Source organism: Arthrobacter glacialis (assembly GCF_002909445.1).
GTDB lineage: Bacteria > Actinomycetota > Actinomycetes > Actinomycetales > Micrococcaceae > Specibacter > Specibacter glacialis.
This window is the reverse complement of sequence record NZ_PPXC01000010.1, coordinates 1-115343: the sequence shown is the minus strand read 5'-3', so window position 1 is coordinate 115343 and position 115343 is coordinate 1. Positions and strand designations below refer to the sequence as shown.

Below are 115343 nucleotides of genomic sequence, written 5' to 3'. Positions count from 1 at the left end.
TGAATACCAGCGCAGTATGAGCAATCCTGACGGGTTCTGGCTCCAGGCGGCGCAGGCCGTTGATTGGGTGGTGGCGCCTACTCAAGGACACAACAAGGAACAAGCGCCGCGCGGTCGTTGGTTTGCCGACGGTGAACTCAATACTTGCTACAACGCCCTGGACAGGCATGTTGAGGCGGGGCGCGGGGAGCAGCCGGCCCTGATTCACGATTCAGCCATGCAGGATACGCAGCGTGTCTACACCTTCGCCGAGCTTACCGACCTGGTGGCTCGCTTTGCCGGTGTGCTCCGGGAACAAGGGGTAGGCAAGGGCGACAGGGTACTGATCTACCTGCCCATGATTCCCGAGGCCGCCATTGCCATGCTGGCCACCGCACGCCTCGGAGCGATCCACTCGGTGGTGTTTGGCGGGTTCGCCGCCAGTGAGCTGGCCGTGCGCATCCAAGATGCCGGGCCCACAGTTGTTGTCACCACCTCAGGAGGGTTGGAGCCCAACCGACTCGTCGAGTACCTGCCCACCGTCCACGAAGCACTGGCCAAAGCCGGGGTCCCCCAGCTGCCGGTGATCATCAAGCACCGTGATGGCTTTGCAACCGATCCTTCCGCCCTCGGTCTGAATGCCATGGATTGGGACACTGCGCTCGCAGCCACCGAACCCGCCGCGCCCGTGCCGGTGAAGGCGACCGACCCGCTCTACGTGCTCTACACCTCCGGAACCACCGGGGCTCCCAAGGGTGTGGTTCGCGATAATGGGGGTCACGCCGTCGCACTTCTATGGACCATGGCCAACCACTACGATATTGGACCGGGCGATGTCTGGTGGACGGCCTCCGATGTTGGCTGGGTGGTGGGGCATTCCTACATTGTGTACGGGCCGCTGCTGGCCGGGGCCACGACCGTGATGTATGAGGGCAAGCCCGTGGGCACCCCCGACGCCGGTGCGTTTTGGCGTGTCATTGAGCAGCACAAGGTCAAGGCGCTGTTCACGGCGCCCACCGCGCTGCGGGCCATCCGCAAGATGGATCCGGAGGCTGCACTGTTGGAGAAGTACGACGTCGGCAGCCTCCAAACGCTGTTCACCGCGGGCGAGCGCTTGGACACCGGTACCTATCATTGGGCCGGCAAGGTACTCGGAGTGCCGGTCGTTGACCACTGGTGGCAGACCGAAACCGGCTGGGTCATTGTGGGCAATCCACGCGGGCTGGAGCCCCTGCCACTGAAGGCGGGCTCGCCCACGGTGCCGATGCCCGGCTTTGACCTGCGGATTGTGGACGGCATGGGCGTCGACGTAGCCACGGGGGAGGAGGGCAACATTGTGCTTGGCCTGCCGCTGCCTCCGGGCACGCTGCCCACGCTGTGGAATGACGATCAGCGCTTTATCGATTCCTATCTGAGCGCCTTTGAGGGCTTTTACGTCACGGGCGATTCCGGCTACCAGGACGAGGACGGTTACGTGTTTGTCATGGGTCGCACCGACGATGTCATCAATGTGGCCGGCCACAGGCTCTCCACCGGCGCCATCGAGCAGGTCATCGGCACGCACCCGGCCGTGGCCGAATGTGCCGTCATTGGTATTGCCGACCCGCTCAAGGGTCAAAAGGCCGTGGGTTTCGTGGTCGTTAAGTCCGGCGTTACGCTGGCACCGGAGGAGCTGCAAAAGGAGCTGGTAGCACTGGTGCGGCGCGAGATTGGGCCCGTGGCCGACTTCAAAATGGCGGTAGTGGTGGATGCCCTGCCGAAGACCCGTTCCGGAAAGATCCTGCGCAAGACCATGCGCCAAATTGCCGACGGCGACGACTATGCGGTCCCGTCCACCATCGAGGACCCCGCCGTCATTGATGCGCTCGTCCCGGTCCTGCGCCCGAGCTAGAGCCCTGAGCCAGGGCAGGGCGGTCATGAGCGGCCGGGTTCAGGCGGTGTTGTTAACCACGAAGCTCCAGACGTTGCCGATCCGTAGCGGCAACGTCTGGAGCTTCGGTGCGTTCTTAGCGCAGCCGTTGGTGAGCTGCGCGGGCACGGTTGAAGAGTTACTGGGCCAAAGTATGCGACGCTGTCTCGCTACCCTCTCCGGCTTCCACTGTTTCGTCTGCCGGATCCTGCGCCTGTGTGCCGAGCTTGCCGCGGGTGAGCTTGTTCATGATCAAGGCGATGGCACCATCGCCGGTCACGTTCGTTGCCGTACCGAAGCTGTCGAGCGCGATGTAGGCCGCGAACATGAGCCCCACCTCGACCTCGCCGAAGCCGAGCATCTGGGCGAGCAGGCCGGCGGCTGCGGCGATCGCGCCGCCGGGAACGCCCGGGGCGGCGATCATCATGACGCCAAGCATCAAGATGAACGGGAAGTACGCGCCGAACGTGACGTCACCGCCGGTGAGCAGCAGCACCGCGATCGAGAAGCAGGTGATCTTTACCATTGAACCTGACAAGTGAATCGTGGCGCACAGTGGGATGACAAAGCCCGCAACAGAATCGGAGACACCGTTCTTCTTGGTTGACGCGAGGGTTACTGGAATCGTTGCGGCCGAGGATGACGTGCCAAGCGCCGTGAAGTAGGCATCACGCATGTTCCACAGCGCCTTGAGCGGGTTGATTCCAGCCATCATGCCCGCGATCGAGTACTGCAGGAGCAAGACGACAAAGGTCAATGCAAAGGAGACGAGGGCCACGAGCAGGAACTTCGTCACGACAGTCATGGCGGAGCCGCTCGCTGAGAGGTCCATGAAGATGCCGAAGATGAACAGTGGCAGCGCGGGCACGATGATGCGCCGGATCACGGACTCGATGATCGTGCGGAACTCGATGGCTCCGCGAAAGAGCACCTTGCTGTGGAATGAGGTAACGCCGATGCCGATCACGAACGCGAGCACGAGTGCGCTCATGACGCCAATCACTGGCTCAAGGACAATCTCGGTCGCCGAGTCGCCGGCGGCACCCACGACCGTCAGGTACGGTGTGAAACCTGATCCGGATTCATCGCCAAGGGCGTCGAGGCCGCCGCCGGCCAAGGTTGAGGTGAAGACCCAGCGGCTCACGAAGTAAGCGAGCAGCCCCGCCAGGATCGTGGATCCGTAAGCGATCATGGCAGTGATCCCGAGCCACTTCCCGGCGCCTTTGCCGAGCTCAGCGATTGCGGGCGTAACGAGCCCCACGATGATCAGTGGCACGATAAAGCCCAGGAACCCCGAGAAGATTGAGTTGTACGTCAGGAATGCCCCGCCGAGCCACGCGGGGATGAACGGGCCGGTCAGAATGCCCAGGACGATAGATATGATGATCCACCCGAGCAGGGGGATCGATTTCAGCAGCTTCATTGGGGCCTCAAGATCACGGGATGGGGGGCGCACGGTAGTGCGCGAATGGATTGTGGCGCGAAACACGCCTCAGCAATACTAAGCGGTGCGGGCCATTCCCCGAAATCAGGTGCCCGTCGCCTAACTCCTTTACCGCGCGGGAGGGCGCGGCGAGCGACTCCTCTCTCAACGGAGGCGGGACCAGCTGTACTCCAACTCCGGCCGGCCGGGGGAGCCGTGCCTTGGGGCCTTGCTTGCGGATCCGGTCTCGACCAGGTGATCCAGGTAGCGCCGCGCCGTGACACGTGACATGGCCAGGCCCGCTGCGGCTTCGGTGGCTGATGCTGGCTGTTCCCGGGTTCGCAGCCAGTCCGCCACGGCGCTGAGCGTCTCGGGCAACATGCCCTTGGGCAGCGTCAACTTCCCGGTGGGGCGCAGCTGGGACAACGCCCTGTCAACGGCATCCTGCGACGTCTGCGTCCTGTCCGCCAAGACAGCGTGATAATTGCGGTAGTTCTCCAACTTTTCCCTGAACGCGGCAAAGGTAAAGGGTTTGATCAGGTATGCCGTAATGCCCAAGGCGATGGCAGAACGCACCACATGGACATCCCGCACCGCCGTGATGGCCACAACGTCTGGGACCAGTCCCAGCCCGTGGATGCGCCGCAGCAGGTCGAGCCCGTGGCCGTCGGTCAGGTTCATGTCCAACAAAATTAGCTGGATGGTGGGGGTGGCGGGGTCATTCAAGACCGCCAATGCCGCCCCCATGCCGTGCGCTGCGGCCACCACCTCAAAGCCGTCCAGCCGCCGGACATAATCTGCGTGCGCAGCCAGCGCGATGGGCTCATCGTCCACCACGAGCACTCGGATGGGGGATGGGCCGGTCATTGATTTCCTCGATTTTCAGACGTGGTTTCGAAAGGAGGGCCAAGGGGCACGACGGCGGTCATGACGGCGCCGCCGTCGTTCTCGGCCGTGATGGTGCCTCCCAGTGCGGCGGTGGCCCGGCGGATGAGGGCAATGCCATAGCCGCGCCCGCCAGGGGCCACAGACGCTTTGTCAGTGGTGCCGATGCGCCCGAGCACGTCAAGATCGGTGGTGGGCAGACCGGGGCCATTGTCCGCCACGGTGAGGGTCAGGGTGCCCTCGGCCACCAGAAGGTCAACCCAAACGGTGGGGGGTTGAGAAGCTGACTGTGCGGCGGTGCCGGATGCATCCGGGCTTTGCGCCGCCGCGTCGATGGCGTTGTCCACCAAGTTGCCCAGCAGTGTCACCAGTTCGCGGGTGTCCAAGGTGTCCGGTGGCAAGGTCCCGGAAGCTGTGAGCGCAAGCGTCACCCCGCGTTCATCGGCCTGGGCGCGCTTGCCCAGCAACAGTGCGGCGAGGAACGGCTCGTCGAAGGTGTCCACAAACTTTCCGCCAAGGTGCACATTCTCTAAATGTTCGGACGTGGCAAAGGCCAAGGCTTCACGGGGGCGGTCCAGCTCGATCAAGGAAATGATGGCGTGCAAGCGGTTTGCGTGTTCGTGCGTTTGAGAGCGCAGCGCCTCCACCAGTGTCTGGGTGCTGCTGAGGCTGCCCGCCAGGGCCGTCAATTCGGTGTGATCACGCAATGTTGCCACGGTGCCGGCCGGACTGTTGCTGCCCGGTGCCCGGGCCGGACGCTGGCTGACCACCAGCAGACGGTCGCCGGCCAGGTGGACTTCGTCGGTGGCCGTGCGCCCGCTGGCCAACAGTTCCCTCAGCGACTCGGGCAGCCCCAGTGAATCCAACGTGGGCCGCGCGGCAGCTGACCCGGTGCTGGGGGAGGCAGCGGTGCCCCTGGATGCGCCACTGCCCTTGGTTCCGGCGGTGCGCCTGGATGGGCCATTGCCCGCAGTGCCGGAACCGGGTGAGTCAATGCCCAGCAAGAGGGCGGCATGGTCGTTGTAGAGGACCATGGTCTCGCGCGTGTCCACCAGAATCAGGCCCTCGCGCACGGAATGCAGCACCGATTCGTAGTAGGCAAAAAGCTGCCCCAGTTCCTCGGGACCCCAGCCAAAGGTCACGCGTTTAAGGTACCGGCCCAGGGCCCAGGCGGCCAGCGATCCCGCCAATAATAGCGCCGCGGCCAGACCCAGCACCGCCGGGATCCGGGCTGCTACGAGCACCTGGACGTTGTTGACGGTCACGCCCGCGGCCACCATGCCGGTGACGGTCCCGGCCGCGTCCTTGATGGGCACAATGACGCGTACCGACGGGCCCAATGTGCCAGCGGTGGTCTCAAAATACGTGTTCCCCGCCTGTGCCTGGGCAATGGAACCGACGTATGGTTTGCCGATTTCCTCCGGGTTTGGGTGGGTCCAGCGGATGCCTTGCGGGTCCATGATGGTGATGAAATCCACGTGGGCATCGCGCATGACTGCCTTCGCGTAGGGCTGCAGGGTGGCCTGCGGGTTCGGTTCCGACGCGGCCGCGACCACAACCGGCGAATCCGCCATGGCGGTGGCGACCGAGAGCATGCGCTGGCGGGTCTGCTCATATGTCCGGGAGCCGGCGTCGGACACCATGACAATGGCCAGACCAGCGGTCAGGAGCACCACAAAGAGCAGGTTGGCAACGAAGAGCCTGCGGGCAATACTCCAGCCTCGCCAAAACATGTTTCACCTTTCGTGCGACCAATATGAACACAACGGTGAGATAAGTCACGTTCCCGGGCAATCTTGTGTGAGGCGGATCGCACGCCCACCCACCAATGCTAATCACCAGTATCACAAGGAGTCACCATGAGCTCTCAAGGACGAGGGACCGCCACAGCCACCAAGGCTACGCGCCGCAGGATGGACAAAACCCATTGGCTGTATATCGCAGTCATCGCGGCGGTGGTTTTCGGTGCGGCGATCGGCTTGCTGGCCCCCGAACTCGGCAAGGCCCTCAAGCCGTTGGGGACCATGTTCATCTCGCTGATCAAGATGGTCATTGCGCCCATCATTTTTTGCACCCTGGTGATTGGTGTTGGCTCCATTGCCAAGGCCGCAACAGTGGGCAAGGTGGGCGGCTTGGCGCTGCTGTACTTCATGACCATGTCCACCGTTGCGCTGGGCATCGGCCTGGTGGTGGGCAACATCATCCACCCCGGCGCCGGCCTGCACCTGAAGCCTTACGAAGCTTCCGGCGGTGCCGAGGAGAACTCCACGGTGAAGTTCCTGATGGAGATGATCCCGGGTGACATCCCCGTGCTGCCCACCCTGGTGCTGGCGCTCATGGTCGGTTTCGCCGTGCAGTCCCTCGGAAAGTCCGGGGAACCGGTGCTCAACGCCGTCAAGCACATCCAAAAAGTGGTGTTCAAGCTGATGACCATGATCATGTGGCTTGCCCCGATAGGCGCCTTTGGTGCCATTGCCGCCGTGGTTGGCGCCACCGGCTGGGCCGCCATTGGCTCCATGGCCATCCTCATGGGCGCGTTCTACCTGACCTGTGCCCTGTTCATCGTGGTCATCCTTGGCAGCCTGTTGCGTCTCGTCACCGGTCTGAACATCTTCGCCTTGATGCGCTACCTGGCCCGCGAGTACCTGCTGATCTTCGCCACATCCTCCTCCGAATCAGCCCTGCCGCGCCTGATGGCCAAGATGGAGCATGCAGGAGTGTCCAAGCCGGTGGTTGGCATCACCGTTCCCACCGGCTACTCCTTCAACCTTGACGGCACGGCCATCTACCTGACCATGAGCGCCCTGTTCATCTCCACCGCCATGGGCCTGCCCATGAACCTCGGCGAGCAGATCGGCCTGCTGGTCTTCATGGTCATCGCCTCCAAGGGTGCTGCCGGTGTGACCGGTGCAGGGTTGGCCACACTTGCCGCCGGCCTAGCCGCCCACAAGCCGGTCCTGCTCGACGGCATGGGAGTGATTGTCGGCATCGACAAGTTCATGTCCGAGTGCCGCGCCCTCACCAACTTCACTGGAAACGCCGTCGCCACCTTGCTGATCGGCAAGTGGACCAAGGAGATTGACATGGACAAGGCCCGTGAAGTGCTCTCCGGCCGGGACCCCTTTGATGAGATGTCCCTGGATGAAGACGGCCACGGCACCGGGCACGACGGCGGCCCGTCCGTTACGTTGCCAGCTCCCAGTGAAGAGCGGGTCCCGGCCCGCGTGTAGCTGCCGTAGCCGCACAGCGAACGTACAGCAGGTGACAATGTTTGGCGCAAACATTGTCACCTGCTGTACGTTCGCTGTGGTTTCGCGGGGGAGATTTACTTCGCAGCTGCTGTCGCTGCTGGTGTGCCAAATAATCCGCCATCCTTGGCTGATTTGGGTTTGCGCACGTGCGTTCCCCACAAGAAGGCCAGGTAGGAGAGTGTCAGCTGGGCCGGGAACGCTACGGCGGGCACGCCGCCGGAGATCAGGCAGATCAGGACCGGCAGCAACACAATGAGGGTCAGGTCCGGGCCGGACAAAAAGGACCGGATGGCACCGGTGGGGATGGGGCCCGTGGGGGAGGCGACGGCGGGCATGTTCCAGTCAGGTGCAGGCCTGAAGGCGGCCCGCAAGGTGGCGGCCCCCAGCCCCGGACCCGCAAAGATGGCCAAAATGAGCAGGGCCGGTGAACCCACTCCCAGGGCCAGCAACAAGCCAAGGCACACTGCAGCCCAGATCGTCATGGCCACGGCAGGAAGCACATAGTGCACCCGGCGCACCACCTTCGCCGGCAGGGGCATGAGCGCGTCGACAGCCGGATTGCCCGCGGCAAAACGAGCGGTTGCGCCAAGGGCTGTGGCAGCAAAGTAGGCGCACAGGAAAAGCACCACGGCTATCAAGATGGCATTGCCCAGAAACTCAACGGCAGCCAGTGACGCGGGGACGGCGGCGAGCACCAGTACGCGCAGCAGGGTGCTGGGGGAGCGCAGGGCCATGGTTGCATGGGTGCTTAGCAACGTCTTGACGCTGCGTGAGGTGGCGGAGCCTTTCTTGAAAACCATGGGGAGTCGCAGCTTGCTGCGGCCCACGGCAGGGCCCGTGCTCAGGGAGCGTGAGAGCTCAGTGGCATCCATGGACAGCAGGGAACTGGCAGCGTAGGCGCCGGCGGCCGCACTGGCCTTGAGCTGCGCTGTGGTGATGCGCTCAAGGTTCACATACACCAGGGTCAGCAGCCCCAGCGCAAGAGCCACCAATAGCAGCGGCCAGCGTGCGCCGTCGGCCACCAAGAGCGGCCAGCTGGTGGGCAGGTACTCCATCCAGGCAGTCTGGGTGGCTGTCACCGCACCGGAACCGGCCACATTGTTGTACAGTGCCGTGGCCACCAAGGTCAGTGGCGCCACCAGGGTGACTGCCCCCATGACGGTCTTGAGCCAGGCGCCGGAATTGGTGATTTGACACCACCCCGCCACACCATGGAGAAGCCAGGCCAGGCCCACGCCGCACAGTGCCGCCAGGGCGATGTTGCCGGCAGCCGGATGGTCCGCCATGCCCAGAGCCAACGGCACCACCACCAAGATGGCGGCAATGGTTGGCCACAGCAGCGATTTTAGAAAGCCTGGCTGGATGAAACCCCTGCGCCGGACAGGCAGCCCCAGCCACCACGCGGTCTGCGGCAAGGTCATGGCCACCGGACCCATGGTCATCTCAACGCTCAGCAACGCAGCAGCCAGGGCCAGCAGCACAGTGGCGCTCGCCTGCAGCAGCGCCACCGAGTGGAAGCCCGGCGCAACGGCTGTTACCGCCAATGCCGATTCGGTGCCCACACCCAGGCTGTGGCGCAGGGCAACAATGAGCGCCCCGGCCATGGCCAGCAGTGTCAAGCCGCCCAGAATGGAGGTGTACACCTCGGAGATGAGCTCCATCAGCCCGCCCTGGGTGCGGCTCAGCCCGGCCCTGAAGGTGTACTGCCGGATTTCCCTGGCACTGAAGCGCTCACGTGTTTGTATGCTCATGGGTGGCTACTCCGCGTACGGGTTCTCGGAGGCGATGGCCGCAGCCGCACGCTGGGGCGTCATGACATGAATGGTGTCGGCAACAAACAGGGCTTTGGTGGCCACCGTGGTGAGGAAGTCCGGATCGTGGGTGACCACCAGCAAAGCCAGGCCGGCATCCACCTCGGCCCGCAGCCTGGTGGCCAGCTTGTGCCGCATGGCCGTGTCCAGGCGCTGCTCGGGCTCGTCCAGAACCAGCAGGGAGCGGGGCCGCACAAAGGCCGATGCCAGCAGCATGCGCCGGCGCTGCCCAGAGGAGAGGTTGTACGGCCGCGACTTAGCCTGCTCCGAGAGGCCAAAGAACTCCAACTCGGCGGCGATGACGTCCTCGACATCCTCCACCCCGTGCCCGGCGGAAACAATGGCAAGATGCTCCTCCACCGTGAGGGCGGGGAAGAAGGCATCGTCATCAAACACCACGGCCACTTCACGGCGGAAGTCCAAGGTTCTGTCATCCACCTCGGCGCCGTTGATAAGGGTTGTGCCGGAGAGGGGCTCCAGCTGGCCCACCACGGTCTTGACAACAGTCGATTTGCCCGCGCCATTGGGGCCAACCAAGGCAAGGGACTGGTGCGAGTGGACACTGAAGCTGACCACACCACAGACAGGATTGCCGCTGTAGCCGGCCTGCAGCTTCTCTGCCCGCACCACATCCTTGCGCTGGGCGGGGGTGGAAGGGCTGGCGGCAGAGGAGGGGAGGCGGGGACCGCCGGGGGAGGAATCGGATACTTTGCTCATCACTTCGAAGTATAGGCTGGCACCCCCACCACCAACATTCAGCTTCAACTTGAGGGTCAAGGCTCAAAACCCAACCGGGCTAAATGTTCCAAACATGCCCGCCCAACCCGGTAACCTAGTCACTGGAAGTGATGTAAGGGCAAAGCAGCGAAAGTGTGGACTGACAGGTGAGCAACGAGCAGGGTGCAACGGCACTCGTGGGCGAGGACGTTCTGGGCCCAACCGGACGACCCTTGACGGAATTCCCCGAGCCCCCGGTTCTTACCTCCCATGGCCCGGCACGCATTATTGCCATGGTCAACCAAAAAGGCGGCGTGGGAAAAACGACGTCGACCATCAACCTTGGTGCCGCCCTCGCAGAAGCAGGCCGCAAGGTCCTCCTGGTGGACTTTGACCCGCAGGGCGCGCTGTCTGCCGGCTTGGGCACCAACCCCCACGAGCTCGACATCACCGTGTACAACGTCTTGATGGACCGGAAGGTGGACATTCGTGACGCCATCATCCACACGGACGTTGAGAACATTGACATTCTCCCCGCCAACATTGACCTCTCCGCCGCCGAGGTTCAGCTGGTCAACGAGGTTGCCCGCGAACAGGTCCTGGCCAGTGCCCTGCGCAAGGTTGAGGACGACTACGACGTTGTCCTGATCGACTGCCAGCCCTCCCTTGGCCTGCTGACGGTCAATGCGCTGACTGCCGCGCACGGCGTGATCATTCCGCTGATCTGTGAATTCTTCGCCCTGCGCGCCGTGGCTTTGCTGGTGGAAACCATTGACAAGGTGCAGGACCGCTTGAACCCCGGCCTGCAGGTTGATGGCGTCCTGGCCACCATGTACGACGCGCGGACCCTGCATGGGCGTGAAGTGCTGGCCCGCCTGGTGGAAGCGTTTGGCGACAAGGTGTTTGAAACGGTCATCAAGCGCACCATCAAGTTTGCCGACGCCTCCGTTGCTGCAGAGCCCATCACCTCCTACGCCGCCAACCATCAGGGCGCCGACTCCTACCGCCGGCTGGCCAAGGAACTGATCGCCCGGGGCGGCTCGCCCTAACTTGCTTTCACCATCACAGGCCGCGGGGATCGCGGCACGTACGCAGGGGAGCAGCCCCAAGCGTTTTGAAGTCCGGCTGGATAACTTCACCGGTCCCTTTGACTTGCTCCTTGGCCTGATTTCCAAACACGAACTGGACATCACCGACGTGGCCATCGCCACCGTCACGGATGAGTTCATCAGCTACCTGAAGGCACTCCAGTCATTGGGGCAGGAGTGGGCGTTGGATGAGGCCAGCGAATTCCTTGTCCTGGCTGCGACCCTTTTGGATTTGAAGGCTGCCCGGCTGCTGCCCGCCGGTGAGGTGGAGAACGACGAGGACCTGGCCCTTTTGGAGGCCCGTGACCTCTTGTTCGCACGGCTTTTGCAGTACAAGGCGTTCAAGGAAGTTGCCGCCCTGCTGGGCGCCGAACTTGACCGTGAGGCTCAGCGCTTCCCCCGCCAAGCCGGGTTGGAACCGCACTTTGCCGCCCTGCTGCCGGAACTGGTGTGGCGGCACACCCCCGAACAGTTCGCGCAACTGGCCGCCAAGGCCATGGAACCCAAACAAGCACCCATCACCGAAGTGGGCCTGGCACACCTGCACGTGCAGCACGTCAGTGTGCGCGACCAAGCGGCCATCGTGACGCTCATGCTCACCGCTGGCATGCCCCAAGAAGGCGATCCCGGCGCAGCCACCTGGCTCGGAGCCCAGCTTTCCTTTGCCGCCTTGAGCGCCGACGCATCCTCCTCCATGGTGGTCATTGCCCGGTTCCTGGCCCTGCTGGAACTGTTCAGGGACCAGGTGGTCACCTTTGAACAGGCCAATCCGCTGGGTGAGCTGCTGGTGCGGTGGAGCGCGGGAGCCCAGCACAGTCTTGCCACCGACAGCGACTTTGATGAGGAGTCGCCCCACGGTGACCCCGCTGAAGCAACTGAACACGAACGCAAGGAGGTGGCATCATGAGCGAGAATTCAAGCACCGTTGACGCATCCATGGCGCAGCCCGAAGAGGCTGCGGATCTGCTCGAAACAGCGCACGGCGTCAGGGCTGCACTGGAGGCTGTGCTCATGGTGGTGGATGAGCCGGTTACCGAGGAGGCATTGGCTGCCGTGGTCGGTTTGCCCGCTGCGGCAATACGTGAGCAATTACACGAACTGGCACGGGAGTACGACGGCTATACTAGGAAGGGTGACACCGTACCGGTTCGCGGCTTTGAACTTCGGCAACTTGCCGGAGGTTGGCGTGTTTATTCACGAGCTGCTTACGCCGATATCGTGTCACAGTTTGTTGTGGACGGCCAGACAGCCCGGCTCACGCAGGCGGCCTTGGAGACTTTGGCGGTGATTGCTTACCGCCAACCAGTTTCGCGGGCCCGTGTTTCCGCCATTCGAGGCGTAAACGTGGACTCCGTGGTGAGGACGCTGGCGCAGCGCGGACTGATTGAGGAAGTGGGCACCGATGAGGTGTCCGGGGCATTCCTGTACCGCACCACGGCGTACTTTTTAGAACGGCTGGGGATGGGTAGCGTGGATCAGTTGCCGCAAATTGCACAGCACCTGCCCGGTCTGGAAAACCTTCATGAAATCGATGATTCACACTTTTAGCTTGACCACAACATTTAGTACTTTAAGGATATTCCCATGACACCGACACCGTCGCACCGCTCCGGAAACTCTTCCGGGCAGAACCAGCCGCGTGGAGGTAATCCGCGCTCAGGCGCCCCCAAATCAGGTGGCTTCAAATCTGGCGCCCCCAAGTCGGGCGGTTTTAAGTCCGGCGCACCCAAATCCGGTGGCTTCAAGTCCGGCGGCTACAAGGGCGGCTCCAGTGAGGGCGGTTACAAGGGTGGCTCCAGCGATGGCGGCTACCGCTCCGGCGGCTCCAGCGATGGCGGCTACCGTTCCGGCGGCAACAACAGGTCCGGCGGCTCCAGCGATGGCGGCTTCAAGCCCGGCGCCCTGCGCGCCGCCGGCTACAACACCGACCGGGCGGCCAATGCGGCCAAGGCGGCCAGCGAGGGCGGCTTCCGCTCCGGCGGCTCAAAGCTGGGCGGGCCCAAGTCGGCCACCGGCAAGCCCGGTGCACGCAAGCCCAGCCAGACCGGCGCACGCCCGTTCAAGAATGAGCAGTACGGCCGCACCGTCACCTCGAGCAAGAATCGGCCCACCGAGCAGAACCGCCGCCCGCTGACCACCACGGACGACATTGACATTCACAATGCCGAGGGTGTGCGCCTGCAAAAGGTCATGGCCATGGCAGGTGTGGCCTCGCGCCGCCTGTGCGAGGACATGATCCTTGAGGGCCGTGTCCAGGTTGACGGCGTCACTGTAAACCAGCTGGGCCTGCGCGTGGATCCGGCAACCGTTGACATCACCGTTGACGGCATGACCATCCAGACCAATGACCAGATGGTGTACATGGTGTTCAACAAGCCCAAGGGCGTTGTCTCCACCATGGATGACCCCGAAGGCCGCCCGTGCATCAGCGACTTCCTCAAGAAGCGCCAGACCGCCGAGCGCCTCTTCCACGTGGGCCGTTTGGATACGGCCACTGAGGGCCTGTTGCTCCTGACGAACGACGGCGAACTCGCCAACCGTTTGAGCCACCCCAAGTACGGCATCCCCAAGACCTACCTGGTCCAGGTGAAGGGACCGATGGCACAGGGTGTTGGCGCCCAGCTCAAGGACGGCGTGGAGCTCGAAGACGGCTGGCAGCGTGTGGATTCCTTCCGGCTGGTGGACTCCACCCCCGGCCACGTGTTGGCCGAGGTTGTTTTGCACTCCGGCAAAAACCGCATTGTGCGACGCATGTTTGACGCCGTGGGTTACCCCGTGGAGCGCCTGGTGCGCGTCAAGTTCGGCCCCATCGCCCTGGGCGACCAGCGCCAGGGCAGCGTCCGCGTTTTGGGTCGCCACGAGGTGGGTTACCTGCTCGCAGACGTGGGAATGTAACCAAACCCATGAATCCTTCGCACTTATTGGGGCCCGTGCTGGTTCTTGGCAGTGGACTGCTGGGAGCCAGCATTGGCCTGGGGCTGCGTGCCCGCGGCGTCGATGTGGTGCTCAGCGACCCCTCGCCGTCAGCGCAAGCAGTGGCAGTGGACATTGGTGCCGGGCGCGCCCTTGAGCTCGCGGAGCCACTGAACCCTGAGCTGGTGGTTGTGGCTGCTCCGCCGGACGTGAGTGCCACAGTGGTGGCCGCAGCCCTGCGAAGGTACCCGTCCGCCGTCGTGGTGGACATTGCAAGCGTCAAATTTGCCGTGCTGGCTGAACTCCGCACCCTGGTGGGCGAGGACTTGGGCCTCTTGTCGCGCTATGTGGGCACCCACCCCATGGCCGGGCGGGAGCGCTCAGGGCCCGTGGCTGCGCGCGGGGAACTGTTCAACTCGATGCCGTGGGTGCTGTGCCCCTCGGAAGTGAGCAGTGCCCACGCGGTCAAGGTGGCCCATTCATTGGCTATCGACCTTGACGCGGTGGTGTTCCGTTTCTCTCCCGAGGAACATGATGAAGCTGTGGCGCTGGTTTCGCATTTGCCGCAGATCATGTCCTCCCTGGTGGCCAGCAGGCTGGCGGAAACGCCGGCCCATGCGCTGTCGCTGGCAGGCAATGGTTTGCGCGATGTCACCCGCATCGCCGCCAGCGACCCCTCCCTGTGGGTGCAGATCTTGGGGGCCAACGCCCCTAAATTGCTGGAGATCATGCAGGGTGTCCGGCTCGATTTGGACCGGCTGATTAGCACGCTCAGCGCCCCCACAGCCCCTGGAGCGCGCCTGGATTTGGCGCAGCTCATGGCTGAAGGCAACGCGGGCCAGAGCAGGATTCCCGGCAAGCACGGCGGCCCGCCCCAGCAGTACTCGTGGCTGACGGTCCTGGTGGATGACAAGCCCGGTCAGATTGCAAAATTGTTGACCGAGATCGGTGAGATTGGTGTCAACGTGGAAGATCTTCGCCTGGACCACTCTGCCGGGCTGCAGGTGGGGATGGTGGAGCTTTCAGTGCTGCCGTCCAAACGTGTGAATTTGGTACAGGATTTGACGGAACGCGGTTGGAAGGTCATTCAGTGACAGCTAGTGTGCAGTTGCGCCAGGGCAAGCCCCTGGTGATAGCCATTGACGGCCCCTCGGGATCCGGCAAATCAAGTGTCAGTAAAGCTGTCGCGAAGCGGCTTGGTTTGGCGTTTTTGGACACCGGTGCCATGTACCGGGCACTGACGTGGCATTGCCTCAACGGCCGCATCGACTTGCACGATGCCGCCGCCGTAGAGGCTGCCGCCCGCACCATCAGCCTGGAACAAAACCTCACACCCGAGGGCGAGTTCGTCAAGGTCAATGGCATCACCGTCACCGAGCCCATCCGTGATCCGGAAATTTCCAAAAACGTCAGCGCCGTGGCCACCAACTTGGGTGCCCGCAAGGAATTGGTGCGCCGCCAGCAGGCCGTCATTGCCCAGTGCGGCCATCGCATTGTGGTGGAAGGCCGGGACATTACCACCGTTGTGGCCCCGCAAGCCCAAGCCCGTTTGATCCTGACAGCCAGTGAGGAAGCCAGGATGCGACGCCGGGGACTTCAGTTGGGTGGCACCCAGAGTGCCGAGCAGCTGGTCCAGCAGGTTTTGGCGCGCGACGCCAAGGATTCCACCGTGGTTGATTTCCAGCGTGCGGCGGATGGTGTGTACACGGTTGATTCCTCGGATCTTGACTTCGAGGAAACTGTCACGGCGGTTATCAATGTGGTGCGATCGGCTGTGAACGAAGGCCCCGCTGCATGAGCTCTGCGGCTAAACCACTGCGGACCTTGAGTGCGGCGCCGCCGCGTTGGAAGACCCGGTGGAGCCGGCCGCTGGGCCGGGTGTTGGATCATGTGGTGTACAAAACCACTGTGCACGGCCGGGAGAACATTCCCGCTGCCGGCCCAATAGTTTTTGCAGCCAACCACCTGAGCTACCTTGACGGCCCCGTCATGGTGGGTGCGGCAAATCGATACATGCATGTCATGGTCCGCCACGACATGTTCAAGGGATTTTTGGGCGGGGTATTGCATGCCTCCGGCCAGATTCCCGTCAACAGGGCAGGGGACAGGGCGGCATTGCAACATGCCAAGGCTGTCCTTGACCGCAATGACTGCGTGGGCATTCTGCCCGAAGGCACCAGGGGGACCGGGGATGCCGCAAGCATGAACAGCGGGGTGGCGTGGCTGGCACTGAACTCAAGTGCCGTCGTCGTCCCTGTTGCCATCCTGGGAACCCGGGTTGGCGACGAACATCGAGACAAAATTCCGGCACCTCGCCGGCATCTGCATGTGGTCTTCGGAGAAGCGATGACCATTGAACGTGAGCCTGGAGTTTCCGGGCGTGTTTCAATGGACAGAGCAACCGATGTGATCCGTCTGCGGCTGGCAGCCCATATTGCTGCCGCCATAGCGGTCACAGGCCAGGATTTACCTGCGGATGAAGACACACCTCTTAAGCAAGAAGGACAGTAACCATGAGCGACTCACAGTCTGCCACGCGCCCCGATGAGGGTGAGTTTAGTCACCGGGACTACGAGCCCACGGGAGCTGACCACATTGCTGAGCGGCTTGCGGAAATCACCGACGAGGACGCCGAAGCACGCGCTGCCGGCCTGCTCGCAGGCCTAGCCAACTACGAACTCGACGAGGAAGACGCCAAGCTGCTCTCCGGCGAGTTCGACGACGGCACCTCCGAAGATGCCCTCCGCCAGGACCCCGTACTGGCCATTGTTGGCCGGCCCAACGTGGGCAAGTCCACCCTGGTGAACCGTATCCTGGGCCGCCGCGAAGCTGTCGTGGAGGACACTCCCGGCGTCACCCGTGACCGTGTCCAGTACCCGGCCACGTGGAACGGGCGCAACTTCACCCTGGTTGACACTGGTGGTTGGGAGAGCAAGGCTCGCGGCATTGACCAGCGCGTGGCTGAGCAGGCTGAAATTGCTGTGGAGATGGCCGACGCCGTCCTGCTGGTGGTTGACTCCGTGGTGGGCATCACCGCCTCAGACGAGGCCATTGTGCAGATGCTGCGCAAGTCCAAGAAGCCCGTCATCCTGGTAGGCAACAAGGTGGACGACCTGGTGCAGGAAGCCGACGCCGCCTCACTGTGGGGCCTCGGTTTGGGCGAGCCGCACCCCGTCTCAGCTGTTCACGGCCGCGGTGTTGCCGACATGCTGGACCGTGTCATGGACGTCTTGCCCGAGTTCTCCGCCGTCGACGGTATTGAGCGCACAGGCGGACCGCGCCGCGTGGCGTTGATTGGCCGTCCGAACGTAGGCAAGTCCTCGCTGCTGAACAAGCTGGCTGGCACCGAACGCGTTGTTGTTGACAATGTTGCCGGCACCACTCGCGACCCGGTGGATGAGCTCATTGAATTGGGCGACCGCACCTGGCGCTTCGTGGACACCGCGGGCATCCGCCGTCGCCAGCACATGGCACAGGGCGCCGACTTCTACGCCTCCTTGCGCACCCAGGGTGCCTTGGAGAAGGCTGAAGTTGCCGTTGTTCTGTTGGCCGTGGATGAGGTGCTCAGCGAGCAGGATGTGCGCATTCTGCAGCTCGCCATCGAATCCGGCCGTGCCTTGGTGCTCGCCTTCAACAAGTGGGACTTGCTGGATGACGAACGCCGCAAGTACCTGGAACGCGAAATTGAGCAGGACCTGGCACACGTCGAGTGGGCACCGCGGGTGAACATTTCGGCCAAGACCGGCTGGCACAAGGACAAGCTGGTACCAGCCTTGGACTTGGCCCTGGAAAACTGGGACCGCCGCATCCCCACGGGCCGCTTGAATGCGTTCCTGGGCGAATTGGTGTCCGAGCACCCCCACCCGGTCCGTGGTGGCAAGCAGCCGCGCATCCTGTTCGGCACACAGGCTTCCAGCCGCCCGCCGAAGTTCGTTTTGTTCACCACCGGCTTCCTGGATCCCGGGTACCGCCGCTTCATCACCCGCCGTCTCCGCGAGACCTTTGGCTTCGAGGGAACCCCCATCGAGGTCAACATGCGCGTGCGTGAAAAGCGCAGCCGCAAGAAGTAATGCGGCTCACATCTGAAATGGTCATGGCCACCATATATATGGAGTAAACTATTTCAGGTGGTTCAGCCACGGGAGATACTTTCCAAGCGTTGAACCTTTCGGGCTGTAGCGCAGCTTGGTAGCGCACCTGACTGGGGGTCAGGGGGTCGCAGGTTCAAATCCTGTCAGCCCGACCGAAACAAACCCGCTGTTCCTTAGTTTATAACTGAGAGACAGCGGGTTTTTTGGCGTTCCGCTGTCGATATGGTCATTCGCTGCTGATATAACCACAGCGAATGACCATATCGATGTCGCTCAGCGTTTCTGCCGGTGCTTTAGGTCCGCACCAAGTCGATCAGCTCGTGTCGATTCGAGGTTCCCGTCTTGGCGTAAATGTTGGACAGGTGAAAACCGACAGTACTGCGGCTGATGTAGAGGTCGCGTGCGATCTGCACGTAACTGTGGCCCGTGGCTAGCAGGGCGACGACGTCACGCTCGCGGTCAGAGAGCATCGTCAGAGATGCTTGGGCAGTGGATGCCTCTTCAGATTCGCCCAGTCGTGCGAGATAACCCAGGGCTCCCGCCTTCTCGTAGATGTCCCTGGCGATGGCTCGGGACGTTGTGGCTGCGTGCTGTTCGCCCAGACGCTCCGCGACCCGCACCCGGTCAAAGTGCATATGTGCGAGATAAAGGTGCCCGGGGTCTGGCCAGTTCGTGTCGGCTTCGTCAAACAGGGCCAGAGCGTGCGAGTCATTGCCCCTGGCCTCGGCGATGAGTCCGTTCACCCACCGCTCACCGGCGTGGATCCACTCCGGTGTGAGCGCATCGTGCTGGATTTGTGCCAGCAGCCCGGCGGCACTCTCCAATTCGTTGGACCACACACACGCCATGGCTGCGTGGAGAATCCAGAACGGATTCATCGACCCCTCCGGATCGAGAGTGCGGCGGCCGAACATGCGGCGATGATCCCCGAGTAGACGAGCCCGTGCACCGTGATCCTCACTCAGGTGGAGCTGCATCACTTGCGCCACGAGGAGAGTCTCGAACGCCTCAGGCCATGGCATCCGGCGCAGCCACTCTGTGGCGTTGAGTAAGTGTTCGTTGGCGCGTTCCATATCGCCCAGTGCAATAGGAACCCATGCGGCGAGGGTTTGAAGGAGCGGATTGTTGGTGTTGCGGGCCGAGTCAAGGGCAACGCGCATTTTCGCGTCGGCAAGAGGGACCTGACCAGAGCTGAGAAGCGCCGCCGCTAAACTGGCCATAAACCGACCGTCGCTGATGTCAGGGAAGCCATCTTGAATGCGTCGGTCGACCTCGGTCAGGTCGGCGATCGCCTCTTCGTGGAAGCCGCGACGAAGGAATATCATCCCACGCCAGGCAAGAAGATAGGTGAGTTCGATCGGCGTCGCTGAGGCGATCTTCGGAAGGGACGCAAACGTTTCTGCCAACGCCGTGGTGCTGCCGGTACGGCCCCCGATCATGCCGAGGGTGAAGGAGACAAATCCGTCGAGTGAGCCGTCTTGCTGGCCCTGGCTGGTGGCGATGCTCAGGGCGCGCACCACGTCCTGGGTCTCACCCCCGGATCCGAGTTGAGACCACCCCGTGAGAACCTCAAGGCGGTAACGGGTGAGTGAATCTGTTTCCTCGTTCGCTACCGGTGCAAAGTTCTGCAGGGCACTGCGCCAATTGCTGGCGAACACTTCGATTGCGCCGGTCACCAGAGCGCGCCGCACATGGTCTCGAGAGTGTGGATTCTCGGCCAGTTCATCCTGCGCCAGAGCGATGTCACCGGCGAGCACGCTCTCAAACAAACCATCGAGCCAGCGGCGGTTGCGCAAAAGACTGTTCGAGGTGACCCGGCTTGACCATCGGTAGTGCTGGGCGGCAACGCGATGCTCGCGATGGGCATGCCGTGCACGTGCGAAGCGCTCAAGCTCGTCCGCCAATACGTCGTCGAACTGTTCTGCTGCCGCGAGGCGGTGTTCGAGAGCGGCTGACTCGTCATCAACCACCTCGGCAGCCCACAGATGCAGTTGCCGTCGTTCGGGTAGCGGAATGTATTGGTACACCGCCGCACGTATCAGCGCGTGGGGAAGCCTGACCGACAGGCCCGGGTTGGTAGCGCGTTGCAGGAGCAGTTCGTGTGCCGCCAGTTCGGCCGCTGCATCCGTCGGCGTAGCAACGTGAGCAACAAGCGCCACCTCAGGCAGTGCCATCCAGCTCTGACCCAGGACGGCAGCGGCCCGCAGCAGTCGGACAGCGGCATCGCTCAAGCGCTCGACCCTGGCACTGAGGGTTCTGGCGAACTCAGCGGGCGCAGGCAGCACGCGCATGCGGCTTAACTCGGGGAGATCATGCCCTCGGAGCAGGGATGTCAGGTAGAGCGGGTTACCTCCAGTGTGCTCCCAGAGGTAATGCGCGACGTCGTTGGAAACTCCGGGATGAACGCCCTGAATGAGCTCTGTGGCAAGGTCGTTGCTGAGCCCGTTCAACGCCAACGTGTGCACAGTGTTTGACGAGGCGATGAACCGCTGCCAAGCGTCATGGTCGCGCGGGGCCAGAGGCCGGGTGCCCACGACGACGAGCAGCCGGTCACCGGCGACGCGTTCAAGGAGCCACGTCAAGGCTTGCACCGACTCGGGGTCGGCCCACTGCAGGTCGTCCAGCTGAAGCAGTACCGGCCCGCTGGTGCCCAGATCGTCGACCAGCTCGCGAAGCTGCTGCGCTACGACGAACGACGTCGGACTCGCGCCATTGCTCCCTCGTGCGACAGTGACGCCCCAGCTCTCGAGAGTTTGAAACGGCGAGCCATGCTCTCCATCATCACCCTCAGCCGTACGTGACAGGTACCCCCGTGCACGGCCGCAGATTTGAGTCATGAGGGTAGATTTGCCTGTCCCCGCTACGCCCTCGATCACGAGAACTGTTGGATGCCCGGTGCGCGCGCTCTCGATCGCGTTGTCGATGACATGGGCGTGTGCCCGTTCGACGAGCATCATGTGAACCCCACCCGTTGCTCGGATCTAACCTCAGTAAGGTGACTCTAACATGGCTCGCGCCAGGGATTCGGAATACTTCTCGAAGGTCGCCTTCACGGCGGCTGGGTTCTCAAACCAGGGGAAATGGGCGCCTCGTTCGATTCGGGCATGGTGGATGTTATTGCCCGTGAACCGTTTGTCATTCCAGAGCTCTTGGGTGACGATTCGGTCCTCGCTGCCGCTCACGATGAGGGTGGGGATGAGTGTTGGCCACCATGCGTATTCGTAGTCGTGATCAAAGTTTTCCTCGGACCAGGCGACGGCGGCGCCGTTGTAGGGCATGGTTGCGAGAAACTTGGCGCCAGTCTCGAGCGTGGTGGTGCCAAAGTTCCAGGGTGTTGAGGCAACCGCGACGGCGGCTAGGTTCTCGTTGGTGGGCTCGGATTCGTAGCGGGCCGTTGTGAGCTCGACTTGGGGTAGTGGATTCTGCTCGGTCATGGTGGTGAAGGCTGGTAGCCATGATGCGTCCGGTGCGGTGCTGATGAGCACTAGTCCCACGAGTAGTTGTTCGAGCTCGGCTGTTGCGAGCAGGTACATCCCGCCCGTTGAATGACCGACGAACACCGGGTTGGCGACCGTTCCTGCGGCTTCGGTGAGTACGTTGGGCCAGTGGCGGAAGGGATCATCCAAGATTCCGGGCCCTTCGACGTTTGAACCATCACCGGGGAGATCGACAAGCCAGCTGGTGCCGGGCACCTCGAGCAGGTCGACGAGGCCAGTTAGGCTTTCCGAGCCGATGCCGGGGCCGCCGGGGAGGAATAGCCAGTTGAGATTTCCTGGCCGGCGGATGTGCTCGGTGAGGCGGACCCCTGATGGGGTGTAGTGGATCATGCCCAGTTGTAGTACGCGAAGATCAGGAATGCGGGCACGAGGAAGTTGGTGAACAGGATCAGGGTGTTGTTGATAGCGAAGTTGTGGTCCTTGATCATCGAGCGGATGTGGCCGATGCCGCAGCCAAAGCGGTAGAAGGAGCTGACCAGGATCACGGATAGGGCGAACTCGGTGGAGTAACTGGCAGCCATCAGGGCGACAATGCCCATCGAGAGGTCGGCGAATCCGACTTCGTGTTGGTAGGGGCTCTTTTCAAAGCCGATCGTCTTGGAGATCTTGTTGCTGAAGAAGAGGTGCGAGATGCCAGCGCCAACGCCGGCCCAGCCGATCATGTAGGTCACGGCGTTGGTGACCAGTTGTGGTCCCCAGTCTTCGCCGGCGCCCCCTGCGAACTGGAGGACCGTGACGATCACGAAGAGGATCGTGCCGATGAGAGGCAGGATGCCGCCGGCGAGCGAGCGCTTAGCACGGGAGGTGGGCTGGTCTGTGGGAGCTGATGTTGTTCTCATATATCCATTGTGGAGAGGGACGGTGCGACGCTGACTGGGCAAAATAACCAGTGTTTGGTCAGGGGGCTGAGTTACCGCACGATCGGACTAACAGTTGGCAGGAGATTGCCCTGCCTCGACCCTGATAAGCCAGTCGGCTAGGGCGGGCAGCGACGCGTAGGCCGCGAACGTGTGGTCCACACCGGGGTACTCGTGGAAGCTCACGTCCTCCTCCGCAGCGCACAGTCCAGCGACGAACTCCCTCGTTGAGGCCGGGGCAACGAGTTTGTCGGCTAAGCCCTGCCCGACGAAGATCGGTACGTTGATCGGCGATCCTCCGGCGCTGTTTTCCGCGAGCAGCTCCTGCCATGGCGCCGTCGTCGATGGATCGCTGGTGACGTAGCTGCCGATGAGGGGAGTGGCGATCGCATGGATCTGTTCCGTCTGGGTGATCAGGCAGAGCGCAGCCATGGCGGGCGTTGCGGCCGCGCCTTTGGAGGTGAGGATGTCATCGATCTGGGAGGACGACTCTGGCTGCGCATAGGCCGCCTCATAGGAGGTCACCGCGTAAGAGGTAATCGTGACGCCAGAGATGTTGTTCAGGTTTGCCGTCATCAGCGCACGTAGGTCGGCTGCCGGCGCAGCCACAGCGACGCCTTTGAGGTGAAGTTCTGGTGAGTATTCCGCGGCTCGCTGAGCGGCGAAGAGAGCAGCCTGGCCGCCTTGCGAGTGACCCCAGAGCAGCACATTCGTGCTCGCGTGGACCTCGTCTATCTGACGTGCCGCCCGCACGGAGTCAAGCACGCTGTTCGATTCAGGGACGCCAAGTAGGTAGGAAGATTCGCCCGCGACACCCAAACCGGGGTAGTCAGTCGCGGCGATGGCGAATCCCGCGTCAAGTAACAGGTGCATCCCTTCGATGAGCTGGAACGGATCCATCGCCAAGGAAGGCGCACAGTTCTGCGCGGCACCGGTGGTCGGGTGCGCCCATGCCACGACGGTTCGCCCGCCCGCTGGAGCCGGGCTGCTGGGCACTATCACCATTCCGGAGACCGGGATGTCACGGCCAGCAAGGTCCCGCGAGTGATAGATGACCCGCCAGGCTGAAGTTTGCGACGGGGCCCCGGCGATCTGCTCGGATCGGATAATTTCCCCGGGTGCACCCACTGGAAGGGGACTTGGCATCGAATAGAAAGCCGGATTGCTGAGCTGATCTGTGCCCTCCCCGTTGTGGCGTCGCAGGACATCGAGTCCGATTATTGCACCGATGACGGCGAGGATCGCTGTGACGGTGATGACTTTGAGGAGCCAGGGGCGCATTTTCGGCATGGTGAACGAGCGTCGGCGAGGGGAAGATGGGGCGTTTTCGAGTGGCATCAGAGAAGTCCTTGGTGGCGGTTAGACGGCGAAGTGGAACAGGCCGTACCAGACAACGAAGCCGAATAGGACGGCGCCGCCGCCCACAGCAATCGCGAAAGTGCGTGGCCGGAGAATTCGGTTTTTGATGACGACGATCCCCACCAGGAGCGAGATCGGGACGTACAGCAGCACCGCCGTGACCAAGCCCGGGGAATAGCGGTCGAGAAGCGGGGTCATGAAGAGATGAAAAAGGGCGTCCCAAAAGAGGTTGGCGCTGGCGAACACCGTGAGTGCGATCGCCGTCCTTGTTGATGCCTTTCTAAAATTCAAGGTCACCAGTGTCAGAAGCACGATCATGAACATGATGTTGTTCGTATCGAAGCCGAAGTAGTTGAACTTGCCGTGCACGTCCTCGGATACCCACGCCGGGAAATTGCCGGCATACTCTTCAACAATGTGCAGGAGATAGGCTGCGGGCATCAGCCAGATGATCTTTCGGAACGCGGGAAGGGACACCGGAGTGCGCGCCGAGGCTGCAGCAGTCAAGTTGGTTTTTCGGATATTTAGGGTGGACGGTTTGAGCGGGGTGCGTGAGTTCATGCTTAAAGTATCGAGTCGGCGCCAATCTTGCCGACTGTACAGAATGTACAGTTCTGGATCTGTACCCAGCGTGAGCGTGACCGTGGAATGTGGAGGGCCGCCGTGCGCAGCTGCCGGGGTTTGGGCCTTCCGCTGTCGATATGGTCATTCGCTGCTGATATAAACACAGAGAATGACCATATCGGCGTCGCTCAGCGTTTCTACTGGCGAGGACCGGCTACTTCGGCGTGTTGACCAGAACGTTTTTGATGAGCTTGCGCGCGTGTGCCCCTTCGCGGATGGGTAGTAGTGGGTAAACATGGATCATGTCAGCATGCTGGTGCAAATCAAACGGGTGATGTTCGGCTTCGGCTTTGCGGGCCATGGTGAGAGCGTCGGCGTGGGTGATGTCCCGGGTGCCACTGAACAGTGTGATTCGGCCCAGTCCCGACAAGGGTGCATTGACGGGGCTGACTAGAGGATCCTGGATCGAGAGATCTCCTCGCCACCTCTGCGCAATCGCCGCAGGCCCAGGGACGTTCAGCCACGGATCGCTCGGTTCGATTTCGTAGATCAACGGGTCGGTGAATGTCAAATCGACCACCGGGGCAATGAGTACGATGTCGCGCGGGGCGGGTCGCTGACGGTCGCGCAGCAGCATCGCGGCAGAGAGGATGAGGGCGCCGCCAGCGGAGTCGCCGAGGAGTACCACCTGTGAGGCGCCCACGTCCTCAATGAGGGCTTCGGCCAGGTCGGCAATGATGGGCACTACTGTGCCTGCGGTGCCGCTAGGAACCAGGGGATAGATGGGCACGGTGAATTCGGTTCCTGTGCTCGAGGCGAGTTCTGCGATCAGCCGCCAATGAAACGGCGAGATCTCCTTGACCCATGCTCCACCGTGAACGTAGAGCGCTCGGCGGTGAATCGGTCCGTGCTTGGGGGCAACGGTATAGATCGGCCAGCCGCTGACTTGGCGCACTGTCAACTTCACCGATCGATCCAGCGCTTTTGGTGGCGCGTAGGACTGAGGTCGAAGGAGGTGTTCATCAGCTTTGCGCAGCGATGCCGTGGGCGATGAGTACTCTCTTTTGGAGCCTCTCCAGCGGATGAGGTGGGGGATGATAGCCGCGCCAACGCTGCGCCGGGGTTCGCTCATTGTCCTGCTCCTTAGCTTGTGCTGGTCATGGCCTGAATTGTTCTTGTCCGAGCTGCCGCCTTGGGATCCACAAATATGGCTGTGCCCATCCTAGCGAGGCAGCGCAACCGGGGCGGTCCGCCGTGCTGCGGGTCGCTGGACGGGAGTCCGGCAGGGGCGAATGAAAGGGGGCACGAGAAAAATTTAGCGCAGCAGGTGCTGCCAATGTTTCGCAGCCGGGCCAACCTATTCCGCTGGGATGCTGTCGATCGCTATTGCGCCCAAGCTTGGGAAGGTGTTGGGGTGCTGGAACAGGCCCGGGAGCATGAGGGTGCGGCGGCGGTGGTGCCGGTGGTACAAAAAGCCCTCACCGCGATGGGCAGTGTTCTCTTGCGTGCCGATGACTCCAACGGCAGCATCAGCGACGTCTTCTGCCACCTGCTGGAACTCCATGCCGAGCTGTGCAGGGAAGCACCGCCAACAACGGCAAAGTTGATCGGGTGGCTGATCACGTTCCAGTTCGGCGACGGGCAAGACTACGTCCAGCCTGACCCAGTCAACTACGCGCCCGCACTTGGAGGAAAGCCACCAGGCCGAGGCTGCAGGGGAGTACTGGTGTCAGCTGTTGCACGAACACCGGGGAGAGGAAGAGCTAGATGCTCGCCGCACGCTCTTTGAGCGGTGGCCACGCTTGGGCACTGCAAACCGACTCCACGCTGTCGCTTCAGGGGCATGGCCGCCACAGGAAGCGGATGTCTTGGTTGCCTTGGCCGCTCGCCCTGACGACTACATTGAGTTCCCGTTGGAGACACTTCACAATGTGCCGCTGGCGTGGACGGAGGCGCATCGGCTGGACCTGGCCAGAACAGAGCTGTGGGATCGGCTCATCGCCGCCTATCAGGTGCATGACCCTGTCGCCGTCCTGCCCGTGCTGGAAAGCATCGTCGAGGCCGGCCTCACCGTGGCTGAGGTGCGCAATTACAAAATGGCAGTGGCGCGGCTGCGCAAACATCGCGCCATCGCTGCGGTTGCCGGTCGCCCGGAAGCCACTGCCGGGCTCGTTGCCTCGCTGCGAGAGCGGAACCGCAACCGTCCCAGGCTGCTGCGGGAGCTTGATCGAGTTAAGTTCTGAGCCCTTGCGCGAGCGCGGCACGGCGGCGCACGGTGAGCAGCGCCCCGGCCGCTATGAGGCCTTGGCCCACCGTGTACGTGAGCATGACCATGCCGCTGGTCCAGTCCGGCATGAGTTCAAGGGCAAAGATGCGGAAGGACAAGATGGTGTCCGAGGCGAGGAAGAACAGGCCACCGCACATGACCAGGGGGTGGCAGCGAGTCGAGAGGGCAGCTGTTCCGCCCAGTACGACGCCGTACATCGCCACTGCGATGATCAACCCTCCCGCTCTGGGTCCGATAACTATCACCAGCACCAGCCACCATGCGGCGAAGGAGAATGCCCAACACGACAGTTTCTTGACGGCTAAGTGTTGCCAAAACGCCCGCATGTAGCACAGGTGCGCCACCCCAAAGAAGAGGAGCATCAGTGGCAGGGTGGGGGCGAGGGGAAAGAAGGTGCCAGCGCCGTCGCCCAGCCAGGAGAACAGTAAACCTGCCAACAACAAGCCACGAGCGTGCGGGGCGCCGAGCCGGTGCCAGCCCCAGAATACTGCAAGCATTAGAGCAGGCATGAGTAACAATTTGGTGGGATCTGCCAGCGCATCATGAGCGGCGAAGCGCGCGGCGACGTGGACTATCGACACTACGATGTAGGGGACAAACCCCCACCATAGCGGCCGGACGACGGACGTTGATGTGGTCGGCACAGCACTCCTTGGCTAGTTGCGGTTGGCATGATCCTAGACTGGACATCAACGACTGTGCCGCAGCAGGGGCCTGTGCCGGAGAAGAGGATGCCTGAGATGGACAAATTTGACGTCAAGAAAGCTTATAAGGAGCTCTTTGCGCCCAGCGCCAAGGACTTTTCCCTGGTTGAGGTGCCCCCGGTTCAGTACCTTGCGATTGACGGGCATGGCAAGCCCGGAACCTCCTCCGCATATACGGAGGCTCTCGAGGCCCTCTACTCAACGGCTTATGGAGTGAAGTTCGCCAGCAAGAACGTGCTCGGGCGTGACTTTGTTGTGGCCCCTTTGGAGGGACTCTGGTGGGCTGCGGACATGGGCGCGTTCACGGCCGGGGACAAGGACCAGTGGGACTGGACCATGATGATCAGCCAACCCGACTGGATCACTCCGGACATGGTGGCGGCCGCCGTCGAGCAGGCTTCTGCGAAGAAAACCTTGCCCGGCCTGGCCCAGTTGCGTGTCATGGACCTGAACGAGGGATTGTGCGTGCAGATCCTCCATATTGGCCCGTACGACGACGAGGCCCCCACCTTGGCCCGTTTGCACGATCACTTCATGCCGGAGAACGGATTGGTGTTCAACGGCAAGCACCACGAAATTTATCTCGGTGACCCCCGCCGTGCAGCGCCTGACAAACTCAAAACCATCTTGCGGCAACCCGTGGTTCGCCACTGAAAAGTGTCTTCCGGCATCCGGAAATGTGTTCGTTGGAGTGCGTCAGGAGCAACTGTCGAATCTTGACAGCGGAGCTGGCCATTATTGTGTTGCTCGTGGGGGCGGGCCCTCTCTGGGCCCCTGGCGGCCATCCTTGCAGGTGACCGGAACGTCGCCCACCACCATCAGGGCCAGAGTGTGGGAACAGGGACGTCCCAAGCCAGCCACATGGCAGCGCAGCATCACAGACACGACGGCAGCCCTGCAAGGCCCAGGCAGCGTGGGCTTTGCAAGCTACCTCTCCGGCACCGCCAACAACGCACCGCTGACGGTGCTGCTGGACAACCTGAAGGCGACAGCACCCTAGACGAGGGTGGTTGCTAGATCCGAATCCGAGGACTGGCAACGCCAGCGAGCTGGTGCGCGTCCAAGCCAAACAAGTCGTGAGAACCGGCTGTGGCGGCTCCCAGCAAACCGGCCGACGCCGGGAGCAGTTGCTCCGCGTAGAATCGTGCCAGCACCAGCTGGCTCTGCGCCAGTGCGGCGTCGTTCGTGGCGGCGGCAGCCAGGGCCGCCCGGGCCAGCATCCACGCGCCGGTGCACAGCCCCCACATGCGCAGGAACGGCGTCGAACCGGAGAGGGCTGCATTGGGGTCAGTGGCGCCCGTGCGCAGCATCCAGTGGGTGGCCTCCTCAAGGGCGTCAAACTGCCGGCCAAGTTCCGCCGCGATACTGCCGAACTCCGGACCGGCCTGGGACAGCTCGGTTTCAAGCTCACGCATGGTGGCGATGAACTCCAGGACGGATGCCCCGCCGCGGATGCCGAGCTTGCGCCCCACCAGGTCCGCGGCCTGGATTCCGTTGGTGCCCTCGTAGATGGCGGCTATCCGAATATCGCGCACGTGCTGGGCGGCCCCGGTTTCCTCGATGAAGCCCATGCCGCCTTGAATTTGGAGGGCAAGCGAGGTCAGCTCGTTGCCCAGGTCTGTGCCGAATGACTTGCAAATGGGGGTGAGCAGCCCTACGATCTCGGCTGCCCGTGCACGCACGGCCGGGTCTGGATCGTGGGTGCTCTTGTCCACATAGCTGGCGTCGAGCAGCATGAGGTAACGCATGGCGGCCAGATGGGCGCGCTGGGTCAGCAACATGCGCCGCACATCGGGGAATTCGATGATGGCCGAACTGGTCCCGGATGCGCCGATGGCACGTCCTTGCCTGCGCTCCTGCGCATAGGCGAGGGACTGCTGGTAGGCCCGTTCCGCAACGGCCAGGCCCTGCACCCCAACCCCGAGGCGGGCACTGTTCATCATGACAAACATGATGCGCATGCCCAGGTTCTCTTCTCCGATGAGATATCCGGTGGCGTCCTCGTATGAAAGTACGCAGGTGGGGGAGGCGTGGATGCCCATCTTGTGCTCAAGGGAAACCGTCTGGACGGTGTTGCGCTCGCCCAGCGAACCGTCGTCGTTGATCAGGAATTTGGGCACAATGAAGCAGGAGATGCCGCGGGTTCCTTCCGGGGCGCCAGGCGTGCGTGCCAGCACCAGATGGACAATCTGGTCAGCCATGTCGTGATCGCCGTAGGTGATGAAGATCTTTTGCCCGGTGATGGCGTAGCTGCCGTCGGCCCGGGGCACCGCACGGGTGGTGAGAGCCCCGACGTCGGACCCGGCCGCAGGTTCGGTCAGGTTCATGGTGCCGGTCCATTCCCCGCTGATCATCTTGGGCAGGTAGCGCTGCTTGAGTGCGTCGTCGCCGTAGTGCAGCAGGGCCTCAATGGCGCCCTGGGTCAGCAGCGGGCACAGCGAGAACGCCATGTTGGCGCTGGTCATGAGCTCCTGGATGACAAGGCCTACCGTGCGGGGGAATCCGCCGCCGCCATACTCCTCCGGCAGTGGCACCGAGCCCCACCCGGCGTCGACGTACTGCTGGTAGACCTCCTTGAACCCGCTGGGCGTGACGACCGCACCGCCGGGCAGCAGGCGTGATCCTTCCGTGTCGCCCCGGCGGTTGGTGGGCGCCACCACCTCGGCCATGAACTCCCCGCACTGCTCAAGAAGTTCCACCACAGTTTCAAGGTCAGCGTGCTCGAAGCCGGGCAGTTTGGCCAGGTCTGGGTACCCCACGACGTGTTCCAGGGCGAAGGCAATGTCGGCAATGGGGGGCTGGTATTGGCTCATAAACGCCAGCGTACCCCGGGGGAATCGCTTTGTGGAAGGTATTTGTTACCAATCAGTAACGTGTCGCACGTCACCAAGGGTGGTGAGGGTTGCGCGGAAGATTCGGCCTTCCCCGACCAGCGCCCATGCAATGACGGATTTGGCTTCACTGTGGGCACCCAGCCCGGAGGCCGGGTTGGCCGGGGACACTCAGGTGTGTTCGTCTTGGGCGCAGGAACTGCCATGACGCTCGACGCCGGAAAACTCACCCTTGCCCTGGGCCCAAAAGGCACGTGGGTGCGCCCGCTGGGTCATTGGCTTTGGCAGCTTTTGCCGTGGACGCCGCAGGGAGGACAACCATGCGCCCGGAATTCTTCGACTCCCTGGGCTTGGCGACTTGGCTGCGCCAGCAGCGCCTGCCCTGCCCGGATGGCTGACGTCCCGTCGTCGGGAACCTAGTGCGTGCAATTATTTCTTGACGGCCGGGGATCGCACCGAGGATGCTTGTCAGTACAGCGGCGGGTTCAAAATCGCTGGCACGCGGCACCGTTGGATGGGTTTTCTGGAGGACCTGATGGACCAGACTGAGCGCCTAGTTTGTTATTCAGTCTCATTGGCCGACGGCGACAGAACCGACCCGTTGTTGCGCCAACTCGAGCGCAGCCTGGCCAGCCTTCGCCGCCACAACGGGAGCATTGCCGTCGTCGTCTTCCTGTACGGCACCCCCACCCCGCACCTTGTCCGGATCTGCGCTGAACAACGCGCCTGGCTCCAGCTGCAGGGCGACTACTCCCGCCGGTTGGCGGAGCTGTGTCCCCGTGGCTGGCCCGTTTTGGCCCGGTACCCTGCGCTGCACAAGTTCCTGAACAACTCGTGGCTGGCACACACCCCGGCACAGCAGGTGCTGTACTGCGACTGTGACACAATTTTCCGGGCCGACGTCGATCACCTGATTCGGGCCTACCGGGAGCCCGACATTGTGGCCCGCGAGGAGGTTCACAGCTCGCGCAGCCACCACGGTCCGGACGCCGTGTTTCTTGACGAGCCAGCGCTGCTGCGCCTGTGCAGCGCCATGGGTGTGGCCGCGGTACCCCCGTTCAACACTGGCGTGGTGTTGCTGAACCACCGGATCTGGGAGCAGCTTTCCCTGGTGGAGGGCTGGTTCATCGAGTGCGCCTGGCAACTGTTGCTGTGGATGTCGCTGCACCCGGGACACCGTTCCGATGCCCGCTTTGGGATGCTCGACGGCGTCGAGCAGGCCTACCAGCTGGCCTCCGCCACACAGTTGGCCCGGGCCCTCCCTTTCCCCTCGGCCAACCAATGGATCCTAGAGGAGATTGCCACGTGGCTTGCTCTGGGGGCGCTGCCCGCGCTGCGCACCGGCGATTTCAGTCCGGCCGACGTGGCCCAGAATGGGGAATTCACCGCCACTGACCCGGACAGGGCCGGGTGGACGTTGTGCCACTACTACTCAGGCAATCAGGGGAGCATTACCCGCTGGCTGGACGGTAGCCTCGCCAGCCGTCATTGACGTCGATCATCAAGAAAATACGATTGTAAGGGGAGAGTCATGGTTAGCAAAGCAGCAGGCAAAAAGGCCGTGAGCGCTGGTGCGGCCCACGGCGCTGGAAAGGGCAAAGGGAAGGCGTCCTCACCGCCTGCGGCAAGCAAGTTCCCGGACCGCATCTTCGCCATGGCTTCGCCACAGTCCGTCGGCGGAGTCTCGATGTTCACTCCGGGCCTGGTACCGACCGTGGACACGCTCGGGCTGCATTTCTCAGACGATGAGGTTGTCGAGAGAGCCATTGCGGCTCTCAGCGAGGCAGGCTTCGAAGTACTCCAGGCCACCAATCTCATGGTCAACTTTTGCGGCTCACGCGCTTTGTTTGATTCAGCGTTCGGCGCCCACCTCTACACCCAGGAACGGCCCGTCCATAAGCCCGGCGGTGTCGAGGGGTTGGCTACTTTCATCGACAACGCCGACACGGACATCCCTGGTTTGATCGATCCGGCTGGGACAGTGTTTGAGGGCGTCCTCGATGGCATCGCCATCGAGGAACCTTACTACCTGCACACGGCGGACTCGCTGCCGCCAACGGTCAACTATTTTCATCTGAACGTCCCCGACGACGTTTCCGTGGGGCTCAACGCCGAACACCCCCATCGCTCCGGTATTACCGGCAAGGGCGTCAAGGTGGCCATGGTTGACACCGGATTTCAAACGCACCCGTTCTTCACCGAGCACGGCTACCTGGTGCAGCCCACAACTTGGGGCCCGGGCACGGCTGACCCCACAGTTGACGAGAACGGGCACGGTACCGGCGAATCTGCCAACATTTTCGCGACGGCACCGGACGTCACCTTGTTCCCGGTCAAGACGGCGACGGCGACCGGCGCACTCGTGAACGTCACCGCGGCCTTTAACGCCGCTGTGGCCCTGGGACCTGACATCATTACCAACAGTTGGGGATCGGACCAGCAGAACGGCCCGTTGAGCGCGGCCAACCAGGCGCTGGCGGCAGCAGTCGCTGCCGCTGTCTCCGGCGGAATTACTGTGGTGTTCTCTGCCGGCAACGGTGGCTGGGGCTTCCCGGGCCAGCATCCGGATGTTATTTCCGTCGGCGGCGTCAACCGCGAACGCAACGGGGCGCTGCGTGCCTCAAACTACACCAGCGGGTTCATGTCCAACATCTACGCCGGGCGGCGGGTGCCCGACGTGTCGGGCCTTGTCGGCATGCTGCCTCGGGCGATGTACATCATGCTGCCCATCCCGGAAGGTTGCGCCATCGACGTCGGCAACGGCGGCGGCACGCATCCCAACGGGGACCAGACGCTCACCAATGACGGCTGGGCTGCCTTTAGTGGCACCTCGGCTGCGGCGCCTCAGATTGCAGGAGTCTGCGCCTTGATCCGACAGACGTGCCCCCGGTTGAATCCGGCGGCCATCCGGGACATCCTCATGACCACGGCACAGGACGTCACCGCCGGAACCAACCATCCGAACTTCGGCAACGTGGCCGTGGTTGGCCCCGACACCGCCACCGGCCACGGTCTTGTTGACGCGCACAGGGCGGTGCTCATCGCCAAGCTGCGCTGCCGCATCGTCCGCCCCGTCCGTCCGCTTCCGCCGATTGTTCCGGTGATCCCGTTCCGGCCGCCCTTTGGGCCGATTGTTCCGGTGGGGCCGATCGTTCCCATCATCCCGTTCCGGCCGCCCTTTGGGCCCATCGTGCCGGTGATCCCCTTCCGGCCGCCGGTTGGACCCATTGTGCCGATCATCCCGTTCCGGCCGCCGTTTGGGCCGATTCCTCCGATCATCGGACAAGACGACGAGGGGCGGATGGAATCTGAGGGGATGTCGTTGACAGACCAAGACGTGACGGAAATTGAGCGGTTCATCATCGAGTCGCCCCAACCTCCGGAGCTGTAGAACCGTGGCTGAAACCGACGGGCTGGTCGCGCTGGTGGTCCTACAATCACCAGGTGGCCCGCCCTTGGATACCGAACTCACCGCTGCGACACTCGCGCGGCACCTGCCTGCGTCTGGAGCCTTTGCCGCAGTCCAATCCGAGCTGGCTGCGGCGGGGTTCACTGTTCATCAGCCGGTGGGCATTTCGTTTTCCATCGAGGGGCCTGCCAGCATCTTTCGGCGGTACTTCGGCGTCACACCAGTGAAGTCGGCGGATGGGGGCTGGTCGGCAGCAGGGCAAGCCGAACTTCCGCTGGACGGACTGCCGGACCACGAACGGGCCATGGTGCGCGCCGTGGTGTTTGAACCACCGACAGAATTGATGGGAGGCGACGGTTGATCACACAGCTGCGAAGCGGGGCCGCAGAACGCCTGGCCATGGGCCCATTGGCTCAGGGCGGGGGCGTGATTGTGGTGGACGGCCTGCCCGGGACGACGCAAGCCGCCGAACTGCTGGCCGAGGCAATGATGCTGTATCCCGGCGCCGACGAGCAACGAGTATTCGAAGGCGACGGGGCCACCGGACGTGGGGGAGCCCCTCCGCGCCAGCTCTTCACCTCAGGCGGGGGACTGGTACAGGATGCCTTATATGCCGCCCCTTGGCTGTCCGACTATCTGTCTGAGCTGTGCGGTGCACCGGTTTCGCCCACTGGTGGGCGCGGCAGCTACAGCTACTACGTGCGCCCGGGTGACTATTTGGGCCTTCACCTGGACATCGACGCCTGCGACGTCACCCTGATCACTGTGTTGCGCGATGATTCACCGCCGGATGATCCGGCAGGGGCACTTCTGGTCCATCCCGGCTACCGGGGTGCGGACCTTGACGCCGTGCGCAGGGACCCGAAGGGTGGTGCGGGCATGGTGAAGGCCGTACCGGGGCAGAGCATTGTGCTGTTGGGCGGGCTGGTGCCGCATGAAACAATTCCTGTGGAGGAGCGTGGCCCGCGCATCATTTCAGCCCTCTGTTTCCGGGCCAGTTGACGGCGGATTCACGGTGCAAGTCACGGCGAAGGTGAAGGAGCCTCCATGAATAACATGCGTGTGCTGGCCGAAGGGCTCGGCATGGGTGAGTCGGCCCGCTGGCATGGCGGCCGGTTTTGGTACGCCGACTGGCTCCAGGGCCACATCCATGCCATGGATCCGGCCGGCCTGGACCATCAAAGCATCCCCGTCCCGTCGTTCCCCATCACCTTCGACTGGCTCCCGGACGGCCAGTTGCTGATCGTCTCCGGCTCGGAGTGCAAACTTCTGCGCCTGAGTCCGGCGGGCACCCTTGAGGACGTTGCGGATCTTGGCCAGCACTCGGGTTCCCCGTGGAATGAGGTGGCCACTGCAGGTGCCAACGCCTACGTCAACTGCATTGGATTCACTTTCCCCGGTCCTGCCGCAGTTGCCGGGACTATTGCCCTGGTGACTCCCGACGGCGCGTCCCGGGTTGTTGCTGACGGCCTGGCCTTCCCCAATGGGATGGTTGTTACCGGCGACGGCGGAACTCTGGTGGTTGCCGAATCCCACGCGGGGCACCTCACGGCTTTTGATATCCACGACGATGGTTCGCTGACCAATCGGCGCGTGTGGGCAGCCGTGCCGGGTAGTGCCCCGGATGGGATTTGCTGGGGTGAGGGCGGGATTTGGTATGCCGATGTGGGGCAACGGCACTGCGTGCTGGTTGCCGAGGGCGGCCACGTGGTGCGCACTGTTGCCTTCGAACAGGCCTGCTTCTCCTGCGCCGTGGGCGGCGATGACGCCAACACTCTGTACGCGCTGGTTGCGGATTGGCCCGGTGTTATGGATCAGTCACTGCCGGCGTCGGGCCGGGTTGTGGCGGTCCAACTGACAGCCAAATGACCACCAAAGTGACCTTTCCCTCATTTGGCTGTTTCGATGCCGATAATCCGGCTGGGGGCAGGTATTATTCTACGTAGCCAAGGCGCCCTTCTCAGGGTTAGCGGCGGTTAGGCTCGTACAGTATCTCGCCGATGCTGTGCGAGTCGCCTTAACAAATTCTCCACTGGGGAGCATGTTGAGAGTGGTAAATGCCGTACATGCACCTCTAGCTCAATTGGCAGAGCAATTGACTCTTAATCAATGGGTTTCCGGTTCAAGTCCGGAGGGGTGCACCAAAAAGAACCGCTTCACCACCTGCAACATCGGGTGTTGAAGCGGTTTTTTGTTGCCCTGATGTGTCCGGGGGCCTTTGTGTTCTTTCGCCAGAGGCACCCTGTCGCCAGCGAATGTCTGCAACGGCCCCAGACGCGGAAAATATGTCATCGACAAGCAGCGGCAATAACATTTTGATCTCATCGGGCACATCCGGCATGGCCCGGCTGTAGGGTGAGAATTGCTCAGCGACGGACGCGCAGAAGCACTCACCACCAAGACCAGCCCAGGGGACGATGACGGGACCATGAAAAGTGCACCCGTTCTGACCCTGCGAGAATCTCGCGGACCTGAAGACTTGGAAGAACTCACCAATATTTGGCGCGATTCCGTGGAAGCAACCCATCACTTCCTGCCCCCGGAAGTGATTGATCGGCTGGAACCGGTGGTCCGGGATGAGTACCTGCCAAACCTGACGGTGCAGGTGGCGGAGGTCAACGGTTGCCTTGTGGGGTTCATTGGCATGCAGGCCCGGCAAATTGCCATGCTCTTCGTGGCCGACGAGGCGCGGTCAATGGGCGTTGGCAGCATGCTTCTTGACTGGGCCAAGCAGCGCTTTTCCACCTTGACCCTGGATGTCAACGAACAAAACCCGCGGGCTGCAGTTTTCTACATCAGGCGCGGTTTCAAGCCACGGGGCCGTTCGGAAACAGACGCCCAGGGATTGCCGTTCCCGCTCCTGCACATGAGCTGGAGCGTTGAGCCAACGGGCTAGCTGGGCGGCGTCAGAGCAGGCTTCCCAGCCCATATCCCAACGCCGCAGCCCCAACACTGGCCGCCAGTGTGCCCAGGGCATTGGTCAATGAGGCCAGAATGCGCCTGTCCATCAACAGCCGGATGGTTTCATAGCTGGTGCTGCTGAAGGTGGTGTAACCGCCTAGGAATCCGACACCCAAAATCAGGGACCACTCCGGCGGCAGGAAGACCCCAGCGGCCGCAGCCGACAACAAGCCCAAGGCCAATGAACCGGAGACGTTGATGATGAAGGTGGCCCACGGAAAAGAGGCTTGCAGCTTGTGGCCGATGAACCCGTCCAAGGCAAAACGGGCCGCAGCCCCCACACCGCCAGCAACGGCAATGGCCAGAAAAATCAGAGGTGTCATCGCTGGCCGTCTGTTTTCAACGGGCGATGGACGGCGCCTGGACCGGCCAGGATCCCCACAGCTATTCCGGCCCAGGTGGCAAGTGCCCCGAACAAAACTGTGCCCAAGGCATAGGCGGTGGCCCAGAACAGGCCCCCGGATCCGGCCATCACAACAACACCCAAGGCCAAGGTGCTGTAGGTGGTGAATCCGCCACAAAAACCAGTGCCCAGCAGCAACCGCAGCCGCCTGGTTCGCTGCGCGCGCGCCTGGGGGATCGTGGACAAGGCTGAATAGAGCAATCCCAAGAGGAACGCGCCCACAATGTTCGCAAGGACTATTGCCCAAGGAACGTGACCGACGTCGGGCATCCCCAGAATCAGCGCCTCGCGTGCCCCGGCGCCAAGAGTGCCCCCGAGCGCCACCCAACCCAAGGATTGCGGGCGCAGGAATGGCAGGCTCACTTGGGCTCCGGCGGCCGGTGGTGTGTGGGGATGACGAGAACGGGCCGGTGCTGTTGGCGGGCAAGCCTGGCGGCGACGGAATGGCTGAAAACCTGCCGCAGCGAGGTGTGGGCGTCGCCATGGGTGCCTACCACGATCATGCCGGCGGCCAGGGTGTTGGCGCAACGGGCCAGGGACTGCGCGGGGTCGCCGGCCAAAAGCAGCGTACGCCACGGCATGTGCAGCGTGGCGAGCTGCCCCGCCAAGGCAATCGCAAGGCCGGTGGGGAAATCTGCGTCGGCGTCGTCAGCGAAATCGGGGTCAACGGACGCCGAGGTGACGCTTCCGTCAGTGGCTTCGCTGACTAGATATCTGGCCGGGTTGGAATAGGCACACACCAGGGGATAGCCCAAAGCGTCAGCCAACTTTGCCCCCTCATGCACCACCGCCGCCGGCTGCCCGGGGTAGACGCCCACCAGCACGCACGGCATTGAAACAATCCGCATTGACGCAACCATCTAGGCCTGGGGTGGTTCCGGAGGGGAGCCAGCGCCGGAGCTGCTGGCATTGTCGGGCGCCCCGCCCGGGCCGCGGCGGTTGGCCCGTGCCGCAGCCTTCTCGGCCTTCTCGGCTGCCCGGGCATCCTCACGGGCCTTTTTTTCGGCCATCTTGGCGTTCTCCTTGGCGGTGCGGGCTTGGGCCTGCTCAGTCTCACGGACCAGTTTCTGTGCAGCCTTGAATTCGCGGATACTCTTGCCACGGCGCAACAACATCCGGCCCAGGACGATCACCGCTACTCCACTGACAACACCAATCACCATGAAAAGTTGGCTCCAGGTGCCGAACCAATTGGCGCCGGTGGCCCAGGTGGCCCGCGCGTCGGCCGCAGTTCCCGTGTCCCCGTACAGGACTGCCAAGGTGAGCAGATTTGGCAAGGTGAGCAACAGACCCACTGCCAGGAGGGAAATTCTGACCCACTTGTTCAGCTTGGGGCGGCGTGCCTGCCACACCAGGAGAACCGGGAAAAAAGTGAAGATGAAACCGTAAAACATGCCCAGCGGAATGCTGTTTTGCAGCTGGCTGCCCACCTGGTCCCGGATGGAATTCGCCCACACCAAGGGAACAGTGACTGAGGCGATGAGAAAGGCAATCACCAAAAGCGCCGCCCCGCCCACGCCAAAAATGGTGAAGAGCAACCACTGCGGCATGGCGGCCTTCGTTTTCTTGTCCCCATCGGCGCTCAGTGTGGCTTGGGGTTGGCTGGCCGGAGTAGGTGATGCGGAATCGGTCATAGCTAAATCATCGCAGAGATGAGGCCGCCTGCGGATAAAATACTGGCCAAAATTGCTAGAAGGTACCTTCGACTTGTGAATAATGCTGACACACTAAAGACTGGATATGGTTTATGGAAAGAAACGTCCTTCCTGCGCCGTGTTCTACTAGTTCAACTAGTTTTTGTTTAGTCATATTCTTCGCCCGGCCGCGATGAACCTTGAAAGGTGCCCACCATGAGCAACATTCCCGCAGACTTGTCCTACACAGCAGAGCACGAATGGGTGTCAGCACCCTCCGCGGACGGTGTGGTGCGCGTGGGCATCACCGATTTCGCCCAGGACGCCCTCGGTGACGTGGTTTACGTCCAGGTGCCCGAGAGTGGCACCGACGTCACTGCCGACACCGTGGTGGGAGAGGTTGAATCCACCAAGAGCGTCAGCGACATTTACGCCCCCTTGGGTGGTGTGGTCAGCGCCCGCAACGAGGCTTTGGATGCAGAGCCAGCCTTGATTAACTCCGATCCCTACGGTGCTGGCTGGTTGCTTGAAATTACCCTTTCCGACGCCGCCAGCTACGGCGCTTTGCTCAGCGCAGCGCAGTACCAAGAAAAGGTAGGCTAGGGAGTTAAAGGTCGTTTGCATGGATTCACCAGCTCCACCAACACGGGGCACGTGAGATCATGCAGGCCTTTCCCAGCCACGGCTCGTAGGTTTGTAGTACTTGGGAACTCAACAGAATTCCCATCATCTTTTTTGCTAGGAGGAGTACCAATGGTTGACAGGAGTAATGACGCCGGTGTTACGGGTCAGGCGAACTCCCAGGACCAGCCTGGTGCCACGGACACCACCTCAATTGCGCTCCCATTAGTGGCGACTGGGGGACCCACATCGGTTCCCGTGTTGGCCCCTGATGAGCAAAATGCCGTGAACTCGCTTCCTGCCGGTTCCGCACTGCTCATTGCGCATGTTGGACCCAACGCAGGGGCACGTTTCCTGCTGGACAGCGCCGTCACCACGGCTGGCCGCCACCCCGATGCAGACATCTTCCTGGATGATGTGACAGTTTCGCGCCGTCACGTGAATTTCATGAAGTGCGACGGCGGTTTTGAGGTTCTCGACGCCGGAAGCCTGAATGGCACCTACGTTAACGGGGACAGGGTTGACTCGGTGCGCCTGCGGACCGGCAATGAAGTGCAGATCGGCAAGTTCCGCTTGACGTACTACTTCAGCGCCAGCGAACCCGCTACCGGCTCCTAGGGGCGAGAGTGGCAAGTTTGAACGCCGCTGCCGGACGCCGATTGGTGGATGTGCAATCCACCAATCGGCGGAACGGTGCTGCCGCCGTATTGAACATTGGCGAGGTCCTGGCTCTTTTGACCACGGACTTCCCCTCGGTGACGGCATCGAAAATTCGTTTTTATGAGGAAAAGGGCTTGATCAGCCCCCAGCGCACCCCTGCAGGGTACCGGCAATTCCGGGAGTCCGACGTCGAACGCCTGCGGTTTGTGCTGGGCCTCCAACGCGACCACTACCTGCCGCTGAAGGTCATCCGCGACTACCTCGATGACCTTGATGCGGGACTTACGCCGCAAAATCTTCCGCCCGGTGTTTCCGTGGCACCGCGCATGGTTTCCGAAGATCTGGCCCGTGAACTCAACGGCAGGTCGCGCCGGTTTACCCCTGAGGAACTGCTGCGCGAATCCGGTGCCAGCGAGCAGCTGTTCGAGACCATGCTCAGCTACGGACTGGTGGAATCGCACAGGGGCACCTTCGATGACCACGCCCTCAAAGTGGCCCAGGCCTGCACGGCCCTGGCCGCCCACGGACTGGAACCGCGGCATCTGCGTCCGTTTCAGGCCGCAGCGGACAGGGAGTTTGGTCTGGTGGAGCGGGCGGTTGCGCCGTTGTCCTCACGCAAGGACAGCACTTCGGCCGTGCGGGCCGCTGAAGCCGCACGGGAGATTGCCGAGCTGTGCCTGAGCCTGCACAGCGCTCTGGTCCATGCCCGCATCGCAGACATGGAAGCACCATGATTGAGGTCACCATCGTTGGGGTGCGGATCGAGATGCCCTCAAATCAGCCCCTGGTGCTGCTGCGCGAGCTCTTGGGCGAACGCCATATCCCGATCTGGATTGGTGCCGCAGAGGCCACGGCCATAGCCATGGCTGAACAAGGCGTGGTGCCGCCGCGGCCCCTCACCCATGACTTGCTGTGCGGAGTTGTGCTGGCCCTGGGCCACAGCATTGTGCGGGTCAATCTGACAAAAGTTGAGGACGGTGTCTTCTACGCGGAGCTGGTCTTTGACGACGGCACCACAGTGAGTTCACGTGCCTCGGATGCCATCGCCATTGCGCAGCGGGCCCAGTGCGCTATCTGGGCCGTCGAGAGCCTGGTGGAGGAGGCCGGCGTCGTGATCGGTGATCATGATGAGGACGGCACCGAGTCCGAGGTGGTCGACGACGAGGCCAAGGAACGTGAGCTTCGTCAGTTCCGCGAATTCCTCAACGACGTTGAGCCCGAGGATTTCGGCCAATAGTTCGCGTATTCTAGGGAATTTTGGCGAATCTCTAACCTTAAAGCTGAGGCTGAAACTTTCGACACGGCAAAATTGTTGTGCAAACGTCTTTGACCTTGCTCCCGCGGCGTTCTAACGTCGAAGTATAGAGTTCCCCATTGCGAGCCGCGGCTGGTACGGGCACACTGGAAGATTAGAGCCGTTAAAGTCTCATTTAAAGTCTCATTCCGGGTGTTTTGTGCTGTGCTGCGAGTTGGCAGCCCATCCATTCGGGGACTGTCAACAGGAGGATAACGTGAGTCCCACGAGCGACGCTGGCGAGCTGGCGGCAACCGTTGTCCCCAGCCCCGCTACAAGGGCCGGTGCCCAGGGCTTGCTCTTCACCGAGGATCTGCCTGTTCTTGACGAACATGCCGGCTACCGCGGACCTACAGCGTGCAAAGCGGCCGGGATCACCTACCGCCAGCTGGACTACTGGGCCCGCACCGGCTTAGTCGAACCGGCCGTGCGAGGCGCCGCAGGTTCAGGATCACAGCGCCTCTATGGTTTCCGAGACATCTTGGTGCTCAAAGTCGTCAAGCGCCTTTTGGACACCGGCGTATCACTGCAGCAAATTCGCACAGCCGTTGAACACCTGCGTGAGCGCGGCGTTGAGGACCTCGCCCAAATCACCTTGATGAGCGATGGCGCATCGGTATACGAGTGCACCTCAGCCGATGAGGTCATCGATCTGGTGCAAGGCGGCCAAGGCGTGTTCGGCATTGCCGTGGGCCGTGTGTGGCGCGAGGTTGAAGGCAGCCTGGCAGCCCTGCCCAGCGAACACGCAGCGGTTCAGGGCTACGCCGACGACGAGCTCAGCAAACGCCGCGCCAACCGCAAAATCTCCTAGCTTTTCCAACTGACCCGCAGAAAACGGCGAAAATACACGGTTTTACCGTGATTTTCGCCGTTTTCTGCGGGTCAGTTCTTTTTGGGCCGCCAGCCACGGCTGTAGAGCGCGTCGCGGACTTTGCGGACGGCCGCCTTGGCATCGTCACGCATGTGAATCTTGCCGATGCGCACCTCAACCCACCCAGCTTCCTGAAAGTCCTCTTGGCGCAGGATGTCGCGGCCCACCTGCTCTGACTCATTGTGGGTGCCGCCGTCATATTCAACAGCAACACAATAGTCGGGGAACTGCGCGTCGGGTGTGCGTGACTTTCCATGGGCCAGAGCCACGGGTACGTTGATCAGTGGCTCCGGCAAACCTGCATCGGCAAGAGCCAGACGCAGCCGGGTTTCAGGTGCAGAATCCGAACCCACGCGGGCCAGTGTCAGGGCTTGTCTGGCCTTCTGGATTCCGGGTGTCCCTTTGTGGCGTTCCAGCATTTGTTCGAGTTCTGCAAGGGTTGCGTAGGGTTCGGTCCGGTCTTCGAACTCGGGGCGCGGGAGTCGGAGGAGATGGTCGGCCACAACAACCAGCTCCTCGATGGACATGCGCCGTGAGCAATCTAGCCACGTGCGGACCCGCGTGGTGAGCCACAGCCCGTCGAGGCAGAACACCTCGTCGTCACGGAATTTGGTCGTGTGGCCATGGATTCCGGCACGTCGGGGTTCATCGTGGGGCGCTTGGCGGGAAATGTGGATCACGTTGTCGTCACTGCCGGGCAGGAAACCCGGAAACTCCCAAATAGTGAACGCCGTGGCATGGGATGCTGCCGAATATCCGGTTACCTGCGTGAACGGTGCGGTGAGCAGCGCCAGAGATGCGTCCTGGATGTTGATGGCCTTGATGCCGCGGCTGAGCCTGAGCACATCGGCGTGCTTGAGCCTGCCCGGGCCTACGCCAAGGAAATTGGCCAGTTCAATGCTGAACGGCCCTGCGAGCAACTCGGGTGGAAAGTTTTCTGGATGGAACATGGTTCCAGCATGGCAACTATTCTGGTTCAGCGTTTGGGTTATCCACAGTTGGCGGCCCATTAAGCAACTGACCCGCAGAAAACGGCGAAAAGTAACGTTTTTCGCGTAATTTTCGGCAGTTTCTGCGGGTCAGTTGGAAAGCTAGCCGCGGTAGAGGCGACTTCTGGTGGCGCTCTGGTTGAGCACCGAATCCAACAACCGGTCGAACAACGCCGAGGCGTTTTTGGCAGAATCGCCGGGCCACTGGTGCACCGGGTGGGCGGCGCCCTGGATCTGCTGCCAGTTGGCCTGCTCGGGAATGGTGGGGGAGAGCAGCAACTCGCCGAACATGGTGTTCATCTCGGCCAACCGGTAAGCATGCTCGTTGGAGCCAGTGCGGACACGGTTGGCCACAATGCCGGCCGGAACCAGTGCCGGGGCAAATTCTGTGCGGAACAGTTCAATGGCGCGCAGGGTGCGCTGGGTGCCGGCCACGGAGAACAGGCCAGGCTCAGCCACCAGGAGCACACGGCTGCTGGCCGTCCAGGCCATGCGGGTCAGGCCGTTCAGTGACGGCGGGCAGTCGATGAGCACCAATTGGTACGGTGCTGTGCCGTCCCGGTCGGCATTCGCCAAAACTGTGGCGAGCCGGCGGAGATCGCGTTTGCCTAAATCGGGGCGGTCGTAGATGCCGCTGAACGCCGAGCCCATGGCGACGTCAAGGGTTGGTGTGGCCACGCCGTCGTGCTTATGGGCGGCAAGCCACCCGCTGGGAACCACATTGGCGCCCAGATCTGCCTTGCGGGAGGTCTTGATGAGCTGGCCGATGTCCAGCTGGCCACGCGCCGCAACGCCCAGGCCTGTGGTGGCGTCGGCGTGCGGGTCAAGGTCAATCACCAGGGTGGGGATGCCCGCCGCCAATGCTGCTGACGCCAAGCCAAGCGTGACTGAGGTCTTGCCGACCCCACCTTTGAGGCTGCTGATACTCACTACTTGCACGGATGAACCATTACCCTTTGCGTTGCTTACTCAAACATGTGCTGCTGCGAATAGCCGTGACACATACAATGGCTGTGGAACGTTCGCGACTTGGAGAACCCATTGACAAATACCGCTGAAAATTTGCCCGGACACCAGAACACAAACGACCTCGTGTCGGCCGTGTTTAGTGATCGACACATTGGGGTTACTGCGCAGCCCCACATTCATCATATGTTGAGCACTCTTGAATTTGGCTCTTTAGAGGAGCTTTCGGAGGCCGCGCTGCCGGAATCTATCTATACGGCTGAGCCGATGAAGCTCCAAGCCGCCGTCTCCGAGGAAGCAATGCTTGCTGAATTGCGGGCTCTGGCGGGCAAAAACACGGTAAACAAGTCCTTCATCGGCCAGGGCTACTACGGCACCCACACCCCGGGTGTGATTCAGCGCAACGTGCTGGAAAGTCCCGCCTGGTACACGGCCTACACCCCTTATCAGCCGGAAATTTCCCAGGGCCGCCTGGAAGCTCTGCTGAATTTCCAAACTGTCGTGTCGGATTTGAGTGGCATGCTCACGGCCAACGCCTCCATGCTGGATGAGGGAACCGCCGCCGCCGAGGCTGTGGCCCTCATGCGCCGCACCAACCGCACCGCCCCGGACAGTGCCGTTCTGTTGGTGGACGCCGATGTGTTCCCGCAGACCCTGGCCGTGGTGACCACCCGCGCCAAGGCCATGGGCCTGCCACTGCTGGTTCACGACTTCGACGGCGAACTCCCTGACGTTGAGTTCTTTGGCGTGCTTCTGCAGTACCCGGGCGATTCCGGCCGGGTCCGCGAGATTGCCCCGATCATTGCCGCCGCCAAGGAGCGTAAGGCCGTGGTGGCGGTTGCCGCCGACCTGCTGGCGCTGACCCTGCTGGAATCCCCGGGTGCACTGGGCGCCGACCTGGCCGTTGGCACCTCCCAGCGATTCGGCGTTCCCATGGGCTTTGGTGGCCCGCACGCAGGCTACATGGCAGTGCGCAAGGGCCTTGAACGGTCCCTGCCGGGGCGCCTGGTGGGTGTGTCCAAGGACGCCGCCGGGAACCAGGCCTACCGCCTGGCCCTGCAGACCCGCGAGCAGCACATCCGCCGCGAAAAGGCCACCTCCAACATCTGTACAGCACAGGTTCTGCTGGCAGTCATGGCCGGCATGTACGCCGTCTACCACGGCCCGGAAGGGCTGCGAAAGATCGCCACCCGTGTCCATGTCCGGGCACAGTCCGTGGCAGCGGCAGCAACCGCGGCAGGCCACACGATTATCCACGCCAACTTCTTTGACACCGTCAAGATCAAGGTCACTTTGCAGAGCGGACACGCGGCCGCAGAGCTGGTTGCCGCAGCCCACCGCGCCGGCTACCTGCTCCGCCAGGTTGACCATGACCACCTCCAGATCGCCGTGGACGAGACCACCACAGAGGCCGATGTTGCTGCGTTGGCGGCCTTGTTCGGCGCTGAGGCGCCGGAATCCGCCAACGGTGCGGCCGCCGTCGTGCTTCCAACACCCGTCCGGGCCACGGATTACATGACCAACCCCGTGTTCCATGCGCACAACTCCGAAACCCAGATGCTGCGCTACCTGCGCAAGCTCTCGGACGCGGACTACGCGCTGGATCGCGGCATGATTCCGCTGGGTTCATGCACCATGAAGCTCAACGCCACGGCCGAGATGGCTGCCGTGACCTGGCCCGAGTTCTCCAATCTGCACCCCTTTGCGCCTGCCTCGGACACCGTCGGCATGGTGGAAATGGCAACTCAGCTGGAGTCATGGCTGGCCGAGATCACCGGCTACGACGCCGTCTCCGTGCAGCCCAACGCCGGCTCACAGGGCGAGTTTGCCGGCCTCATGGCCATCCGCGCCTTCCACGTGGAAAACGGCAACCCGGACCGAGACATCGTGCTGATCCCGACCTCCGCCCACGGCACCAACGCGGCATCCGCCGTCATGGCCGGGCTGAAGGTTGTTGCTGTGGCCACCGACGGATTCGGCAACATCGACATCGACGACCTCAAGCGCCAGATCGCCACACACGAGAACCGCCTGGCCGCCATCATGGTCACCTACCCCTCAACCCATGGCGTGTTCGAGACCGAGATCAGCACCATCTGCGCCATGATTCACGACGCCGGAGGCCAGGTTTACGTTGACGGCGCCAACCTCAACGCCCTGGTGGGCCTGGCCCAGCCGGGCAAGTTTGGTGCCGACGTTTCCCACCTGAACCTGCATAAGACCTTCTGCATCCCGCACGGCGGCGGTGGTCCCGGTGTGGGACCCGTAGCCGTTGGCGCGCACCTGGCCAAGCACCTGCCCGCTCGCGAACTAGGCATTGACTCCTCCGTTGGTCTGGTGTCCAGCGCGCCGTACGGTTCGGCGTCGATCCTTCCCATCTCCTGGGCCTACATTCGCATGATGGGCCCGGACGGTCTGCGCCTGGCCACCCAGACTGCGATCCTGTCCGCCAACTACATTGCCCGCCGCCTGCGCGACCACTATCCGGTGCTGTACACGGGGGCCCACGATTTGGTGGCGCACGAGTGCATCCTGGACCTGCGCGGCATCACGGCAGACTCCGGGGTGACCGTTGACGATGTGGCCAAGCGCCTCATCGACTACGGCTTCCACGCACCCACCATGTCCTTCCCGGTGGCCGGCACCTTGATGGTGGAGCCCACCGAGTCCGAAGACTTGGGCGAGATTGACCGTTTCATCAACGCCATGATCTCCATCCGCAAGGAAATCGCCGCCGTCCAGGACGGCCTCTGGCCGGCCGAGGACAACCCGCTGGTCAACGCCCCGCACACCGCCCAAAGCATCACCCAGGAATGGGAGCACCCCTACAGCCGTGAAGACGCCGTCTTCCCGGCAGGCGTGGACCCGCGGGCCAAGTACTGGCCCATTGTGCGCCGCATCGACCAAGCCTACGGCGACAGGAACCTGGTCTGCTCCTGCCCGTCCATTGAGGAACTGGCAGAAGCCTTCTAGTCCCCAGCCCCTCCCAACTTTTGGGTCGCAAGCGACCCAAAAGTTGGGGCCCTCGGGGTGGGGGGCCCAGTCCTGTGGTTTCCAGGACTGGTCTGGCGCTGGCCGCCTCTAGGCGTTGGGACCGGCGGTACTGTTTATTACGGGACCTACGGTGAGATGCGCCACACAATTTGGTGCATGCCAGTTGGCGGGGTGAGACTGGCACCACTTTGTGTCGCAGTACAACATTAGTTTTTTACAAGGCGGCACGGTTTCGGGGCTTGCAAGGCGCCGAACACTGTGCTCTCGATTGTGATCCGCGCACTCCACTTACGGCTTGTGCGTGCCACCACACCATCGTTCACACAGGAGTGAGATGTTTTCGAAGATTCTGGTTGCCAATCGCGGCGAAATCGCTATCCGTGCTTTCCGGGCCAGCTACGAGCTCGGGGCCAAGACTGTTGCTGTTTTCCCTTATGAGGACAGAACGTCCATCCACCGGCAAAAGGCCGATGAGGCGTACCTGATAGGCGAAGAGGGGCACCCGGTGCGCGCCTACCTGGACGTGGCAGAGGTCATCCGCGTTGCCAAGGAAGCCGGCGCGGACGCCATCTACCCCGGCTACGGCTTCCTGTCTGAAAACCCGGATCTTGCGGCAGCTGCCAAGGAAGCCGGCATCACCTTCGTCGGCCCCCCAGCCGAGGTCCTCGAACTCACGGGCAACAAGGTCCATGCCATTGACGCGGCCAGAGCAGCAGGCATTCCGGTCCTCAAATCCAGTGCGCCCAGCGACAACTTGGAAGAACTGCTGGCATCGGCTGCGGACATTGGTTTCCCCATCTTTGCCAAGGCTGTGGCAGGCGGTGGCGGCCGCGGCATGCGCCGTGTGGACAAGCCAGAAGACCTTGAGGAAGCTTTGAAAGCCGCCATGCGTGAAGCGGACTCCGCATTCGGGGACGCCACCATGTTCCTGGAACAGGCCGTATTGCGCCCGCGCCACATTGAGGTCCAGATTCTGGCCGACGGCGAAGGCAATGTGGTCCACCTCTTTGAGCGTGACTGCTCCCTGCAGCGCCGCCACCAAAAAGTCATTGAAATCGCCCCGGCGCCGAACCTTGATGAGAACATCCGCAAGGCCCTCCACAGTGACGCCGTGAAGTTCGCCAAGGCCATGGGGTACGTCAACGCCGGCACAGTCGAGTTCCTCGTGGACACCGTGGGGGAGCGGGCCGGCCAGCACGTCTTTATTGAGATGAACCCGCGCATCCAGGTGGAGCACACGGTCACCGAGGAGATCACCGACGTCGACCTGGTCCAAGCCCAGCTGCGCATCGCCGCGGGGGAGACCCTGGCCGATCTGGGCCTGACCCAGGAAAACATCCACGTCAAGGGTGCCGCCCTGCAGTGCCGCATCACCACCGAAGACCCCTCAAACGGCTTCCGGCCCGACGTCGGAAAGATCACCACCTACCGCTCAGCTGGTGGCGCGGGCATCAGGCTCGACGGCGGCACCATTTACGCCGGTGCCGAGATCAGCCCGCACTTTGATTCCATGCTGGTCAAGCTCACCTGCCGCGGGCGCGACTACCCGGCAGCGGTGGCCCGTGCCCGACGCGCCCTGGCAGAGTTCCGAATCCGCGGCGTGTCCACCAACATTTCCTTCCTGCAGGCAGTTTTGGAAGACCCCGCCTTCAACGCAGGCGATGTGGCAACGTCCTTCATCGATGAGCGCCCCGAATTGCTGAACTCACATGTCTCCTCGGACCGTGGCACCAAGCTGCTGACCTGGTTGGCTGATGTGAGCGTCAACAAGCCGCACGGGGAGCTGACCGTGCTGGCAGACCCCGCCAGCAAACTGCCCGAGGTCGACGTGGCCCAGGCTCCGGCCGGAACACGGCAACTGCTCGCCGAGCTGGGTCCGGAAGGGTTCGCCGCAGCGTTGCGCGCTCAAACTGCTGTGGCCGTCACTGACACCACCTTCCGCGACGCGCACCAGTCCCTGCTGGCCACCCGCGTGCGCACCCGGGACCTGCTGGCAGCCGGCCCGGCAGTGTCGGTCCTGACGCCCCAGCTGCTCTCGGTTGAGGCCTGGGGTGGTGCCACCTATGACGTTGCCCTCCGCTTCCTCGGTGAGGACCCCTGGGAGCGCCTGGCCAAACTGCGCGAAGCCCTGCCCAACGTGTGTTTGCAAATGCTCCTGCGCGGGCGCAACACTGTTGGCTACACGCCCTACCCGGCAGAAGTTACGGATGCGTTCGTGGCTGAAGCTGCAGCCAGTGGCATCGACATCTTCCGCATCTTCGACGCCCTCAACGACGTTGACCAGATGGAACCTGCCATCAAGGCTGTGCGCGCCACGGGGACAGCCGTCGCCGAAGTAGCCCTCTGCTACACGGGTGACCTGCTGGACCCAGCCGAGACCATCTACACCCTTGACTACTACCTGGAACTGGCGAAGCGCATTGTCGATGCCGGCGCCCACATCCTGGCCATCAAGGATATGGCTGGGGTTTTGCGCCCGGCAGCCGCCGCCAAGCTGGTCACGGCACTGCGCGAACGCTTTGACCTGCCGGTGCACCTGCACACGCACGACACGGCGGGCGGCCAGCTGGCCACGCTGATGGCGGCCATCAATGCAGGGGTCGACGCCGTTGACGTCGCCTCGGCGTCGTTGGCCGGCACCACCAGCCAACCCTCTGCCTCGGCCCTGGTTGCAGCCCTGGCACACACCGAACGCGACACAGGCATTGACCTGGCGGCCATCAGCTCGCTGGAACCGTACTGGGAAGCCGTGCGGCGCCTGTACTCGCCCTTCGAATCAGGACTGGCAGCGCCCACGGGCCGTGTGTACCTGCACGAAATCCCGGGCGGCCAGCTGTCGAACCTGCGCCAACAGGCCATCGCCTTGGGCTTGGGGGAGCGCTTCGAGGAGATCGAGGATATGTACACGGCGGCGGACAGGATCCTGGGACACCTGGTCAAGGTCACTCCGTCGTCCAAGGTGGTGGGCGATTTGGCCCTGCACCTGGTGGGCATCAAGGCCGATCCTGCCGATTTCGAGGCAAACCCGCAAAACTACGACATCCCCGATTCCGTGGTGGGCTTCCTGGGCGGCGAGCTGGGCACCCCTCCCGGTGGCTGGCCGGAACCGTTCCGCACCAAGGCCTTGCAGGGGCGCACCATTGTTGAGCGCATGGGCACCTTGACTGGGGCCGACAGTGCTGAATTGGCCGGCGAGAGCACCACCCGCCGGGCAGCCTTGAACCGACTGCTGTTTGCCGGCCCGACCAAGGATTTCCAGGCCGTGCGCAAAACCTACGGTGACGTCTCCGTGCTGGACACCCGCGATTACCTGTACGGGCTGCGCCGCGGCGTGGAACATGTCATGGATCTGGGCAAGGGAGTGCACTTGATCGCGGAGCTGGAAACCATCTCCGAGGCCGATGAAAAGGGCATGCGCACTGTTACCTGCAAGCTCAACGGCCAGAGCCGTCCCGTCACGGTGCGGGACAGGAGCATTGAAAGCACCGTCAAGGTTGCCGAGAAGGCCGATGAGTCAGTTGCGGGCCAGGTTGCTGCGCCCTTCGCGGGCGCCGTGAGCCTGCAGGTTGCCGTGGGGGATGTGGTCGAAGCCGGTGCCACCATTGCCACCATTGAGGCCATGAAGATGGAAGCATCCATTACGACGCCGGTGGGCGGCACAGTGACCCGACTGGCTGTCGCTGAGGTCGCCCAGGTCCAAGGCGGGGACCTGCTGGCAGTCATCTCCTAAAACAAAACTGACCCGCAGTAGTGGTCGAAAAACAACGCGAAATCGCGTTTTTTCGACCACTACTGCGGGTCACTTTTTTGGTGGCTAGACGGGCTTCTTGCTTAGGTAGATTTCATCCACCACGGTGTCAAAGTCCTTCAGCACCTGTGCGCGCTTGACCTTCATGGACGGCGTCAGGTGGCCCGATGTTTCGGTGAAGTCGGTGTCAACGATCCGGAACTGCTTGATGGCCTCAGCAGCAGAAACTGTGCTGTTGGCTCGGGACACTGCGCCCTGCACAGCGGCAATGACAATGGGGTCCTTGGCTGCCGCGGCAACGCTGATGCCGGCCGTGAGGCCGTGCGCCTTGCCCCACTGCGGCAGTGCCTCCTCGTCAATGGTCACTATGGCGGCGATGAACGGGCGCTGGTCGCCAATGACCACGCACTGCGAGACGATGGCATCGGCACGGATCTGGTCCTCCAACAGGGCCGGAACCACGTTCTTTCCGCTGGAGGTGACGATGATTTCCTTCTTGCGACCTGTGATCTTCAAGAATCCTTCATCGTCCAGCTCGCCAATGTCGCCCGTTCGGAACCAGCCGTCAACAAAGGTTTCAGCCGTCAAGTCCTCGCGGCCAAAGTAGCCCTTCATGACGCAAACACCCTTGGCGAGGATCTCGCCGTCGTCGGCTATCTTTACCGCGTTGCCGGGCAGAGGGGCGCCGACTGTGCCGATGCGGATGTGTTCGGGGCGGTTGACAGTGATGGGGGCGGTGGTTTCCGTGAGCCCGTAGCCCTCAAGAATCTGCAGTCCGATGCCCTGGAAGAAGTGGCCAAGGCGCTCGCCCAACGGGCCGCCGCCGGAAACTGCGTGGCGGACGTTGCCGCCCATGGCGTTGCGCAACTTGACGTACACCAGCTTGTCAAAAACCAGGTGCTTGAGCTTCAGGCCCAAGCCAACCTTGCCATCCTGGGTTGCGCGGGAGAACTCAATGGCGGTCTTGGTGGCCGCCGCGAAGATTTTTCCTTTGCCCTCGCTCTCGGCTTTGAGGGTGGCCGAGTTGTACACTTTTTCAAAGACGCGCGGAACGGCCAGGATGAAGGTTGGCTTGAAGCTCTGGAGGTCTTCCAGGAGATGCTTGATGTCCGGAGTGTGGCCAACTTTGGCACCGCCTGCGACAGCCAGCACGGAGATGTAGCGGGCAAAAACGTGGGCCAGCGGAAGGAACATGATGGTTTGCGAACCCGGGACCACCACGGTCGCCCCCAAAACAGCCAAGGCATTCTCGCTGAGCTCCACAAAGTTTGAGTGCGTCAACATGCAGCCCTTGGGGCGCCCCGTGGTGCCGGAGGTGTAAATGATGGTGGCCACATCGGCCAAGCCATTGGCGGTGCGTGCTGCCTCGAGTGCCTCATCCGGGACGTCCTTGCCAGCGTCGCGCAGAGTGTCCAGGCCGTCGCCCTCCAGCTGCCACACATGGGCCAAGGCATCCAGGCCTTCGTTGTGAGCGGCCTGCCGAACGATGTTCTCGTGTTTGCCGGACTCGGCAAAGACGGCGACGGCGTTGGAGTCGCCCAGGTTCCATGCCACCTGGGACGGGGAGGAGGTTTCGTAGATCGGCACGGAAACGGCACCGGCAAACCAGATGGCGAAGTCCACCAGGGACCATTCGTAGCGGGTGCGGGCCATGATGCCCACCCTGTCGCCAACATTGACTCCGACGGCTATCAGGCCCTTGGCGATGGCGCAGACATCTGCATGGAATTCCTTGGCGGAAACATCGACCCACACATTGTCTTCATTGCGACGGGAGAAAAGTGACGGGTTGTTGGCCAGCTTCGCCTGACGCAGCACGAAATCGGTGACATTCATGGTGGGCGGGCTGACGACCTTGGCCGGAACAGAAATCTCTTGCACAATAGCTCCTTTGATATGTGGGCCTGCGTTGGTGTTGCTTTACTCTATCCGGCCAGCAGGCCATCTGCCGGGACAATTTTGTTACCGGTGAGTAACTTTATGTTGTCCAGCTCACACTTTCAATTTGGTGAATTGATTCGCCGTGCTGACTAGACTGAGCCAATGCAATTGCCGCCTCCCGATTCCGCTGTTCCAGCTCCGAACCCCGCACCCGCCCTGGCCGCGCCCGTAAGCGGCCCCAACCGTGGCGGCCTGGCTCTGGGCATTGACATTGGGGGCACCAAAGTTGCTGCCGGGGTGGTGGATGGAAACGGCGCCATCTTGGCTCAACTGCGCCGGGATACGCCCGGGCGTGATGCCCGTGCCGTGGAAGCCGTCATTGTGGAGCTGGTCAACGAACTCGATGCGAAGTACCACGTGGAGTCCATTGGCATTGGGGCTGCGGGGTGGATGGACTTGGACGGGTCCACGGTGGTTTTCAGCCCGCATTTGGCGTGGCGCGAGGAGCCCCTGCGCCAGACCCTGGAAGCCATGCTGGGGCGCCCAGTCCTGGTGACCAACGACGCCGACGCTGCGGGCTGGGCCGAATGGCGCTTTGGAGCCGGCCGCGGCCAGAACAGGCTCGTCATGCTGACGCTGGGAACCGGCATTGGCGGGGCACTGGTCATGGACGGGCGGGTGGAGCGCGGCAGTTTTGGCATGGCTGGCGAGTTTGGCCATCAAATCATCATGCCGGGCGGCCACCGCTGTGAGTGCGGCAATCGGGGTTGCTGGGAGCAGTACGCCTCGGGCAATGCACTAGGCCGTGAAGGCCGGGAACTAGCCAAGAAGCATTCACCCATGGCTGCCGGATTGTTGGGCGCCGTCAACGGTCGGGGCAAGGACATCACCGGCACTGTTGTCACGGAGCTCGCCTTGCAGGGTGAGGCGACGGCGAAGGAACTGGTCGCCGAGGTGGGCGAGTGGCTTGGGCTGGGCATCGCCAACTTGGCTGCCGCCTTGGATCCTGCGCTCTTCATCATCGGGGGCGGGTTAAGCACCGCCGGTGAGCTGTTGTTGGAGCCTGCCCGCCGAGCCTATGCCCGGAATCTCACCGGACGGGGCTACAGAAAAGAAGCCCACATCACGGTGGCCCAATTGGGTCCGGCTGCCGGGTTGATCGGCGCAGCCGACCTGGCCCGGGTCAGGGCGCACAAGGAACGAGACGCCAGCGCCTAGCCGCTTGCCAACTTCGCCGCGGCGCCTGAGCCGATCCTGTGGAGCCAACTAGACAACGGCGCCGTCGCCGCTGTCGTGGTCGCGGTGGTTCGGCAGCCGGTACAGCAAGTAGCCGGTTCCGGCCAGGAATGCCGCTATCACACCAATCACGAGCATCATGGGGATTTGGCGCCAAAAAATGGCAGCAATGACGAGAAAAATGGGGCCGCCGGCCGCGCCGATCCAAGACAGCACGATGGCTGGTTCGGAATTGGCCAGGCTGGGCAGTTCCTCCGGCACAAAGCCCTCGTCGTCGTCCTCGGCAACATAGTCGCGGGGACCCTGTGACGGGGCACCGTCTGCTGTGTAATCAGTTCCGGGGCGTTCCATGGGTGCCGGAGCCTCCTGACGCTGCCACACGCCCAGGGGGTCAAAGTCAACGACGCCCTTGGTGTCGGGCTCGACGGTGGCTGGTGGTAGTGCTGTCGCATCGGGGGCGTCCAGAAACGAATCTTCGGGTTCTTCCAGCCGGGCTACAAGGTCGCGCCACACCTCATCGTCAGTGCCGCCGGGGTGCGGGGTGCCCGCGCCGGGGTCAGAGTGCATGAATGTTCCTCCGAAAGAAGTCAGCTGACTGGGAAAAGATCAACGGTGCATCGTTGTCCATGGTGGCTACATGGTAACTGTTTTCCAGCGTCACCAGCTGCAGCTCGGCATTGCTGAGGTTTTCCTTCAGCAAGGAAATGCTGGTGTCGGGCACCACGTGGTCCACGCTGGAGCGGAATACCAGCGTGGCTGCCGTAACCTGCGGCAACCTGGCAATGGTGTCCGCGAAGAGTTGGGACAGTTCGTGCACGGCTGCGACGGGTGTGCGGGTGTAGGCCTCCTCGCTGATCCCAGTCATTTTGATGTCGTCCCCAATGGCGGGCACGCTCTTGAGCAGCCACTTGAGCAGCCCGGAGTATTTGGCCCGCGGATCACTGAACGTCAGCCCCGGGTTCACCACGGCCACCCCCGCCACAGGATGAAGTGCCGCCACCCGCAACGCCAAGGCCCCTCCCATGGACATGCCGGCAACAAAAACAGTGTCGCACCGGGCTGCCAGTTCCAAATAGGACGCCTCAAAGTCCCGGTACCAATGCTCCCACGGAGTTTTGGACAGCTCCTGCCAGGTGGTGCCGTGGCCAGCCAGCAAGGGCATGTTGACGGCGAATCCTTCCTGAGCCAGATAATCGCTCCATCCCTGCATGCTGACCGGCGAACCAGTGAACCCATGGCAAACAGCAACACCGACACGGGCCAAATCCCCGTGCCCCTCTGAACGGAACGCTAGCGCCATGGTGATGGCCCCTTTCCTGCCCGGTGTGATTCGCCGGATAGATTGCTTGATTTGGCACGGCTGGGCTGTGCACTAATTGCTGCCGCTGTCACTAGACTACTGTTGGTACGTCCATGGCGGGGGTACCGCGCTGAACTCGGTCTGCCTGCAGCCGGGAGCACCAGAGGAGGAACACCACAGTGATCTATTGGGTATTGAAGAAGATTTTTCTGGGCCCGGTCCTGAAGGTACTGTTCCGTCCCTGGACGAAGGGCCTGGACAACTTGCCGACCGAGGGTCCGGCGGTGCTGGCCAGCAACCATTTGTCCTTCTCCGATTCCATTTTTATGCCCCTCATGGTGCCGCGGCCAGTGGTTTTTCTGGCCAAGAGCGACTACTTCACCGGCAAGGGCATCAAGGGCCGGCTGACGGCGGCCTTCTTTAAGCTCACCAACCAGCTGCCCATGGACCGTTCGGGAGGCGCCGCATCCGCGAGTTCCCTGGACACGGGCGTCCAGGTGCTCAAGGATGGCGGGCTTTTGGGCATTTATCCCGAGGGCACACGCAGCCCCGATGGCAGGCTTTACCGTGGCAAAGTGGGGGTGGCCAAGCTTGTGCTCACGGCCAACGTGCCGGTGATCCCTGTCGCCATGATTGGCACCGACAAGGTCCAGCCCATTGGCCGGCGGATCCCCACCATCCGCCGCCTGGGTGTGATTTTTGGTGAACCCATGGACTTTAGCCGGTACCAGGGCATGGCCGATGACAGGTTCGTGCAGCGGTCCGTCACGGATGAGATCATGTATGAACTCATGCGACTTTCCGGCCAGGAATATGTTGACTCCTACGCCACCACCGTTAAGGAGAAACTGGCGGCCGAAAAGGCCGAGAAGAACACCAAGGCGGCCCCCGGCAAAGACGGCAAGGATGGCAAAGCAACCGTAGGCGATGCCAAGAATCCGGCCGGTGCTGTGCGGCTGGAACCGGAACCGACGTTGTTGCCCGGTACGGTAAGCATCATTGGTGCCAAGACGAATACTCAGGAGGCCATGCCTCCCGCTGTGGAAGACCCGCAGGAATCAGCCAAATAGGGGCCAAATACCAGCCGCACCGGCCGGTATCTAGTCCAGGCGCCATCTCAGGACATGGACTGGTTTCTGGCCAGTCGTTCGGGGGGATAGGCTTAAGGCGTGACTGATCTAACTTTTACCTCGACACAAGCACCCGCCGCCGGAATTTCCGTCCCCGGTGCTGCCGTATATCCGGGCCTGGATGCTTGGCGCGAGTTGCCTATTGCCCAGCAGCCCACCTGGTCCGAGTCCCCGGCCTTTGAGCCCACGGTGAAGGAGCTTTCGGTCCTGCCGCCGCTGGTGTTTGCCGGTGAAGTGGACGTGTTGCGTTCACGGTTGGCCCAGGCTGCCCAGGGCAAGGCGTTCCTGCTTCAGGGCGGCGACTGTGCCGAAACTTTCGAAGCCGCCACGGCGGATAAGATCAGCGCCCGCGTCAAGACCATCCTGCAGATGGCAGTGGTGCTCACTTACGGCGCCCAGCTGCCTGTCATCAAGATGGGCCGCATGGCCGGCCAGTTCGCCAAGCCGCGTTCCTCCAATGATGAAACGCGCGACGGCGTGACCCTCCCGGCATACCGTGGCGACATCGTGAACGGCTACGACTTCACCCCGGAATCCCGCCAGCACGATCCCGCGCGCATGCTCAAGGCCTACCACACCTCGGCATCCACCTTGAATCTGATCCGCGCCTTCACGCAGGGCGGCTTTGCCGATCTGCGCAGCGTGCACGAGTGGAACAAGGGCTTCACCTCCAACCCGGCCCACAGCCGCTACGAGCAGCTGGCCAAGGACATCGACAACGCGATTAAGTTCATGGCGTCCTGCGGTGCCGATTTTGAGGCATTGAAGACTGTTGAATTCTTTGCCAGCCACGAGGCACTGCTGCTGGACTACGAGCGCGCACTGACGCGGATCGACTCACGCACGGGCCTTCCTTACGACACCTCCGCCCACTTCTTGTGGATTGGTGAGCGCACCCGGGACCTGGATCAGGCCCACGTGGAGTTCCTCTCCCGTGTCCGCAACCCGATCGGTGTGAAGCTTGGCCCCACCACGTCCCCTGATGATGCACTGCGCCTCATTGAAAAGCTTGACCCGAACCGCGAACCCGGCCGCCTGACGTTCATCACGCGCATGGGTGCCACCAACATTCGGGAGAAGCTGCCGAACCTGGTGGAGAAAGTAACGGCCTCCGGTGCGCAGGTGCTGTGGGTCACAGACCCCATGCACGGCAACACAGTCACCTCGCCCAACGGCTACAAGACCCGCAACTTTGACGACGTCATTGATGAAGTCCGCGGCTTCTTCGAAGTTCACCAGGCCCAGGGTACCTTCCCGGGTGGCCTGCACGTGGAGATGACCGGCGACGACGTGGCCGAGTGCCTCGGTGGCGCCGACCCCGTGGACCAGGAAGCGTTCCTGACCGGCTACGAGTCTGTTTGCGACCCCCGACTGAACCACAAGCAGTCACTGGAAATGGCATTCCTGGTCGCTGAAGCACTGGGCAAGTCCAAGTAGTTCCCGCAGAAAAGTCCCGTTCAAAGGACCCCGCCCGCTTCGCGGACGCCCGAAGCCGTTCCCGGGTCCTTTGAACGGGACTTTTCTGCACCCGCTCATCCTTGAGACACCGAAACGGTCATCCGCTGCTGAAATAGCGTCAGCGGATGACCGTTTCGTCGTCCCAGCGACAGGGGCGGCGCTAGATGACCTGCAGCACGATGGTGGAGCCTTCCGGGGCTTGGCCGCCGTCGGGCGTCTGGAAGCGCACTGTTCCGAAGAATCCACCCAGCAGCTTCTCCACGCTGACCTTGAAGCCCAGGTCCTCCAGCGCCTTGGTGGCGGCGTCAACCTGCTTGCCCACCTGGTTGGGTACAGTGATCATCCGCGGTCCCTTGGAGAGCGTCAGGGTGACGGTGTCGCCGGCCTTGAGGTTGCCCGCGTCCGGACTTTGGGAGACTACCGAGCCGGTGCGAACCGTGAGACTGTTGACGCGCTCGGGAGCGATGGCTGCCACCAGACCCACGGCCTTCAGGGCTGCCACGGCGTCGGCTTCGGTTTTGCCTGCCAAGGCCGGGACAGGGATGGGCTCCGGCCCCTTGGAGACCACCAGGTTCACTTTGGTGTTGGCCCGGAACTCTTTCCCCGTGGCTGGATCCTGACTCAGTACGACGCCGGCCGGCACCTTCTCGTCGAAGGTCTCCGTGACGGTGCCCACGGCCAGTTGGCCGTCGGTGAGGAGTTTCTGGGCCGCGTCCAGTGCCTGCCCGGTCACGGCGGGGACCTTGTAGAGAACAGGCCCTGCCGAGACTTTCAAGGTGACCGATTGAAACTTCCGGATCGATTCCCCGGCGCCGGGATCGGTGGCCACCACAAAACCGGCAGCAACCTTCTCATCAAACACGTTGGAGGTTGGTAGCAGCTCAAACCCTTGGGCCTGCAGCAGTTCCTGGGCTTGTGCCACTGTCTTGTTGTGGACGTCAGGGACCGTTGACAGGGCGCCGGGACCCAAAGCGAGGAACCAGCCGGCAACCGCGACAACGACGAAGAGCAGCACCACCAGAAGGCTCCACAACAGGGCCCTGCGCCGGGGGTTTTTGGGGCCAAGAACTATTTGCGGTGTGGCGGCTGCCTTGGCGCGGGCCTTGGCATCGGCGCTGGCCTGGCGCTTGGAAAGGGCAGGCGCGGAGGTGCCGTCTCCCGCCTGGGCATAGGAGCTGGCGCCGATGTGCGCGGCGCTGGTGTTCCCGGCGTCGTACATGTCCGTGCGGGAATCCTCGGTGTACAGCCTCGACGACGGCGGCAGAACTGAGGTGGGGAAGTTGGGGGCGGCAATCACGCTGGTGGCATCGTTGGGAATCGCAGAGGTTGCCTGGGAAATAGCCTCGGTGTTGGCGTTGGATCCCACCACGGGACGCTGGCCCAACGGGGTGCCGCCAAAATCCAATTCGGCAGGCGTGAGTGTCTGGCGGATATGGCGGAGGTCCTCCAGGAGTGCGGCGCCATTGGCAGGCCTGTGGTCAGGATCCTTCTCGGTCATGTAGCGCACCAGCTCGTCCATGACCGGAGGGAGCCCGGCAATGGCAAGGGAAGGCGCCGGAACGTCATCTTGGATGTGCGCCATGACCACGGCAACCGGCACTGTGCCGCGGAAGGGCTGGACGCCTGTGAGTAGTTCATAGAGCATGATGCCGGCGGAATAAATGTCGCTGCGGGCATCGCCATTGTGGCCCTGGGCAAGCTCAGGGGCAATGTAGCCCACTGTGCCCAGCAAGGTTCCCGTGTTGGTGTTGGTGGTGACGGCACGGGACAAGCCGAAGTCACCGATCTTGACCCAGCCCTGACGTGAAATCAGCACGTTCTCGGGCTTTACGTCCCGGTGAACCAGGCTGGCGTTGTGCGCGGCCGCCAGGCCCTCAACGACGGGATCCAGCAGTTCCAGCGCCTGCCGTGGGCTCAGGGCCCCACGTTGATTGATGACATCACGCAGGGTGTAGCCGTCAATGAATTCAAAGACCAGGTAGGCGTGCTGCGGGCCCACACCGTGGTCATGGATTTGCACCACATGGGGGTGGGAGAGGCTCGCCGCACTTTGGGCCTCCCGCTGCAGCCGGGCAATGAAGGCGGCATCGGTGGCCAGGTGCGGATGCAGGATCTTTAGCGCAATGTTTCTGTGTAGGCGCAAGTCCTTGGCTAAATACACTGTGGACATGCCGCCGTGAGCCACCTTGGACAAAACCAGGTAGCGCTCATCAACGGTGGACCCGATCAGGGGGTCAGCTGCGGGATCTTGCACTCTTCCAGCTTATGAGTTGAAACGAAAAGGGACACCCTGCAACACAGTGCAGGGCGTCCCTTTTCGTTGAGAGCGTACTTTAGCGGGCTAAAAGTTTAGTGAAAACAATTCAGCTAAAAAGCGCACGGTTGGCTTTGATGCCGGCCACGTAAATGACGGTGTCCTTGAACATGCCGTTCACACTGACCGAGTATTGGCCCTGGTAGTAACCGGCAATGGCCAAATCCTCCGAGGGTGCACCCTTGAGCAGCGCCCGAATAATCGCCACGCCGGCCGTCACATTGTCCTGCGGGTCCAACAAATTCAGCTTCCGGCCCACCAAGCCCGAGGCCCAGTCGCCGGCATCCGGGATGACCTGCATGGTGCCAATGGCGTTGGCCGGTGAGACTGACTGGTGGTTGAAACCGGATTCCTGCTGCGCGAACGCCAGGGCCAGCGCGGGATCCACTCCCATGCTTGCTGCTGTGCTGGCAACAATCTCCTTCATCTGCGCCCGGTTGGGTGCCGGCGCTGCCAGAAGTTCAGCCTTGTTCTTGTTGGCGTCACTGACAACGGCATCGGGGTAGACGTAGTGCAGGAAGGTATTGGGCACCTTCTGGTCCTCGGTCAGGGCGCCCGGGGCCGCCGGTGACGGCGCCAGCGGCGTGATGTCGCTGGAGGCAGTTCCGATTCCGGGGATCACCAGGGTTTTGCCCGGATGGATGGTGCTGCGCAGCTCCATGCTGTTCGCGGATGCCAACGCCGAAACGCTCACATCGTGGTTCGCCGCAATGGCGGAGAGGGTGTCCCCGGCCTTGATGACATAGTTGTCTCCGCCGGCAGGCTGGGCAGTGGAGACCTGCGGGGACGACGGCGCAGCCGCCGCCTGGCCACCCACCTTGATCTCCTGGCCGGGATGGATGATGGAGCTGCCATTGAGATTGTTCAAGGACAATACCGTTGTCAGGCTCACCTTGTGCTGGGCCGCAATTCCGCTGAGCGTGTCACCGCTGCGCACTGTGTAGCTAGCTGCCGCGGTTGCCGTCGTGGGGCTGGCAGCAGCTGCCTGGTCTCCGGAAATGAGCAGGACCTTGCCGGGGTGGATGATCGAAGTGGCGGAGAGGTTGTTCAGTGTGAGCACTGACTGCGTGGAGACACCGTAGCGTGCGCCAATCGCTGAGACGGTGTCGCCTGCGGCAACGGTGTGCTTGCTGTTGGTGGCGGTTTGCGCGGGCATGGTTGCCTTGGCGGGAAGTCCGCGGGGAACCGACGTTGCCACGACAGCAGCCGAAATGCTGGTGCCGGTGGACGTACGGGCCTTGACTGCGGCAAGGACGCTCTTGCCGTCAATGGCGCCGTGGGGCGCTGTTTGGGTCTTGACCGGAGCGGCCGTTGCGGGCGGGGCCATGGCTAAGGAGGAGAGCATGACTACGGGAATGGCTGCTGTGGCGACTGCTGCTAGCTGCTTGCCGGCGGTAGTCGAGGGGCGTGTGGGTGTCATGGGTGCATACCTCAAGTTTTCCGTTACGGATGATGCTATTGGTAACGATGTTACTGATGTGACTCAAATTGAACCTACACTGAACCACCAGCGTGGCGGGTTTATTTGTGGAATCAGGCACAATTTATTGGCAGCTTTATACCGTGGGAGCTGATCTGTGGGAACCTTTGAGTGTGAGTAAAGTTGAAACAGTAGTCAGCGAATGGCTGCCCCTGCCCGATGTAGCCGAGAAACTTGATGTCTCGGTCACCAAAGTCCACGCCATGGTCAAGGACGGTTCCTTGCTGGCAGCACGTATAGGTGAACGCTCAATTCGAGCTGTTCCGGCCGAATTCTTTGCCGATGACCACATCCTGGAAAGCCTGCGCGGCACCATCTCGGTGCTTCACGATGCAGGATTTGAAGATGACGAAGCCATTGTTTGGCTCTTCACCTTTGATGAGTCATTGCCGGGCCGTCCCATCGATGCCCTGCACGCCGGCCGGAAGACTGAAATTCGCCGTCGCGCATCAGCCTTGGGCTGGTAATTCAAAACCTTTGAAGTGTTGGGCCCCAGCGTCGCGGGCCTGGCACTGCCAGCGCGCCCGTCCCCGCTTTTCGCACCCGTTCCTACGGGTGCGAAAAGCGGGGACGGGCGCGTCTGCTTAACCGTTGGAGAGGAGCTGGGGACTAGGACGTCCTGGAAACGGCGCCGCGGCCCAAAGCTGACAGCGCCACCGACACAAAGTCCTCGATGGGCAACGTGTCCAAGGCGGCAAAGGCCGTTTCACTGAGATCCGCGATCATGGCCTCGGTGCTGGCAAGCGCCCCCGACTCGACCATGATGGCGCACAGGCGGGCCACCTCGGCGTCCGTCAAGTCCTGGCGGCCCAGATTTTTATCAACAAATTCCTTCTCGGCCTCTGCCGCGGCGTCAATGGTCAGTCCCACCAAGACCGTTCGTTTGCCTTCGCGAAGATCGTCGCCAGCCGGCTTTCCCGTTTGTACCGGGTCCCCAAAAACTCCCAGGACGTCGTCGCGCAGTTGGAAGGCCTCACCCAAAGGCAGGGCGAAGGCGCTGTAACCCGCCAGAAGTGACTCTTGGGCGCCGGCCAGTGCGCCACCGAGCACCAGGGGGTGCTCCGAGGAGTATTTGGCACTCTTAAAGCGAATGATGGCCGATGCCCTGGCCACAGCAGTGTTGTGTGGTTTTGAGGGGCCGGCCACTTCTTCCAAAATATCCAGGTACTGCCCCGCCATGACCTCTGTTCGCATGAGGTTGAAAACCGCACGGGCCCGTGGGTTGCTGCCCTGGTCCACGCGGGCGAACATTTCCTCGCTCAGGGACAGGCACAGGTCGCCTGTCAGAATGGCCGCAGCATGGCCGAATCGTTCAGCGTCCAAAGCCCAGCCCTGATCAGCGTGGAGCGTGCTGAACTGCTTGTGCACGCTGGGCCCGCCGCGGCGGGTATCCGAGCGGTCAATAATGTCATCGTGGATCAAGGCCGCGGCTTGAAAGAGTTCCAGGGCCGCTCCCGCGGCAATGATTGACGTCGAATCGGCGGCGCCCCCCGCGCCGCGCCAACCCCAGTAACACAGCAGCGCGCGCATCCGTTTTCCACCAGTGACAAGTGTCTTGATGGAATCGATCAGGACCAGCGTCGCCGGAGAAATCTCGGCCAAGAGCTGGTGCTTCTCGGCCAGGAAGTCATTCAATTGCGCGGCAACGCCAGCAATGTAGGCCTCGTTTTCACCAGCAATGGCGGCGTCAGTCTGCTCAGGCGTTGCGTTCATGCTTTCAGAGTTCCTAGCTGTGGGAGGTGCTGGCCGGTCGTAGGGGGGGTGCGCAGGGAGGGCATAGTCTTGCCCGGGGCATGCTGCGCCGTTGAACTGGGTGAATCTACTTCAGCGAGGCAGGCAACAATGTGGCGCCCACCGTGAAGGTGGCTGTGGCCGCTGTTTGGACCACCGAGACGGTGATGATTTCCTGGCCCCCAGCCCGGATAAAAGTCTTCAGCGGCACTCCGTCCACGGCGTCGCCGGGCTGGGCAGTGAAGCCCTGGTCGGTAAAGACCTTGGAGTAGTAGCTCAAAACATCGGCGGCAGGGGCCGTCACTGTGGCAGTCAGTGCGGCAACGGAAACAGGTGTGGTCAGCTGAACGCTGGACGCCTGGATCTGCGCGCCCGTCATGAGCGGGACCACCGTCTTGGGAAAGCCGTCAACGAGCTCCTTCACAGCCGACTTTGCGGTGGCAGCGGCCGTTGCGGTGCCTGAGGCAGTAGCCGCAGCGGTTGAGGGTGTAGCCGCTGGCGCGCTTGACGCGGTTGCAGTTGGCGTGTTGGTGGGTGTGGCCGGGCTTGAGCAAGCGGCCAAAAGTATCACGGCGGAACTTGCCGCGACGCCGAACAGGCCCCTGCGTGCGAGCAACAGGGGGGAGCCGGGGCGGGGTGTGGAGTTTGTCATGACTTTTCCTTTGCTGCCGGTGCCGGTGCGTTGGCACCAACTCTCAGTTTACCCACTACGGGCAACGGTACCCCAGCACATGTTGTGCACCTCACTCCCGCAGCGGGGTGCAGCGTTCACCATCACTAGACTTGAGGGGTGAACCAGCAACTGCAGCAGGACAAGCTTCCCGAGCAAGACGGCTGCACCATCATGCATGTTGACATGGACGCGTTCTTTGTCTCGGTGGAGTTGCGCGAGCGCCCGGATTTGGTGGGCAAGAAGGTTATAGTTGGCCACCCGCTGGGACGTTCGGTGGTGCTTTCAGCCTCCTATGAAGCCCGGGCCGTGGGGGTTCGCTCGGCCATGCCCATGGCGACTGCGCTACGCCTGTGCCCGACCGCCGTCGTGATTGAACCTCGCCACCAGCTCTACTATCAGGTTTCGGCCCAGGTGATGGAGGTCTTCAACTCCATCACTGACACGGTGGAGCAACTGAGTGTGGATGAGGCGTTTCTGGACATTCGCGGTGCTCTCCGGCGTTTGGGTACGCCCTTGGAAATTGGGGCGTTGATCCGTTCGCGGATCTCTGCGGAGATAGGAATTACTGCCTCGGTGGGGATAGCGGCGAGCAAATTTGTGGCCAAGGTGGCGTCAACCCGGTGCAAACCCAATGGGATGCTGCTGATCGAGAAGGAAGGCACAGTGGCCTACCTGCACACCTTGCCGGTGGAAGCCCTGTGGGGAGTGGGGGTAAAAACCCGTGAAGTCCTGGCCCGTCTGGGGATCTTCACCGTGGCGGATGTTGCCGCCACTCCCGTGGCAAGCTTGCAAAAGGCCCTGGGCAGCACAGGGCCCGCCCTGCACGCGCTGTCATGGGGGATCGATCCGCGCCCCGTGTCAACGGTGCGCGCGGAGAAGAGTATTGGTGCCGAGGAGACTTTCGCCCAAGACACGTACGACGACGAGATTCTCACCCGTGAACTGTTGCGCCTCTCGCACCGGGTGGCCGCGCGGCTGCGGCTTGCCAACCTCAGTGGCCGCACCCTGGCCTTGAAAATCAAGTACACAGACTTTTCGACCATCACCCGGTCCAAAACCTTGGGAGCGGGCACTGATAGTGCCGCCCAAATCTACGCAGGGGCCGTGGCGCTGCTACTTGCCCTCGGGACCAGACCCCAGAGCGTGCGCCTGATAGGGGTGCGCATTGACCAGCTGGAATCGGTGGACTCTGCCCCACTGCAATTTTCCCTGGACCCGCGTGAGGACAATAACCGCAGTACAGAGGTGGTGGGTGATGCCATTGCGGCACGCTTTGGCAGCGCCAAAATCGTGCCGGCCAGGCTCCTGAAACCGCGGGATTCACCGTAAACAAAAATTGCGTTTGTTACGCCACCGTGCAGGACGGGTGGGGCGCGTTTTCTAGGCCCTGAACGGCGACTCGCAACTCTCACGTGGAGCTTGTCAACACCTTTGCAGATGCGGGTTTCAGATCGGCAAAATCAAGCCTATTGTTAGTACAAGGAGTTAAATCTTGGATGGCTTCCCAACTCATTGACGATCTGGGTAAATTAGGGACACGGCGTGCACCTGACCCCCGGGGAACCGATGACGTTGCAAGGACGTTAACGAGTACAGACGCCTACGGCCCTGACCTGAAGGAGGTCGTCATGCCCCTCTCTGAGCACGAGCAGAGACTGTTGGACCAGCTGGAGCAGCAGTTGCATGCTGAAGATCCCAAGTTTGCCAACGTCTTGTCCACCTCACCCAGCAGATCACTGTCCACACGGAACATTGTGATCGGCGTGCTGGTGGTGATCATCGGGTTGATGATCTTGTTGGGCGGTGTGGCCTCCCAACTAATAGTCGTGGGAATTCTAGGATTCCTCGTCATGGGTGCAGGAGTTTACTTGGCCATCTCGAAACCGAAGTTTGGGGCTGACCCGCAAAGGGTTGGTAAAGCTGGCGGCAATGCCGGTGCCAAGCCCAAGAGCGGCTTCATGAACAATCTTGAAGAGAAGTGGGACGAGCGCCGCCGCGAACAGTAGGCGATGGGTTGACGTGCGCGTGAGGTATTAACGAGCGTCCGTCGGCCGGATCAAGCTGGCCTTTACATTCAGGCTGTGCCTGAGCCATGAGATTCCCAATAAATAGGCCCCCTGGGGGGCCTATTTGTGTTTAAGTGATCTTTTCCCAACGGATGAGGTTCACGACCCCGTCGGGTGCCCTACCTGTCCGCGCCCACACACGCCGGGTGGCGCCAAAGTCCTCCACAGTGGCCACCAAAGTCCTCCACTTTCCCCCCTAGAGGCGGCAATCGCCCCCAGATTGGCCCCTGGTGGGGTGAAAATGTGGCAAAAATCCAGTTCGCGACGTCATTGTTGATTTTTCCCCTCCACTATGTTGACACGGATCACTTCCCCGGAAACACGGGAAATCTATGGAACATTTGCGGGGAACACGGGCTCAAATGGAATTGACGGTGGAGGATTGTGGAGTAATGTGGAGCACGTAAGAGGGAATAGGGCTAGGTTGGTCCTAAAGTCTCGACATTGAAGGTGGTGATGGGTTGTTTCTCGGAACACACTCACCGCGCCTTGATGAGAAGGGAAGGATCATTCTTCCCGCAAAGTTCCGGGAGGAGCTTTCCAGCGGACTTGTCCTTACCAAAGGGCAGGAAAACTGCATCTACGTCTTCAGTGCCCGGGAGTTTGAAAAGGTCTTGGCGCAAATGCAGGATGCGCCACTGTCGAACATGGCGGCCCGCGACTACATCCGAATCTTTCTCTCAGGCGCCTCAGATGAGGTGCCTGACAAACAGGGACGCGTGACCATTCCGGCCACCTTGCGTTCCTATGCGGGCCTGGAGAAGGAACTGGTGGTCATTGGTGCCGGCAGCCGGGCGGAGATCTGGGATGCAACAGCTTGGCGCGAGTACTTGGCAGCCAAGGAGGGTGCGTTCTCGGCCACTGATGAACAAGCAATTCCCGGAATTAGCTAGAGCACTTTCGTTTCACTGGTGATGATCTTGAGCGAGATCTCCAGCCGCCCAGCATGGTTCGACCTGACTCACCTTCCCCGGAGCCAGGCAGGACAAAGCTTGGCGCGGAGGGGGATCTGGTTTAAGAACACACCACGCAAGAGGCGCCGGTGTCGACGGATTCCAGCACAGCAGTACAGCAGCACCAGAAAAGATTTTCATTGCCATATTTGCATTGCCACTGGGGAACGATTTTTTCCCCTTCCGGTTTTGACCGAAGAGAAACGGAGTCGTGATGACGTCGGAAAACCCCACGCCACCAACGTCCGAACGCCACACTCCCGTTTTGAAAGATCGCTGCATCAATCTCCTGGCCCCGGCTTTTGAGGTTGCCCGGGCAGCCGGCCGCACCCCCATCGTCATTGACGCGACACTGGGCATGGGCGGCCACAGCGAAGCTATGCTGCAGCGCTACCCGGATCTGCACCTGATTGGCATTGACCGGGACACCGAAGCGCTGGGTTTGGCGGGGGAGCGGCTTTCACCCTTCGCGGACCGCACCGATCTGGTGCACGCTGTCTACGACGAAATCGCCTCTGTGCTGGATGATCTTGGCATTCGGCGCATTGACGGCATCCTCATGGATCTGGGCGTCTCGTCCTTGCAACTGGATGAGCGTGAGCGCGGCTTCGCTTATTCCTTCGATGCTCCCTTGGACATGCGCATGGATACCAGTCGGGGCCAAACAGCTGCGGACGTCATCAACCAGTACTCCGAGGAGGACCTGGTTCGCATCATCCGCAAATGGGGCGAGGAAAAATTTGCCGGCCGCATCGCGAACCATATTGTTGCAGCGCGAAACGTTGCGCCGCTAACCCGAACCGGGGAGTTGGTGGATATCATCCGAAATGTTGTCCCCTCCGGCGCCGCCAAAACGGGTGGCCACCCCGCCAAGCGAACATTCCAGGCCTTGCGCATTGAAGTCAACGAGGAACTCAGCGTCCTGGAAACCGCCATTCCAGCAGCCGTTGACGCCCTGGCCCTCCACGGCCGCGCAGTAGTCATGTCCTACCACTCCCTTGAGGACAAGATCGTCAAGGCAGTCTTCGCCGCTGGCTCCTCTTCCTCGGCCCCGGCCGGCTTCCCGGTGGAACTCGAAGAACACAAGGCAACTCTTAAACGTCTCACCAAGGGAACCGAAATCCCCACGGATGAGGAAATCGCAGAAAATCCAAGGGCCGCATCGGCGCGGCTGCGGGCAGTGGAAAAGATCAGAGTCAGGAGTGCATCATGAGCCAGCGTGCATCACGCACCTTCACCGTGACCGAGGGCAACACGGCACTGAGACTGCAGCACGACGACCCCGAACTTTTGCTCCCGGACCCCAAAACCAAGAAGGCGCGCACACCGCTCTCCCTGGTGGTCTCAACGCCACGCCGGAGTCGCTCCTCCGTGGTGGTCATCTTCTTTCTGGTGATCCTGGCAGCAACAGCCGTAGTCCTGGGCACCAGCATCTCCGTAAGCAAGGGCCAGTATGAGCTAGTGGGGTTGAAGAACCAGCAGTCTGATCTGCACAAAGCCAACCAGACGCTGGAGCAGGAGATCGCTGCCCGCCAGGCGCCGCAGAACCTTGTTTCAAGGGCCGCAGCCCTGGGCATGGTGCCGGCCGGAACCACCGGCCAGATAGATGTGCGGAACAAAACTGTCAGCGGTTCACCGCTGCCTGCCACAGCAGATACCAAGGGCCTGGCCAGCATCCCGCCAGCACTGATTGACCCGCCCACAGCAGTGGCGCCTGCAGAGCCTGTGTTGAGTCCTGCCGCCATTGCCCAGTCGGGCGAAAAGTCCCAGCAGCCGGCGCCCACTACACCAGCTCCCAATCCAGCCGCAGCCGTGAGTCCTGAACTCAACGGCGGGACCATCCCGGCCCCCGCCCAAAAGGACAGTTAGGCTATTCGAAAGGGCCTGGCAGCTTTGACTGCCCCAACGCTTGAGTGCAAGGAATCGTAGCAGTGGCACAAAACTCCAACCAGAGCGCACCGGGCGTCAATGCCCTCCAACTCAACAAGGTTGGCCGCGGACGGATGCGGCTTGGTTTCATCATCATGCTGGCGGTCCTGCTGGTCATTGCCGGTCGCTTGATCATGGTTCAAGGTCTGGACACTGGCAACATGGCCCAGGCTGCCGAGAATCAGCGGACGGTGGTTCAGAAATTGCCGGCCGTTCGGGGCAAAATCATTGATTCCAAGGGCAAGGTCCTGGCCGAGAGCATCATTCGCTACAACATCACCGTCTCCCAAATCAATGTTGCGGATTTTGAGGAATATGCGCACCGGAACGCTGATACGGGCGTGATCGAAGAATTCACCAAGGACGAAGGCCTGAAGAAGGTTGCCGATGTTCTGGGTCTGGCCTTTGCGGACGTGAAGAAGAACGCAACGGGAACCAAGAACCACAACTACCTGGCCATGGACGTCAGCCCGCTGGTGGAGAAGGAAATTGCGGGGCTTGGCGTGCCCGGCATCTACTCCGAAGCTGTCACGAAACGTGTCTACCCCATGGGAGCCGTGGGCGGGCCGATCGTTGGCTTTGTTGACGCCGACGGCCAGCCGCTGGCCGGCGTTGAGCAGACCATGAACTCCAAGCTCACAGGCACCGACGGCAGCCGCACCTACCAGGCTGGCAAGAATGGCATCATCATTCCCACCGCACCGGTGCGCACCGTCCCGGCCGTCGACGGTCAAACCGTTAAACTGACCATCGATCAAGACATGCAGTACTACGCCCAACAGGCCGCCCAGCAGCAAAAGCAGCAATACAGCGCCCAGTGGGCCAGCGTTTCAGTCATTGAAGTCAAAACTGGCAAAGTGGTGGCCCTGGCAGACAGCGATTCCTACGATCCCAACAACGTGGGCGCCTCCGATCCCAACAACATTGGCTCACGCACAGTGAGTTCGGTGGTCGAGCCTGGTTCAACAGACAAGATCGTCACTGCCTCGGCAGTGGTGGAGGAGGGCCTGGCCACGCCCATGAGCGAGTTCCTGGTTCCGTCATCGTTGAACATTGGCGGCCAGAACTTCTCCGACGCCTTCGACCACGGAACAGAACAACGTACCCTGGCGGGCATCATTGCCGATTCCATGAACACCGGAACTGTCATGGCAGGGTCCAAGCTGTCCTTGCAACAACGCTATGACTACCTGCGCAAGTTCGGTGTTGGCGAAAAAACGGGCATTGAGCTGCCCGGCGAAAGCCCCGGCATTCTGGCTGACTGGAAGAACTGGGATGGCCGCCAGCAGTACACAGTGCTGTTTGGTCAGGGCGTGGCTCAAACACCTCTGCAGACCACCATGATCTTCCAAACGGTGGCCAACAATGGCGTCAGGCTCAAGCCCACCATCATTGATTCGTTCACAGCCGCCGACGGAACGGTGGAAACGCCCGCGCAAGCCCCCGGCGTCAAGGTCATCAGTCCCGAGACAGCGCAGGATGCCAAGGACATGCTCGAGGGCGTGGTGACCATGACCGACTACAAGGTGGTGGGCATTCCCGGCTACCGGACCGGTGGCAAGACAGGCACCTCGGAAGCGCCTGCGGACAACGGTGTGGGCTTTGACGGTTACACGTCATCGTTCATCGGCATGGCACCCATGGAGGATCCCCGCTATGTGGTGGGTATTACCGTCCAACGCCCCCAAGGAGAAATTTATGGCGTCACCCAGGGGGTAACGTTTAATCAAGTGATGGGCCAGGTGCTGCGCAGCAACGATGTTCCGCCGTCGACCACAGCCCCCGTCAAGCTGCCCAAGTTCTACAAGTAAAACGGAACCAGGGAAATAAGTATTGTGAATGAAAAGGATGGCGTGGAAGTGCCTGTGAATATTCCGTCGGCGCCGCTGCGTCCGCACCACCCCCAAGGGGCCACCCTCGGAGAGCTTGCAGCCTTGCTGGAAGCCGCACTGAGCCACCCCATGGACACCGCGGCAGCCCTGCGGGTCACCGGCGTCAGCCTGGACTCACGCGCCATTTGTCCGGGCGATCTCTATATTGCCCTGCCGGGCGCCAAAACCCATGGTGCGCAATTTGCTGCCTCAGCCGTTGCCAGTGGTGCCGCTGCCATCTTGACGGACGACGCCGGCACGCGCCTTTTGGCCGGAGGGTCCAATGTTCCGGTGCTCACTGTCGACGATGCCCGGGCAGCCACTGGCGTTGTGGCCGCCACTGTTTACGGCACAGCCGCCATCAGCAACACGCTGCCATTGTTTGCTGTTACCGGCACCAACGGCAAGACCACCACAACGTACTTCTTGAATTCATTGCTTCAGGCCTTGGGGAACACCACAGGGCTCATAGGCACCATTGAGATTCTTGCTGGGGATGTTGCCATCCCCAGCAAGTTGACCACCCCGGAATCCACTGACATTCACGCCCTGCTGGCCGTCATGGCTGAGCGTGGCATAGCAGCCGCCTCGATGGAGGTCTCCTCGCACGCCTTGGCCTTCGGGCGGGTGGATTCGGTGCGTTTCAACGTGGCAGGATTTACCAACCTGACCCAGGACCACCTGGACCTGCACGGGGGCATGGAAGCCTACTTCGAAACCAAGGCGGCCCTGTTCACGCCCCAGCACGCCAGCGCGGCCGTGATCTGCGTTGATGACAGCTGGGGCCTGCGGATGGCCGCCGCCAGCAACGTGCCCACAGTCACCTTGTCCACCACGGACGCCAGCATCACCCCCACGAATGCGGCGAACCACTGGGAGGTGCGCACTGTGCGCCGGGACGGAATCGGCTCACGCTTCAGCCTGCACGGACCGGCCGGTGAAGTTTTGCGGGCCGGCACAGCCCTGCCCGGTGACTTCAACGTCTCCAACGCCGCCCTGGCGTTGCTCATGGTGACCACGCAACTGCTTGCCGAAGCTGCCCAGCCCGGGGACGGCGCAGTGCCCCACGCTGCGAGCCAGGAGGTGCTGGCACGCCTGCAACACGCCCTGGACAGTCATGACCCGTTCTCCGTTGAAGTGCCCGGGCGTATGCAGCTCATTGGCACCGCCCCCGTGGCAGTGGTCGATTTTGCGCACAATCCTGACGCCCTTCAAAGGGCCCTGCAGGCTGTCCGCCCGGCCACCGCCGGCGCCCGCGTGATTGCTGTCTTTGGTGCCACGGGGGAGCGGGACGCCACCAAACGCCCCATTATGGGTGCTGTGGTGGCCCAATACGCCGACGTGGTGATTATCACCGACGACGATCCGCATGATGAGGACCCGGCAGCCATCCGGGCAGACGTGCTGGCCGGGGCCGTTGCGGCCAATGAGCGTGGCGCCTTGGGCCGGATTATCGAAGAATTCGACCAGCGGGCCAACGCCATTGACCGCGCCGTTGAGCTGGCCACGGCCGTCGACGTCATATTGGTGGCCGGGCGCGGCCACGAAGTTTATCAAGAAGTCAAAGGGGTCAATCTTTCCCTCGATGACAGGGTCGAATTGCGGGCTGCCTTGACAGCCCGCGGATTCCCGATCACAGCGCCAACCACGATAGAGTCCTCAACTGATGATTGAATTTTCTGCGGCCCACATTGCCGCGCTTACCAATGGCACGCTTTCAGCCACCCTTGATCCGAACACGTCTGTGGACGTGGCCAAGATCGTCACCGATTCCCGCGACGCAGTTCCGGGGAGCATGTACGTGGCCAAGGCGGGGGAAAACTCCGACGGCCATGACTTCATTGGCGCGGCGCTTGCCGCCGGTGCAGTTGCTGTGCTGGCCGAGCGCCAGGTTGCTTCGGACGACGCCGGCACTCCCTTCCCGGCTGTTATTGTTGCCGACGCCGTGCTCGCCATGGGCGTCTTGGCCGCCGAGGTCTTGCGGCGTATTCGGGCCCACTCACCCGTAAGCGTCATTGGGATTACCGGTTCAGCCGGAAAGACCACCACGAAGGACCTCTTGAGCGGCATTTTGTCCCCACAGGGTGAGACAGTGGCGCCCGTGGGGTCCTATAACGGTGAAGTGGGTGTGCCGCTGACTGTATTCCGTGCAGTGGAGAGCACCCGGTACTTGATCATTGAAATGGGCGCCACCAAAATGGGGCAGATTTCCTACCTTTCCAGCATGGTCCGCCCCGACCTTGGTGTTGTCTTGTGTGTGGGCAGCGCCCACGCCGGCGAGTTTGGCTCCATAGACAACATTGCCGTTGCCAAGGGTGAACTGGTGGAGTCACTGGCCCCTGCTGGCCGGGCACTGCTGAACTTTGATGACCAGCGGGTCCGGGCCATGGCGCAGCGCTCCACTGCACCCATTACCTACTTCAGCAGCGCCGATGCGGCCGTGGCTGAAGAAACCACCGAAGGCGGGCAGGACTTCCTGCAGGCCCGCAATGTGCAAACCAACGCAGACGGTCAGCCCGAGTTTGACCTGATCTTCCCGGGCAGCACCCAACCATGGCAGGTGCGCAGCAAATTGCTGGGGCTCCACCATGTCACCAATCTTTTGGCTGCCGCATCCGCCGCCCATGCCCTGGGCATTGGCCCTGCCGACATTGTTTCATCGCTGAATGTGCAAAAAGCTGCCAGCCGGTACCGGATGGAGCGCACTGACCGCAGCGACGGTGTGAGCATCATCAATGACGCCTACAACGCCAACCCCGAATCCATGCGGGCGGCCCTGCGCACCCTTGCCGAGCTCGGCGGAAGTGGCGCCCGGCGCACCTGGGCGGTGCTGGGCGAGATGCTTGAACTCGGCAATGACTCGGTGTTGGAGCATGACGCCGTGGGCCGGGTTGCCGTGCGGCTGAACATCTCCCGACTGCTGGTGGTGGGCACAGGCGCCCGGGCCATGCACGTGGGCGCCGTCATGGAAGGATCATGGGGCAACGAATCCATGTTCTTTGACGATGCCGACGCCGCCTACCAAGTACTGGAGGCAGAACTTGAGCCAGGGGACATAGTTTTGGTCAAATCATCCAATGGTTCAGGGCTGAGGTTCCTAGGTGATCGGATAGCATTACCTTCGGGGAACGGCCCCACAGAAATAAGTGACATAACAACAGGTGAAAGGACTGACCAGCCATGATTGCATTGCTCATTGGTGCTGGCTTGGCCTTGGCCTTCGCCATGATCGGCACCCCCTTGTTTATCCGTTTCCTGGTTAAGCAAGGCTATGGACAGATCATCCGCGAGGACGGTCCCACCAGCCACCAAATCAAACGCGGCACGCCCACCATGGGCGGCACAGTGGTGGTCGGCTCCGTGGTGGCCTCCTACTTCATCACACACCTGATTGTGTGGCTCCTGAACCCGAACTCCGCCGGCCCCACAGCCTCGGGACTGCTCATGATCTTCCTGATGGTGGGCATGGGATTGGTGGGCTTCCTGGATGACTTCCTCAAAATCACCAAGCAACACAACACTGGCTTGAACGCCAAGAGCAAGCTGGCCGGCCAGGCAATCGTGGGCATCGCCTTCGCCATCATGGCCTTGGGGTTCCCCAATGAGTTGGGGCGAACACCTGCCAGCACCTTCATCTCCTTTGCCAGGGACATCCCCTCACTGAACCTGGCCTTTGCCGGGGCAGGTTTGGGCGTTGTCTTGTTCGTGGTGTGGTCAAACCTGATCATTGCCGCAGCCACCAACGGCGTGAACCTGACCGACGGGCTGGATGGCCTGGCCACGGGCGCTGCGATCCTGGTCTTTGGCGCCTACACGCTCATTGGCATGTGGCAGAGCAGCCAAGCCTGCGGCGGCGGCAAACTCCCGGCGGAAACCGTCTGCTACGAAGTCCGCGACCCGTTGGACCTGTCCCTGCTGGCAGCCATCATGTTTGCTGCCCTGATTGGGTTCCTGTGGTGGAACACCTCACCGGCAAAGATTTTCATGGGCGACACCGGCTCCCTGGCCATTGGCGGCGCCATGGCAGGCTTCGCCATCCTCTCGCGCACCGAACTGCTGCTGGCCATCATTGGCGGCCTCTTCGTCCTGATCACGTTCTCCGTCATCATCCAGGTGGGCTTCTTCAAGCTCTCCAAGGGCAAGCGAGTGTTCCTCATGGCACCCCTGCAGCACCACTTCGAGCTCAAGGGCTGGAAGGAAGTCACAGTGGTTGTGCGGTTCTGGATTTTGGCTGGACTCATGGTCGCCGTGGGCCTTGGCGCCTTCTACGCTGAATGGATTGTTCGACTGTGAGTGAAACTGCACCAACGGACACAACCGCCCACCGCCTCGAATCGCTGACCTCCTGGGACGCCGATTGGGCCGGACTGGCGGTGGTTGTGACCGGCATCAGCAAGACCGGGTTTTCCGTTGCAGACACCTTGGCCGAGTTGGGTGCCCGCGTGGTGGTGGTGGCCGCCTCGGACGACGCCGAATCCCTGGCTCTTGCCGACACGCTGAAGATTGTGGGCGTCAAGGACGTCATCCTTGGTGCGGCAACCTCAACAATGCTGCCCCTGGTTGAGGGTGAACAACCGCAGCTGGTGGTGACAAGCCCCGGATACCGGCCCGACCATCCCTTGCTGGCTGCCGCCGCAGCGGCCAACATCCCCATTTGGGGCGATGTTGAACTGGCGTGGCGGGTGCGCACCAAGGCCGGCCGGAAGACGGCTGCATGGATCACTATTACCGGCACCAACGGCAAGACCACCACAACCACCATGGTGGAATCGATGTTGCAGGGCGCCGGTTTGCGAGCCATAGCGGCGGGCAATATTGGCACTCCCATCCTCGACGCCGTGCGTGACCCGGAAGGCTATGACGCACTGGCAGTGGAACTTTCCAGCTTTCAATTGCACTGGACCGAATCCGTGGCGCCCGTGGCCAGCGTCTGCCTCAACCTTGCCGAAGACCATGTTGACTGGCACGGTGGCTTTGATGCCTATGCCAGCGACAAGGCCAAGATCTATGCCAACACCCAGATAGCCTGCGTGTACAACGCCGAACAAATCGAAACCGAACGCATGGTTGAAGCGGCAGACGTTCAAGAGGGCTGCCGCGCCGTAGGATTCACCACCTCCATCCCCGCCATCAGCATGGTGGGTGTGGTTGAGGGCTTGCTGGTCGATAGAGCTTTCCTTGCCGAACGCAAGGATTCAGCCACCGAACTGGCTGCGATCAGCGACATTGGTGATCTTGTGCCGCGGCACCTGGTGGCCAATGCTGCTGCCGCTGCTGCCCTAGTCCTGGCCTACGGCTTGACGCCTGCTGATGTGCGCAAGGGCCTGCAGGCCTACCATAACGGTGACCACAGGATTCAGGCCGTGGCGTCCGCGGAGGGAGTGCTGTGGGTCAATGACTCAAAGGCCACCAACCCGCATGCGGCAGCGGCCTCACTGGCTTCTTTCAATCCCGTGATCTGGATTGCCGGCGGACTGTCAAAAGGTGTTGACTACAACGAGCTGGTGCGAGAGCACGCGCCCCGACTCAAAGCAGTTGTCCTCATCGGGGAGGACAGCTCAGCCCTGGCCAACTCGTTGGCACGCCACGCCCCCAATGTCCGTGTGATCATGGCGAGTGGGGCGCACACTGAAACTGTTGGGAAAACAGCCAATGGTGATGGTGTGATGGCACAAGCAGTGGCAGAAGCCGCGGCTCTCTCCACACCGGGGGACACGGTGCTCATGGCGCCGGCGTCGGCCTCGATGGACCAATTCACGTCCTACGCCCACCGTGGCCAGGCGTTTATTGACGCCGTCAGGGAACTGTTGGAATCACGGGCAAGCGCCAAAAAGGAGTCATAGTGGCCAAGACGCCCACACAGCCAGGCACATCCGCCGTTCGCCCCGCCAAGGGCAAAGCTGTTGTGGAGCCATCGGCCGAGGTTTCCACGCCGGCTGCCAAGCAGTCAAAACCGCGGGCCACCGCGCAGACACCTGCTAAGGCGCGCCCGTTTAAACGGCACAGGGACTGGTTCAACGCGCATGTGGGAAGGCCCACGGCGTCCTACTACTGGATCATCGGAACAACCGTCACCCTGACCATCATTGGGCGCATGACTGTCCTGTCCGCCTCAACGGCTGAAACAATTTCCGAAGGCAAGGACCCCTACGGTCTTTTCATTCGGGAATCCCAATTTGCCGTGGGCGGGATGGTGCTGATGTTTATCCTCTCCTGCTTGCCTTCCGCCTGGTACAAGAAGCTTTCCTATCCCTTGATGGGCCTGGCAATTTTGTTGCTGGCCCTGATTTTCACCCCCATGGGAGTGGACATCGCAGGTAACAAGAACTGGCTCGAAATTGGACCCGTTCAGTTCCAGCCCTCCGAGGCCGCAAAACTTGCCCTGGCCATCTGGATGGGGGCAGTGCTGGCCACGAAGGGGCGTCTGGTGCGCAAGCTGCCGCACGTCCTCTTCCCCGTGGGTCTTGGGGCAGGTATTATTCTGGGTTTGATTCTGTTCGGCAAGGATATGGGCACGGCGATCATTGTGGGCATGATGGTGCTGGCCGGCCTGGCCTTCGCGGGGGTCCAGAAGCGGTTTCTGGCGCTGGCCCTTGTGCTGGCCGGCGTCGCTGCAGCACTGCTTTCCCTACTCAGCAGCAACCGCACCAGCCGCTTTTCGGCCTGGCTCGGTGACTGCAGCGAGCCAGGTGTGTGTGACCAGTACTTGAATGGCATGTATGCCCTGGCCTCCGGCGGCTGGTTTGGTGTTGGCCTGGGTCAAAGCAGGCAAAAGTGGAACTGGATCCCTGAAGCGCATAACGACTTCATCTTCGCCATCATCGGGGAAGAATTTGGTCTGCTGGGCACCCTGGTGATTGTTGGCCTGTACGGGGTATTGGCATTCGCCATTTTCCGTGTCATCAACACCCGCAACGACCCCTTCTCCCGGATCGTGTGTGGGATGATCTTGACTTGGATCATTGGCCAGGCCGTGGTGAACATTGCGGTGGTGGTTGGCCTGTTGCCAGTCATTGGTGTTCCCCTGCCACTAATTTCCTACGGCGGGACGGCACTGATCATGGTGCTGGCGGCCCTGGGCGTAGTCCTTTCCTTTTCCCGAACTGACCCAGAAAGCACCCTGAAGACGTCATGACGCAGAACCACAACTCCCCACTGTCAGTAGTCCTGGCCGGGGGAGGGTCCGCAGGGCATGTCAGCCCGCTCCTTGCCATCGCCGCAGCCATCCGAGACAGGACACCCCAAGCGGCCATCGTGGCCGTGGGCACTGAAGCAGGATTGGAAACAACCTTGGTTCCGGCAGCCGGGTTTGAACTGGTGCTGATTGACCGCATCCCGCTGCCACGCAAACCATCCATTGACCTGCTCAAGCTGCCGTGGCGCATGCGGGGAGCTGTGCGCACGGCCAAGAAAATACTCCGTGATGCCAAAGCGGATGTTTTGGTGGGTGTGGGCGGCTACGTCTGCACACCCATGTATCTGGCCGCAAAGTCGCTGCAGGTGCCCATTGTTATCCATGAGGCCAATACCAAGGCAGGGATTGCCAACAAGCTTGGCGCCCGCTACACCACCTACGTTGGCACGGCCTTTGCCGCAACCAAGATCCGCCACGCCCACCTGGTGGGGATGCCCATGCGGCACAGTGTGGCAACGTTGAACCGGGCCAAGGCGCAAAGTGCCGCCCGCGAACGGCTGGGCTTGGATGCGCACCTGCCCACCTTGATCGTCACCGGAGGATCCCTGGGCGCACTGCGCCTGAACAACGCCGTGGCCGGGGCCGTTGAAGCCCTGGCAGCGGCAGGGATTCAAACCCTGCACATCACCGGCAAGGGCAAATCCGTCAAGGCCCACGACGGGGAACTGCTGCGCGCAGATCATTACCGCCAGGTGGAATATGTTGACGCCATGGAGGACGTGTACGCCGCGGCAAGTCTGCTGTTGTGCCGCTCAGGTGCCGGCACAGTGTCGGAGGTGGCGGCCGTCGGACTTCCTGCCGTGTTTGTGCCGCTGCCCATAGGCAACGGCGAACAAGCCCGTAACGCCGCCGAGCTGGTGGGCGCCGGTGCTGCGCTGCTGGTGCCCGATGCCGAACTGGATGCCCACTGGATTGAAAGTGAACTAATTCCCTTGTGCCTCGACGAGCCGCGGCTGGACAAGATGTCCAGCACTGCTTCGCATTGGGGTATTCGTGACGCCGCCGAACGCATGGCGGACATGGTTTTGGCTGCAGGCGGGAAGTGAATCACATGAGTGGCAAGAACACCTCAGCGCCGTACCAGCCGCCAACGCTGGCGGAACTGGGCCGCGTGCATTTCATTGGCATGGGCGGGGCCGGCATGTCCGCCATTGCCCGGATCATGCTGGGACAGGGCCTTGCCGTGAGCGGCTCGGACGCCAAAGCATCAGCGGCTCTGGCTGAGCTCGGCGCCATGGGTGCCATAGTCCACGTGGGCCAGGCCGCCGAAAACGTTGCAGCCGTTGACACAGTGGTTGTTTCCACGGCCATCAGGGAGAACAACCCTGAACTTATGGCTGCCCGTGCCGGCGGGCTCCGTGTCCTGCACAGATCCCAGGCCCTCGCCGCCGCCATGGCCGAGGATGTCGTGGTTGCCGTGGCAGGCACCCACGGCAAAACCACCACCACCTCCATGATCACCGTGATGCTCAAGGGCGCAGGGGTGGATGCCTCCTTTGCTGTGGGTGGCACCGTTGCGGGCCTGGGCGTCAACGCAGCCCACGGCAGTGCCGCCGTGTTTGTGGCAGAGGCCGACGAGTCCGATGCCTCCTTCCTGAACTACAGGCCGAACATTGCGGTGGTGACCAACCTTGAGGCCGACCACCTGGACCACTACGGCACGGCCGAGGCCGTGTTTGCTGCCTTTGAGCAGTTCATGGGTCTCCTGCCGGCGGATGGCACGCTGGTTGCCTGCGCCGACGACGCCGGATCGGCCGCCTTGGCTGCCCAAGCCGCAGCTGCCGGAAAGCGGTGTATCAGCTACGGGTTCTCCCCGGCAGCTGACATCCGTCTGATTCCGGGCACCCACGACGGCTTGCACACCACGGCCACGGTAGTTCTCGCGGATCATCTGGGCGGTGCCGGCTCCCACACCCTTCGTTTGCAGGTTCCGGGAGATCACAACCTCAGCAATGCTGCGGCCGCTGTGGCCGTTGCCCTGACTCTGGGGGTAGAACTGCCGGCTGCACTGGATGCACTGGCCGGTTTCAGAGGTGCTGGCAGGCGCTTTGAAGACAAGGGGCAAGGACGCGGGGTAAGGGTCTTTGACGACTACGCCCACCATCCCACTGAAGTCACTGCTGCGCTCAAGGCGGCAAGAACTGTGGCTGGCAGCCACAAGGTTCACGTGTTGTTTCAGCCGCACCTGTTTTCCAGGACAGCCGAGTTCGCCACGGAGTTCGCCAAGGCCCTGGACTTGGCGGACACAGTAGCCGTCCTGGACATTTTCGCCTCTCGTGAAGACCCCGTCCCCGGTGTCACCAGCGAACTCATCACCCGGGCACTTTCAACACCGTTTGGTTACGCACCGGATCCCGCTGCCGCGGTGGCGCAGCTGGCGGCCCTGGCTGTGCCCGGCGACATCATCTTAACTGTTGGGGCGGGTGACGTCACCGAGTACGGCCCCGCCTTGGTGGCCGCCTTGAATGCCGGCGTCGAACCCGCATCCCCCGACGTCCCACCCATCGGGCTCGACGGCGGCCGCAGCGATGGCTGAACCACGCAAACCACGGGTCATCAGGACCCGGCCCGAGACTGTCCGGGCGCAGGCGGAAAATTCCGGTGCCGCCCAGGCTGACCGTGCCCAGCCTGACCGTGCCCAGACTCTGGCTGCGGCGCGGCAGGACAGTGCGGCGGAGCCGTCATCCGCCGTTCGGGCCACCAGCTCCAAGGTCTCCGTTGCTCCGCTGCCCGCGGATACGGCAACACCGGCGGCAGCGTTGGCTCAGTCTGACGTGGCTGGAACAGTCGAAGCGGGGGCCACCGCAAAGCCGCCCGGCAAGAAGAAGCTGGCAGGTATGGGCCAGGTGTTCGCCAGGCCGGCCAAGCCCGTTGCGCAGGACAAGCAGGACAAGCAGGACAAGCAGGCCCAGCCCACGCAGGAGCCCATGGCCGGGCAACAAGCGCAGGTCCTGGCGTTCCCCATGCCTGAACACAAGCGCCGCCGTCGAACTTTGCTTTTCTCTTCCCTGGCAGTTGCGGCAGTCGTGGCGTTGGTCATGGCGATGGCCTTGTTTTCACCGGCGCTGGCCGTGAAGACGGTGGTATTTGAAGGTCAAAAGCTGGTGGGGGAGCAGATCCTCCAAGAGGCGGTTGCGCCGCTGGTGTCCAGGCCCTTGCCGCAGGTGAGGGGTGTTGAGGTTGGGGAACTGCTCAAACCCATTATTCAAGTCAAGAGTTCGCGCATCGAGGCCAGGCCGCCATCTACGCTGGTGGTCCACATTGTGGAGCGGGTGCCTGTGGCGCTGTTGAAAAATGGTGAGGACTACCTTTTGGTGGACCAGGACGGCGTGCAGCTGGCGGCCACCAAGGATCCGAGCTCGGTGGCATTGCCCTTGATCGACGGCGGCACGGCAGCCATTGGCAAGGACACCTTCGCAGCCATGACCGCGGTGTTGGCCAACCTGCCGCAGTCCATCTTGGGGCAGCTGGCCAATGCTTCGGCCAAGTCTCCCGACGCCGTGGAGCTTAAGCTTGCGGACGGGCGCAGCGTTACCTGGGGCAACGCCAGCGACATGGTGCTCAAGGCGCAGGTGTTGGAGGCCTTGCTGAATGCCCCGCCGCCCACCGCGGTGCCGGGCAAACCGGCACCAGTGCCGGCGAAGGTCTTTGACGTCAGTGCCCCGCGTCACCCCGTGACTCGGTGAGGTGTCCTGCCGGCCAACAACAGGGTGCGCCAGGGGAAGTTTTGGGGACTTTTTGTAAGGATTCTTTTCGACACGCGGGGGCGGTAATTGCATGCAGCACGGATGCACCATAGCGTCACTAAGAAGAGATAGTTGACATAACTATAACCTTCAAGTTGAAGGTTAGGCTACAGAAGCTTCAAGTACAATTTGTTGTTTGCTCCCAGGAACCATGCTGGCAGCAACAAAATGGCTCAAAGCATCGGTAGCCACCAGCGATTTTTAGAACTTCTGGCAACATACGAACAAGGGACACTTAACGTGGCAGCACCCCAGAATTACTTGGCAGTCATCAAGGTCGTCGGCATCGGCGGCGGCGGCGTAAATGCAGTGAACCGCATGATTGACGTGGGCTTGCGCGGCGTTGAGTTCATCGCCATCAACACCGACGCACAGGCCTTGCTGATGAGTGACGCCGACGTCAAGCTTGACGTTGGCCGGGAGCTGACGCGCGGTTTGGGTGCCGGCGCCAACCCCGATGTGGGACGCCAGGCGGCCGAAGACCACCAGGAAGAGATCGAAGAGGTGCTCCGCGGTGCGGACATGGTCTTCGTCACCGCCGGTGAAGGTGGTGGCACCGGAACTGGTGGCGCGCCTGTTGTGGCCCGCATTGCCCGCGGCCTAGGCGCGCTGACCATTGGTGTGGTCACCCGCCCGTTCACCTTCGAAGGCCGCCGTCGCGCCACCAGCGCCGACAGTGGCATTGAAGCACTGCGTGACGAGGTGGACACGCTGATCGTGATCCCCAACGATCGCCTCCTGTCCATCAGTGACCGCAATGTCTCGGTGCTTGAAGCTTTCCGCTCAGCCGACCAGGTGCTGCTGTCAGGTGTTCAGGGCATCACCGACCTCATCACCACTCCCGGCTTGATCAACCTTGACTTCGCTGACGTCAAGTCCGTGATGCAGGGCGCAGGCTCGGCCTTGATGGGCATTGGCTCGGCACGTGGCGAAGACCGCGCCGTCAAGGCAGCTGAGCTGGCCATTGCTTCCCCGCTGCTGGAAGCGTCCATCGACGGTGCGCACGGCGTTCTGCTGTCCATCCAGGGTGGCTCCGATCTTGGTCTGTTCGAGATCAACGAAGCTGCCCGCCTGGTCCAGGAAGTTGCCCACCCCGAGGCCAACATCATCTTCGGTGCCGTCATTGACGACGCCCTGGGCGACGAAGTGCGCGTCACTGTCATTGCCGCCGGTTTTGACGCTCCGGACAAGCCTGGCGAGACGCAGGAGCCGGCTGCCCAGTTGGCTCCGCCCGTACCCGCGGCAGTGCCCAGCAGCGCAACCGTCACCAACCTGAACCAGTGGGGCCAGCAGTCAGGGTCCCACGTGCCTGCCGACGGTGGCTTTGACGTTGAACTGCCTGCCATTGTGGAGCCGGACCTCACAGGCCACCGTGCCGATGATCTGGATGTTCCGGACTTCTTGAAGTAAATAGCACGCGCGCCTGCTGATCTTCAGCACAGGCACCCTTGAATGGTCAGGTTGACGGTATGTGGTTTTCTGAACAAGTACGCCCCGGAGTATGGGTGGGCTTTACAGACACCACAGCCGGCAATCTGGCCTTTCATGTTGGTGATGACAGTGTTGAGGTGACACGACGCCGGGCCGCCCTGGACAGTGAATTGGCTGCCTTGGGCAGTTCCACGGCGAGCCTGCCCCTGGCCTACATGAACCAGGTTCATGGGGCTGTCGTTGCACACCCGACACCACCTCCACCGGGTGAGGCCAATGCTGCGGATACTGTTCCCACGGCTGATGCCATGGTCTCGTTGGACCGGGCCTTGGCCGTGATGGTGGCCGACTGCGTCCCGGTCGTGTTGGTGGGTGAGAAACCCGGAGGGAGTCCCGTGGTGGCCGTGGCCCATGCGGGCCGGCCCGGGGTGGAAAGCGGCGTGATAGCTGCCGTTGTAGCCCAAATGCGCAGTGCCGGTGCCGAAGGAATTGAGGCATGGCTTGGGCCCAGCATTTGCGGGCAATGCTACGAAGTCCCCGATTCCATGCGGGCCGCAGTGTCCGCGGTGGTGCCGGCCGCCTACGCCACCACCTTATGGAACACACCAGCCCTTGACCTGCCCGCTGCAGTGCTCGCCCAGCTGGCCGCCGCGGCAGTGCTGGCCCACCCGGCGGGCGTGTGCACCCTGGAAGACCCCCGGTTCTTCTCTCACCGCCGTGCAGTACGGGACGGGGAGGTGGAGGGCCGCTTCATTGGCTTTGTCACCACAGACGCCACCAAGCAGGGCAAGGCCGCCCCAGCGGACACAGCAGCAAAAAAGGAATCCACAGTATGACCTCGCACGACCCCCGCTTCGAGCAACTCTCAGAACGACTCGACGTGGTTCAGCAGCGCATTGCGGCAGCCGCCGCAGCAAACTCCACGGTGAAGCCCACGCTGATAGTTGTGACCAAGTTTCATCCAGCCGCGGATGTGCTGCGCCTGCGCCAGTTAGGCGTTGGTGACGTTGGTGAAAACCGTGACCAGGAGGCCGCGGCAAAAGCGGCGCAGGTGGCGGATCCGGATCTGCGCTGGCACTTCATTGGACAGCTCCAAAAGAATAAGGCTAAATCTGTGGCCGCCTACGCCCATTCGGTCCACTCGATCGACAGGGCCTCTCTGGTTGGTGCCTTGGGCAACGCCATGGCGCAGCAGCAGGACGCTACCGGCCGAAAGCCCCTGGCCTGTTTCCTGCAGCTGGACCTTTCCTCCGTCTACCCGGCCCTGGCCGCCCCCGATGGCGACGCCAACAGCGGCCGGGGAGGGCTCGCGCCGTCGAACATGGCGGCGCTGGCAGACCTCATTGCCGACACGCCCGGCCTCACGCTCGCTGGATTGATGGCGGTGGCGCCCCTTGGTGTCAGCCCCGAACCGGCCTTTGAGCTGCTGGCCCAGCTTTCCGCCCAGCTCGTGGCGCAGCATCCGGGGGCCACGGGAATTTCCGCCGGCATGAGCCACGATCTTGAGGCTGCCATGGCTGCCGGGGCAACACACCTGCGTGTCGGTTCCGATATACTCGGCCCGCGTCCCGTGGTGCTGTAGCGTTTTGAGTGTTGAAAACAACTGAAGTTTCGCGCACCTGCCTGTGGTGTCCTTGAGTTCAAACGTTCAAATGGTTTAGTGTTTTCCAGACAAATGAGGAGCTACCATGGCTGGCGCTATGCGCAAGACAATGATCTTTCTTGGGCTCGCCGACGGTGACGAGCACTATGACGCTGAGCATGCTCCGTCTGTCCCCAAGGACGAAGAGTATGCCGAGGTGTATGAGCGCGAACCAGCGCCGGCCCCGACTCAAGTAGCAGAATCGCCCGCACCCAAGGCTGGCGACGAAGAATACCGGGCTCCGGTGACCCCCATTAAACGTGCCGCATCAAACCGGGAAGAGGCTGTCAGCTTGCGTCAGATCACCACCGTTCATCCTCGCTCCTACAATGACGCGAAGATCATTGGCGAGAGCTTCCGCGATGGCATTCCGGTCATCATGAACGTGACAGACATGGGTGAGGCTGACGCCAAGCGCCTGGTGGACTTCTCAGCTGGCCTGGTTTTCGGCTTGCGCGGGTCCATTGAACGAGTCACCAACAAGGTGTTTCTTCTCTCGCCGTCATATATCGAAGTCCTTGGCGATGACAAGAAGCTCTCCGACACACAGGCAAGCTTTTTCAACCAGAGCTAAATCACTGCGCAAGCAACGTTTTTTAACGGCCCGGGCACCAAGTGTCCGGGCCGTGCGTTATCTACAGTGCGGGATAAAAAAGTCCCGGCTCCAAAGCTGCCGACCCGGCCGCCTTGGACTGGTTTATTCTTAGAGTCAAAGCTCCGGTATTTCTCTACCTAGGGATTGTGTGCACCCGTGTCAATTGTTTTCGTTCTTCTGTACCTGTTGCTGCTGCTGTACTTTCTTACGCTTTTGCTACGCATGGTGTTCGATTGGATACAGGTATTCGCCCGGGATTGGCGGCCCAAGGGTGCGGCCCTGGTGGGCGCCTCGGTCGTCTACCGCTTGACCGACCCGCCGCTGCGCAAGCTCCGCGCCTTGATCCCGCCGCTCCGGATCGGCTCCATGGCGCTGGATATTGGCTTCATATTATTGCTCGTCGGCGTGGGTATTGGGATGAGTGTCACAAAAAGTTTTGTGAATTAGCGCCGCGTCGTTAGTTTTCAGGCACGAAAAGTTATATTGTAAAAAGCGATAGACCCCCAGTGCAGATCGCTAGATTTGTATTCGGTACCGTAGTCGGTAAGGTTTCGGCCGGTTCCAGACTCACTAAGACCAATGAGGTGACTAGATGGCGCTTACGCCAGAAGACGTTGTCAACAAACGGTTCCAGCCGACCAAGTTCCGTGAAGGCTATGACCAGGACGAAGTCGACGATTTTCTTGACGAAATCGTCGTAGAGCTTCGCCGATTGCATCAAGAGAACGACGAACTGCGCAAGCAGCTCGCAGACGGCTCACCAAACACTGCAGCAGCCCCTGCGCAGGCAGCACCGCTGCTGGCCAAGGCTCCTGAGGCAGTGGTTGAAGCCGCTCCTGCTGAGCCTGTTGCCAAGGTGAAGGAGAAGGCCGTTGAACCGGCACCGGTTGTTGAGGAAGTTGTAGTAGCTGCGCCAGCGCCGGCCGCCACCGCATCCTCTGCCGATGCAGCTTCGGGTGTTATTGCCTTGGCCCAGCGACTCCACGACGAATACGTCGGTGCAGGCATGGAGCAGCGCGACAAGATCATTGCAGAAGCACAGATCGAGGCCAGCACCTTGGTCAACGATGCCCAGGAGAAGAGCCGCAAGACGCTCGGTGCCCTGGAGCAGCAGCGGTCAGTGCTCGAACGCAAGGTTGAGCAGTTGCGCGGTTTCGAACGCGATTACCGTTCACGCCTGAAGACCTACATTGAAGGTCAGCTGCGTGACTTGGATGCTCGCGGTTCGGTGGCAGCACCGGATTTCTCTGAGAGCAACACCGATTCTTAAAGCACCTAACTAAAAGCCGGTGGCCCAAGGAAACTTGAGCCACCGGCTTTTAGTTCTTTAACGCCCCATGCTTGCTGGGCCGGGCCGGCTGCCAAGCAACCTATGATTGAATCAATCCTTTTGTCCAAGAACAAATGAAAGCGTCATGAGCGAGAACTCTCTGTCTGGCCAGGTGGCCGCCCCCAAACCCTTCCGTAGATCCGCATGGTTGTTGTGGCTCGGCGTTGCCGCCTTCGCTTATGTATGCGACCAGTTGACCAAGTGGTGGGTCACCTCCACCATGGTGGAAGGCCAAACCATCCCCGTCATTGACGGATTGCTGCAGTGGTACTTCATCCGGAACTCCGGGGCTGCGTTCTCCATCGGCGAAGACTTCACGTGGTTCTTCACCCTGATCATGGCAGCTGTTGCTGTGGCCATCATCGTCATGTCACGCCGCATTTCCTCCCTGTGGTGGGCCATCGGCTTGGGCCTGGTCCTGGGTGGGGCCTTGGGTAACCTGACCGACAGGCTGTTCCGCCCGCCGTCGTTCGGTATGGGCCATGTGGTTGACTTCATCTCCTTCCCCAACTTTGCCATCTTCAACATGGCCGACATGGGTGTGGTGGGCGGCGTCATCGTCATCTGCATCCTGACCCTGCTGGGCATTGGCCTGGACGGTTCCCGCACTACGGCCAAGGAAATGGCCGCGAAGGAAACTGAGCAGGCAACCACTGAGCAGACCACTACTGAGCAGACCACCGAGGATCAGGGCAAGGGTGCCAAGAATGACTGAAACTTTTAGCGTCCCCGAGGACGTTGCCGGACGCCGGGCCGACGCCGGATTGGCAGCCCTGCTGGGCATCTCCCGTTCCGCCGCAGCATTGCTCTGCGCCGAGGGCAACGTGTTGCAGGACGGTGCGGTGCTGGGCAAGAGCGAGAAGTTCAAGGCCGGTGCCAGTGTCCAGGTGACCATCCCCGAGCGCCGCGACCCGCTGGAAGTGGTGGTGGAGCCCGTTGAAGGCTTGAACATTTTGCTCGACGACGAAGACTTTGTTGTGGTGGACAAGCCCGTGGGCGTGGCAGCGCACCCGTCCCCGGGCTGGGTTGGCCCCACAGTGGTGGGTGGGCTGGCCGCAGCCGGCTTCCGCATCTCCACCTCGGGCGCGCCGGAACGTGTGGGCATTGTGCACCGTTTGGATGTTGGCACTTCCGGGGCCATGGTGGTGGCCAAGACCGAGCACGCCTACACGATTCTGAAGCAGGCGTTTAGGGAACGCACGGTGGAGAAGGTGTATCACGCAGTGGTCCAGGGTCTGCCCGATCCCCTCCGCGGCACCATTGATGCGCCCATCGGCCGGCATCCGGGCTTCGACTGGCGTTTTGCCGTGATCGAGGATGGCCGGCCCTCCATCACCCACTACGAAGTGCTCGAAGCGTTCGGCAAGGCGTCCCTGGTGGAGGTGCACTTGGAAACCGGGCGGACCCACCAGATTCGCGTACATTTCTCAGCCCTGCGCCACCCCTGTGCCGGGGATCTCACCTACGGGGCTGATCCCACGCTGGCAGCAGAACTGGGCCTGACCCGCCAATGGCTGCACGCCCACAAGCTGGGCTTCACGCATCCGTCGTCGGGGGAGCCGGTCATGGTTACCAGCCCCTACCCCCAGGACTTGATCTATGCCCTGGACCACTTGCGTGGCGAGCACTAGGGCGCGTTTAAGCATCAAAGCACACACCGCCCCGACCCCGTGTCGGGGCGGTGTTGTTTTTTGAGCACTAGAATGGTTCGGTGGCTAGCTCATCGACTGACAGTTTTGTCCATCTCCATACGCACACCGAATACTCCATGCTGGACGGTGCTGCGCGCCTGACCGAGCTGTTTGAGGAAGCCAAACGCCTGGACATGCCGGCGCTGGCCACCACGGACCATGGATATCTGTTCGGTGCCTTCGACTTCTGGAAGAAGGCCACCGACGCCGGCATCAAGCCGATCATTGGCGTTGAAGCCTATGTCACTCCCGGCACGGCGCGCACCGACAAGACCAGGGTCAAGTGGCGCACGGATGAGAGCCAGCGCAAGGACGACGTCTCCGGCGGTGGCTTCTACACGCACATGACGCTGCTCAGCTACAACAACCAGGGCATGCGGAACCTGTTCAGGGCTTCCTCCCTGGGTTCCCTGGATTCGCCCATGGGCAAGTACCCGCGCCTGGACCGGGAACTGCTCAACCAGTACCACTCGGGTTTGATCGCCACCACGGGCTGCCCCTCGGGTGAGGTGCAAACCAGGCTCCGCCTGGGTCAGTACAACGAGGCCAAGGCTGCGGCGTCGGAATTCCAGGACATTTTCGGCAAAGAGAATTACTTCTGCGAGCTCATGGACCATGGCCTGGACATTGAGCGCCGCGTCACCAAGGACCTGCTGCGCCTGGCCCGGGAACTTGAGATCCCGCTGGTGGCCACCAACGACCTCCACTACACCCACGAGCATGACGCCAAGGCGCATGAGGCCCTGCTGGCCCTGCAGTCGGCGTCGACCCTGACCGAACCCACCTATGACGAGGGCGGCAAGCGTTTTGCCTTTAGTGGCAGCGGCTACTACCTCAAGTCGCCGGCGGAAATGCGCCAACTGTTCTCGGAGCTGCCTGAGGCCTGTGACAACACGCTGCTGATCGCCGAGCGCTGCGACGTTTCCTTCAACACCAATGCCAACTACATGCCCAAGTTCCCCTGCCCGCCGGGCGAGGACGAAACATCCTGGCTGGTCAAGGAGGTGGACACGGGCCTGCGCTACAGGTACCCGGGCGGAATCCCTGACGCCGTACGCAAGCAGGCGGACTATGAACTTGATGTCATCATCAAGATGGGCTTCCCCGGCTACTTCCTGGTGGTGGCCGACTTCATTAACTGGTCCAAGGACCACGGCATCCGCGTAGGTCCCGGGCGTGGTTCCGGTGCCGGTTCCATGGTGGCGTACGCCATGCGCATCACCGACCTTGACCCGTTGCGCCACGGGCTGATCTTTGAGCGTTTCCTCAACCCGGAACGTGTGTCCATGCCCGACTTTGACGTGGACTTCGATGATCGGCGCCGCCATGAGGTCATCAAGTATGTGACGGAAAAGTACGGTGACGAACGTGTTGCCATGATTGTCACCTACGGCAGCATCAAAACCAAGCAGGCATTGAAGGACTCCTCGCGCGTGCTGGGGCACCCCTTCAGCATGGGTGAAATGCTGACCAAGGCGCTGCCGCCGGCCGTCATGGCCAAGGACATTTTGCTCAGTGACATTGAGAATCCCGAGGCCAAGCGCTACGGCGAGGCGGCGGACTTCCGCAACCTGATCAACACTGATCCCGAAGCGGCCAAGGTCTTTGAACTCTCCAAGGGCCTGGAAGGTCTCAAACGCCAGTGGGGCGTGCACGCGGCCGGCGTGATCATGAGCTCGGATCCCATCATCGATGTCATCCCCATCATGCGCCGCATCCAAGACGGCCAGGTCATCACTCAGTTCGATTACCCCACCAGTGAGGGCCTTGGCCTGATCAAGATGGACTTCTTGGGGTTGCGAAACCTCACCATCATCACCGACGCCCTGGAGAACATCAAGGCCAACCAGGGCTTTGAGCTAGACCTTGAAGGTTTGGAGTACGACGATGTCGCCTCCTATGAACTCATGGCGCGCGGTGACACCCTGGGTGTTTTCCAGCTCGACGGCGGACCCATGCGGTCGCTGCTCAAGCTCATGCGCCCCGACAACTTTGAAGATATCTCCGCCGTCTTGGCTCTGTACCGGCCCGGCCCCATGGGTGCCGATTCGCACACCAACTATGCCCTGCGCAAAAACGGGCTCCAGCCTATCACCCCCATCCACCCCACGCTGGAAGAGCCCCTGGCGGACATTCTTGGCGGCACCTACGGGCTGATCGTGTACCAAGAGCAGGTCATGTCCATCGCGCAGAAACTGGCCGGCTACTCCCTGGGCCGGGCAGACATCTTGCGCCGTGCCATGGGCAAGAAGAAGAAATCCGAGCTGGACAAGCAATACGCGGGCTTCCACCAGGGCATGATCGACAATGGCTACACCGACGAGGCCGTCAAGACCCTCTGGGCCATCCTGCTGCCCTTCTCCGACTACGCCTTCAACAAGGCCCACTCGGCCGCCTACGGCGTCATCAGCTACTGGACGGCCTATCTCAAGGCGCACTACCCGGCCGAATACATGGCCGCCCTGCTCACCAGCGTTGGTGATGACAAGGACAAGCTGGCCCTGTACCTGAATGAGTGCCGCCACATGGGCATTACAGTGCTGGCCCCGGATGTCAATGAATCGGCGCTGAACTTCACGCCCATTGGCACTGACATCCGCTTCGGCATGGGTGCCATCCGCAACGTAGGTGCCAACGTTGTCAACGGCCTGGTGGAATCCCGGCTGGAGCGCGGGAACTTTGAGAACTTCTCCGACTTCCTCATGAAAGTCCCGGCCGTGGTCTGCAACAAGCGCACCATCGAGTCCTTGATCAAGGCCGGCGCCTTTGATTCCCTGGGCCATCCCCGGCGCGCCCTGGCCATGATCCACGAAGAAGCCGTGGATTCGGTCATCACCATCAAACGCAACGAGGCCGTGGGACAGTTTGACCTCTTCGCCGGAATGGGCGGTGATGTCGAACCAGAATCGGCCCTCATTACCGAGATCCCCGACCTTCCCGAATGGGAGAAGAAGGACAAGCTGGCGTTTGAGCGCGACATGCTTGGCTTGTACGTCTCCGACCACCCGTTACGTGGTCTGGAGGGGGTGCTGAGCCAAAACGCGGACATTTCCATCACGCAGCTGCTTTCCGACGACGGCCCCCAAGATGGCCACATCATCACCATTTCGGGAATGATCACCAACCTGCAGCGGCGGATAGCCAAGAGCAGCGGAAACCCCTATGCCCGCTGTGAAATTGAGGACCTGGGCGGCTCCGTTGAAGTCATGTTCTTTGGCCAGGTGTACGGGCCCATCGCCACCATCCTGGCTGAAGACCTCATTGTTGTTGTCAAGGGCAGGTTGCAAAAGCGCGACGACGGCGCCATCACCTTGAACGCCATGGAATTGACGGTGCCGGATCTCAGCGAGGGTCTGGCCGGCCCGCTGGTGATTTCCATGCCCGAGCACAAGGCCAATGAGCAGGTGCTGCTGGCCCTGAAATCAATCCTGGGTGATCACCGCGGAAACACCGAAGTCAAAATGCACCTGTCCGGCAGCCGGTCGGTGAAGGTCATGAAGCTGCCACTGCACCACAGGGTCAATCCGACGCCATCCCTCTTTGGTGACCTGAAGGTCCTCCTGGGACCCACCTGTCTGGAAGGCTGATGAGCAGCCAACTACGGTTACGGTTAATCAATGAGTGAGATTCTTCCGCAGGTCCCGCCAGCCCTCCCCACGCCACCGCCAGTTCCGGCTGAGCTCTCCCGCAGTGAGTTGCGCAGGGGCTACCCGGCACGTCGCAAAAGCGCATGGAGCCACGCCCCGCAAGCGACAGATTCCAGGACGCACTGGCGCCACGGGCTGGGCTTCTCGGCCGTGCTGGGCGCCGTGCTCGGTGTCGCTTGGTGGCTGCTGGCGCCGGGAGGAGCCTTCTACGGTGACGGGGAGGACTACACGGCGTGGTTCCCCAGGGACGCGGTCCTGGCCGTGCTGATGGTGGCCGGTGGCATTCTCAGTGCCGTGTGGCTGCTGCGTCAGCGCCGGGCATCGGCCCACGGCCCCTTGCCCGTGGCTGCCTTTGCGGGGATGGTGGTGGGCGGCTTTGTGGGCTCGGTGATTGCCTGGCGGATGGGTGTCTTCGCGGGGGACTTGTTTCACACCCCGGCCAACAATTTGCCGCACCCCAGCATGGTGTTTTCGCTCAGGTCCCCAACAGTGCTCATCCTGTGGCCGTTGGCCAGCGTCATCACGGCGTTCATCGCGCAACTGTTTAGCTACGCGACTTACCCGGCCACTCCCACACCCGCACAGGGTGCGACCGAGCAAACGCTGCCCAGCCATACGCATCAAAACCAGCCAGTTCCCACATCGTGAAATGATGCGGGGTGCGTGCATCAGCTACGGGTAAACTGGGCTGTTGTGAGCAATCTTGAATCTTCAGTGGCCCCCCTGACGTTGAACCGTACAGACCTGCGCGGCCGCACCCTGACCCTGGCGGAACTCAAAAAGGCCGTTCCCCGCACGGCCCAGTCAACTGTCACCACGGCTGAGAACGCCGTTGCCGGCATCATCGCCGATGTCCGCCAGCGCGGCCATGCAGCCCTGGCGGAGTTGGCGCAGAAGTTCGACGGCGTCACCCAGGAACACCCGCGCGTCCCTGCCGCTGCGCTTGCGCAGGCGCTTGAATCATTGGACCCGGCGGTTCGGGCAGCCTTGGAAGAGTCCATTGCCCGGGCGAAGGCCTTTGCCCAGGCGCAAAAGCCTGCAGACGTTGATTTCCCCGTGGCGAACGGAGCCGTGGTTTCCTCCCACTGGATTCCCGTCCGCCGTGTGGGTCTCTATGTACCCGGCGGCTTGGCTGCCTACCCGTCCTCGGTGATCATGAATGTGGTTCCCGCCCTCGCAGCGGGTGTGGGATCGGTGGCCCTGGCATCGCCGCCACAAAAGGAATTCGGCGGACTGCCGGATCTCACCGTCCTGGCCGCAGCCGCCCTGCTGGGCATTGACGAGGTGTACGCCATGGGCGGTGCACAAGCCATTGCGGCCTTTGCCTATGGCATTGCGGCCGGCACCACGGCCAGCGGCGGGGGAGAAGCCCTGGAGCCGGTGGACGTGGTTACAGGTCCCGGAAATATTTTCGTTGCCACGGCCAAGCGCCTGGTCAAGGGCGTGGTGGGAATTGACTCCGAAGCCGGCGCCACCGAAATAGCCGTCTTGGCCGATCACACTGCCAACCCTGTCTTCGTGGCAGCCGATCTGATCAGCCAGGCCGAGCACGATCCCAACGCCGCCTCCGTCCTGATCACCACATCCACCGCCCTGGCCAACGCCGTCGAGGTTGAATTGGGCCGCCAGGTAGCCCTCACGGCTCACCGGGAACGGGTGGAAACAGCCCTTGCGGGCGTTCAGTCAGGCATAGTTCTTGTTGACGATCTGGCGCAGGGCGTGGCCGTGTGCAATGCCTACGCCGCCGAGCACCTGGAAGTGGTTACCGAGAACGCTGCCGCCGTGGCTGCCCGGATCACCAACGCCGGAGCCATTTTTGTGGGGGACTACAGCCCCGTGAGCCTTGGCGACTACTGCGCAGGGTCCAACCACGTGCTGCCAACCAGCGGAACTGCAGCCTTCTCCTCGGGCTTGAATGTCACCACGTTCCTGCGTGCCGTTCAGGTGATCAACTACAACAAGGATGCCCTGGCCCAGGTGGCCGAACACGTCATCACTTTGTCCAAGGCGGAAGGTCTGCCGGCCCACGGTGATGCAGTGGCCGTGCGTTTCTCTTAATCCCTGGCCGGAATCTCTAGACAGGTCGAGTCGGGTGTGGTAGTTACACGATTGTAGTTTCACCGCCGTTGGTTCTACACTGGGACTAATTAGGACCTGAAGGGATATGCATGTACTGCCCGTTTTGCCGTAATCCCGACTCACGCGTGGTTGATTCCCGCCTGTCCGACGACGGTTCCTCCATCCGGCGCCGCCGCCAATGCACCGAATGCGGCCGCCGGTTCAGCACCATGGAAACGGCCAGCCTGTCCGTGACGAAACGATCAGGGGTGGCCGAGCCCTTCAGCCGCAGCAAGATCATCAGCGGCGTGCGCAAGGCATGCCAGGGCCGGCCTGTCACCGATGACGACCTTGCCAAGCTCGCCCAGGAAGTTGAAGAGTCCATCAGGGCCAGCGGCGCGGCAGAAATTGACGCCAATGACGTGGGTCTTGCCATTTTGGCACCCCTGCAACGTCTGGACCTGGTGGCGTATTTGCGGTTTGCCAGCGTCTATCAGGCCTTTGAGTCCCTCGAGGACTTTGAAAGCGCGATTGCAACGCTGCGCTGCGAATCTAAGGCAGGGGCCCAAGGCTCGGGACCGTTGGCCCAGACCTCCAGCACCACCACCTTAAACAACTAACACGTAAATAGGGTGAGTTGGGCAGCTCATGCGCCAGCCTGGGAGTTGGTGTGGCGCATAAGCCGGGGCGGCTTTGGCCATGCGCACTGCTGATACCGGGCATGGCGCCAGTGTCAAAGCTGCGCAACACTGGCTCCTTGCGCGAGGCAGAGCCAAAGCTGCACACCAACTGACCCGCAGAAATCGCCGAAAATCGCGTGAAAACCGTCAATTTTCGGCGATTTCTGCGGGTCAGTTGGTTGGCCGGTGGTGCAGGCTGCCGCGGCTGACTTATTTGGTCAGCTTGAAATGCACGGCTGCCTGCAGCGCGCCGCCCACAATGCCTGCATTGTTTGCCAGCTCGGCAGGAATGATCTTCGTGGCCAGATTCAACTGCGGCAGGTAGTCTTCGCTGCGCTTGGAGATGCCGCCGCCAATGATGAACAGCTCGGGGGAGAACAAGAATTCCACGTGGGAGAAGTAGCGCTGGAGGCGAACGGAGTACTCATCCCAGCTCAGCTCGTCGCGTTCACGGGCACTGGCTGACGCCTTGGTTTCGGCGACAAAGCTGTCCAATTCCAGATGGCCCAGCTCAACATTGGGGATCAACTTGCCGTTGTAAATGAACGCCGAACCAATGCCCGTGCCCAAGGTGATGACCAGGACGGTGCCCTTGACATCCTTGCCGGCGCCATAGCGGGCCTCGGCCAGTCCTGCCGCGTCGGCGTCATTCATGACCTGAACGTCGCGGCCCAGTTCCTCGGTGAAGATGGCATCCACGTCGGCATCGATCCAGGACTTGTCCACATTGGCTGCAGAGCGGGCCACACCGTGGGAAATGATGGCCGGGAACGTGATGCCCACAGGGGCGTCTTCGCTGGGGGCGTGGGGGCGGGTCATCAGCTCGTCAACGATAGCCTTGACCACTTTGGCCACTTCCTGCGGTGTGGAAGGGCTGGGTGTGGGGATCCTGTACCTGCTACCCACCACTTCGCCGCTGTGCAGGTCAACAATTCCGCCCTTGATGCCCGTGCCGCCAATGTCGACGCCAATAACTGTGGTGCTGGGTGAGTGCTTCTTAGACATGCATGCTCCAAACAAAATAGAAAGTGACAAGGCTGGTTCAGGCTGGCGGGTTACGCCAAGGCAGTACAGCAGCCGGCCGTACGGGTGCAGCCTTAGGGCAGGGTGAGAACTTCGGCACCGGTGGCAGTAACCACCATGGTGTGCTCAAACTGGGCTGTACGCTTCCGGTCACGGGTGACAACTGTCCAGTCGTCAGCCCACATGTCCCAGTCAACGGTGCCAAGAGTAAGCATGGGTTCGATAGTAAACACCATTCCCTCTTCAAGCACAGTGTTGTAGGCCGGAGCTGCGTCATAGTGCGGAATAATCAAGCCGGTGTGGAAAGCTTCACCCACGCCGTGGCCGGTAAAGTCGCGCACTACGCCGTAGCCAAAACGCTTGGCGTAGGACTCGATGGCCCGGCCAATAATATTGATTTCACGGCCCGGAGCTACCGCTTTGATGGCCCTATTGAGAGACTCTTGGGTCCGCTCCACCAGCAGGCGTGACTCTTCATCGACGTCGCCCACTGTGAAGGTCCAGTTGGTGTCGCCGTGGACACCGTTCTTGAAGGCCGTGATGTCAATGTTGATGATGTCGCCATCTTCAACAACCGTGGTGTCGGGGATGCCGTGGCAAATGACTTCATTGATGGAGGAGCAAAGGGATTTGGGGAAGCCCCGGTAGCCCAGCGTGGAGGGGTACGCCTTGTTATCGAGCAGGAACTCATGACCTATGCGGTCAAGGGCGTCAGTGGTGACTCCGGGGACAATGTGTTTGCCCACCTCCACAATGGCCTGGGCCGCAATTTTGGCGGAGATGCGGATCTTGTCCAGCGTTTCAGCGTCCTTGACCTCCGAACCCTTAAACGGGGCAGGGCCAGCCTTGCCCACGTATTCGGGCCGCGGGATGGTGTGGGGGACGGGGAGCTGCGGGCTGATGGTGCCCGGGACTAGCTTGCCCAGGGGAGCCGTAAGTGCTGTGGAAGACATAAAACCATTCTATAAGTGTTTGTGCACTGCCTGTGTTGGCGGGTGCTTCCGGGGCCGGATTCAGCCTAAGATGAGCGCTAGGTGCCGAACCCAGCGGCGCACCAACATTGAGGATTACGCCATGGCGCAGTACTGGTACAACGTGGAGACCCACCAAGTGGAGAAGGACGCCCAATCCGGCTGGCGTTCACTCATTGGCCCCTACGAGAGTCGCGAAGAGGCAGAGGGGGCATTGGCCAAGGTGCGCGAACGCAACGAAGCAGCCGATGCCCTGGACCAGGACGAGGACGACGCCGAGTAGCTTCACCACAAACTCTGGTGGGCCCACGCGTCCGAGGGTTCCCGGGCTGAGCGAAGCGAGGGTAGGGAGGACGTGGGGATTAGAAGGTGTGTTCCGGGCCGGGGAACACGCCGGTCCGGACTTCCTGCGCATACTCCTTGGCGGCGTCGGAGAGAACAGTGCGCATGTGGGCGTACTGCTTCACGAACTTGGCCATCTTGCCCGTGCGCAAGCCCGCCATGTCCTGCCACACCAAAACTTGGCCTGTGGTGCTGTTGCCGGCGCCAATCCCGATGGTGGGGACCGCAATTGCGGCTTCCACGGCAACAGCAGTGGTGGCCGGAACCATTTCCATCAGCACGGCGAAAACGCCAGCATCGGTGAGGGCAACGGCGTCGTCAATCATGCCCGCCGCGGCGTCTCCCCGGCCCTGTACCCGGTAACCGCCCAGCATGTGCTCGCTCTGCGGGGTGAAGCCGATGTGAGCCATGACGGGGATGCCCGCCTGGGTCAGGGCCCGCACGGTGGGGGCGTAGTAGGCCCCGCCCTCCATCTTGACGGCATGCACCAAGCCCTCCTTCATCAGACGCACCGAGGAGGCGATGGCCTGTTCGGGAGACTGTTCGTAGCTGCCAAAGGGCAGATCCGCCACCACCAAGGCGCGTTTGGATCCGGCTGTGACTGCGCGGGAGAAGATGATCATTTCATCCAAGGTGATGGGCAGTGAAGTCTCGTTGCCCAAGACGTTGTTGGAGGCTGAATCCCCCACGAGCAGCACCTCGATGCCTGCCTCATCAAAAATTTGGGCCGTGTACTGGTCATAGGCAGTCAACATGGCAAACTTCTGTCCTGCCAGCTTGGCCGCCTGCAGGTGGTGGGTGCGCACTTTGGCTGTTGTCGCAGGGATTCCTGCGGCCGGAGACGCGCTTGCGTCCTTGGCGCCGGAGCCATAAGGAGCTGCCAGCTCGGCGGACGCGGACGAATCAGGGGTACTTGTGGGAGCCATGGCACCCAGCTTATTACGAGTCGGGGCTCGAATTGAGCAAACGGGGGCGCAGTCCTTAGTAGAGTATGCACTGCGGGCAACATACGTGCCCGCTAACCCGTTCGCTGCGGGCCGGCTCTCCGGTGTGCTGCTGTGCGAGAGTTCAAGAGGGAAGAGGCACATACGTGGACCGTCAGCAGGAATTTGTGTTGCGCACCATCGAAGAGCGCGACGTGCGGTTTGTGCGCCTGTGGTTCACCGACGTGGTGGGCAGCTTGAAATCGGTGGCCCTGGCTCCGGCCGAAGTGGAGGGCGCCTTCGAGGAGGGCCTGGGCTTTGACGGCTCAGCCATTGAAGGCCTGGCCCGTGTCTTTGAATCGGACATGCTGGCACAGCCGGATCCGTCCACCTTCCAGATCCTGCCCTGGCGCGGTGCCACCGAGCAGACCTCACGCATGTTTTGCGATGTTCTGACGCCCGACGGCGAACCCTCCGCAGCTGACCCGCGCAACGTGCTCAAGCGCACCCTGGCGAAAGCCGCGGACATGGGCTTCACCTGCTACACCCACCCGGAGATTGAGTTTTACCTGCTCAAATCGGACCGGCCGGGACCCGACGGCGTCCCCGTCCCCGTGGACCAGGCCGGCTACTTTGACCATGTTCCAGGGGGTGTGGCCCAAGACTTCCGCCGCACGGCCGTGACCATGCTCGAGGATGTGGGCATCTCCGTGGAGTTCAGCCACCACGAAGGCGGGCCCGGGCAAAACGAGATTGACCTGCGCTACGCGGATGCCCTGCAGACGGCCGACAACATCATGACCTTCCGCACAGTCATCCGCGAGGTGGCCATCCAGCAGGGCACCTACGCCACGTTCATGCCCAAGCCGTTCTCCGACCACCCGGGTTCGGGCATGCACACACACTTTTCCCTGTTTGAGGGCGACAGCAACGCCTTCCACGAACCAGGTGCCGAGTACCAGCTGTCCAAAACGGCGCGGCAGTTCATGGCGGGCATTCTCAAGCACGCCCCCGAATTCACGGCCGTCACCAATCAGTTTGTGAACTCCTACAAGCGACTCTGGGGTGGGGGAGAAGCCCCCAGCTACGTATCGTGGGGCCACAACAACCGCTCCGCCCTGATGCGGGTTCCGCTGTACAAGCCGGGCAAGGGCCAGGCCGCGCGCTTGGAATACCGGGGCATTGACTCCGCAGCCAACCCCTACCTGGCTTACGCGGTGCTGCTGGGTGCCGGCTTGAAGGGGATCGAGGAAGGCTACGAGCTGCCGCCGGCCGCCGTGGAAGACGTCAGCCTGCTCACGAGTGCCGAACGCCGGCTAATGGGACACCATCCATTGCCATCCAGCCTGCACGACGCCGTACGCCAGATGGAGGATTCCGAACTCATGCCGGAGATCCTGGGCGAGCAGGTGTTTGAAAACTTCCTGCGCAACAAGCGCGACGAATGGCAGGAATACAGGCTGCAGGTCACCCCGTACGAGATCAACCGCTACCTGGGGATACTCTAAGTCCTGCCATGAGCTCGCTCACCCGCACCCTGATCTCCCGTGGCTTCTCCGACCTGGAAAAATGTGAAAGGTTCCTGGGTTTTGCCGAACTGGCTGACCTGGACCAAACACAATTGCTGGAGGCACTCGCTGTTGCCGACAACCCCGATCTGGCGCTGCAATCGTTGGTGAGGCTGCTCAGTGCAGTCCCCGAAAGCCGTGACAAGCTCCGTGTTCTGGACCCATCCTCAGGCCGGTGGGTTTCCAATGAGCCCATGTTCAGGCTTTTGGGTGCCTCGGAGGCCATGGCGGATTTCCTGATGAGGCATCCGGAGCATCTTGATGTTTTGGACGCTGCCCCCTCCCCGGAACCCGTGGCCGTTCCTGCGCAGCATTTCCAGGCGTCGCTGCTGCGTGCCGTTGGTGCCGAGCCGTCCTCGAGCATGCCAATAGCGGCCTTGGGTGGCACGGAGGCGCGGATAGCCTTGCGGACGGCGTACCGGCGGCACTTGTGTGAATTGGCCATGCGGGATCTTGCTGCCGCGTCACCCCAGGCTGTCATGCCGCTGGTTGGGGCGGAGCTGGCGGACTTGGCTTCAGCAGCCCTGGACGCTGCGCTGGCCGTTGCCCGGCACGAAGTAGGCGCCGCCATGGGGGACGAGCTGGTGGCCCGGGTTCGCTTGGCCGTTGTGGGCATGGGCAAGTGCGGGGCGCGGGAATTGAACTACATTTCCGACGTCGATGTCATGTACGTCATTGGCATCAGCAACCCGCCAGGGCTGGGCGACGTCATGCAGGCTGACACCGTGGACGAGGCGCGGGCCGTCACAGTGGGCAATGCCCTGGCGGGTGCTGTCTCGAAGATCATTTACGCCCCCGAACGCGAGCCCGGCTTGTGGGAGGTTGATGCGAATCTGCGTCCCGAGGGCAAGGACGGCCCGTTGGTGCGCACCCTGGATTCTTTCCTGGCGTACTACCACCGCTGGGCGCAGAGCTGGGAGTTCCAGGCACTGCTCAAGTCCCGGGCAATCGCCGGGGACCAGGCCCTGGGCTTGGAGTTTGAAGAAGCGGTCTCACCCCTGATCTGGGCCTCCTCCGAACGTGAGGGTTTTGTGGAGTCGGTGCAATCCATGCGCCGCCGCGTCACGGCAAATATTCGTGATGCCGACGCCGGCCGCCAGATCAAGCTGGGCAGGGGCGGCCTGCGGGATGTTGAATTCACTGTTCAGCTGCTGCAGCTGGTTCACGGAAAGACCGATCCGCGCATCCGCGTCCCGGCCACCACGGCCGCCATCAAGGCGTTGACCCAGGCCGGCTACATTGGCCGCACGGACGCCGCGAAGCTTCTGGACCACTACACGTATCTGCGCGTTCTGGAGCACCGAATCCAGCTGGTGCAAATGCGCCGCACCCACCTGATGCCCACTGCGCAGGACCAGCTGCGCGCGTTGGCCCGTGCCGTGGCGGGTCCACTGAGCCTCAAGCGGCCCAGTGCCGACTCTTTGCTGGAGGAGTGGGCCAAGGTCAAGCGCTCAGTGAGTTCCCTGCACGAGCGGATTTTCTACCACCCCATTTTGGCTTCCGCAGCGCATCTGAGTGTTGAGGACGCAACCCTGACCACGGATGCGGCCAAGGCCAGACTTGCTGCCCTCGGCTACCGGGACGCAGCGGGGGCCGCGCGGCACATTGCGGCCTTGACAGCCGGTGTCAGCCGCCGTGCTGCCCTGCAGCGTCAGCTGCTGCCAGTCCTCCTGGGCTGGTTGGCCGACGGCGTGGATCCCGACGCCGGATTGCTCGCGTTCCGCCGCGTGAGCGACGCGCTGGGAACTTCACACTGGTACCTGGGCATGCTGCGTGACCACCAGGCCGCGGCCGAGCGACTGTGCCATCTGCTGTCCAGTTCACGGCTGGTGTCTGATTTGCTGGAAGTCTCCCCGGAGGCCACGGCGTGGCTGGGCAATGATAAGGAATTGCTGCCGCAGACTTTCGAGCAGCAGTGGAGCGAAATTCAGGCCACCATTTCACGCCACACTGAATCCACGGATGCCATCCGGCTCATCCGCCTCATCAGGCAGCGTGAAATTTTGCGCGTTGCCATCGCCGACAGCTGCGGGCTACTGAGCCAGGAAGCCGTCGCCGAGGCTCTCAGCGACGTTGACAGGGCGGCGGTTCTTGGGGCCCTCATGGTGGCCGAGGCCGCGGTCTATGCAGGAGCCGAGGTGCTCACGCAGGTACTGGTGGTGGCCATGGGCCGCCAAGGTGGGCGGGAGATTGGCTACGGTTCCGACGCCGACGTGCTGTTTGTGCACCGGCCACTTGAAGGGCTGGCTCCGGAGCTGGCGGGGGAGGCGACCGCGCAGGCCAAGGCGATCGTCCAAAAGATGACAGCTCTGCTGACAGCTCCCGTGCGTCCTGCCATCCAAGCCGAACGGGTGCTGAAGGTGGACGCGGACCTGCGCCCCGAGGGACGCAACGGTCCGCTGGTCCGCTCCTTGGCGGCCTACCAGGAGTACTACACGCGCTGGTCCTCAGCCTGGGAGGCGCAGGCGTTGTTGCGTGCACGGCCCATGGCAGGGTCGGATGATTTGGCGCGTGAGTTTGTCGCCATGGCCGATCCCATCCGATACCCGCTGGTGTTGAGTGAGTCTGACCTGCGCGAGATCAAGCGCATCAAGGCCCGAATGGAATCCGAACGGCTGCCACGGGGTGCCGATCCGGCCAGACACGTTAAACTGGGCCGCGGGGGTCTGAGCGACGTGGAATGGCTGGTCCAGCTTTGGCAACTCCAACACGCCCATGAGCATGCTGCCCTGCGCACCACTCATACCTTGCCTGCGCTCCATGCCGCCCATGCACTGGGACTGGTGGATGACGCCGACGCCGCACTTTTGGAGGCCGCTTGGCGGTTGGCCGGCAAAATACGCAATGCCAATGTGATGTGGACGGGAAATACCTCCGACCTTTTGCCCCTGGCGCGCCGTGATTTGGAGGCGGTGGCCCGTTGGTGCGGTTATGAGCCGGGCCATGCCGCGGCTTTCGAGGAAGAGTATCTTGGCTTGACTCGTCGTGCCCGAGCTGTTTTTGAGCGCCTCTTCTACGGCTAGTACCGGCGTCCGTGCGCTGACACCCGGGTCATTGGAACCGGGCGTCGCCGCACGTCATGATGACGAAACATCGGATGAAGTTTCACCCAATTTCAATCATTTACACACAATTTGCAGCAGGACTGCGTCGAAAATTGGGCCAATTTCGGCGCTGGACCCGAGGGTAATCACCGCGCTCATCAACTGATCATTGCCTCAGGCAATCATATTCCCTCGGCACTGAATTGCCCGAAAATTTGTCGGGACGCAAAAGTCGCCAAATGCATGGGTTATCCATAACATTCATGTCATTGCCGGAATTCCTTCGCGCCCCGCAAGAATGGCGACCTCGGGGTTCCTGTGCGGAAATGTGTAAAACGCGATGATTGCTTGTGACCGTTAACACTTAGTGACGATCGTGAATTGACAGTCTCGAATCAGCGTTGGAATTATGACTCATATCACTTTGATAAGCATCACTACACCAACCCGGCCCCCTTGAGCAGCTACGCTGCGGGCTGGATTCTTGCAGGAGGATTGCGCATGGTTCAACTATCCACAGCTTCTCGACGAACAGTTCTGGGAGGTGCGCTGGCAACCGGACTTATGGCCGCAATGGCGCCAAACTCCCTGGCAAACAGGAGCGCACAAGTTCGGCCTCCCGGCCAGGAAACAATGATAGGTGTGCCGTTCGAACGGCATCAAAGTGTCCGCGTGGGCATTATCGGCGTCGGAAACCGGGGCAATAGCATGACCATCGGCTGGGCCGCAGTCCCCGGGGCGAAAGTGGTGGCCGTCTGCGATATCCGCAAGGCCCGCGCCACCAACATAGCCAACAGCCTGGTCTCCAAGGGGCGTGAACGCCCCGCCGAATACGGTGGAACCGCCGACTCCTATAAGCAAATGCTCAGCGACATGGACCTGGATTTGGTCTACATCGCCACGCCGTGGGAATTCCACCACGAACAAGGCAAGGCCGCCATGCTGGCGGGCGCCCACGTCATGGTGGAACTGCCCGTGGCCACGGAGCTGGCTGAACTGTGGGATCTGGTCGACACCTCCGAGAAGACCCGCAAGCACCTGATGCTGGCCGAAAACTGCAGCTACGGGCGCAACGAACTCGCCATGCTGAAGATGGCCCACGAGGGTGTCTTTGGTGACGTGACCAACGGCCATGGCGGCTACCTGCACGATCTCCGGGAGCTGCTGTTCGCTGACGGCTACTACACCGACGACTGGCGCCGCAAATGGCACACCCGCAGCACCGCCAGCTTCTACGCCATGCACGGTCTGGCCCCCATAGCGGCAGCCATGGACATCAACCGCGGCGACCGGATGAAAACCCTCTCCGCCACAGCAACACCTCCCAAAGGTCTGGCGGACTACCGTGCCCGCTTTGTGCCCAAGGGCCACAGATCCTGGAACGAGGAATACCTCAACGGAGATCTGGTCACCTGCTTAATTAGCACCGAAAAGGGCCGGATCATCAGGGCCGAACATGATGTCTCCACCCCGCGCCCCTACAGTCGCATCAACAGCCTGGCTGGCAGTCGCGGACTCTTTGAGGACTACGCCGGCGGTGGCAGCACAGGTGCGCGCGTATACCTGGAACCGGACCACGGCGGCCACGCCTGGAAGGACTTTGCTCCGTCCCAGCAAAAAATTGACCACTGGCTTTGGAAAAAGGTGGGTGAGGACGCGGCCGCCAACGGTGGCCACGGCGGCATGGACTACATCCTGCAGTGGCGCACCATCCAGTCCATGCGCACAGGCACCACGGCCGACATCGACGTTTATGATTCAGCGGCGTGGTGTGCTCCGGTACCCTTGAGCGTTTTGTCGCTGGCCGACGGCGGTGCTCCAGTGGAGATCCCCGACTTCACCCGCGGCGGTTGGGTCCGTCCCCGCGTTGGCCTGGATTCAGTTGCCCTCGACATGCCAGCAGTGGTCTAACAATTTATCGCAGGAAGGAGTAACCAAGAAATGAAAAAAATAAGAGCAATCATTGCCATGCTGGCCACCGCGCTGGTATTCGGTGGCGCCATGACAGTTATCAGTACACCGGCAGGTGCAGAAGGCACCAACTCCGCACTGGTCATGAGCATTGCCGAGGTTGGCCTGGAAGGGCCAGCCATTTCCGACATTGTAGTAACCCTGAAAAACACCTCAGCAGCGTCCATGACGGATGTTAAAGTCAAGGTCACAGGACCCATCAACTGGTCGCTGTACCCGGACACCCATACCCTCGCAGCCCCCTTGGCTGCCGGGGCCACCACAACCGTGACCACCGAGATTCACGTGCCCAACAATCCCGCTGGTTCAGTCACACGAAACTTCAGCGCCACGGCCTCCTACGCTGGCGGTGACGGCGTCAAGACCTCCTTCGAAGAGCGCAACCAGTTCTCAGGCCCCGTTCCGGCAACCCTGGCCGAACTGTTCAACAACGTGGGCACCACAACCATTGCCACCCTGGCCCAAGGCAACTACGACGGCGAGAAGAACAGTTTCTCCCGTGAGCGCCTTGCCGAACAGGGCATCACGCCTGGTGCCAAGGTCGCGGCCGCGGGAACGGAATTCACCTGGCCCGCCGCCGCGGCAGGCGCGCCGGACAACGTGACGGGCAGCGGACAGACCTTCAAGTTCGCCGGCCAGGGCAGCAAGCTGGCCTTCCTTGGTGCAGGTGTCGCCAACGGCGCCTCGGGTGAAGCCACAGTGCACTACACCGACGGATCAAGTTCAAAGGGTACCTTTGGTTTCCCGAACTGGGGCTTCCAGGAAGTCACAGCCCACGGTGCCAAACTCGAAAAGACCACCAAGGGTCGCAACACGCCCGCTGGCTACGCAAATGCCGAATTCGACTACCGCCTGTTCAGCAACACCATCGCCATCGATCAGACCAAGACTGTCAGCATGGTGACCCTGCCCAACAACGCCAATATTCACATCTTCGCGATGGCGTTTGTTCCGGCTGTGGTGCTCCCGCCAACAACGGCGCCAGCAACTACGGCTCCGGCAACGACTGCTCCTGCTACGACGGCGCCGGCCACCACGGACCCTACCGTGGCTCCGTCGACTAATCCGACGACGGAGCCTAGCGCCACTACAGTACCCACCACGGCTGCCCCAACCATGCCGCCGGTGACCAGCGTTCCCCCTACAGTGCCGGACTCAACCACTGTGCCCCCCACGGTGCCGGGTGCAGGCACGGCCCCTCCGGCGGTAACCACCACGGCCACAGCACCGAAGCCCAGCGGTATCACAGCTGCTGGCGCTGAACTGTCCGAGACCGGAACCAACAGTGCTCCGCTGATCGGCGTGGCAGGCTTGCTGCTGGTGGGTGGACTTGCCATGACTGCCATGACAGTTATGCGCCGACGCCACCGCGCCAGCCACAGCTAGCGCAGAGGCCTGGCCGGAGATCACGGCCAAGCAGGACAGTGCCGCGCCCGTCCCCGCTTTTCGCACCCGTCCCTACGGGTGCGAAAAGCGGGGACGGGCGCGGCTGCTTTAACTTTCCGGACACACCACTAGGACTTCACGAGCGCGCGGGCGTGGGCCAGCATGGTGACAACAGCGGCGCCCTTCACCAAGTCGCCGTCGTGCACAAAACCCTCCTCACGTCCCGTGAGATCGGCAATGAGCCTGCCTTTCCACAGGGCCAACAAGCTGGCATGTTCTGGCAGCGGTGCAAGGTTGTGCATCTCCCCGGGATCGGCGTCGAGGTCAAAGAGTTCTTCCGTGCCCCAGCCGGACGCCCACAAGTACTTGATGTGGCCGTCAGTGACCCACTGCAGCGACTGGCCAAAGTAGACGTGCTCCCCGTGCAGCCAGTCACGCCACGGCTCAGGCTCAGGTGTGCCGGCGGGGGGTTCGCGCACAAAGCGTGCCAATGACTTCCCGTCACAGGATTCCGGCACCGGGACGCCGGCCAGCTCCAGCAGGGTGGGCATGATGTCGCGCAGTTCCACCACCTCATCCACCACGCCGCCACGCTTCGCAGCAGGATCATTGGGTGCGGGAGTCACAATGAACGGCACCCGCGCGGAACCCTCGAAGCCCACGGCCTTGCGGTAAAAGTCGTGGTCGCCCAGCATTTCACCGTGGTCGGAGGTGAAGGCGATGATGGTGTCATCGGCCAGGTCAAAGTCGTACAGAGCCTCAAAGAGCCGCATGAGCTGCATGTCGATCTGCGTCATGAGCCCGTAGTAGCCGGCCCGGGCCCGGTGGGTCACGGCCTCGGACAGGGTGCCGAAAGCCAACTGGTGGTTACCGTCCGTGCGCACCGACTCGTAGTGGTGCTCCCAATCGCCCAGCCGCCGCTTGAAGGCCGGCAGGTCCAGGTACATGTCCATGGCCCACGACGGCGGATCGTACGGCGGGTGCGGGCGGTGGAAGGAAAGGTACAAGAAGAAGGGAACTGTGGGGTCCCGCCGGTACAGCCATTCCACGGCTTGGGAGCCCGTCCATGAGGTGGGGTGCAGGCGCTCGGCCTTATCCCATGGCCTGGCCACGGTGGAATTGCAGCCGACCCCATGGTCAAAGTACTCCTCATCGGCGGTCACACCGGGCTGACGGCGCAGCCACGGGACGTAGTCGTCAAAAAACTTAAAGTCCCGGCGATGTTGTTTGCGGGCAAAGTGCAAGAATCCGTCGTGCAGCATCACATCGTCAAAACCAACCCGGTTGCGCTCCGGGTAGACATGCAGCTTGCCAATGGCCTGGGTCTGGTACCCGGCCTTGCCGAACTCGCCAGCGAGCGTGACTGGGTGGACGTCGTCGAACTTCACGCCTTCCTGATAGCCCACCCGGCCGTGACGTTCCTGGGACTGGCCGGTAAACAAGGCCACCCGGGCTGGGACGCAGGTGGGGGTGGCGGAGTATGCGTGCCGGAACCGTGTTCCCTTGGCGGCCAGCTCATCCAGGTGTGGCGTTTGAACATGCGGGTGACCCTCCGCGCCCAAGCAATCGCCACGCCACTCATCGACACAGATCAGTATCACATTGGGCCTATTCATGTGCTTCTTTCTCTTGGCGGCAACGGCTGCAGGGGGAGAAGTAACTCAAACCACATCCACAATACTCGAGATGTTCGTCTTGATTGCTGAACTCAGCTGGTACAAAGGTGGGTGTAAATGGTAGGAACAGTGGCCTTCGTCTCGCATGATTTCGCTAAAGGCTGTAACGTCGAGGGGTACTTGATTCGGCCCAGGAGGGGCGAAGAACCGTTGTAAGGGAAAATTAATGCGAAAGCTACCACCCATACGGCGGCGTAGAGGCGGCTCATTTGCCGCTCTCGCCGCCTTTTTTACTGTTGTCATCATGTTCTTCGGAATGGGCGGCGCGACAGCGCTGAGCATGCCGGCTCCGGCCAGCGCAGTCTCGGCCGGCGTCCAGGCCGCCGATGTCAATGGTAAGACGTTCGCGATTGCCACCGACACCACGTTTGCGCCGTTTGAGTTCCGTGATGGCAGTGGCGAACTGGTGGGCATTGACATGGACCTGATCCGTGCCATTGCCAAGGATCAAGGCTTCGAGGTTGACATCAAGTCCCTCGGCTTTGACGCAGCGTTGCAGGCATTGCAGTCCAACCAGGTGGCTGGCGTCATTGCCGGCATGTCCATCACTGACGAGCGCAAGAAGATCTTTGACTTCTCCGCCCCGTACTTTGACTCCGGCGTCCAGATGGCTGTTGCCAAGAATGACCAGGACATCAAGTCCTACGAGGGACTGACAGGCAAGACCGTAACAGCCAAGCGTGGCAGTGAAGGCGAAACGTTCGCCAACTCCATCAAGGACCAGTACGGCTTCAAGGTCAAGGCCCTTGCTGATTCCGCGACGATGTACGACGACGTCAAGGCCGGCAATTCTGTGGCCGTCTTTGACGACTACCCGGTGCTCGCTTACGGTGTCAGCCAGAACAACGGCCTGAAGATTGTTACCGAGAAGGAACAGGGAAGCTCCTACGGCTTCGCCGTCAACAAGGGTGCCAATGCGGACCTCCTGACGGCCTTCGATGCTGGCCTGGCCAATCTGAAGGCCAATGGCGAATACGACAAGATCCTGGACAAGTACCTGGCCAAGGCTGAGTCCACGGAGCAAGGCGGCTTCTTCGAGTTGGTCAAGGACAGCTTCCCGGCCCTCATGAAGGGCCTGTGGCTGACCATTGTTGCCACGGTTCTTTCGCTGGCCGTCGCCCTGGTATTGGGTGTTCTCTTTGGTTTCTTCAAGGTCTCCGAAAGCAAGATTCTGCGTGGCGTTGCCACCACCTATGTGGCCATTTTCCGTGGCACGCCGCTGCTGGTTCAGGCCTTCTTCTTCTACTTTGGCCTGCCGCAGATGACCGGTCAGCCCATCGATGTTCTCACCGCCGGTGTGCTCACCTTGAGCCTCAACGCCGGTGCCTACATGACGGAAATTGTCCGTGGCGGCATCCAGTCGGTGGATCCTGGCCAGCTGGAAGCCAGCCGCAGCCTGGGCTTGAGCTACGTCACCTCCATGCGCCGGGTAGTGGTTCCGCAGGCGATCAAGATCATGACGCCGTCGTTCATCAACCAGTTCGTCATCACCTTGAAGGACACCTCCTTGCTGGCCGTCATTGGCTTCGCGGAGCTGACCTACCAGGGCCAGCAGATCTACGCGTCCAACTTCCGTACGGGTGAAACACTGCTGATCGTGGCAGCCCTGTACTTCATTGTGATCACCGCCTTGACCCAGCTTTCCAACGTCCTGGACAGGAAGTTCAACAAATGAGCGCAACCGCAACTGACAAGTCCGCAAAGATCAGTGTCCGCGGCCTGAAGAAGTCATTTGGCTCCAACGAGGTGCTCAAGGGCCTGGACGTTGACGTTGCCGAGGGCGAGGTGGTGTGCGTCATTGGCCCCTCAGGATCGGGCAAGTCAACGTTCCTGCGTTGCTTGAACAAGCTGGAAGACATCACCGCCGGCACCGTCACTGTCAACGGCTTTGACCTGACGGACGCCAAGGTTGATTTGAACACTGTCCGCCAAAACATTGGCATGGTGTTCCAGCACTTCAACCTGTTCCCGCACATGAGCGTCATCCAAAACATCATGCTGGCTCCGGTTGAGCTGAAAAAGCTGGACAAGGCCGGTGCCCGCGAAAAGGCCATGGAACTGTTGCGGCGCGTGGGTCTGGCTGAGAAGGCTGACGCCCGTCCGGCGTCGCTCTCGGGCGGCCAGAAGCAGCGTGTGGCGATTGCCCGCGCGCTGGCCATGAACCCCGGCATCATGCTCTTCGACGAGGCCACCAGTGCACTGGACCCCGAAATGGTGGGTGAGGTGCTGCAGGTGATCCGCGACCTCGCCGCCGAGGGCATGACCATGGTTGTAGTGACCCACGAGATGGGCTTTGCCCGCGAAGTTGCCGACCGCGTCATCTTCATGGATGCAGGGTACATTTGCGAGGAAGGCACCCCCGAGGCCATCTTCAGCAATGCTCAGCAGCCGCGTTTGCAGGAATTCCTCGCGAAAGTCCTCTAAAGCGCTGTGAGGGGTGGCCGGCCTGGGGGCTGGCCACCCTTTCTGTTTAAGTTTTCAATGGCCCACGCCGGCCCAAGAGTAAAGGAGCGTACGTCATGGATCTGCAAGGCATCCTTGAAGACATTGTTACCCACGTTGCGCCGCTGTGCCGTCAGGGTGAGGTTGCCTCCTACATTCCCAGTCTTGGCGTTGTTTCGCCGGACAATTTTGGCATTTGTGTGGCCACGGCTGACGGTGCGATTTACGGTGCGGGGGACTGGCGCAAGCCCTTCTCGATCCAAAGTATTTCCAAAGTTTTTTCGCTGGCACTGGTGATGTCGTACGACTACGACTCCATTTGGAAGCGTGTGTTCCGTGAACCCTCCGGGACCCCCTTTAACTCGATGATCCAGCTGGAAGCTGACCGCGGCATTCCGCGAAATCCTTTCATCAATGCCGGCGCCCTGGTCGTCACGGACAGGCTGCTGACGTTGACGGGGGATGCGGCCGGAGCTGTGCGCGGACTCTTGCGGCAGGAGGCAGGGAACCCGTCCATCGACGTCGATGCCGAGGTGGCAGCCTCCGAAGCCGACCATGGGCACCGCAACGCGGCCATGGCCCATCTGTTGGCAAGCTACGGGAACCTGGAAAATCCCGTTGAGGACGTCCTGGCCAACTACTTTGCCCAGTGTGCCCTGGAGCTGTGCTGCGAGGACCTGGCCAAGGCGGCGCTGTTCCTGGCCCGCGACGGCGTGTCAGCCGGTGGGAGCCCGTTCCTGCAGCCCAGCCAGAGCAAGCGTGTCAACGCCGTCATGCTGACCTGTGGCACCTATGACGCCGCGGGGGAGTTCGCCTACCGTGTGGGCCTGCCCGGCAAGAGCGGGGTGGGCGGCGGCATCGTTGCCGTTGTGCCCGGACGCTGCGTTGTCACAGTCTGGGGTCCCTCGCTAGGCCCCAACGGCAACTCGGTGGCGGGCATGGCGGCCCTGGATGAGTTCACCGCGAAGACCGGCTGGTCGATCTTCTAGGCGCTTGCTGTGAGTGCCCGGCGGCTTCTCCAGCGCCAAGTGTCCTAGCGTACAGAGAGGCTTTTCCATGACGAATTCTTCGCCGACCGTGGTGTTGGTTGCTTTGAAATTTGCGCCTGAAGCCCAGCGGGACGCCTTGCGGAACGGCATCGCCCGGCTCGAATTGGCTCTCGGTCAGGAGGTATTTGTGGGCAACCCGTTGCAGATGACGCAGGTGGCGTTGGACGATCCAGCACGCCATCCCTTCGCTGTCGTGTCTACAGGAATGGATGTGCGGGTTATCGGCATGGGTATTCTGCACGTTGGTGCGGCTACCGATGCCGGATGGCCGGACGCGCAGGGTGCCGTGCTGCTACGCGGGTTCCTCGTGGATCACCGCCAGCAGGGTCAAGGGTACGGCAGCGCGGCGACCATGGCCGCCGTCGAACTGGCGCGGGAATTGACGAGTGCGCTCCAGCTGCCAGCCAAGGGTGTGGTGTTGGGAGTCAGCGTGGACAACAGGGTGGCCCATGACGCCTACTTGAGGGCCGGGTTTGCGGTCAAGGGACGTTTTCTGGGAGGTCGGTCCGGGCCTCAACACATAATGTACAGCCCGTTCTCATAGCTCCTGAGCACCCACGTCAACATTAGTTGACGGCACTGGCGGCGTCAACTAATGTTGACGGTGGAGGTATTGCGATGAAGACACTGGTTGGCAATATGGATGGAATGGGCCCAGCTGAGGCCTTGTATGCGGTTGCGCAATGGCGCAAGGAGCTGGCCCGGACTGAATCCGAGATGGTGGCGCGGGCGCGGGCGGCAGGGCTCTCCTGGGAGGCAGTCGCCTTGTGCCTGGGCGTGAGCAAGCAGGCTGTTCACAAGAAGTATGGGAAGCGTTAGTCCCCACACCCTCCCACCGCTCGCAAGCTCGTGGCGGGACCCTCGGGCGCGTGGGCCCAACCACGCCGTGCCACCTGATCGCAAGCTCGCGGCGGGACCCTCGGGCGCGTGGGCCCAACCACGCCGTGCCGCCGTCGTGCACTTAAACAGTGACGGCGTGCAAAACTGGCGGGGACGCATGAAATTTCATGGGTCCCCGCCAGTTTTGCACGCCGTCACATGGAGCCGGCCTCAGGCCGGCGTGTGTGGCTTAGCAGCCGTAGTACAGCTCGAACTCGTACGGGTTCGGGCGCAGTGAGAGCGGCTTGATCTCGTATTCGCGCTTGTAGTCGATCCAAGTGTCAATCAGGTCCTGGGTGAACACGCCACCGGCCTGCAGGAACTCGTTGTCGTTCTCCAAGGCGATCAGTGCCTCTTCGAGGGACTCGGGAGCCTTGGGGATGTCCTTGGCTTCCTCCGGAGGCAGCTCGTACAGGTCCTTGTCGATGGGAGCCGGGGGTTCGATCCGGTTCTTGATACCGTCAAGGCCGGCCATCAGCTGAGCTGAGAAGGCCAGGTACGGGTTGGAGGAGGGGTCCGGTGCGCGGAACTCGAGGCGCTTGGCCTTCGGGTTGGAACCCGTGATCGGGATGCGGATACCGGCTGAGCGGTTGCCCTGCGAGTACACCATGTTCACGGGGGCTTCGAAGCCCTTGACCAAGCGGCGGTAGGAGTTCACCGTCGGGTTGGTGAAAGCCAACACAGCGGAGGAGTGCTTGAGCAAGCCACCAATGTACCAGCGAGCCATGTCGGACAGGCCAGCGTAGCCCTTCTCGTCGTAGAACAACGGAACGCCGTTGCTCCACAATGACTGGTGGCAGTGCATGCCTGAGCCGTTGTCGCCGAAGACGGGCTTGGGCATGAACGTTACAGACTTGCCCCAGGCCCAGGCGGTGTTCTTGATGACGTACTTGAACTTCTGCAGGTCATCGGCTGAGTGAACCAGGGTGTTGAACTTGTAGTTGATTTCAGCCTGGCCGGCTGCGCCAACCTCGTGGTGTGAGCGCTCAACTTCAAGGCCGGCAGCGTCCAGTTCGATGCACATGGCATCGCGCAGGTCGGCCTGGTGGTCAATGGGTGCAACCGGGAAGTAGCCGCCCTTGACGGGGGTCTTGTAACCGAGGTTGCCACCCTCTTCCGGTCGGCCCGTGTTCCAGTTGGCCTCTTCGGAGTCGATCTTGTAGAAAGATCCCTGCGGTGAGGACTCGTACTGGATGTTGTCGAAGACAAAGAATTCGGCTTCTGCGCCGAAGAAAGCGGTGTCGGCGATGCCAGTGGAGGCGAGGTAGGCCTCAGCCTTTTCGGCAACGCCGCGCGGGTCGCGGTGGTACGGGTCTCCCGTGCGCGGGTTGACGATCGAGAAGTTCAACGCGAGGGTCTTCTCCAGGCGGAACGTGTCAACAAAAGCTGTGGTGGGGTCCGGGATGAGCTGCATGTCGGATTCGGCGATGCCCTGGAAGCCGCGGATGGAGGAACCATCAAAGAGCTGGCCGTTGACGAAGAAGTCAAGGTCTACAGTCTTGGCGGGCACGTTGAAGTGCTGCTGGACGCCGGGCAGGTCGGTGAATCGAATATCCACGAATTTTACATCTTCGTCCTTGATGAACTGAAGTACTTCTTCCGCGTTCTTGAACATCTACGCTCCTTGGCGCTGGGGGTTTTGGCCGGCTGGGTGCGGCCATGGTGCATGTGCAACTGACATAAGACTAGAACCGTGCTATTTCTCGTCCGTGTCCGAATTGTTTCCGGCACGTTACACGCACTCCTAGATCCTGCTGTGTTCGGCATCAAGCTGGCGCCGGTAGGCTGGGGGAGTGGTAGAACGTAAAGACATAGGTTCTTGGCTCAGTGGGCCGGACACTTCCAATATATCCAAATTCCCCGGCGAACGCTTAGGTTTGCCCGAATCCGGGCGCGGCTCCATGGCCCGTGCCGGGCGCCGCATCATCGCGCTCTGCATTGACTGGGGCCTGTCCTATCTCATTGCGGCGGCCTTCTTTGACGGCCACCCCAATGCGATTCTGACCATTTTCGCGGCAGAACAAATACTGCTGGTTGGCACGCTTGGCTACAGCATTGGACACAGGATCATGGGCATCCAGGTCATGAGGCTCGACGGCGGCCCGCCCGGTCTGCTGGCAGGCATGGTTCGTGCCTTGCTGCTGTGCTTGGTGATTCCAGTGATCATTGTTGACGCCGATCACCGTGGTCTGCACGACAAGGCCATGAAAACTATTTTGGTCCGTCGCTAGCCTGGCACGGTGATGTCTTGAGTTGAAACTACAGCTGATGTGGGTCCCGGAGCCTGAGACCCGCATCAGCTGCGGTTTCGAAGTGGGTGGCACGAGTCGGGGTTGCTTGGCAGGACCACCGGAACTAGAAATGACAATGGCCCGGCAGGAAAACCTGCCGGGCCATTCTTTGTCACTGACTAACCTAGATATTGCTTGGGCGCCTTAGCGTCCGCGCGATGCCTTGCGGTCAGGTCGGGCCTTGTAAGGGTCAATGCCCTTGGGGATGGGGAGCTTGGTTCCCATGGAGGCGATGCGCTTGTTGACTGCGCTGACCTCAATTTTGGTCAGTTCATTCTTGAGCTTGTTCATCTTCTTGGTGATCTGGGCGATCGGGACCTGGCCTTCGCCCTTGCCCGTCTCGATAACCGTGATGGTGACGTTGGGCAGAATCCTGCTCAAACGGCGTCGTTCTGCATCAACAAGACCCTTCACACGAGCGGAGGGCCCCTCAGTCACCAGAACAATACCGGGACGGCCAATGGCACGGAACACCACATCTTGGGTGCGCGGGTTCACCGAGGCAGGCTGCTCGTCAAAGATCCAGCCTCGCTTCAGCGAGCTCAGTGCGGCACCGGCAGCACCGGGCTTGCCCTCGATCTGTGAATACGCCGCACGCTCGGCGCGGCGCGACATGATCAGCAGTGCACACAGCAGACCCAGCGGGATGCCGATCAGCAGGCCCGTGATCCAGTTGTTGAACAGGAAGCCAACAAGCAGGCTGAGGGCGATCGGACCCAAGAAAGCACCCAACATCAGCCACGTGACCATGGGGTCGTGGCGGCGGGTCATCTTGAAGATGTCCACCATTTGCTTGATGCGGCTGGGCTTCTTCGTCTTCTTCGGCTTGTCAGCCTTGGGGCTACGAGAAAAGAGGGAACGCTTGGGTTGTTCAGCGTCTGTCTGTGAGAAGTCAGTGGTTTTGGCCATAGTAAGTCAATTCTAGCGGGTAAACGGAGGAATTATTGTGCTGTTATGAGTGAGGCTGCTTCTTGGCGGGTGTGGCCGGAGTCTTCGATGCCTTCGGCGATGTGGGCGAGGTGTTC

The 115343-nt window shown here is 61.9% G+C and carries 101 protein-coding genes and 2 tRNA genes (1 of these 103 running past the window's edge); 70 read left to right on the top strand and 33 right to left on the bottom strand.

Annotated elements, in window-relative coordinates; all coding sequences use genetic code 11:
* Nucleotides 1-1870 carry the 3' portion of an AMP-binding protein gene (locus CVS27_RS13620; RefSeq protein WP_103466295.1) on the top strand. 29 nt of this gene lie to the left of the window's left edge, so only the last 1870 of its 1899 coding nucleotides appear in the window; its start codon lies beyond the left edge, outside the window; the stop codon is at nt 1868-1870.
* Between the two features lie 157 nt (nt 1871-2027).
* Here CVS27_RS13620 and CVS27_RS13615 read toward each other — a convergent pair whose 3' ends face one another.
* From CVS27_RS13615 to CVS27_RS13605, 3 genes are all read right to left on the bottom strand, one after another.
* Nucleotides 2028-3311, bottom strand: coding sequence for a dicarboxylate/amino acid:cation symporter (locus tag CVS27_RS13615; protein ID WP_103466294.1), 1284 nt, complete (start codon nt 3309-3311; stop codon nt 2028-2030).
* A gap of 165 nt (nt 3312-3476) precedes the next feature.
* Entirely contained in the window at nt 3477-4178 is a 702-nt protein-coding gene (locus CVS27_RS13610; protein ID WP_103466293.1) for a response regulator, read from the bottom strand.
* The gene (locus CVS27_RS13605) at nt 4175-5929 is read right to left on the bottom strand and encodes a sensor histidine kinase (RefSeq protein WP_103466292.1); all 1755 of its coding nucleotides are present in this window, start codon (nt 5927-5929) and stop codon (nt 4175-4177) included. The genes CVS27_RS13610 and CVS27_RS13605 overlap by 4 nt, the downstream gene beginning before the upstream one ends.
* A gap of 126 nt (nt 5930-6055) precedes the next feature.
* Here CVS27_RS13605 and CVS27_RS13600 point away from each other — a divergent pair, with 126 nt between their 5' ends.
* On the top strand, nt 6056-7426 hold the full coding sequence (locus tag CVS27_RS13600; protein WP_103466291.1) for a cation:dicarboxylate symporter family transporter: 1371 nt from the start codon (nt 6056-6058) through the stop codon (nt 7424-7426).
* A 95-nt stretch (nt 7427-7521) separates the two neighbouring features.
* On the opposite strand, the gene CVS27_RS13595 is transcribed toward CVS27_RS13600, so the two are convergent.
* Both CVS27_RS13595 and CVS27_RS13590 read right to left on the bottom strand, forming a co-directional pair.
* Nucleotides 7522-9198: a DUF6297 family protein gene (locus tag CVS27_RS13595; protein ID WP_103466290.1), complete on the bottom strand. Its 1677-nt coding sequence runs from the start codon at nt 9196-9198 to the stop codon at nt 7522-7524.
* Nucleotides 9199-9204: 6 nt separating this feature from the next.
* A complete protein-coding gene (locus tag CVS27_RS13590) occupies nt 9205-9975 on the bottom strand; it encodes an ABC transporter ATP-binding protein (RefSeq protein WP_103466332.1) in 771 nt (256 codons plus the stop codon).
* A 167-nt stretch (nt 9976-10142) separates the two neighbouring features.
* On the opposite strand from CVS27_RS13590, the gene CVS27_RS13585 reads away from it, so the two are divergent.
* From CVS27_RS13585 to CVS27_RS13545, 9 genes are all read left to right on the top strand, one after another.
* Nucleotides 10143-11024: a ParA family protein gene (locus CVS27_RS13585; RefSeq protein ID WP_103466289.1), complete on the top strand. Its 882-nt coding sequence runs from the start codon at nt 10143-10145 to the stop codon at nt 11022-11024.
* Nucleotide 11025: 1 nt separating this feature from the next.
* Nucleotides 11026-11970 (top strand): segregation and condensation protein A, encoded by a 945-nt coding sequence (locus tag CVS27_RS13580; protein ID WP_103466288.1) that lies wholly within the window; start codon nt 11026-11028, stop codon nt 11968-11970.
* A complete protein-coding gene (gene scpB, locus CVS27_RS13575; RefSeq protein WP_103466287.1) occupies nt 11967-12611 on the top strand; it encodes an SMC-Scp complex subunit ScpB in 645 nt (214 codons plus the stop codon). The genes CVS27_RS13580 and scpB overlap by 4 nt, the downstream gene beginning before the upstream one ends.
* Nucleotides 12612-12647: 36 nt before the next feature.
* The gene (locus tag CVS27_RS13570; RefSeq protein WP_103466286.1) at nt 12648-13958 is read left to right on the top strand and encodes a pseudouridine synthase; all 1311 of its coding nucleotides are present in this window, start codon (nt 12648-12650) and stop codon (nt 13956-13958) included.
* Nucleotides 13959-13966: 8 nt separating this feature from the next.
* Nucleotides 13967-15070, top strand: coding sequence for a prephenate dehydrogenase (locus tag CVS27_RS13565; RefSeq protein WP_103466285.1), 1104 nt, complete (start codon nt 13967-13969; stop codon nt 15068-15070).
* Nucleotides 15067-15774, top strand: a complete 708-nt coding sequence (gene cmk / locus CVS27_RS13560; RefSeq protein WP_243400186.1) for a (d)CMP kinase — start codon at nt 15067-15069, stop codon at nt 15772-15774. The genes CVS27_RS13565 and cmk overlap by 4 nt, the downstream gene beginning before the upstream one ends.
* Entirely contained in the window at nt 15771-16487 is a 717-nt protein-coding gene (locus CVS27_RS13555) for a lysophospholipid acyltransferase family protein (RefSeq protein ID WP_103466283.1), read from the top strand. Before cmk ends, CVS27_RS13555 begins: the two co-directional genes overlap by 4 nt.
* A 2-nt stretch (nt 16488-16489) precedes the next feature.
* On the top strand, nt 16490-18046 hold the full coding sequence (gene der, locus CVS27_RS13550; protein ID WP_103466282.1) for a ribosome biogenesis GTPase Der: 1557 nt from the start codon (nt 16490-16492) through the stop codon (nt 18044-18046).
* 99 nt (nt 18047-18145) lie between these two features.
* Nucleotides 18146-18219, top strand: a tRNA-Pro gene (locus tag CVS27_RS13545).
* Between the two features lie 141 nt (nt 18220-18360).
* Here the strand turns inward: CVS27_RS13545 and CVS27_RS13540 are convergent.
* From CVS27_RS13540 to CVS27_RS13510, 7 genes are all read right to left on the bottom strand, one after another.
* Nucleotides 18361-21021 carry a LuxR family transcriptional regulator gene (locus tag CVS27_RS13540; RefSeq protein ID WP_243400189.1) on the bottom strand — a complete coding sequence of 887 codons (2661 nt, stop codon included), beginning with the start codon at nt 21019-21021 and terminating at the stop codon, nt 18361-18363.
* A 33-nt stretch (nt 21022-21054) separates the two neighbouring features.
* Nucleotides 21055-21894, bottom strand: a complete 840-nt coding sequence (locus CVS27_RS13535; RefSeq protein ID WP_207767528.1) for an alpha/beta fold hydrolase — start codon at nt 21892-21894, stop codon at nt 21055-21057.
* On the bottom strand, nt 21891-22403 hold the full coding sequence (locus CVS27_RS13530) for a DUF6790 family protein (RefSeq protein ID WP_103466279.1): 513 nt from the start codon (nt 22401-22403) through the stop codon (nt 21891-21893). The genes CVS27_RS13535 and CVS27_RS13530 overlap by 4 nt, the downstream gene beginning before the upstream one ends.
* Nucleotides 22404-22490: 87 nt before the next feature.
* Nucleotides 22491-23759: an alpha/beta fold hydrolase gene (locus tag CVS27_RS13525; protein WP_243400185.1), complete on the bottom strand. Its 1269-nt coding sequence runs from the start codon at nt 23757-23759 to the stop codon at nt 22491-22493.
* A 21-nt stretch (nt 23760-23780) separates the two neighbouring features.
* Nucleotides 23781-24341, bottom strand: a complete 561-nt coding sequence (locus tag CVS27_RS13520; RefSeq protein WP_103466278.1) for an HXXEE domain-containing protein — start codon at nt 24339-24341, stop codon at nt 23781-23783.
* A gap of 217 nt (nt 24342-24558) precedes the next feature.
* Nucleotides 24559-25476, bottom strand: a complete 918-nt coding sequence (locus CVS27_RS13515; protein WP_103466277.1) for an alpha/beta hydrolase fold domain-containing protein — start codon at nt 25474-25476, stop codon at nt 24559-24561.
* 225 nt (nt 25477-25701) lie between these two features.
* Nucleotides 25702-25908 (bottom strand): hypothetical protein, encoded by a 207-nt coding sequence (locus CVS27_RS13510; protein WP_103466276.1) that lies wholly within the window; start codon nt 25906-25908, stop codon nt 25702-25704.
* 121 nt (nt 25909-26029) lie between these two features.
* Here CVS27_RS13510 and CVS27_RS13505 point away from each other — a divergent pair, with 121 nt between their 5' ends.
* A complete protein-coding gene (locus CVS27_RS13505; RefSeq protein ID WP_133162936.1) occupies nt 26030-26587 on the top strand; it encodes a hypothetical protein in 558 nt (185 codons plus the stop codon).
* Here CVS27_RS13505 and CVS27_RS13500 read toward each other — a convergent pair.
* Nucleotides 26577-27212 carry a lysoplasmalogenase family protein gene (locus CVS27_RS13500; protein WP_279325118.1) on the bottom strand — a complete coding sequence of 212 codons (636 nt, stop codon included), beginning with the start codon at nt 27210-27212 and terminating at the stop codon, nt 26577-26579. The genes CVS27_RS13505 and CVS27_RS13500 overlap by 11 nt on opposite strands.
* A 159-nt stretch (nt 27213-27371) precedes the next feature.
* On the opposite strand from CVS27_RS13500, the gene CVS27_RS13495 reads away from it, so the two are divergent.
* Nucleotides 27372-27989 carry a GyrI-like domain-containing protein gene (locus CVS27_RS13495; RefSeq protein WP_207767527.1) on the top strand — a complete coding sequence of 206 codons (618 nt, stop codon included), beginning with the start codon at nt 27372-27374 and terminating at the stop codon, nt 27987-27989.
* A 139-nt stretch (nt 27990-28128) separates the two neighbouring features.
* Nucleotides 28129-28335, top strand: coding sequence for a hypothetical protein (locus CVS27_RS13490; RefSeq protein WP_133162935.1), 207 nt, complete (start codon nt 28129-28131; stop codon nt 28333-28335).
* Between the two features lie 13 nt (nt 28336-28348).
* Here the strand turns inward: CVS27_RS13490 and CVS27_RS13485 are convergent, their stop codons facing one another.
* Nucleotides 28349-30148, bottom strand: coding sequence for an acyl-CoA dehydrogenase (locus tag CVS27_RS13485; protein WP_103466271.1), 1800 nt, complete (start codon nt 30146-30148; stop codon nt 28349-28351).
* Nucleotides 30149-30420: 272 nt separating this feature from the next.
* Between CVS27_RS13485 and CVS27_RS20810 the strand changes: the two genes are divergently transcribed.
* The 8 genes from CVS27_RS20810 (at nt 30421) to CVS27_RS13445 (ending at nt 36471) form a co-directional block, all read left to right on the top strand.
* Nucleotides 30421-30564, top strand: coding sequence for a hypothetical protein (locus CVS27_RS20810; protein WP_165788309.1), 144 nt, complete (start codon nt 30421-30423; stop codon nt 30562-30564).
* Nucleotides 30565-30701: 137 nt separating this feature from the next.
* Nucleotides 30702-31658, top strand: a complete 957-nt coding sequence (locus CVS27_RS13475; protein ID WP_133162934.1) for a hypothetical protein — start codon at nt 30702-30704, stop codon at nt 31656-31658.
* A 39-nt stretch (nt 31659-31697) separates the two neighbouring features.
* On the top strand, nt 31698-33557 hold the full coding sequence (locus tag CVS27_RS13470; protein WP_103466268.1) for a S8 family serine peptidase: 1860 nt from the start codon (nt 31698-31700) through the stop codon (nt 33555-33557).
* Between the two features lie 4 nt (nt 33558-33561).
* Entirely contained in the window at nt 33562-33936 is a 375-nt protein-coding gene (locus CVS27_RS13465) for a hypothetical protein (protein ID WP_103466267.1), read from the top strand.
* Nucleotides 33933-34577, top strand: a complete 645-nt coding sequence (locus tag CVS27_RS13460) for a hypothetical protein (protein WP_103466266.1) — start codon at nt 33933-33935, stop codon at nt 34575-34577. The genes CVS27_RS13465 and CVS27_RS13460 overlap by 4 nt, the downstream gene beginning before the upstream one ends.
* Nucleotides 34578-34622: 45 nt before the next feature.
* Entirely contained in the window at nt 34623-35444 is an 822-nt protein-coding gene (locus CVS27_RS13455) for an SMP-30/gluconolactonase/LRE family protein (protein ID WP_103466265.1), read from the top strand.
* Between the two features lie 199 nt (nt 35445-35643).
* A tRNA-Lys gene (locus CVS27_RS13450) sits at nt 35644-35719 on the top strand.
* A 284-nt stretch (nt 35720-36003) separates the two neighbouring features.
* Nucleotides 36004-36471 carry a GNAT family N-acetyltransferase gene (locus CVS27_RS13445; RefSeq protein ID WP_103466330.1) on the top strand — a complete coding sequence of 156 codons (468 nt, stop codon included), beginning with the start codon at nt 36004-36006 and terminating at the stop codon, nt 36469-36471.
* A 10-nt stretch (nt 36472-36481) separates the two neighbouring features.
* Here the strand turns inward: CVS27_RS13445 and crcB are convergent, their stop codons facing one another.
* From crcB to CVS27_RS13425, 4 genes are read right to left on the bottom strand one after another with little or no spacing between them, the layout of a single operon-like run.
* Nucleotides 36482-36859 carry a fluoride efflux transporter CrcB gene (gene crcB / locus CVS27_RS13440; RefSeq protein WP_103466264.1) on the bottom strand — a complete coding sequence of 126 codons (378 nt, stop codon included), beginning with the start codon at nt 36857-36859 and terminating at the stop codon, nt 36482-36484.
* Nucleotides 36856-37302 carry a fluoride efflux transporter FluC gene (locus CVS27_RS13435; RefSeq protein WP_243400183.1) on the bottom strand — a complete coding sequence of 149 codons (447 nt, stop codon included), beginning with the start codon at nt 37300-37302 and terminating at the stop codon, nt 36856-36858. The genes crcB and CVS27_RS13435 overlap by 4 nt, the downstream gene beginning before the upstream one ends.
* Complete coding sequence (locus tag CVS27_RS13430; protein ID WP_165788140.1) at nt 37299-37787, bottom strand: universal stress protein; 489 nt, start codon at nt 37785-37787, stop codon at nt 37299-37301. The genes CVS27_RS13435 and CVS27_RS13430 overlap by 4 nt, the downstream gene beginning before the upstream one ends.
* 12 nt (nt 37788-37799) lie before the next feature.
* On the bottom strand, nt 37800-38573 hold the full coding sequence (locus CVS27_RS13425; protein ID WP_103466262.1) for a hypothetical protein: 774 nt from the start codon (nt 38571-38573) through the stop codon (nt 37800-37802).
* A gap of 216 nt (nt 38574-38789) precedes the next feature.
* On the opposite strand from CVS27_RS13425, the gene gcvH reads away from it, so the two are divergent.
* From gcvH to CVS27_RS13400, 5 genes are all read left to right on the top strand, one after another.
* On the top strand, nt 38790-39176 hold the full coding sequence (gcvH, locus tag CVS27_RS13420; RefSeq protein ID WP_103466328.1) for a glycine cleavage system protein GcvH: 387 nt from the start codon (nt 38790-38792) through the stop codon (nt 39174-39176).
* Between the two features lie 150 nt (nt 39177-39326).
* Nucleotides 39327-39812 carry an FHA domain-containing protein gene (locus CVS27_RS13415; protein ID WP_103466261.1) on the top strand — a complete coding sequence of 162 codons (486 nt, stop codon included), beginning with the start codon at nt 39327-39329 and terminating at the stop codon, nt 39810-39812.
* Nucleotides 39813-39862: 50 nt separating this feature from the next.
* Nucleotides 39863-40588 carry a transcriptional regulator FtsR gene (ftsR, locus tag CVS27_RS13410; RefSeq protein ID WP_243399873.1) on the top strand — a complete coding sequence of 242 codons (726 nt, stop codon included), beginning with the start codon at nt 39863-39865 and terminating at the stop codon, nt 40586-40588.
* Nucleotides 40585-41091 carry a bifunctional nuclease family protein gene (locus CVS27_RS13405; RefSeq protein WP_103466259.1) on the top strand — a complete coding sequence of 169 codons (507 nt, stop codon included), beginning with the start codon at nt 40585-40587 and terminating at the stop codon, nt 41089-41091. The genes ftsR and CVS27_RS13405 overlap by 4 nt, the downstream gene beginning before the upstream one ends.
* Before the next feature lie 274 nt (nt 41092-41365).
* Nucleotides 41366-41959 carry a MerR family transcriptional regulator gene (locus tag CVS27_RS13400; RefSeq protein WP_103466258.1) on the top strand — a complete coding sequence of 198 codons (594 nt, stop codon included), beginning with the start codon at nt 41366-41368 and terminating at the stop codon, nt 41957-41959.
* A gap of 71 nt (nt 41960-42030) precedes the next feature.
* Here CVS27_RS13400 and CVS27_RS13395 read toward each other — a convergent pair whose 3' ends face one another.
* Both CVS27_RS13395 and CVS27_RS13390 read right to left on the bottom strand, forming a co-directional pair.
* Nucleotides 42031-42969 carry a putative endonuclease domain-containing protein gene (locus tag CVS27_RS13395; RefSeq protein WP_103466257.1) on the bottom strand — a complete coding sequence of 313 codons (939 nt, stop codon included), beginning with the start codon at nt 42967-42969 and terminating at the stop codon, nt 42031-42033.
* Between the two features lie 141 nt (nt 42970-43110).
* A complete protein-coding gene (locus CVS27_RS13390; protein WP_103466256.1) occupies nt 43111-43947 on the bottom strand; it encodes a ParA family protein in 837 nt (278 codons plus the stop codon).
* Nucleotides 43948-44070: 123 nt separating this feature from the next.
* Here CVS27_RS13390 and gcvP point away from each other — a divergent pair, with 123 nt between their 5' ends.
* Nucleotides 44071-46947 (top strand): aminomethyl-transferring glycine dehydrogenase, encoded by a 2877-nt coding sequence (gene gcvP, locus CVS27_RS13385; protein WP_103466327.1) that lies wholly within the window; start codon nt 44071-44073, stop codon nt 46945-46947.
* A gap of 355 nt (nt 46948-47302) precedes the next feature.
* Nucleotides 47303-50698, top strand: coding sequence for a pyruvate carboxylase (locus CVS27_RS13380; RefSeq protein ID WP_103466255.1), 3396 nt, complete (start codon nt 47303-47305; stop codon nt 50696-50698).
* An 84-nt stretch (nt 50699-50782) separates the two neighbouring features.
* On the opposite strand, the gene CVS27_RS13375 is transcribed toward CVS27_RS13380, so the two are convergent.
* A complete protein-coding gene (locus CVS27_RS13375; protein WP_103466254.1) occupies nt 50783-52597 on the bottom strand; it encodes an AMP-dependent synthetase/ligase in 1815 nt (604 codons plus the stop codon).
* A 162-nt stretch (nt 52598-52759) separates the two neighbouring features.
* Here CVS27_RS13375 and CVS27_RS13370 point away from each other — a divergent pair, with 162 nt between their 5' ends.
* Nucleotides 52760-53815, top strand: coding sequence for an ROK family glucokinase (locus tag CVS27_RS13370; protein WP_103466253.1), 1056 nt, complete (start codon nt 52760-52762; stop codon nt 53813-53815).
* Between the two features lie 48 nt (nt 53816-53863).
* Here the strand turns inward: CVS27_RS13370 and CVS27_RS13365 are convergent, their stop codons facing one another.
* The gene (locus CVS27_RS13365; RefSeq protein WP_103466252.1) at nt 53864-54400 is read right to left on the bottom strand and encodes a hypothetical protein; all 537 of its coding nucleotides are present in this window, start codon (nt 54398-54400) and stop codon (nt 53864-53866) included.
* Nucleotides 54390-55133, bottom strand: a complete 744-nt coding sequence (locus CVS27_RS13360; protein WP_103466251.1) for an alpha/beta hydrolase — start codon at nt 55131-55133, stop codon at nt 54390-54392. Before CVS27_RS13360 ends, CVS27_RS13365 begins: the two co-directional genes overlap by 11 nt.
* 179 nt (nt 55134-55312) lie before the next feature.
* Between CVS27_RS13360 and CVS27_RS13355 the strand changes: the two genes are divergently transcribed.
* Nucleotides 55313-56203, top strand: a complete 891-nt coding sequence (locus CVS27_RS13355; RefSeq protein ID WP_103466250.1) for a lysophospholipid acyltransferase family protein — start codon at nt 55313-55315, stop codon at nt 56201-56203.
* 99 nt (nt 56204-56302) lie between these two features.
* Complete coding sequence (locus CVS27_RS13350) at nt 56303-57700, top strand: class II 3-deoxy-7-phosphoheptulonate synthase (protein ID WP_103466249.1); 1398 nt, start codon at nt 56303-56305, stop codon at nt 57698-57700.
* A gap of 181 nt (nt 57701-57881) precedes the next feature.
* On the opposite strand, the gene pknB is transcribed toward CVS27_RS13350, so the two are convergent.
* Nucleotides 57882-59975 carry a Stk1 family PASTA domain-containing Ser/Thr kinase gene (gene pknB, locus CVS27_RS13345; protein ID WP_103466248.1) on the bottom strand — a complete coding sequence of 698 codons (2094 nt, stop codon included), beginning with the start codon at nt 59973-59975 and terminating at the stop codon, nt 57882-57884.
* A gap of 109 nt (nt 59976-60084) precedes the next feature.
* Nucleotides 60085-61455, bottom strand: a complete 1371-nt coding sequence (locus CVS27_RS13340; protein WP_103466247.1) for a LysM peptidoglycan-binding domain-containing protein — start codon at nt 61453-61455, stop codon at nt 60085-60087.
* Nucleotides 61456-61628: 173 nt separating this feature from the next.
* On the opposite strand from CVS27_RS13340, the gene CVS27_RS13335 reads away from it, so the two are divergent.
* A complete protein-coding gene (locus CVS27_RS13335; RefSeq protein ID WP_103466326.1) occupies nt 61629-61982 on the top strand; it encodes an Rv2175c family DNA-binding protein in 354 nt (117 codons plus the stop codon).
* Nucleotides 61983-62124: 142 nt separating this feature from the next.
* Here CVS27_RS13335 and CVS27_RS13330 read toward each other — a convergent pair whose 3' ends face one another.
* Together CVS27_RS13330 and CVS27_RS13325 are read right to left on the bottom strand one after the other, a co-directional pair.
* Nucleotides 62125-63228 (bottom strand): polyprenyl synthetase family protein, encoded by a 1104-nt coding sequence (locus CVS27_RS13330; protein ID WP_103466246.1) that lies wholly within the window; start codon nt 63226-63228, stop codon nt 62125-62127.
* A 106-nt stretch (nt 63229-63334) separates the two neighbouring features.
* The gene (locus tag CVS27_RS13325; RefSeq protein WP_103466245.1) at nt 63335-63898 is read right to left on the bottom strand and encodes a hypothetical protein; all 564 of its coding nucleotides are present in this window, start codon (nt 63896-63898) and stop codon (nt 63335-63337) included.
* Nucleotides 63899-64090: 192 nt separating this feature from the next.
* On the opposite strand from CVS27_RS13325, the gene dinB reads away from it, so the two are divergent.
* The 26 genes from dinB to nrdR all read left to right on the top strand — a co-directional run bounded on the left by dinB (nt 64091) and on the right by nrdR (nt 94693).
* The gene (gene dinB / locus CVS27_RS13320) at nt 64091-65248 is read left to right on the top strand and encodes a DNA polymerase IV (protein ID WP_103466325.1); all 1158 of its coding nucleotides are present in this window, start codon (nt 64091-64093) and stop codon (nt 65246-65248) included.
* A 167-nt stretch (nt 65249-65415) separates the two neighbouring features.
* Nucleotides 65416-65925, top strand: a complete 510-nt coding sequence (locus CVS27_RS13315; protein WP_306418498.1) for an SCO2097 family morphological protein — start codon at nt 65416-65418, stop codon at nt 65923-65925.
* A 521-nt stretch (nt 65926-66446) separates the two neighbouring features.
* Complete coding sequence (gene mraZ / locus CVS27_RS13310; RefSeq protein ID WP_103466243.1) at nt 66447-66878, top strand: division/cell wall cluster transcriptional repressor MraZ; 432 nt, start codon at nt 66447-66449, stop codon at nt 66876-66878.
* A 274-nt stretch (nt 66879-67152) separates the two neighbouring features.
* Complete coding sequence (gene rsmH, locus CVS27_RS13305; protein ID WP_103466242.1) at nt 67153-68151, top strand: 16S rRNA (cytosine(1402)-N(4))-methyltransferase RsmH; 999 nt, start codon at nt 67153-67155, stop codon at nt 68149-68151.
* Entirely contained in the window at nt 68148-68807 is a 660-nt protein-coding gene (gene ftsL / locus CVS27_RS13300) for a cell division protein FtsL (protein ID WP_103466241.1), read from the top strand. The genes rsmH and ftsL overlap by 4 nt, the downstream gene beginning before the upstream one ends.
* A 62-nt stretch (nt 68808-68869) precedes the next feature.
* A complete protein-coding gene (locus CVS27_RS13295) occupies nt 68870-70678 on the top strand; it encodes a peptidoglycan D,D-transpeptidase FtsI family protein (protein WP_306418497.1) in 1809 nt (602 codons plus the stop codon).
* A gap of 24 nt (nt 70679-70702) precedes the next feature.
* A complete protein-coding gene (locus tag CVS27_RS13290; protein WP_243400181.1) occupies nt 70703-72412 on the top strand; it encodes a UDP-N-acetylmuramoyl-L-alanyl-D-glutamate--2,6-diaminopimelate ligase in 1710 nt (569 codons plus the stop codon).
* Nucleotides 72405-73922, top strand: coding sequence for a UDP-N-acetylmuramoyl-tripeptide--D-alanyl-D-alanine ligase (locus CVS27_RS13285; protein WP_103466240.1), 1518 nt, complete (start codon nt 72405-72407; stop codon nt 73920-73922). The genes CVS27_RS13290 and CVS27_RS13285 overlap by 8 nt, the downstream gene beginning before the upstream one ends.
* Nucleotides 73919-75031: a phospho-N-acetylmuramoyl-pentapeptide-transferase gene (gene mraY, locus CVS27_RS13280; protein WP_103466239.1), complete on the top strand. Its 1113-nt coding sequence runs from the start codon at nt 73919-73921 to the stop codon at nt 75029-75031. The genes CVS27_RS13285 and mraY overlap by 4 nt, the downstream gene beginning before the upstream one ends.
* On the top strand, nt 75028-76581 hold the full coding sequence (gene murD, locus CVS27_RS13275; protein ID WP_370739514.1) for a UDP-N-acetylmuramoyl-L-alanine--D-glutamate ligase: 1554 nt from the start codon (nt 75028-75030) through the stop codon (nt 76579-76581). The genes mraY and murD overlap by 4 nt, the downstream gene beginning before the upstream one ends.
* A complete protein-coding gene (locus CVS27_RS13270; RefSeq protein ID WP_103466237.1) occupies nt 76581-77873 on the top strand; it encodes an FtsW/RodA/SpoVE family cell cycle protein in 1293 nt (430 codons plus the stop codon). The genes murD and CVS27_RS13270 overlap by 1 nt, the downstream gene beginning before the upstream one ends.
* A complete protein-coding gene (gene murG, locus CVS27_RS13265; protein ID WP_103466236.1) occupies nt 77870-78979 on the top strand; it encodes an undecaprenyldiphospho-muramoylpentapeptide beta-N-acetylglucosaminyltransferase in 1110 nt (369 codons plus the stop codon). The genes CVS27_RS13270 and murG overlap by 4 nt, the downstream gene beginning before the upstream one ends.
* 5 nt (nt 78980-78984) lie before the next feature.
* Nucleotides 78985-80469, top strand: coding sequence for a UDP-N-acetylmuramate--L-alanine ligase (gene murC, locus CVS27_RS13260; RefSeq protein ID WP_103466235.1), 1485 nt, complete (start codon nt 78985-78987; stop codon nt 80467-80469).
* Nucleotides 80462-81619 (top strand): cell division protein FtsQ/DivIB, encoded by a 1158-nt coding sequence (locus CVS27_RS13255; RefSeq protein WP_165788308.1) that lies wholly within the window; start codon nt 80462-80464, stop codon nt 81617-81619. The genes murC and CVS27_RS13255 overlap by 8 nt, the downstream gene beginning before the upstream one ends.
* Before the next feature lie 300 nt (nt 81620-81919).
* The gene (gene ftsZ, locus CVS27_RS13250) at nt 81920-83089 is read left to right on the top strand and encodes a cell division protein FtsZ (protein WP_103466233.1); all 1170 of its coding nucleotides are present in this window, start codon (nt 81920-81922) and stop codon (nt 83087-83089) included.
* A 59-nt stretch (nt 83090-83148) separates the two neighbouring features.
* Nucleotides 83149-83946 carry a laccase domain-containing protein gene (locus CVS27_RS13245; protein WP_103466232.1) on the top strand — a complete coding sequence of 266 codons (798 nt, stop codon included), beginning with the start codon at nt 83149-83151 and terminating at the stop codon, nt 83944-83946.
* Entirely contained in the window at nt 83943-84692 is a 750-nt protein-coding gene (locus CVS27_RS13240; RefSeq protein ID WP_103466231.1) for a YggS family pyridoxal phosphate-dependent enzyme, read from the top strand. The genes CVS27_RS13245 and CVS27_RS13240 overlap by 4 nt, the downstream gene beginning before the upstream one ends.
* Nucleotides 84693-84798: 106 nt before the next feature.
* Nucleotides 84799-85326: a cell division protein SepF gene (locus tag CVS27_RS13235; protein WP_103466230.1), complete on the top strand. Its 528-nt coding sequence runs from the start codon at nt 84799-84801 to the stop codon at nt 85324-85326.
* A 177-nt stretch (nt 85327-85503) separates the two neighbouring features.
* Complete coding sequence (locus CVS27_RS13230) at nt 85504-85794, top strand: YggT family protein (RefSeq protein ID WP_103466229.1); 291 nt, start codon at nt 85504-85506, stop codon at nt 85792-85794.
* Between the two features lie 145 nt (nt 85795-85939).
* Nucleotides 85940-86617, top strand: a complete 678-nt coding sequence (locus CVS27_RS13225) for a DivIVA domain-containing protein (RefSeq protein WP_103466228.1) — start codon at nt 85940-85942, stop codon at nt 86615-86617.
* Nucleotides 86618-86762: 145 nt separating this feature from the next.
* Complete coding sequence (gene lspA, locus CVS27_RS13220; protein ID WP_103466227.1) at nt 86763-87392, top strand: signal peptidase II; 630 nt, start codon at nt 86763-86765, stop codon at nt 87390-87392.
* Nucleotides 87385-88308, top strand: a complete 924-nt coding sequence (locus tag CVS27_RS13215; RefSeq protein ID WP_103466226.1) for an RluA family pseudouridine synthase — start codon at nt 87385-87387, stop codon at nt 88306-88308. Before lspA ends, CVS27_RS13215 begins: the two co-directional genes overlap by 8 nt.
* 80 nt (nt 88309-88388) lie before the next feature.
* Complete coding sequence (gene dnaE / locus CVS27_RS13210; RefSeq protein WP_103466225.1) at nt 88389-91955, top strand: DNA polymerase III subunit alpha; 3567 nt, start codon at nt 88389-88391, stop codon at nt 91953-91955.
* 30 nt (nt 91956-91985) lie between these two features.
* Nucleotides 91986-92663, top strand: a complete 678-nt coding sequence (locus CVS27_RS13205; protein WP_103466224.1) for a hypothetical protein — start codon at nt 91986-91988, stop codon at nt 92661-92663.
* Nucleotides 92664-92708: 45 nt separating this feature from the next.
* Nucleotides 92709-94073: a histidinol dehydrogenase gene (hisD, locus tag CVS27_RS13200; protein ID WP_103466322.1), complete on the top strand. Its 1365-nt coding sequence runs from the start codon at nt 92709-92711 to the stop codon at nt 94071-94073.
* 110 nt (nt 94074-94183) lie between these two features.
* A complete protein-coding gene (nrdR, locus tag CVS27_RS13195; protein WP_103466223.1) occupies nt 94184-94693 on the top strand; it encodes a transcriptional regulator NrdR in 510 nt (169 codons plus the stop codon).
* Nucleotides 94694-94963: 270 nt separating this feature from the next.
* Here the strand turns inward: nrdR and ppgK are convergent, their stop codons facing one another.
* Entirely contained in the window at nt 94964-95758 is a 795-nt protein-coding gene (ppgK, locus tag CVS27_RS13190; RefSeq protein ID WP_103466222.1) for a polyphosphate--glucose phosphotransferase, read from the bottom strand.
* A gap of 92 nt (nt 95759-95850) precedes the next feature.
* Nucleotides 95851-96729, bottom strand: coding sequence for a type I methionyl aminopeptidase (gene map / locus CVS27_RS13185; RefSeq protein ID WP_103466221.1), 879 nt, complete (start codon nt 96727-96729; stop codon nt 95851-95853).
* 70 nt (nt 96730-96799) lie between these two features.
* Between map and CVS27_RS13180 the strand changes: the two genes are divergently transcribed.
* The gene (locus CVS27_RS13180; protein ID WP_306418496.1) at nt 96800-97030 is read left to right on the top strand and encodes an SPOR domain-containing protein; all 231 of its coding nucleotides are present in this window, start codon (nt 96800-96802) and stop codon (nt 97028-97030) included.
* A gap of 79 nt (nt 97031-97109) precedes the next feature.
* On the opposite strand, the gene panB is transcribed toward CVS27_RS13180, so the two are convergent.
* Nucleotides 97110-98015, bottom strand: coding sequence for a 3-methyl-2-oxobutanoate hydroxymethyltransferase (gene panB, locus CVS27_RS13175; RefSeq protein ID WP_103466219.1), 906 nt, complete (start codon nt 98013-98015; stop codon nt 97110-97112).
* Between the two features lie 164 nt (nt 98016-98179).
* On the opposite strand from panB, the gene CVS27_RS13170 reads away from it, so the two are divergent.
* The 4 genes from CVS27_RS13170 to CVS27_RS13155 all read left to right on the top strand — a co-directional run bounded on the left by CVS27_RS13170 (nt 98180) and on the right by CVS27_RS13155 (nt 105981).
* Nucleotides 98180-99520: a glutamine synthetase family protein gene (locus tag CVS27_RS13170; protein WP_103466218.1), complete on the top strand. Its 1341-nt coding sequence runs from the start codon at nt 98180-98182 to the stop codon at nt 99518-99520.
* A gap of 8 nt (nt 99521-99528) precedes the next feature.
* The gene (locus CVS27_RS13165; RefSeq protein WP_103466217.1) at nt 99529-102603 is read left to right on the top strand and encodes a bifunctional [glutamine synthetase] adenylyltransferase/[glutamine synthetase]-adenylyl-L-tyrosine phosphorylase; all 3075 of its coding nucleotides are present in this window, start codon (nt 99529-99531) and stop codon (nt 102601-102603) included.
* 693 nt (nt 102604-103296) lie between these two features.
* The gene (locus CVS27_RS13160; RefSeq protein WP_243400180.1) at nt 103297-104535 is read left to right on the top strand and encodes a Gfo/Idh/MocA family protein; all 1239 of its coding nucleotides are present in this window, start codon (nt 103297-103299) and stop codon (nt 104533-104535) included.
* A gap of 30 nt (nt 104536-104565) precedes the next feature.
* Nucleotides 104566-105981 carry a beta-sandwich domain-containing protein gene (locus CVS27_RS13155; RefSeq protein WP_103466215.1) on the top strand — a complete coding sequence of 472 codons (1416 nt, stop codon included), beginning with the start codon at nt 104566-104568 and terminating at the stop codon, nt 105979-105981.
* Nucleotides 105982-106109: 128 nt separating this feature from the next.
* Here the strand turns inward: CVS27_RS13155 and CVS27_RS13150 are convergent, their stop codons facing one another.
* Nucleotides 106110-107597: an arylsulfatase gene (locus CVS27_RS13150; RefSeq protein ID WP_103466214.1), complete on the bottom strand. Its 1488-nt coding sequence runs from the start codon at nt 107595-107597 to the stop codon at nt 106110-106112.
* Nucleotides 107598-107901: 304 nt separating this feature from the next.
* Here CVS27_RS13150 and CVS27_RS13145 point away from each other — a divergent pair, with 304 nt between their 5' ends.
* The 5 genes from CVS27_RS13145 to CVS27_RS13125 all read left to right on the top strand — a co-directional run bounded on the left by CVS27_RS13145 (nt 107902) and on the right by CVS27_RS13125 (nt 111967).
* Nucleotides 107902-109332, top strand: a complete 1431-nt coding sequence (locus CVS27_RS13145; protein ID WP_103466321.1) for an amino acid ABC transporter substrate-binding protein/permease — start codon at nt 107902-107904, stop codon at nt 109330-109332.
* Nucleotides 109329-110081 (top strand): amino acid ABC transporter ATP-binding protein, encoded by a 753-nt coding sequence (locus CVS27_RS13140; RefSeq protein ID WP_103466213.1) that lies wholly within the window; start codon nt 109329-109331, stop codon nt 110079-110081. The genes CVS27_RS13145 and CVS27_RS13140 overlap by 4 nt, the downstream gene beginning before the upstream one ends.
* A gap of 95 nt (nt 110082-110176) precedes the next feature.
* Nucleotides 110177-111088, top strand: a complete 912-nt coding sequence (locus CVS27_RS13135) for a glutaminase (RefSeq protein ID WP_103466212.1) — start codon at nt 110177-110179, stop codon at nt 111086-111088.
* A gap of 67 nt (nt 111089-111155) precedes the next feature.
* Nucleotides 111156-111692: a GNAT family N-acetyltransferase gene (locus tag CVS27_RS13130; RefSeq protein ID WP_103466211.1), complete on the top strand. Its 537-nt coding sequence runs from the start codon at nt 111156-111158 to the stop codon at nt 111690-111692.
* Nucleotides 111693-111766: 74 nt separating this feature from the next.
* Complete coding sequence (locus CVS27_RS13125) at nt 111767-111967, top strand: transcriptional regulator (protein WP_103466210.1); 201 nt, start codon at nt 111767-111769, stop codon at nt 111965-111967.
* Nucleotides 111968-112217: 250 nt separating this feature from the next.
* On the opposite strand, the gene glnA is transcribed toward CVS27_RS13125, so the two are convergent.
* Nucleotides 112218-113642 (bottom strand): type I glutamate--ammonia ligase, encoded by a 1425-nt coding sequence (gene glnA / locus CVS27_RS13120; protein WP_103466209.1) that lies wholly within the window; start codon nt 113640-113642, stop codon nt 112218-112220.
* A gap of 178 nt (nt 113643-113820) precedes the next feature.
* Between glnA and CVS27_RS13115 the strand changes: the two genes are divergently transcribed.
* Nucleotides 113821-114258, top strand: a complete 438-nt coding sequence (locus tag CVS27_RS13115; protein ID WP_103466208.1) for an RDD family protein — start codon at nt 113821-113823, stop codon at nt 114256-114258.
* A 204-nt stretch (nt 114259-114462) separates the two neighbouring features.
* Here the strand turns inward: CVS27_RS13115 and CVS27_RS13110 are convergent, their stop codons facing one another.
* Complete coding sequence (locus tag CVS27_RS13110) at nt 114463-115227, bottom strand: DUF4191 domain-containing protein (RefSeq protein WP_103466207.1); 765 nt, start codon at nt 115225-115227, stop codon at nt 114463-114465.
* Between the last annotated feature and the right edge of the window lie 116 nt (nt 115228-115343).

Coding starts and splice junctions, on each gene's coding strand:
- glnA (WP_103466209.1), bottom strand. CDS start 113,642: ATGTTCAAGAACGCGGAAGAAGTACTTCAGTTCATCAAGGACGAAGAT.
- murC (WP_103466235.1), top strand. CDS start 78,985: ATGAGTGGCAAGAACACCTCAGCGCCGTACCAGCCGCCAACGCTGGCG.
- CVS27_RS13165 (WP_103466217.1), top strand. CDS start 99,529: ATGAGCTCGCTCACCCGCACCCTGATCTCCCGTGGCTTCTCCGACCTG.
- ftsL (WP_103466241.1), top strand. CDS start 68,148: ATGAGCCAGCGTGCATCACGCACCTTCACCGTGACCGAGGGCAACACG.
- CVS27_RS13340 (WP_103466247.1), bottom strand. CDS start 61,455: ATGACACCCACACGCCCCTCGACTACCGCCGGCAAGCAGCTAGCAGCA.
- CVS27_RS13520 (WP_103466278.1), bottom strand. CDS start 24,341: ATGAACTCACGCACCCCGCTCAAACCGTCCACCCTAAATATCCGAAAA.
- lspA (WP_103466227.1), top strand. CDS start 86,763: ATGAGCGAGAACTCTCTGTCTGGCCAGGTGGCCGCCCCCAAACCCTTC.
- CVS27_RS13155 (WP_103466215.1), top strand. CDS start 104,566: ATGAAAAAAATAAGAGCAATCATTGCCATGCTGGCCACCGCGCTGGTA.
- CVS27_RS13240 (WP_103466231.1), top strand. CDS start 83,943: ATGACCTCGCACGACCCCCGCTTCGAGCAACTCTCAGAACGACTCGAC.
- CVS27_RS13510 (WP_103466276.1), bottom strand. CDS start 25,908: ATGGAGTTCCAGCAGGTGGCAGAAGACGTCGCTGATGCTGCCGTTGGA.
- CVS27_RS13245 (WP_103466232.1), top strand. CDS start 83,149: ATGTGGTTTTCTGAACAAGTACGCCCCGGAGTATGGGTGGGCTTTACA.
- CVS27_RS13595 (WP_103466290.1), bottom strand. CDS start 9,198: ATGAGCATACAAACACGTGAGCGCTTCAGTGCCAGGGAAATCCGGCAG.
- CVS27_RS13590 (WP_103466332.1), bottom strand. CDS start 9,975: ATGAGCAAAGTATCCGATTCCTCCCCCGGCGGTCCCCGCCTCCCCTCC.
- CVS27_RS13495 (WP_207767527.1), top strand. CDS start 27,372: ATGGACAAATTTGACGTCAAGAAAGCTTATAAGGAGCTCTTTGCGCCC.
- CVS27_RS13150 (WP_103466214.1), bottom strand. CDS start 107,597: ATGAATAGGCCCAATGTGATACTGATCTGTGTCGATGAGTGGCGTGGC.
- CVS27_RS13415 (WP_103466261.1), top strand. CDS start 39,327: ATGGTTGACAGGAGTAATGACGCCGGTGTTACGGGTCAGGCGAACTCC.
- CVS27_RS13430 (WP_165788140.1), bottom strand. CDS start 37,787: ATGCGGATTGTTTCAATGCCGTGCGTGCTGGTGGGCGTCTACCCCGGG.
- CVS27_RS13380 (WP_103466255.1), top strand. CDS start 47,303: ATGTTTTCGAAGATTCTGGTTGCCAATCGCGGCGAAATCGCTATCCGT.
- CVS27_RS13555 (WP_103466283.1), top strand. CDS start 15,771: ATGAGCTCTGCGGCTAAACCACTGCGGACCTTGAGTGCGGCGCCGCCG.
- CVS27_RS13530 (WP_103466279.1), bottom strand. CDS start 22,403: ATGAGAACAACATCAGCTCCCACAGACCAGCCCACCTCCCGTGCTAAG.
- CVS27_RS13145 (WP_103466321.1), top strand. CDS start 107,902: ATGTTCTTCGGAATGGGCGGCGCGACAGCGCTGAGCATGCCGGCTCCG.
- nrdR (WP_103466223.1), top strand. CDS start 94,184: ATGTACTGCCCGTTTTGCCGTAATCCCGACTCACGCGTGGTTGATTCC.
- CVS27_RS13425 (WP_103466262.1), bottom strand. CDS start 38,573: ATGACCGATTCCGCATCACCTACTCCGGCCAGCCAACCCCAAGCCACA.
- CVS27_RS13485 (WP_103466271.1), bottom strand. CDS start 30,148: ATGAGCCAATACCAGCCCCCCATTGCCGACATTGCCTTCGCCCTGGAA.
- CVS27_RS13455 (WP_103466265.1), top strand. CDS start 34,623: ATGAATAACATGCGTGTGCTGGCCGAAGGGCTCGGCATGGGTGAGTCG.
- CVS27_RS13180 (WP_306418496.1), top strand. CDS start 96,800: ATGAGCGCTAGGTGCCGAACCCAGCGGCGCACCAACATTGAGGATTAC.
- mraY (WP_103466239.1), top strand. CDS start 73,919: ATGATTGCATTGCTCATTGGTGCTGGCTTGGCCTTGGCCTTCGCCATG.
- dinB (WP_103466325.1), top strand. CDS start 64,091: ATGCATGTTGACATGGACGCGTTCTTTGTCTCGGTGGAGTTGCGCGAG.
- crcB (WP_103466264.1), bottom strand. CDS start 36,859: ATGACACCTCTGATTTTTCTGGCCATTGCCGTTGCTGGCGGTGTGGGG.
- CVS27_RS13600 (WP_103466291.1), top strand. CDS start 6,056: ATGAGCTCTCAAGGACGAGGGACCGCCACAGCCACCAAGGCTACGCGC.
- CVS27_RS13405 (WP_103466259.1), top strand. CDS start 40,585: ATGATTGAGGTCACCATCGTTGGGGTGCGGATCGAGATGCCCTCAAAT.
- CVS27_RS13125 (WP_103466210.1), top strand. CDS start 111,767: ATGAAGACACTGGTTGGCAATATGGATGGAATGGGCCCAGCTGAGGCC.
- CVS27_RS13205 (WP_103466224.1), top strand. CDS start 91,986: ATGAGTGAGATTCTTCCGCAGGTCCCGCCAGCCCTCCCCACGCCACCG.
- CVS27_RS13395 (WP_103466257.1), bottom strand. CDS start 42,969: ATGTTCCATCCAGAAAACTTTCCACCCGAGTTGCTCGCAGGGCCGTTC.
- CVS27_RS13525 (WP_243400185.1), bottom strand. CDS start 23,759: ATGCCACTCGAAAACGCCCCATCTTCCCCTCGCCGACGCTCGTTCACC.
- panB (WP_103466219.1), bottom strand. CDS start 98,015: ATGGCTCCCACAAGTACCCCTGATTCGTCCGCGTCCGCCGAGCTGGCA.
- CVS27_RS13570 (WP_103466286.1), top strand. CDS start 12,648: ATGACACCGACACCGTCGCACCGCTCCGGAAACTCTTCCGGGCAGAAC.
- CVS27_RS13215 (WP_103466226.1), top strand. CDS start 87,385: ATGACTGAAACTTTTAGCGTCCCCGAGGACGTTGCCGGACGCCGGGCC.
- CVS27_RS13315 (WP_306418498.1), top strand. CDS start 65,416: ATGGCTTCCCAACTCATTGACGATCTGGGTAAATTAGGGACACGGCGT.
- CVS27_RS13140 (WP_103466213.1), top strand. CDS start 109,329: ATGAGCGCAACCGCAACTGACAAGTCCGCAAAGATCAGTGTCCGCGGC.
- CVS27_RS13235 (WP_103466230.1), top strand. CDS start 84,799: ATGGCTGGCGCTATGCGCAAGACAATGATCTTTCTTGGGCTCGCCGAC.
- CVS27_RS13445 (WP_103466330.1), top strand. CDS start 36,004: ATGAAAAGTGCACCCGTTCTGACCCTGCGAGAATCTCGCGGACCTGAA.
- CVS27_RS13135 (WP_103466212.1), top strand. CDS start 110,177: ATGGATCTGCAAGGCATCCTTGAAGACATTGTTACCCACGTTGCGCCG.
- CVS27_RS13360 (WP_103466251.1), bottom strand. CDS start 55,133: ATGGCGCTAGCGTTCCGTTCAGAGGGGCACGGGGATTTGGCCCGTGTC.
- gcvH (WP_103466328.1), top strand. CDS start 38,790: ATGAGCAACATTCCCGCAGACTTGTCCTACACAGCAGAGCACGAATGG.
- CVS27_RS13615 (WP_103466294.1), bottom strand. CDS start 3,311: ATGAAGCTGCTGAAATCGATCCCCCTGCTCGGGTGGATCATCATATCT.
- CVS27_RS13535 (WP_207767528.1), bottom strand. CDS start 21,894: ATGATCCACTACACCCCATCAGGGGTCCGCCTCACCGAGCACATCCGC.
- murG (WP_103466236.1), top strand. CDS start 77,870: ATGACGCAGAACCACAACTCCCCACTGTCAGTAGTCCTGGCCGGGGGA.
- CVS27_RS13225 (WP_103466228.1), top strand. CDS start 85,940: ATGGCGCTTACGCCAGAAGACGTTGTCAACAAACGGTTCCAGCCGACC.
- ppgK (WP_103466222.1), bottom strand. CDS start 95,758: ATGTCTAAGAAGCACTCACCCAGCACCACAGTTATTGGCGTCGACATT.
- CVS27_RS13130 (WP_103466211.1), top strand. CDS start 111,156: ATGACGAATTCTTCGCCGACCGTGGTGTTGGTTGCTTTGAAATTTGCG.
- CVS27_RS13110 (WP_103466207.1), bottom strand. CDS start 115,227: ATGGCCAAAACCACTGACTTCTCACAGACAGACGCTGAACAACCCAAG.
- CVS27_RS13285 (WP_103466240.1), top strand. CDS start 72,405: ATGATTGAATTTTCTGCGGCCCACATTGCCGCGCTTACCAATGGCACG.
- der (WP_103466282.1), top strand. CDS start 16,490: ATGAGCGACTCACAGTCTGCCACGCGCCCCGATGAGGGTGAGTTTAGT.
- CVS27_RS13255 (WP_165788308.1), top strand. CDS start 80,462: ATGGCTGAACCACGCAAACCACGGGTCATCAGGACCCGGCCCGAGACT.
- CVS27_RS13565 (WP_103466285.1), top strand. CDS start 13,967: ATGAATCCTTCGCACTTATTGGGGCCCGTGCTGGTTCTTGGCAGTGGA.
- map (WP_103466221.1), bottom strand. CDS start 96,729: ATGTCTTCCACAGCACTTACGGCTCCCCTGGGCAAGCTAGTCCCGGGC.
- CVS27_RS13475 (WP_133162934.1), top strand. CDS start 30,702: ATGGACCAGACTGAGCGCCTAGTTTGTTATTCAGTCTCATTGGCCGAC.
- CVS27_RS13610 (WP_103466293.1), bottom strand. CDS start 4,178: ATGACCGGCCCATCCCCCATCCGAGTGCTCGTGGTGGACGATGAGCCC.
- CVS27_RS13605 (WP_103466292.1), bottom strand. CDS start 5,929: ATGTTTTGGCGAGGCTGGAGTATTGCCCGCAGGCTCTTCGTTGCCAAC.
- CVS27_RS13325 (WP_103466245.1), bottom strand. CDS start 63,898: ATGACAAACTCCACACCCCGCCCCGGCTCCCCCCTGTTGCTCGCACGC.
- CVS27_RS13365 (WP_103466252.1), bottom strand. CDS start 54,400: ATGCACTCTGACCCCGGCGCGGGCACCCCGCACCCCGGCGGCACTGAC.
- rsmH (WP_103466242.1), top strand. CDS start 67,153: ATGACGTCGGAAAACCCCACGCCACCAACGTCCGAACGCCACACTCCC.
- CVS27_RS13330 (WP_103466246.1), bottom strand. CDS start 63,228: ATGAACGCAACGCCTGAGCAGACTGACGCCGCCATTGCTGGTGAAAAC.
- CVS27_RS13515 (WP_103466277.1), bottom strand. CDS start 25,476: ATGAGCGAACCCCGGCGCAGCGTTGGCGCGGCTATCATCCCCCACCTC.
- CVS27_RS13370 (WP_103466253.1), top strand. CDS start 52,760: ATGCAATTGCCGCCTCCCGATTCCGCTGTTCCAGCTCCGAACCCCGCA.
- scpB (WP_103466287.1), top strand. CDS start 11,967: ATGAGCGAGAATTCAAGCACCGTTGACGCATCCATGGCGCAGCCCGAA.
- CVS27_RS13540 (WP_243400189.1), bottom strand. CDS start 21,021: ATGCTCGTCGAACGGGCACACGCCCATGTCATCGACAACGCGATCGAG.
- CVS27_RS13470 (WP_103466268.1), top strand. CDS start 31,698: ATGGTTAGCAAAGCAGCAGGCAAAAAGGCCGTGAGCGCTGGTGCGGCC.